Source organism: Stappia albiluteola (genome assembly GCF_014050225.1).
Classification (GTDB): domain Bacteria; phylum Pseudomonadota; class Alphaproteobacteria; order Rhizobiales; family Stappiaceae; genus Hongsoonwoonella; species Hongsoonwoonella albiluteola.
The window spans coordinates 167,888-281,225 of record NZ_JACFXV010000053.1 but is presented as its reverse complement, the minus strand read 5'-3'; the positions used below and the strand labels follow the sequence as shown (position 1 = coordinate 281,225).

Genomic DNA, 113,338 nt, shown 5'->3' with positions numbered 1-113,338 from the left:
TCAAAATATATGTGAATTTCTGGTACGTAAAATTACATCGGCTTTGTGGATAGCTGCGTATCGCATCCGCGCGAACTGGATCTTCCCGGGATCAGCGCGTGTCGGATCAAGCGCTTTGCGTATTTTATCTTCTATACCGAACGGACTGACCATTTCGACATCCTGCGCGTCTTGCATGGCGAGCGGGATATACCGGCATGGATGCAGCGCGCGGACAATCAAGTCTATTTATGCTCTTCCTTCTCCGCCGCAATCAGGGCGGAATTGAAGTACCTGAGCGCCCGGACATGGCTCGCATAGCCGACAATGCGCATGGGGTCGGCGCTGTCGATGACGGGGAGACGGCTTGCTCCTGATTTGTCGAACAGCTTGAGCGCGGCCTCCAGCGTGTCGGTTGGCCGAAGCGATGGTCCGCCAGATTCAGGATCGAATGTCTCGCTTCCCGCGTCTTCCGGCACCGGCTCCAGAAAGTCGGCCACGCGCACGATCCTGACCAGCCAGCGATGGGCGCCCTCCTGCAGCATCACGCCGCGCATTTCGAGCTGCCAGTGGAAATATGACCGGCCATGGACCGCCTGGTTGATGCCGGTCGAGATCGACACCGCGATCAGCAGTGCGATGGATAGCGCGTAGCCGCCCGTCAGTTCGAAAACGATCATCGTGGTGGAAAACGGGGCGCCCAGAACGGCGGCGGCGACCGCACCCATGCCAAGGATTGCGTAGAGTCCGTGCGACGAAGCCAGTTCCGGGAAGGCGGCCGCGGCGATCAGGCCGAACGCGCCGCCGGTCATTGCGCCGAGATACAGGGAGGGAGAAAAGATCCCGCCGCCGAAACGCGAGGCGAGCGTGATCGCCGTTGCGGCCGTCTTGGCGAAAAGCAGGGCCAACATGACGGCAAGCGGCAACTGATGCTTGAGCGCGGCGTCTGTGGCCTCGTAACCGACACCAAGGACCTCCGGGAAGAAGACACCGATCCCTCCGACCGCCAGACCTCCGACGACAGGCCTTAGCCAAAGAGGCATGGTGATGTTGCGCGCCACCCAGTCGGTTCCGATCAGGGCAAACTGGAAGATCACCGCGACAGCGGCGCAAGTGAGGCCGAGCAGGGCGAAGGCCGGAAGCTCCAGATAGGAGGTGATCTGATATTGCGGAATGACGAAGGCTGCGATGTCGCCGAACCAAAGGCGTGAAAGCAGCGTTCCAAGCGCCGAAGAAATCACGATCGGCACGAACGCGCTCATTGCGTAGTGGCCGAGCACGACTTCATGGGCAAAGAGAACGCCGGCGATCGGGGCGTTGAAGGACGCGGAAACCGCTCCGGCGACGCCGCAGGCCAGCAGGATGCGGCGGGCGGAATCGGGCAGCCGCAGCGCCTGGCACAGCGCCATTGCCAGCGTCGCGCCAAGATGCACCACGGGGCCCTCGCGTCCGGCACTCGCCCCGCTGCCGAGCGAAACGACCGTCAGGCCAGCAGAGGAAAGTCCGCCCCAGAACGATAGCCCCTTGCCGCCATGCGCCCGGGCTTCGATCACGTCGGCGACGCCGAAGGCGCGCTGCTTCGGCTGGAATTTCTCGAGCCAGATACCGACGATGAGACCGCCGACGGCGGGCGCTAGCAGGATGATCCACCAGGGCTGGCTTGAGGCCGCGCTGACGATCTGCTCGCTCATCGTGCCGAGCCAGGGCAATTGAACCAGGCCTATTCCGATCCGGAAAAGGATTGCGGCGAGAGCCACAAGCACGCCGATCAGAACCGCGAGGCCCCAGAGAAGCGGTTGCCTGGTGGACAGAAAATGCTTGAAATTCGGCTCCACCCAGCGCCGGGCAACGCGGATGAGGTGTCGGGCCGAGCGGCGCAGTGGGGGCATAGGGCGAATTCTTGTTGGCGCGGAGGCATTTCAGCGTTCTTTGCAACAGCTTATAGCGAGCCTGCGTCAATGGGGAAGGGGCGATGCCGGGTTCGTGCCGGCGTCACTTCTTTTTTAGGCCGATGCTGCGGCCAAGCCGCTCGGGGCGGCCAAGCCCGTCATGTGCCTGCTTCATGCGGGCAAGTCGCTCCATGACATCAGCCGGCCATGGCGCAACCCTGCGTGCCGCCATGTCGACATGAAGGGTGACCTGCTCGGACGTCGCAGAAAGGAAACCGTCGGCTGCGTGGTGTAGTTCCTGATAGAAATGCGCCCGCTTCTCGTCGAAATCGATCATCTGCACGCTTGCACGCACAGGGTCGCCGAGCTTGAGCTCACGGACATAGCAAAGATGCACCTCGGCGGTGAAGAAAGAGGCGTTTCGCCGCCGGACATAGTCCGGGCCAAGGCCAAGCGCGAGGAATGCTTCGTCGATGCATGTGTCGAAAAGCACGTTGTAGTAAGCCATGTTCAGATGACCGTTATAGTCGATCCACTCAGGCTTCACTTCCTGCCTCGAGCCGATGAAGGGGGCATGGAAAAATGCATCGTCGGTCATCTCGGTGATCCATCGGCGGCAACATGGCGCGCTTGAAGTCTTTTGCCTTCAATACGCGTTTTGCTAGTCTGTTTCGAACGATGCAAGAAGCGTAAAACGCCCTTGCGGCGGCAGGCAACAAGCAGCCGCTGCACTGTGTGGTCCCATGTGGCGTATACCGGCCGGAGGGCTGATCGAAGGGCATGGCCGCACACGGTTTTTCGCACCGGACTTCGGGAGAAACGGAATGTCCCTAGCCTCGCTGCAGGCGGTCGTCGAGCGCGATCAGACGGCAATCGACCTGGTGGTGAAGATCCTGGCGCAGCGATTCGGCGAGCGCTTCAGTCAGGCGAAGGCCTTGCGCGAACAGCATGGCCACACCACGACCTGGCTGCCGAACCAGGCGCCCGACGGCGTCGTCTTCGCCCATTCGACCGAAGAGGTCGCCGAAATCGTTCGCATCTGTGCCGAGCATGGCGTGGCGATCGTGCCTTTCGGCACCGGCTCGTCGCTGGAAGGCCACGTGAATGCGCCGGCCGGCGGCATCTCGGTCGACCTGTCCCAGATGAACGCGGTGCTGGAGGTTCACGCCGAGGATCTGGACTGCCGCGTTCAGGCGGGGGTCACGCGCAAGCAGCTCAACGAATATCTTCGCGATACCGGCCTGTTCTTCCCGATCGATCCGGGCGCGGATGCAAGCCTTGGCGGCATGGCGGCGACGCGCGCGTCCGGCACCAATGCGGTGCGCTACGGTACGATGAAGGACGCGGTGCTGGGGCTCACCGCCGTGATGGCGGATGGCCGGATCATCCATACCGGCGGACGGGCGAAGAAATCTTCGGCCGGATACGACCTCACACGGCTTCTCGTCGGATCGGAAGGCACTCTCGGCATCATAACCGAGCTGACGATCCGCCTGCATGGCATCCCCGAAGCGATTGCCGGCGGCGTATGCTCTTTTGCCGACGTCGAATCGGCCTGCAACGCGGTGATCACCACGATTCAGTGCGGCCTGCCGGTCGCTCGCATCGAATTGCTGGATGCGCTGCAGGTCAGGGCCTGCAACGCCTATTCCAGGCTTGACCTGCCGGAAAGCCCCACCCTTTTCCTGGAATTCCACGGCACGGAGGCGGGCGTGCGCGAGCAGTCGGAGCTGTTCGGCGAGATTGCCGCCGATCACGGCGGCGGCGCTTTCACATGGGCCACCAAGGCGGAGGATCGCAACAAGCTCTGGCAGGCGCGCCATGACGCCTATTGGGCCTCGCTTGGCCTGAGGCCCGGAGCAAAGGGCGTTTCGACCGATGTCTGCGTGCCGATTTCCCGCCTCGCAGAATGCATTCGCGAAACGCGCCGGGATATCGAGGAGATGGGGCTGATTGCGCCCATCGTCGGCCATGTCGGCGACGGCAATTTCCACGTTCTCGTGCTGGTCGATGTCGATGACGCCGACGAAGTCGAGCGCGCCGAGCAATTTGTGGAGAGGCTGAACTGGCGCGCCATAGACATGGAAGGTACATGTACCGGCGAGCATGGTGTCGGTCAGGGCAAGATGAAATATCTGGAGCGCGAGCATGGCGCCGGCCTCGATGTGATGCGTACGATCAAGAAGGCGCTCGATCCCAGGGGTATCCTGAACCCGGGCAAGGTTGTCCTGGTCGACTGAGGACAAATGGTGATTTGATCCCGGCCGAATGGAGCGGGATGCTGCCGCCAGGAAGCATGACGGGAGGTTCGACCTGAATTCGGTCTACATAACAGTCGGCGTCACCCTGATCCTCGCCTTGGTCGCGGCGCTGGTAGGTCCTTTCTTCATCGATTGGACCGCCTATCGTTCGTCATTCGAGGCCTATGGCGAACGGGTGCTTGGCCATCGCGTGGCGGTGAGAGGGGATGCGGATATGCGGCTTCTGCCGATTCCGACCCTGACCTTCACCGACGTGCGCGTGGGCGAGGTCGAGGATCCGCTGCTGGCTGTCTCCCGTTTCGTGGTGCGTGTCGAACTGCCGCCCCTCCTGAAAGGCGAGGTGAAGGTGCTGGACATGAAGCTCGAGCGCCCCGAGCTTCGTTTGTCGCTGGACGAAGGCGGCCGCCTGGACTGGTTCACCGCCGCTCCGCAAGCGAGTGTCCTGTCGGAAATCGATCCGGACAAGGTGACGCTTGATCAGGTTGAGATCGTCGACGGTTCGGCGACCGTCATCGATGCGCGCACCGGTAAGACGCACAAGGCCTCCGATATCGATCTGCTTGTCACGGCCCGCTCGTTGCTCGGACCCTACAAGGTCGACGGCACGGCAATCGCCAATGGCGAGCGCGCGACGGTGCGACTTGCCACGGGCAAGCAGGACGAAACGGGCAATATTCGCCTGAAAACCCAGATTACTCCCGTTTCCATTCCCGCCGATTTCCTCTTCGACGGCAATCTTTCGCACGCCGACGGCTTGCCGGCCTATGAAGGCACGTTTTCCGTCAAGTCGATCACGCCGGAGGAAGAGGCCGCGGGAGCCTGGCAGGCGGAAGGCGCGTTCAAGCTCGATGTCAACGCGCTGGCGGCCACCGGCGCAACGCTCCGCTACGGCCCGGAGGAGCGGCCGGTCTCGGTCGAAGGGGACGGCGAGATCAGGATCTCCGGCACGCCGCGCTTCGATATCCGGGCCAGGAGCAAGCAGCTCGATATCGACCGCCTGGCAGGGGCCGGTCCGCAGGAGCCGCTTGAGATATCTCACGCGCTCGATCTCGTGGCCGCAAGACTTCTGGACCTGCCGCCGTTGCCGCTGCCGGGCCGCGTACGCCTGGACATTCCCGCTACCGTCATCGGCGGCGGTATCCTTCAGGATCTGAGCCTCGATGCGGAAACCAGCGGTACCGGCTGGAAGGTGTCCGAATTCAGCGCGAGCCTACCCGGGCGATCGGAGATGCTGGTGCGCGGTGAGCTGCAACTGCAGCCGGCGCCTAGTTTTCGCGGCAGTTTTGCAGCTTCGCTGGAGCAGCCGAACGGCTTTGCCGACTGGTGGCGCAAGGGCGTGGCGCTTGCCGATACCGTGGCCCCGCTGGCTATCCAGGCACGCGTGGACGCAAGCAGGAGCGGCGTAGCGCTGAGCGATGTGGAATTCCACATCGCCGAGCATGTCGGGCGCGGCATTTTCAACTATCGCAATCCCGAAGGCGCCAGGCCAAGCCTCAATGCGGATCTCGATGCGGAGCGGCTGGACCTCGACCAGGTCGGCCTTCTGGCGCGGTTGTTCCTCGCCGGTCAGGACGGCAACTGGCAGGGCTTGGCGGAAGCCGGCACCGATGTCTCGCTGAAGCTTTTCGCAGACGAAGTGACCTCAGGCGATGTGACGGCGAAGTCGCTCGCGGTAAACGCGCTTTATTCCGGCGACCGCCTCAGCATCGAGGAATTCATCGCCCGCGACATTGCCGGCGCACAGGTATCCGCCAAGGGCGCGATCACGGATCTGGCCACGAAGCCGCAGGGCAATCTGGAGGGCAGCGTCGAGGCTGAAGATCTGACCGGAGTAATCCGCTTGCTGAGGTCTCTCGTTCCCGGCAACGCGGTCGTGGCGCAGCTTTCCCGCAGTGCGAAGCTCCTGTCGCCTGCAAGGCTGACGCTACGCTTTAGTGGTGAAGGCGAGAACGATGCGACGAAGGCAGGGCTCTATCTTTCGGGCATGCTCGGCGGCAGCGCAGTCGACAGCCGTTTCGTCCTTGAGGGCCGTCTCGACGAGTGGCGGCAGGCCGATATCGATATCAGCGCCAATGTTACCGCGCCCGACGGCGCGAAGCTGTTGCAGCAGATGGGGGCGGATCTGCTCCCGGTGGCCAGCCTCGGCGAGGCGACCGTCAACTTGAGCGTGGCCGGGATCGCCGATGACGTATTGCAGGCGCGGTTGCGGGCCGACGCGGACGGCGCTTCCCTGCTGAGTGTCGGCCAGGTCACCTTTCCCGATGCCAAGCCGCCGCGCTATGCCGGGGATCTGGTGCTGAAGGCGCGGGATCTCATGCCCTTTGCCCTGCTCACCGGACGCCTACCGCCGCTTCTGGCGGGTGACGCGTCGGTCGACCTCGCCATGGCGCTGAGCGGCGAGGGTGAAACGTTTACGCTGCGGGCGATCGAAGGCTCGGTGGCGGGGACGCAGCTTCGCGGCGACCTGTCCGGCGACCTGCGCTCCGGTTTCCAGGACCTGCTGCCGAAGATCAATGGCAGCATCTCCTTGTCCTCGCTTGATCTTGCTGTTTTGACGGAAGCGATTCTCGGGCCCGATCAGTGGTCTTCCGCTTCCGAAGGCGCGTGGCCGAAGGCCTCTTTCGGCCAGCCGCTTGTCGACGGCGTCGACCTGACGATCGATCTTGCCACCGATCATCTGGAACTCGGCGGAGGGTTATCCGCCGACGCGGCGAAGGGCCGCCTTCGCCTGAAGCCGAACGAGCTGACGCTCGATGGAGGCGAGGCGGGTTTTGCAGGCGGCAAGCTTACCGGGGCCTTTGTCATCAAGCGTTCGGACGGCCAGGCCGGCGTCACCGGCTCGGTGAAAGTTGCCGATGCCGACCTTTCTTCCTTCATCTGGAGGCGGGAGGGGAGGCCGGTCGCCACCGGCAGGGCGGATATCAATGCGGAGTTCGAGGCGGCCGGCCGTTCGATCAACGGGCTTGTCGCCAATCTCGCCGGCGGCGGCACGATCGCGGTGAGGGACGGCGAGATCCGCAGCCTCAATCCGCAGGCCTTCGGCCTTGTCATCCGGGCGGCCGATGCGGGACTGGAATTGCAGGACGAGAGGATAACCACCGCCTTCGAAAGCCACCTCGATCTCGGATCGCTTCCGTTCCGGCGCATCGATGCCAGCTTCGTCCTCGCCGGCGGTGTCGCCCGCATGCGCAATGTCACGGTCGACAACGAGCGGGCAACCCTGTTCGGCAATGCGCAGATCGACCTGGAGAAAATGCGGCTGCAGAGCGACTTCTCGTTGAAGGTCGATCCCGGCGACAATGCGGTAACCGGCGCCGAGCCCCAGGTCGGCATTGTCTTCGAGGGCAGGCTGGACCAACCGCGGCGTCGGATCGACATCGCCCCCTTTACCGCGTTCCTGACCCTTCGCGCCTTTGAGCAGGAGGTGCGCCGGGTGGAGGAACTGCAGGCCGACATCCTGGAGCGCGACCGGTTGACCCGTGACCTCCGCCGCCAGAAACAGCAGCGCCAGCGGGAAGCGGAGGAAGAAGCGAAGCGGATAGCCGAGGAAGAGGTGCGGCTTGAAAATGGGCAAGAAGAGCCTGCGGCGAAGGTGCAGGAGGACGGCCTTCCGTCCGAGCCGCAGCGACAGGGCTCGGGCCCGGCTGAGCCCGAACCCGGCGGGCAGGCGACCGAGGCGCCTGTTGCCGGGCCGGCCGCCACTCCGAAGGCCGACGACGCACTGTCGCCAGGCTTCAGGGATCGCATTCGCGCCGTGATCGAGGCGGCCGACCGCCGCGCGCGTGAAGCGTTGCCTGATCCGGCTCCCGGGGAGGAAGAAAGTCTGCCTGCGCTCGACGCGCCTGTTGTCGCGCCGCCGGCCATCGACACCCCCCTTCGCGGCGGGCAGGGAGCGCGCGAGCCGACCGGCTCGATCTCGCAGTCTCCGCGGCGCACGTCGACGCGGTCGGGCCGCGATGAGGCGAAACCGGATGCAGGACGCTACATCACACTGCCGAACGGCCGCGTGGTGCCTCTGCCGAACAGATATTAGCCTGCCCGTGCCTGACGTGCCTGGCCTTCGCTTCCCGCTTTCACGAAATGACGCAGAACGGCAACGCGAACTGCGGAGGAAAGCGGCGCGTCCGCTTCCCGCTTGTCGTCGATGCGGGCGATGACCGAGGCGAGGCTTGCTCCTTCGCGGGCAGCCATGTCTTCAAGCGCGGCCCAGAAGTCAGGCTCCAGCGCCAGGCTGGTGCGGTGGCCGTGCAGCGTCAGCGATCGCTTTTTCAGGCTCATGTCTCGTCTTCGGAAGGCGCGGAGCGCCTGTGGCCGTCAAGAAGGCGTTCCTTGATCGACTCTTCAGCGGCTTCGCGCTGCTTTTCCGCCTTGGTGCGTCCGAAGCGCACGCGGTTTTCGGCGGCCCGCCCGTCGGAGTCCTTGCGCGCCTTCGCCTTGCGGGCCTGCCTCAGGTTGATGATATCAGCCGCCATCGGCTGTCCTCCTGCACGCGTGGGCCCATGCCCCGCGTCAAGATGCGAAGCGCCTACGTCTTTTTGCGGAAGGCGTCGAGCGAAACCACATCGGCGCCGCTGGGTGCCGTCTTTTCTTCAGCGGCCTCTTCCTTGGCAACCGGGGCCGGCGCCTTGGACTTCTCGGTCTTGGCGATGGCCGGGACGGGCCGCGCGGCATCGCCGTCCTTGGCCGTATCCTGGGGGCGCGCAACGGATTTGATCGTTTCCACGGCAGTCTCTGCGGCGGCGTTCTCGGCAATCGCCTCGCGAAGCTCGGCCGGCAGTTCTTCGGCCGTCTTGCCGGGCTCGAACTCCAGCGCGAACTGGACGGACGGATCGAAGAAGCCCTTGATCGCGGAGAAAGGGATCGACAACTTCTCCGGAATGCCGCCGAAGGACAGGCCGACCTCGAACAGGTGTTCGGTGACCGTGAGGTCCCAGAACTGGTGTTGCAGGACGATCGTCATCTCCTTCGGATAGCGCTCGCGCAGGCGCGGCGAGATCCGCACGCCCGGCGCCGTCGTGTCGAAGGCGATGTAGAAATGGTGCTCGCCGGGAAGTCCCGCCCGCACGGCCTCGGCCAGGATCTTGCGTACGGCACCCCGCAGTGCATCCTGGATGACGATATCGTAGCGGATCAGGTCTTCGGCCATTTAAAGCAACCGTTTGGAATCAAGTCTGTAACGACACCATGGCGTGCCCTTGCCCAAAAGGGAAGGCTCGGCAGCCATGCTTTTGCGCGCTATTGCCGTTTCGACCCCGTGCCTTTGCGCAAAAAGAAGTGGAGGCTTCTGTTGCCAGGTGCCTCCGAACCCCGCCTGCCGGTGCTACCCGACAGGACTTAAAGGACTACCGGCACCGCATTACGCGGCGACAGCGTTGTCCATAGCATAGTTGTCGTTGGCAACTATAAAGATGGCCCGATATCGGCGGAACCATGCCGAGCGAAAGCACAGTCTTTACACCCTCGTCGATCCTATTTCGCCCCCGCCGAAATCCGCGACTTCCCGAATGCGTTCGGTTCGCCACGGATTTGGGTGGAGGCGCCGGGTACCGCCCCCGGGTCCGATAGGCTTATTGCACTGACCGTTTATCGCCATAGTCGGCTTGCGCCGACACACCGAATATAGTTGCCGGCCGGGCTCAAGAAAAGGGGGCGGGGGCCGGCCTTGCACAAGTGAGGTGGTCGCACCTATTTGAACGGCCGTGAGCGGGGAAGGGGCTAGAATTGATTCAGCCTTGCCCTGTGGCCTGCCATTGTGCCCGACAAAGCATGCCGGTCGATCGGTGCCGGGCAAGGCTCTCGGCGAAGAAGGAGCGATGATGAAGCTTTCACGACGCCGACTGATATTCTCGGCCCTCGGCGTGGCTGTTGCCGTTGCCGGGGGAGCGGGCGGCTACTGGTATTGGCTCACGCATGCGGCCAATACCGGTCGCGTCTTTACCGGTCTCGTTCAGGGCGTGGCGGTCGGCGGCTTCGATCCGGTGGCCTATTTCCGGGAAGGCAAGGCGGTCGAGGGCTCTCCCGCCATCACGCTTGACTATGAAGGCGCGACCTGGCGCTTTACCAGCGAGGACAATCGCGACGCATTCAAGGCGGACCCGGAACGCTATGCGCCGGCCTATGGCGGCTATTGTTCGTGGGCCACCTCGCAGGGCTACCTCGCCAAGGGCGATCCCCATAACTGGGATATCGTCGACGGCCGCCTTTATCTCAACTACGACGACCGCATCCAGGAGCGCTGGCGCAAGGACATTCCCGGCTTCATCGCCAAGGCCGACAGCGAATGGCCCCGGATCGTGAAGTAAGGCTCCCGCTGGCGAATGCCGCTTGCCTTGCCGCGTCCATGGTCAGACCCTATAGGAGGTGAGCGAATCGTGGGAGCGGATCTTGCGCCAATATCTTGATCTTCTGCAGCGGATCCTCGACGAGGGAACGGACAAGACCGACCGCACGGGCACGGGAACGCGCTCCGTTTTCGGCCATCAGATGCGCTTCGACCTTCGCGACGGCTTCCCGATGGTCACGACCAAGAAGCTGCATCTCAAGTCGATCATCCACGAATTGCTGTGGTTTCTGGCCGGCGACACCAACATCGCCTACCTGCAGCAGAATGGCGTGCGCATCTGGGACGAGTGGGCCGACGAGAACGGCGATCTCGGTCCGGTCTATGGCTACCAGTGGCGGTCCTGGCCGGCACCCGACGGGCGGCATATCGACCAGATCGCCAATCTGCTCGCCATGATCCGCAAGTCGCCGGATTCGCGCAGGCTGATCGTTTCCGCCTGGAACCCTGCGCTGGTCGACGAGATGGCCCTGCCGCCATGCCATGCGCTTTTCCAGTTCTACATCGCCGACGGGCGGCTTTCCTGCCAGCTCTACCAGCGCTCGGCCGACGTGTTCCTCGGCGTGCCCTTCAACATCGCTTCCTACGCGCTGCTGACGATGATGATGGCGCAGGTGACCGGCTATGAACCGGGCGAGTTCATCCATACCTTCGGCGACGCGCACCTCTACAACAATCATCTTGAGCAGGCGCGCGAGCAGCTCAGGCGCGATCCGAAACCGCTGCCGGTGATGAAGCTCAACCCTGCGGTAACCGATCTCTTCGCCTTCCGCTATGAAGACTTCACGCTCGAAGGTTATGAGGCCCATCCTCATATCAAGGCTCTCGTCTCCGTCTGAGCGAGGCTCCCTCTCCGATTATCAGGAAATTCAGCGATGTCCCGTTTCTTGCCTTCGCGTTTCTCCGCCGCTCTCGGGCTGGCGCTTGCCTCGAGCCTGTACGCCGGCGGTGCCTCATGGGCGGAAGGGGAAAAGGCACCGGTCGTCATCGCCCATCGCGGGGCGCCCGCCTATCTGCCGGAGCATACGATCGCCGGCAAGGCGATGGCCTATGCGCAGGGCGCGGACTATCTGGAGCAGGATATCGTGCTGACGAGGGACGGTGTGCCGATCGTCCTGCATGATATCACCCTGGATGCGGTCACGGACGTCGCGCAGGTCTTTCCGGACAGGGCGCGCGAGGACGGGCGTTTCTACGCCATCGATTTCGATCTGGCGGAAATCAAGCTTCTTCGCGTGCAGGAGCGGGAAAAGAACGGCAAGCCGGCTTTCGGCGGGCGCTTCCCGAGGGGCGGTGCAACGGTCTTCCGCATCCCGACGCTGCAGGAGGAACTCGACCTCGTTGCGGGGCTTAACGTGGCGACCGGCCGCGTCGTCGGCATCTATCCGGAGATCAAGGATCCGGCGTTTCACCGGGCCGAGGGCCAGGACATTTCCCGGATCGTGCTCAAGGCGCTCGCCGATAACGGCTACGAAGACAAGGACGATCCCTTCTATCTCCAGTCCTTCGACTGGAACGAGATCAAGCGTATCCGCGAGGAACTGGGCTTCAGGGGCAAGCTCGTCCAGTTGATGGGCGAAAACCGCTGGAACATCGCTCCGGATGTCGATTTCGACGCACTGAAGACGCCGGAGGGACTCGCTGAGATCGCCCGCGTCGCCGACGGGATCGGCCCCTGGGTCGGGCAGCTTGTCGACGACAAGGACGGCAACGGCACGCCGGAGCCGTCCGCGCTTGCGGAAGCCGCGAAGCTCAAGGGCCTGCTCGTCCACGCCTATACGTTCCGAGCCGATCAGCTGCCCGAATGGGCGGGCGATTTCGACAGTCTCATGGAGCTTGGCACGGTGGAACTGAAGCTGGATGGCGTCTTCACCGACCAGCCGGACCTGGCCGTTCGCTTCTTCCTCGGGGAGCGACGGTGAGCGCTCCACGAATCGTGCTGGTCGCCGCGGTCGCGGAAAACGGCATCATCGGCTCCGGAAACGAGATGCCCTGGCGTCTGCCGACGGACCTGAAACATTTCAAGCGGCTCACCATCGGCCGGCCGGTCGTCATGGGCCGTAAGACCTATGAGTCTCTTGGGCGGCCGCTGCCCGGGCGACCGAATATCGTCATTACCCGCAACCCTGACTTTACAGCCGCAGGTGTCAGCCGTGTCGCTTCGCTCGACGAAGCCCTGGCGCTTGCTGCAGGGCTTGCCGAAGAAATCTCCGCCGACAGCGTCATCGTCATGGGCGGCGGCGAGATCTACCGCCAGGCACTTTCCCGAGCGGACAGGCTGGAGATCACCCGCGTCCACGCGGAGCCCGAAGGCGATACGCATTTCCCAGAGATCGATCCGTCGGTCTGGCGCGAGACCGCCCGCGTGACGCCGGAGCGCGGGGAGAAGGACAGCGCGGACATGACCTTCCTGACGTTTGAGCGCAAGTCTCCGGCCTAGCTTCTGCTCCTGGAGCGACTTCCTGTCACGAAAGCAGGTTCGCTTTCGTGGAAAACGCACTGGAGGTTTTCATCGGCCGCCAAACCGCTTTAGGATCGGGCCGGGCAAGGACGCCGGTTGAGCGGCGCAAGGAACACACGGGGACGGACTAATGGATGTAAGGGCAGCGGTGGCACACAAGGCGGGCGCGCCTCTCACCATCGAAACGGTGCAGCTTGAAGGCCCCAAGGCCTTCGAAGTGCTGGTGGAGATCAAGGCGACCGGCATCTGCCATACCGACGCCTTTACCTTGTCGGGCGATGATCCGGAGGGCCTGTTCCCCGCGATCCTCGGTCACGAAGGCGCGGGTATCGTGCGCGAGGTGGGCCCCGGTGTGACGTCGGTGAAGCCTGGCGATCACGTGATCCCGCTCTACACGCCCGAATGCCGGCAGTGCGAATACTGCCTCAATCCGAAGACCAATCTGTGCCAGTCGATCCGCGTCACCCAGGGCAAGGGTCTGATGCCGGACGGCAGCAGCCGTTTCTCGCTGAACGGCAAGCCGGTGCTCCACTACATGGGCACGTCGACCTTCGCCAATTTCACCGTGCTGCCGGAGATTGCGGTTGCCAAAGTGCGCGAGGACGCACCCTTCGACAAGATCTGCTACATCGGCTGCGGCGTGACGACCGGCATCGGCGCGGTAGTCAACACGGCCAAGGTCGAACCTGGATCGAATGTCGTCGTCTTCGGCCTCGGCGGCATCGGCCTGAATGTCATTCAGGGCGCCCGGCTTGTCGGCGCCGACAAGATCATCGGCGTCGACCTCAATCCGTCCAAACGGGAACTGGCTGAAAGCTTCGGCATGACCCATTTCGTCAATCCGGCCGAGGTAGAGGGCGATCTCGTGCCCTATCTGGTCGATCTGACCGGGGGCGGCGCCGACTATTCCTTCGAGTGCATCGGCAACACGACCACCATGCGCCAGGCGCTGGAATGCTGCCACAAGGGCTGGGGCGAGAGCATCATCATCGGCGTGGCGGGAGCCGGGCAGGAAATCTCCACGCGCCCCTTCCAGCTGGTGACGGGTCGTGTGTGGCGCGGTAGCGCCTTCGGCGGGGCGCGCGGGCGCACCGACGTGCCGAAGATCGTCGACTGGTACATGGACGGCAAGATTTCCATCGATCCGATGATCACCCACACCATGCCGCTCGAAGAGATCAACACCGCCTTCGACCTGATGCACGAGGGCAAGTCGATCCGTTCCGTGGTGACCTTCTGACGATGCAGGAAGGCTTCACTGGCGAGTGGAAGGCCTTCGACGAACTGACGGTTCGCGAGCTCTATGACGCCTGCGTTCTAAGAGTGGCCGTCTTCATCGTCGAGCAGGCCTGTGCCTATGCTGAGATCGACGGCAGGGATCCGGATGCCCTGCATTTCCTGCTGCGCGACGAGGCAGGGCGGCTCGCCGCCTACCAGCGTCTGTTCGCGCCGCAGGGCGATGGACCGGCAAGACTCGGCCGGATCGTGGTCTCGCCCGACTTTCGGGGAAAGCGTCTTGGCGACTTTCTCATCAGGGAGGGGATTGCGAAGGCGGCAGCGCTTTCTCCTGATGCCCCGCTGTGCCTGTCCGCCCAGGCGCATCTGGAACGCTTCTATTCGGCGCACGGATTCACGCCCGTTTCGGATATCTACGACGAAGACGGCATTCCCCATGTCGACATGCGCCGCCAGCCGCATTCTGAGCCGGGCGCTGCGGCTTGATGTACAGTTTGTGGATAAGCAGGGGATTATCGAGGTATTCGAATCGCTTGGCCGTTGAAATGCAAGCTCATGCTCACCACGTGCCGCCAATGGCGGTGCGTGGGGAATTGCCCTTTTGCTGCGACGGCTGGCGCGTTGAAAGGGCTCTGCAACTTTCCTATAACTCCGGCCAAGCCAAAGATTGGCGCGGCTTCGAACCACACAGCAATCCGGCAGCTGCGATGGCCTGCCGGTGCGGCGAACGAAATCAGGCCTTTGATGGCGGGCCTATGAAAAGGATGTCTTGATGCCTTGGAGCAACCAGAACGGCGGAGGCTGGAAGGGCGGCGGCAGCGGCGGCCCGTGGGGTAATCCCGGCGGTGGTGGCGGCGGCGGCCCCTGGGGAGGCGGTCCGCAGCGCGGCGGCGGAAATCCGCCCGATCTGGAAGAGCTCCTGCGGCGCAGCCAGGATAAGCTGAAGAACGTCCTGCCGGGTGGCGGCGGCAATCTCGGCGGCAAGGGTATCGCACTTGCCCTCGGCGTGGCGGCCCTTATCTGGCTCGGCACCGGCTTCTACCGGGTGGAGCCCGACGAGGTGGGCGTGGAGCTGCTTTTCGGCAAGGTGACCGACCAGACGCCTCCAGGCCTCAACTATAACTGGCCTTATCCGGTCGGCGCCGTCTACACGCCGGAAGTTCTGCGCATTCGCGAACTTACGGTCGGCATGGAGGAATTCGTCACCGGCGGCTCCGTGCGTGCGCGCGACGTGTCGGAGGAAAGCCTGATGCTGACGGGCGATGAAAATATCGTCGACGTCGACTTCAAGGTGCAGTGGCGTATCCGCAATACGCCGGAAGGGGTGTCCAACTACCTCTTCAACATCCAGAATCCGGAAGGCACGGTGAAGGCGGTGGCTGAAAGCGCCATGCGCGAGGTGGTGGGCCAGTCGCGCATCGATCTCATCCTCACCGAGAACCGCGCGCCCATCCAGGATTCCGTGCAGCAGCTCATGCAATCCGCGCTCGATGGCTACGGTGCGGGCATCGAGATCACCCAGGTGCAGATGCAGAAGGTCGATCCGCCGCAGCAGGTCATCGACGCCTTCCGCGACGTGCAGGCTGCGCGTGCCGACCAGGAGCGTATCCAGAACGAGGCGCAGGCCTACGCCAACCGCGTCGTTCCGGAAGCCCGCGGTGAGGCTGCGCGTGTCCTGGAAGCCGCCAATGCCTATCGCGACCAGACGGTTGCGGAGGCCACCGGTGAGGCGCAGCGCTTCCTGAAGATCTTCGAGGAATACAAGAAGGCGCCGGACGTCACCCGCGAGCGTCTCTATCTGGAGACGCTGGAAAAGGTGCTCGGCTCTAATTCCAAGATCATCATCGATGAAAGCGCCGGTTCGTCCGGCGTGGTGCCCTATCTGCCGCTTGACCAGCTGAACAGAACGCCAAATACCCAGGGCTCCGCCCGCAGCGGAGGCAATCAGTGATGAAGTCCGGTTTTCTTGGCCTTTTCGGCATCCTTGCAGCCGCCCTCGCCATCGTCGTGTATCTGTCGATCTATATCGTCGATCCGACCCGCCAGGCCCTGGTTCTGCAGTTCGGCGAGGTGCGCGAAAGCGTCCGCGAGCCGGGGCTGAACTTCAAGCTGCCGCTCGTGCAGAACGTCATCTTCCTGGACAAGCGTATTCTCGACCTCAACGTTCCGCCGCTGGAGGCGATCGCTTCCGACAAGAAGCGGCTGGTGGTCGACGCGTTCGCCCGTTACCGGATTTCCAATCCGGTGTTGTTCTACCAGACGGTGAACAACGTGCTGGAGGCGAATCAGCGGCTTTCCACCTTCCTGCAATCCTCGGTGCGCCAGGAGCTTGCCCGCGCCACTTTCGAACAACTCGTTCGGGACGAGCGGGCGGACCTGATGGGGAAGATCCGGCGCGACGTTGGCAGTCGCGCCGTCGCGATCGGTATCGACGTGGTGGATGTGAGGATCCGTCGCGCCGACTTGCCGCAGGCCAACTCGGAGGCGATCTTCCGCCGCATGCAGACGGAGCGTCAGCGCGAGGCGACTGAAATCCGCGCCCAGGGTGAGGAGCAGGCCCGCCGTACGCGAGCCCGCGCCGACAGGACGGCGACCGTCATCGTCGCCGAGGCACGGCGCGACTCGGAGATCGTACGCGGTGACGGCGACGCGGAGCGCAATGGCATCTTTGCCGACGCTTTCGGTCGGGATCCGGAGTTTTTCTCCTTCTATCGCTCCATGCAGGCTTACGAGTCTGGCCTACAGACGGGCGATACCTCGCTGGTTCTGTCACCGCAGTCGGATTTCTTTCGCTTCTTCAACGATCCGTCAGGCCGCGCCCGAAACAGGGTAGAGCCGCCGGCACAATGAGTGATTTTGCCGTCGCCGTCGGTCTGGTTCTGGTGATCGAAGGTCTGTTCTACGCATTGGTCCCTGGCGCGGTGAAGAATTTCATGCGCCAGGCCGTGCTGCTTCCTGATCAAATCATGCGGATGGGCGGCCTTGCCGCCCTGTTCGTCGGCGTTTTTGTCGTATGGTTGATCCGGGGGTGACAGGGTAGAAATGAGGACGCAATCTGCCTGTCAGGGTGGGCGTCGGCGGGCCGCGTGTGGCCCGGTTGCCGGATAATTTCGCTGCGCGTTTCGCTTTGCCGCGCGGCAACTTTGGAGGAGATCGGCCTATGGTCAGCCTGTTTTCCGCTAAGTTCCTGGGCCGCGGGCTCGGCGCTGTCGCGTTGGCGGTCGCGGTGGGAGCGAGCCTTGTCGGTGCGCCGGCGCCGGTGGCGGCGCACGGGCCGGACAGCATTCCCGATCTTGCCGAGGGGCTGCTCGATGCGGTGGTGAACATTTCCACGGCCCAGACAGTGAAGGCGCAGCGCTCTGTCCCGCTGCCCCAGGTGCCGGAAGGGTCGCCCTTCCAGGAGTTTTTCGACGAATTCTTCAACCGCCAGAACAAGGATGGCGACCAGCCGCGCCGCGTTCAGTCGCTCGGCTCCGGCTTCGTCATCGACGGCAACGAAGGCATCGTCGTCACCAACAATCACGTCATCGAGGATGCGGACGAAATCACCGTCAATTTCAATGACGGTACGAAGCTCGAAGCCGAAGTGCTCGGTACCGATACCAAGACCGATATCGCGGTGCTCAAGGTGAAGCCGCAAACGCCGCTGAAGGACGTTCATTTCGGCGATTCGGAGACCATGCGCGTCGGCGACTGGGTGATGGCGATCGGCAATCCCTTCGGTCTCGGCGGTACGGTGACGACGGGCATCGTCTCTGCGCGCAACCGCGATATCAATTCCGGTCCCTACGACAACTACCTGCAGACCGACGCTTCCATCAATCGCGGCAATTCCGGCGGCCCGCTCTTCAACCAGGAGGGGGAGGTGATCGGCATCAACACCGCGATCATTTCGCCCTCGGGCGGCTCCATCGGCATCGGCTTCGCCATTCCCTCGCATACCGCGATGCGGGTCATCGACCAGCTTCGCCAGTTCGGCGAGACCCGCCGAGGCTGGCTTGGCGTTCGCATTCAGGAAGTGACGGACGAGATCGCCGAAAGCCTCGGCATGGCGAAGAGCGAAGGTGCGCTGGTCGCCGGCGTGACGGAGGACGGCCCGGCCGAGGCGGCGGGCCTGCAGCCGGGAGATGTCGTGCTGCGCTTCGACGGGCAGGTCGTGCCCACGATGCGCGACCTGCCGCGCATGGTTGCCGATACCACGATCGGCAAGGAGGTCGAGGTCGTGGTCCTGCGCAAGGGCGAGGAGGTTATCCTCAAGGTGACGCTCGGCAGGCTTGAGGAGGCGGAAGTCGCCGAGAGCGCCGAAAGCAGCACGAACGAACAGGCGGCACCGGTCAGGAAGGAAACCTTGCTTGGCATGGAGCTTTCCGATCTTACCGACGAGGCCCGTGCCAAGTTCAGCATCGAGGCCGATGTGAAGGGCGTTCTTGTCGCCAATGTCGAGGACGGCTCCGTCGCTCAGGAAAAGCGCGTGCAGGCCGGCGATGTGATTGTCGAGGTCGCTCAGGAACCGGTCGCCAGCCCTGCTGACGTGGTCGACCAGGTCGAGAAGCTGAAGAAGGAAGATCGCAAGTCGGCCCTGCTTTTGCTCTCCAACGGCCGCGGTGAGCTGCGTTTCGTCCCGCTCCGCATCGAGGAATAAGGCAAGTCCGATTGCCTGAATTCAGGCCGTCGCGGTCATCCGCGGCGGCTTTTTTTGTCCGCGCGTTCAAGTTCTGTCATGCCCGGCTCGATCGGGCATCCAGTAATCGCCGATGCTTGAGATTTAGCTACTGAGGTATGTGTCTACAGGATCCCCGTCTGCGCGGGGATGACGTTGGAGGGTGGGGCAGGCCCGTGCCCCACACTCCAACGTCATCCCGGCCCACGTGCGCGGCAGCGCATCGCGAGAGCCGAGATCCAGAAATCAGCGCGGGCGAAAGCCCGCCCGAAAGACAGGGCAACGGCGCTTCGTCTTTCCGGTCCTATTTGGCGGGCCATCCTGATTTCCAATCTATCAGCTTGATTAATGACCATATATGAGAAATATTCTCGTATATGGAAACTGCGATAGCCCATGAACCCGATATGGACCGCCGCATTGCGGAGCGGTTGAAAAGCTTGCGCGCCGAACGCGGTTGGTCTCTGGACGAGCTGGCGCGGCGCAGCACCGTCAGCCGGGCCACGCTCTCCCGGCTGGAAAACGCCGAGGTCAGCCCGACGGCACAAGTGCTGGGCAGGCTTTGCGCAGCGTTCGGGCTGCCCTTGTCTCGCCTCATGCTGATGGTCGAGCAGGACTTTGACGCAGTGGTCAGACGCGACGCCCAACCGATCTGGCGAGACCCGGAAAACGGTTTCGTTCGCCGGTCGGTTTCCCCGCCGTCGCGCGAACTCACGGGTGAGGTGATCGAATGCCAGCTCGCGGCCGGCGTACGAATTCACTATCCGGTGCCGCCAAGACACGGCCTGGAGCATCATCTCTGCCTGCTGGAGGGAGAGCTCAGGGTCAGCGTTTCCGGCCACCCGCACGACCTTCGCCCGGGCGATTGCCTGCGCTATCGCCTTTCCGGCGAGAGCCTGTTCGAGACGCCGTCCGAGACCGGCGCCAGGTATCTTCTTTTCATCCTGTGAGGGCCTTCATGACGGCTTGCCTTGATCCCGCCGTTTCGCTTTTCTCCGCCGACGACCTGTCGCGGCATCTCGCGGAATTCGGCGAGCTGCTTCATGCCTGCGTCCTTGCCGGGGCCAGCGTGAATTTTGTGCTGCCATTTTCGCGGCAGGACGCGGAAGCCTTCTGGGTCGGGAAGGTGCTGCCGGGCGTCACCGCAGGCACCCGTCACCTCTTCGTCATCCGTCAGGGGGAGAGAATAGCCGGCACTGTCCAGCTCGACTGCGATACGCCGCCCAACCAGCCGCACCGGGCCGATGTCTCGAAGCTGCTGGTCCATCCGGACTTCCGACGCCAGGGGCTGGCGCGGGACCTGATGACGGCTCTGGAGCGCCACGCCTTGGCCTTGGGCCGCAGCCTGCTGACGCTCGATACGCGAACCGGCGACAGTGCCGAGCCGCTCTATGCCTCGCTTGGCTATGTCACCGTCGGAACGATTCCCGGCTATTGCCGGGATCCCTTCGAGGGGCGGCTGGAAGCGACGACGATCATGTATCGGCAGCTCTGAAGGAGAGAAGGGGGCGCAGGCTCAGCCGGCGAAATCCGCCTGCCGGTAGCCCTGCATGTAGAGAAGGGCGGTCAAATCGCCATGGTCTATCTGCGCATCGGCCAGTTCCGCCACTTTCGGCTTGGCGTGATAGGCAACGCCCGTTCCGGCCAGCTCGATCATCGCCAGATCGTTGGCCCCGTCGCCCACCGCCAACGTCTGGCTGAGGGCGAGCCCCCTCTTGGCAACCAGCGTTGCCAGTCTCTCCCGCTTGGCCTCCCGGCCAAGGATCGGCTCGGCGACCTTGCCCGTCAGTTTGCCTTCGGAAACCAGCAGCTCGTTGGCGCGGTTTTCGTCGAAGCCGATTGCCGCTGCTATTTTCGCGGTGAAGGCGGTGAAGCCGCCTGAGACCAGGGCGCAATAGGCGCCGTTGGCCTTCATCGTTGCGACAAGCGCCCTGGCGCCCGGCGTCAGCGTGATGCGCGAGGCGATGACGCTATCGATCACGGAAGCGCTGAGTCCGGCAAGCAGCGCGACCCGTTCGCGCAGCGCCGGTTCGAACTCGATTTCCCCGCGCATGGCCCGCTCGGTGATCGCCGCGATGCGGTCCTTCAATCCCAGTTCCGCCGCCAGTTCGTCGATACATTCCTGGCCGATCATAGTGGAATCCATATCGGCGATCAGCAGCTGCTTGCGCCGCTGTGCCATGTCCTGCAAAACCACGTCGACAGGCTTTGCGGCGAGGGCCTCGCGCAGCACCCCTTCCGCCTGCCCGGCGTCGGCCGACGCAAGCGGCAGGTCGGCGGCAATGCCGGGCGCGAGGACCGTCGCCGAACCGGCAAGCGCGACGGCGGCGGAGGCTTTCGCGAGGAGAGCGTCATCGAGGGCCGGATCGGCCGGGTTGGCAATGAGGGTGGCGATCAGCGGCATGACGGCGAAAAGTCCCGGAACAGAGGAAAAGGCGCGCGCGGTGACGGCGATCCTGATAGCCGGGCCGACCGCCAGCGGCAAGTCGGCTTTGGCACTGGCCCTTGCCGAGCGTCTTTCGGGCACGGTCGTCAACGCCGATTCCATGCAGATCTATCGCGACCTGCGCGTGCTTACGGCCCGGCCGTCCGCCGAGGAGGAGGCGAGAGCGCCGCATCGTCTCTACGGCCATGTCGATGCCGCGGAGCCCTATTCGGTGGCGCGCTGGCTCGACGAGGTTAGGCCGGTTCTGTCCGGTCTTGGCGAGGCAGGGCGCGTCGCCATTGTGGCCGGCGGCACGGGGCTCTATTTCAAGGCACTGACGGAGGGGCTGTCGCAGGTGCCGGAGATCGATCCCCAGGTCCGGGCCCATTGGCGACAGAAGGGGGCCGAACTCACCGCCGAGATGTTGCATCGGGAACTCGCCGCTCGGGATCCTGTGATGGCCGGGCGTCTGCGGCCCAGCGACACGCAGCGCCTCGTGAGGGCCCTGGAGGTCATCGAGGCGACCGGGCGTTCGCTTGCCGAGTGGCAGGGTGACAGGACGCCGCCGCTGGTCGAGCCCTCGAATGCCTTGAAGCTGGTGCTCTCTCCTCAGCGGGATTGGCTGCATGAGCGGATCGTTCGCCGGTTTCGCCAGATGGCGGAAAAGGGAGGCATGGAGGAAGCGGCCCGACTCGTCGCGCGGGACCTGGATCCGTCGCTCCCCGCCATGAAGGCGATCGGCTTGCGCGAACTGGCGGCCGCAAGCGCTGGCGATCTCGATCTCGAGGAAGCAGTCGAGCGAGCATCAATTGAGACGAGAAGATACGCGAAAAGACAGCAAACATTCTACCGTGGCCAATTCCCCGACTGGCCGCGCGCGGATCCGTCGCAAGGAATGGATGATATGCTTACCAGTTCGTTAGTCAAATTGACGCACTAGGGGAGCGGCGCAGCAAACGGGTTAAGGGTTTCTGTTGGCTGTTATAAGTAGAATTCGTATTATTAAATTGATTGCGCCGCAATATTATCGGAATACAGGTTTTGTACTGCATCGCAGTATATTCTCTCGTTGCGTCATACGACTGTCGTCATTATTCTTTAGTTGAATATCGGGCTGGCCACGGCAACAAGGGGTCGCTTGCCGTGCGCCGGAATTCCAGACGAACAAAAGATGCCTGAATGCCGGTTTCCGGCTGTTGGCGCGTGGGGATTTCAGGGTTTTTGTACTTTGGGGCTTGGGCTTGGAGGAATGATGGTACCGCAGATCATCATCGAGACGGATCGCTTGCGTCTTTTGCCATTCGTGGCCGCCGATCTCTCTCTTCTTGAAGATCTTCACGCCGATCCGGAAGTAAATCGCCATCTGGTCCCTTGCGATGCCATATATTCGCACGGGGAGGCGGTGCGCCGGCTCGACGCGTTTCTCACCAACCAGGATCGCTACGGCTTCAGCCAGTGGAAGGTGGTCAATCGCGACGGCGAATTCGTGGGCCGCGCCGGCTTCATCGTGTTCGAGGAAACCTCCGAGATCGCCATGAGCCTGTGCTTTGCAACGAAGCATTGGGGCCTCGGCTATGCCAGCGAGCTGGTGCCGGCGCTCGTCGACTGGTTCTTTGAGAACACCTATTATTCGCACCTCATCGCGTTTGTGGTGGCTGGCAACGAGCCGTCGCGCCGCGTGATGGAGAAAGCCGGCTTCCTCGGCCGGCAGCGCGTGCTTGTCCACGGCCGGCCCTTCGATTGCCTGCAGGTTCTGGCGCCGGCGATTGCGCGCCGCTATCCGATGTCCGCCTGAAGTCTTGATCGCGCCGTGAACCCTGCCGATGGTAGAGCGGTGCGTTCTACGGCAATCGGTGTTGTTTCATGACTTTGAGATTGATTGGTATTCAGCCGGACCAGGCGGCCCGGCTGTCCGTCCGTTTCGGCGAGCCCGCTCCTGAAAATGTCGAGATTGCCTGCCTGGCGGAGGACGAAGGTCACCCTCTCGGATTGGCGGCGATTTCGGCTGTCGGCACTGATCGCGGCGCCGGTCGGCTCTCGCAGATCTTCGTGGAGTCGCAGGCGCGAAATCGTGGCATCGGCGGCCTGTTGCACGACCGGCTGATCGATGCCGCCCGCAGCAAGGGGCTCAGGCGGTTCACTGTCGACGGCGATTGTGGTGCCGCTTCATTGCTCGCAAAGCTCGGTTACAAGCGGGTCTCGACGGCGGATGGCGCCTCCGAAGACCTTGAACTCGACATCGTCGGCAGGCCCCAGCCGATCGACGGCTTGGATGTCCGGTTGATCCCTTCGCGCTGGGCGTTCGAGGAGCGCCATGGCGAGGCGATCGAAGCGAACTGGCGCGATGTCACCGCCGCAAATCCGAGTTTATGGAACGGCAGGGTCCTGAAACTGGCGCAATGGCGGCTTGAGAATGGCGTCTTTCAGGGCGAGATGGTCGATGCCTCCTTCGCCGCTTTCCTCGCCTGGCGGGATTGGGGTTACCCCGATCCGACGATCCGCAATCTCTTCGGTTCGGCGGTGATCAAGAGCGCGGACGGTGCTTTTGTCTTCGGCCGGATGGCGCAGCACACCGCCTCGGCCGGCCTCGTCTATCCGCCGGGCGGCAATCTCGATCACGCCGATATTACCGACGACGGCCGCGTCGATGTCGAAGCTTCGATCTTCCGCGAGCTTGCGGAAGAGACGGGCCTCGATGGCGGCCGGGCTGAGCGTCAGGGGTTGTTTTCGGTCTTTGACGGCCCCCGCATTTCCATTTCCGCGATCCTCGCCTTTCCCTTCGACGCCGCGGAAATCGTCGAGAAAATAGAAGCGCATAACCGGCGTGAGGAGCAGCCGGAACTCGCCGGCGCGGTGCCGGTCTTCGCGCCGGACCAGATCGCCGGCCTGCCGACGCCACCTTATGTGCGAATGCTGGTGGAAAGCCTTCTGCGGTGATCGGCAGGGCGCCTGCAAGAACGATATTCGCGGAGCCGATGCGACAACCGATTGGCGCTGGCATCTGCATGCGCCCCGTGCAAGAGTTCGCCCGGTTGCGAATTGAATATTGCTGATGATCAGGAGAGGGACCCGCCGATGGCCCGACGCTACGCCATTCTCGACGTCTTCACTAACCGGTTGCTGGCGGGAAATCCGCTGGCCGTCGTTCTGGATGGCGAGGGACTGTCAGACGAGCGTATGCAGGCTATAGCGAAAGAGTTCAACCTCTCCGAAACGGTGTTCGTGCTGCCGCCGGAAAACCCGGCCCACTCCGCGAAAGTCCGGATTTTCACGCCGGCCTATGAGTTGCCCTTTGCCGGACATCCCACGGTCGGTACCGCGATCCTGCTGGCGCATGAGCGCTTTGGGGCAGTCAGAGACGAACAGGATGCCGTCGTGGTGCTGGAGGAAAAGATCGGCAGCGTCCGTTGCGGCGTGGTGCTGAAGGATGGCGCCGCCGGCTTTGCCGAATTCGACGTGCCGAGGCTTTCCCGGCCGGCAACTCCGATCGGCGATGTCGAGGCAATCGCAGCTGCCCTCGGCCTGTCGCCGTCCGAAATCGGCTTTGAAAATCACCGTCCGTCCAGTTTCGAGGCCGGCGTGCCGTTCGGCTTCGTGCCGGTTGCCAATCTGGATGCCCTTTCGCGCGTCCAGCTGGATATGAGCGTATGGAAGGAAGCCTTCGGCGACCACAATCACAACGACGCCTATGTTTATTGCCGCCAGACCACGGCACATGACTCCGCTTTTTCCGCGCGCATGTTCGCGCCCTCGATGGGTATTGCCGAAGACCCCGCCACCGGCGCGGCGGCTGCCGCATTCGCCGGTGTCGTGGAGCATTTCGACGGCCTGACGGACGGAACCCATTTCGTGCGCATCGAGCAGGGCTTCGACATGGGGCGGCCGTCGCTGATCGACCTTGAGATCGACATGGACAACGGCAAGCTTCATGCGGTGAGGATCGGCGGCCAGGCAGTGATCCTCGCGCGTGGCGAGCTTTATATCTAGGCTGCGATTCCCTTTCGGAAGAACTGGCGGCTCGCCGGATGGGCTTTCAGGCCGATCTGTTCCGGATCGAAATAGCTGTCGGCGGGCTCCGCGCCGTATCGGTGCTTGATATAGCTGCGGAAGAAGGTCATCGACGCGCGGATCATCTTGGTAACCTCCTTCGCGTCGGCATCGGCTGGAGCATAGAGCGCCAGCGGCGTTTCGATGATGGAGACGTTCTCGCAGCCGAACAGCGTGCCGCGCCGAACCCTGAGGCCCGGATGGGTGGCCGATAGCGACTTGATCGTCTCGTCGGAAATCGTGCCTTCCAGCGGCCGCACGATCCCGCGCGCCAGTGAAGACAGTTTCAACCCTTCGATCGGATAGAGCGTTGCAACCACATCGCGGTTGCGCAGCTTGTCCATCGCTTCGGCGATGTTTCGGCAGGGGACTTCGGCGACGAATTGCCGGCCGCCGACGCCGTCCTTCAGGAAGGCGTCGAGATAACCGTCGACGAGCGAATTCAGTCCGTATCCCGTTGCCACCCTCTGGCCGAGCAGATCTGCCAGCGAGACGATACCCGTGTTTCTGAACGTGATAAGGGCGAAGCGCATCGAATAGACGCAGGCCACGGCCCGCTCGGGGCTGAAGGGCTCTGCGCCGATTGCCGGACGGTCGGAATGGTCCGCCCTCGGCGGCAGCATGACGCCATAGTGCGCGGTCCCCTTGCGCAAGTCGCGAATGATATCGGCCTGCGACGCAACGCCCTCGACGCGAAAGGAGAAGGGCAGGGCGCGAGACAGGTGTTCCGCGAATTCCGGCAGCACGGCCCGGGTGAAGGGGTTGGCGCCATGTCCGCAGATGATGCGCTGCGGCCGCAGGGGCGTAGGCGAGGCATTGCCCGCCGTTTCGGCTATTGTCCTTTCGACGTCGTCTATCGCCTTGTGAAGATATCGGTGCACCGCGTCGCCGGCGGCTGTCGGCTTCACGTCGTCGCTATTCACGGAGGCGAGGGTCGTCTTGAAATGAGCTTCCAGGAATCTCAGCGACGTCAGCAATTCATCGGGGCTGACGCCGAACAACCGTGCGGAGACGGATACTTTTCCGGTCTCGAAGAGCGCGAGCAACTGCCGCAAATGCTTCAGGAATTCCAGTCTGTCGATTGCCATGCCAATCGCTTGCCCTGCTCCAACTGCACCTTTCCTCAAGAGTTGCAGGTTAAATCATAACAACCGCCTAAAATTCGGCCTTGGGTGTGATTTGCCGGGCTGAAAACAAGACGGCCCGCCAGTGGCGGGCCGTCGGAGAATCCGGATCGGGTCAGTTGGCCCTTGTCTCAGTTCCGGGCCTTGTCGACTAGGGCACCCTTCTTGATCCTCCCCCGCGTCTTGCCGAAGGCAAGCGCAATCGGGAGTGCCGTCTTGCCGAAGGCAAGCGCAATCGGGAATGCCGTCTTGCCGAAGGCAAGGGCAGGAAAAGCCCGGATCGGGAAGGGCGCATCCGTGGCTCAGTTCCGGGCCTTGTCGACCAGGGCGCCCTTCTTGATCCAGGGCATCATGCCGCGCAGCTTGTTGCCGACTTCCTCGATCTGGTGAGCGTCGTTGAGACGGCGGGTCGCCTTGAAGCGGGCCTGGCCGCCACGACATTCCTGCATCCATTCGGAGGTGAACTTGCCGGTCTGGATGTCGGTGAGGATGCGCTTCATCTCGGCCTTGGTTTCGGCGGTGACGACGCGCGGGCCGCTCATGTACTCGCCCCACTCGGCAGTGTTGGAGATGGAGTAGTTCATGTTGGCGATGCCGCCCTCATAGATGAGGTCGACGATCAGCTTCACTTCGTGCAGGCACTCGAAATAGGCCATTTCCGGCGCGTAGCCGGCTTCCACCAGCGTTTCGAAACCGGCGCGGATGAGCTCGACCAGGCCACCGCAGAGAACGGCCTGCTCGCCGAACAGATCGGTCTCGCACTCTTCCTTGAAGGTGGTTTCGATGATGCCCGAGCGGCCGCCGCCGACGCCGGAAGCATAGGCGAGCGCGATGTCGAGGGCGTTGCCCGAAGCGTCCTGATGGACGGCCACGAGGCAGGGAACGCCGCCGCCCTTCTCGTATTCGCCCCGCACCGTGTGGCCCGGGCCCTTCGGCGCGATCATGATCACGTCGACGGTGGCCTTCGGCTCGATCAGCGAGAAATGGACATTGAGGCCGTGGGCGAACGCGATCGCCGCGCCGTCGCGGATGTTGGGAGCGATATGCTCCTTGTAGATGTCGGCCTGCAGTTCGTCCGGAGTTGCCATCATCATGACATCGGCCCAGGCGGCGGCTTCGGCGACGGTCTTGACGGCGAAGCCGTCGGCTTCCGCCTTCAGTGCGGTGGTCGAGCCGGGACGCAGCGCAATGACAACGTCCTTGACTCCGGAATCCTTGAGGTTCAGCGCATGGGCGCGGCCCTGCGAGCCGTAGCCGATGACGGCGACCTTCTTGGCCTTGATGAGATTGAGATCGGCGTCGCGATCGTAATAAACACGCATCGTTGGTCCCTTCCTTGGTGGTTTCTGCGCGCTCCCGGCTCAATTGATGCGGGCTGCGGCGAGGTCAGCGGGCGCTTGGCGGCTCCTTCGAGCCCGACGGCACCCCTGATTGGATGACGGCTTCGTGCAGCCGGTAGAATCTGTCGATCGCTGCGACCGAGCGCATGTGGAAATCGGCCTCATCTTCGCGGGGCCTGTCGCCCAGCAGCAGGCGGCCATGCAGGTCGCCGACGATCAGTCCATACAGCGTCTGCCAGGCTTCTTCCGTATCGTCGAAGGCAAGATAGCGCTGCCGGCGGCCAGCCTCCAGCAAGGCCTTGGCGCGGGCGCTGATGCGCTTGCGGCCGCGCTCCAGCAGCAGGCGGCCGAGGGGCGCGCCTTCGCGGCTTGCATGCGAAATCGCGAGCCGGTTCAGCGCAAGCGATGTATCGCCGGCGAGAACCGTCAGCAGGTCCTCGGCGAATGTGACGAGGCGGGCGCGGAACTCGTCCCGGCTGCCGGCCGGCGCGGCATCCTCGATGCGGACCTTGCTGGCCTGATAGGCGACAACTGCGGCAAGCAGGCTGTCGCGATCGCCGAACCACTTGTAGAGGCTCTCCTTGGAGCAATTGGCCGCACGTGCGAGACCGGCGGTCGTCAACGCCCGTTCCCCTCCCTGTACGAGAAGGTGCAGTGCCTCGGCCAGAACCTCGCCCTGCCGCGCGGTGAAGCGATCGGCATCGCCCGCCGCGAAGGGGTCCTGTTCCAGCGTTTCGTGCTTGCGCTCCAGCAATGCGGAAGCCCTCTGACTGCAGTGGTTCAGGTTCGGCCCTTTGCCGAACTGTACCGTACGGTACGGATTATCCCGGGATTGATAGCCGCACCCGGCTCGATAATCAAGGCAATCCTTATGCCCGACCGTCGATTTGAAAACCCGCGTCGCCGGGCCGGCTGGAAATCAACTTACCCCCGCTAACTTGCCGGGCTTTAGGATCCACCCGTCACCTTGTTTTACCGGCACAGCAGATACATCGGCGCGAGAAAGGATTTCGCCTTTGGCTCGGGAGGTTGAATGAAATTCGACAGATCCAGGTTCTACGACGGCGTCAGACAGTCGATCTTTGGCGGCAGGGTCAGGCAGCTCACCGTCGATAATATTGAAGACATTTTCGACTACTGGTTCGCGAGACATCCCGAAAACCCGCCAGCGCAACTTGCCTATATCCTGGCAACCGTGCGGGCCGAAGTTGGCTTGAACATGGTCCCGGTCCGCGAAAGCTTCGCCGCTTCCGACCAGGAAGCGAGAAAGAGGCTTGCTGGAAGAGACTATGCGCGAACGGCGGGCGACTATGGGCACGCTTATTACGGTCGTGGCTATGTTCAACTGACGTGGCTGGAAAACTACCGGAAGCAGTCCAGAAAACTTGGAATTGACCTCGTGCAATTTCCCGACAGGGCACTTGAGACCGCGGTTGCTATCCGGATCCTGGTGGAGGGGATGCTCGACGGAGATTTCAACGGCAAGGGCTTCGGGCTCGCTCACTATGTCGACGCCAAGAAGCAGGATTTCGTCGAAGCGCGCCGCACTGTCAATGGCAGGGACCGGGCCGTTGAGATCGCCGGTTACGCGGAGCGTTTTCTGACGGCGATCCGGGCCGGCCTTGCTGCGGATGCCGGCGTGTTTCAGATCTCCCCCAGCGCCACCCGGTAGAGGCGTACCGTCTCGGCAAAGCCGTAGATCAGCGCGTCGGCGGTGAAGCCGTGGCCGATCGAAACCTCGCGCAGGAACGGCATTTCCGCGACCAGCGGCGGCAGGTTTTCAAGCGTCAGGTCATGGCCGGCATTGACGCCGAGGCCGGCTGCCTTTGCCGCCTTGCCCGTGGCGACGACCCTGGCGCGTTCGGCCGCCGCCCGTTCGGCATCGTCGTAGCAGCCGCCGTAAGGGCCGGTATAGATTTCGATGCGTTCGGCACCGAGCCTTGCTGCAAGTTCCGGCGCTTCCGGATCGGCATTGACGAAAAGCGACACTCTGACATCCCATTGCTTGGTCTGCCTGGTAACGGCGGAAACCAGCGCGCCGTGCCGCTCCAGGTCCCAGCCGTGATCGGACGTGAGCTGCTGCGGGTCGTCCGGCACATAGAGCACCTGATGCGGCCGGTGGCGCTCCACCAGCTCCATGAAATCGGGGCTTGGAAAGCCTTCCAGGCAAAGTTCCTTGTCGGGAAACTCGTCCCGGATCAGCGCGCGCAGGTCGGCGACATCGGCTTTGCGGATGTGCCGCTCGTCGGGCCTTGGATGAACGGTGATGCCCTTGGCGCCGGCCTGCAAGGCGATGCGCGACAGGTTGACGACGCTCGGCCAGGGCAGGTCGCGACGGTTGCGCAACATGGCGACGGCATTGACGTTGACGGAAAGGCGGCTTGGCTCGCTCATCTTCAAGCTTGGCTCCCGATACCCGAAAAGACGAGAAGGGGGCAGCGGTTAGCTGCCCCCGGTCGCTTTCCAGAGTTGCCCATGCCGGCGTGCCTGTCCACCCGCATTGCTGCATGGCGGATCGGCGATGCGCGCGTTTCTCAGAGCGCCTTGCCGCCTCGCTGCAGGGCGGCGACACCCGTGCGCGAGACTTCGATGAGACCGAGCGGACCCATGATGGATATGAATTGCTCCACCTTGTTGGTGCGGCCGGTGATCTCGAAGACGAAATGCTCCGTCGTCGCGTCGATGACGGTGGCGCGGAAGGCGTCGGCAAGCCGCAGCGCTTCCAGCCGCTTCTCGCCGGTGCCGGCGACCTTGACCAGCGCCAGCTCCCGCTCCAGCGGCTTGTCCTGGTTGTTGCGGTGAGCCTCCACCGTCAGGTCGATCACCCGGTGCACGGGCACCAGCCGCTCCAGCTGATGGCGGATCTGCTCGATCACCTGCGGCGTGCCGGTGGTGACGATGGTGATGCGCGACAGGTGCTTCTCGTGCTCGGTCTCCGACACGGTCAGGCTGTCGATATTGTAGCCGCGGCCCGAAAACAGGCCGATGACGCGCGCGAGCACGCCGGGCTCGTTGTCGACGAGCACCGAAAGCGTATGGGTTTCGAGCTTCTCGCTGACCTCGGCCATGAAATAGGCGGAGGGCGCGTTGATGTTCTGTGCGTTCATTGCCTGTCCTCCGCGCCTCAGACCAGCGCCTTGCCTTCCTTGCTGATGGCCTTGGCCACCGCCTCGTCATTCGCCTCGTCCGGCAGCAGCATCTCGTTATGCGCCTTGCCCGAGGGGATCATCGGGAAGCAGTTGGCGAGATTGGCGACCCGGCAGTCGAAGATCACGGCTTTCGGGCTCGCCAGCATCTCCTCGATCGCATCGTCGAGGTCGGCCGGTTTGTCGACCGCGATGCCGTGCCAGCCATAGGCCTCGGCGAGCTTGACGAAATCCGGCAGGCTTTCGGTATAGGAATGCGACAGCCGGTTGCCGTGCAGCAGTTGCTGCCACTGGCGCACCATGCCCATGTACTGGTTGTTCAGGATGAACACCTTCACGGGCAGGCCGTACTGGGTGGCGGTCGACATTTCCTGGATGTTCATCAGGATCGAGGCGTCGCCCGCGATATCGATGACCAGCGCGTCCGGATTGGCGACCTGCGCGCCGATCGCCGCCGGCATGCCGTAGCCCATGGTGCCGAGACCGCCCGAAGTGAGCCAGCGGTTCGGGGCCTCGAAGCCGTAGAATTGCGCCGCCCACATCTGGTGCTGGCCGACTTCCGTCGTGATGATCGTGTTGCGGCTCTTGGTGTGCTCGTAAAGCCGTTGGATCGCGTATTGCGGCATGATGAAGTCTTCGGACGGCCGATAGGCGAGCGAATTGCGTGCCCGCCAGGTGTCGATCTGGCCGGTCCAGGCCTTCATGGCGGACTGGTCGATCTTCAAGGAGGAAGAACGCCAGATGCGGACCATGTCTTCAAGCACATGCGCGACGTCGCCGATGATCGGCAGGTCGACCGGCACGGTCTTGTTGATCGAGGAGGGGTCGATATCGATGTGGATGCGTCGCGAGCCGGGCGAGAATGCGTCCAGACGTCCGGTGATGCGGTCGTCGAAACGCGCGCCGATGGCGATCATGACGTCGCAATCGTGCATCGCCATGTTGGCTTCGTAGGTGCCGTGCATGCCGAGCATGCCGAGCCAGCTCTTGCCCGATGCCGGATAGGCGCCCAGGCCCATGAGGGTCGACGTGATCGGAATGCCCGTCAGTTCGACGAATTCGCGCAGCAGTTGGCTCGCCGCGGGGCCGGAGTTGATGACGCCGCCGCCCGTATAGAGCACCGGGCGCCTGGCGCTGGCGATCAGCTCCACCGCCTGGCGGATGGCGCTCATGTCGCCTTTCAGGCGCGGGCGATAGGTTTTGTGGGCAATGTTGTTCGGACCCTCGTATTCCCCGGTCGCGAACTGGATATCCTTCGGGATGTCGACGACGACCGGGCCCGGACGGCCGCTGGTCGCGACATAGAAGGCCTCGTGCAGGACGCGCGGCAGGTCCTCGATCCGCCTCACCAGCCAGTTGTGCTTGGTGCAGGGGCGGGTGATGCCGACAGTGTCGCATTCCTGGAAGGCGTCGTTGCCGATGAGATGGGTGGGAACCTGGCCGGTGATGCAGACGAGCGGGATGGAATCCAGCATGGCATCCGTCAGCGCGGTGACCATGTTGGTCGCGCCCGGACCGGAGGTGACCAGGACGACGCCCGGCTTGCCGGTGGAGCGTGCATAGCCTTCGGCGGCATGGCCCGCGCCCTGTTCGTGGCGTACGAGAATATGGGTGATGTCGTCCTGCTGGATGATCTCGTCATAGATCGGTAGCACCGCGCCCCCGGGATAGCCGAAAACATGCTGAACCCCGTGATCCTTCAAGGCCTGGAGCACCATTTCGGCGCCCGTCATCTCCCGTTTCATCTCGTCTTTCCTCGGCTTGTTCGGCCTTCATGTCCGAATGGGGCCGTGCTTGGCAACATCGGCTCCGGTGTCTGGTGTCGGAAGGGTCCGGGTAATAAAAAAGGCCCCCGAGGAGGCCCATTCGCGCGCTAACCCTTCCGGACGGATATCACCCCGTCCAGGCAGCGCGCCTTCCTACTACGAGAATAACCTTGGCTGAAATTTGCGCCACGGCTCTTTCGCTCCAGTTTCCCGCTTGAAACCAATTCCAACTGGCCGAAAAGAACAGCGAAATGCTCTTCAATTCAGGTGCGCTGCAAACTAGACGCGGCCTGCGGGGCGGTCAAGCGCAAATGTCATGAAATTTCGCCTTGCGGCCCTTGTGCTTGCCGAAAGTTGCGGAAGGTCGAAATTGTGCCGGAAGCGTCCGGCGACTTTATCCCCAGCCTGCAAAAAGCGCCTCACGCCTCTTGCATGCCGGAAAAAGGGTCGATATATACCCCCTCCACAAGGTGGCGTTGCGGCGCTGACGCGATTGACCGCCTGTGGCCGGTATCGGCATCGTGGGTGTATAGCTCAGTTGGTAGAGCAGCTGACTCTTAATCAGCGGGTCCAAGGTTCGAATCCTTGTACACCCACCACTTCTTTCTCCTGAAAAATGCGATGAGATGAGCGCTCGCCCGAGAGCGCCCGGTCCTGTATCCGCACAGCCGGCATTTGTCGGCTCGGTGCCGAAATTTCGTGACGCGACTGTTTCGTTCCGGCGTCTTCCCGATCAGGCGACTTCGGCTTTCCGGGTGCCCGGCGATTGGCGCAGCAGCGCGGCGATGTCGCCATTTGCCGGTCGCGACAGAATCCTCTCCGGAGTATCGACCTGGATGACTGCCCCGTCCTTCATGATGGCAAGCTGATCGGCGAGGCGTATCGCTTCCTCGATATCATCCGTGGCGAGGATGATCGTGGTATCGACGGCGTCCTTCAGCCGCAGGAATTCCTCCTGCATCTGGAGGCGCGTCGACCGGTCGAGGCGCGAGAAGGGCTGGTCGAGGAACCAGAGTTCCGGCTCCACCGCGAGCGAGCGGGCAATTCCCACACGTTGCCGCTCGGCGTCGGCAAGTTGCCCGGGCAGGAAATCTTCCTTGCCCGACAGGCCGACCAGTTCGATCAGCGCTTTCGCGCGTGCCAGGCGCTGGCCACCTTCGACGCCGAGGATTTCAAGAGGAAAGGAGACGTTGCGCAGGACGCTGAGATGACGCGGCAGCGTAAATCCCTGCGACAACATGCCCATTCGCCGGCGCCGGAACTCGTTCATTTGCAGTTCGTCCGCCGAAGCCAGATCTTCCCCGTCAAGCAGGATCTGGCCGGCCGATATCTCCACCAGGCGGGAGAGGCAGCGTATCAGGGTCGATTTGCCGGAGCCCGGCATGCCCATGATGGCGAGGGTTTGGCCTGCGCGTACCTCCAGATCGACACCTTTGACCGCCGCAAGAAGGCCCGCCTGCCTGAGAGATTCGTCGGATGGCTTGCCAGCCCGATCCGCCATGAATTGTCTCACGCCGATGCCGAAGACCTTCCACAGGTTCCGGCAGACGATCTTGTATTCCGAAGCGGACATTCACGGGCTCATCGAGGCGGCAGGCACGCGTCAGGGGGGCGCGCGTGCACTCCGGGCAGGCCTTTATACCTACTTTACCGCCTCGATTGTCAATTTTACCGATGCATACCAGTCGGCGAAATTGCGGATTTCTTCGTCGGTCAGGTCGGCGGCGATTGCCGACATGACCTCGTCCGTCCGCTTTCCGAGCCGGAAGGCCTTGAGTTGGGTGTCGATATAGAGCGGACTTTCACCGGCAAGATTCGGCACGTTCTCGATCAGGCCGATACCGTCCGCGCCATGGCAGGCGGAGCAGACCTCCGGCGCGCTCTCTGCTGTCTTGCCTGCGGGGAGGGCCGCCGTTGCGCCATGCGAGGAATACCAGGCGGCGAGATCGGCGATCGACTGGTCGTCGAGGTTCTTCGCCACGACGGTCATCATCTCGTGCGTGCGCGTGCCCTGCCGGAAGGCCTTGAGCTGCTTGGCGATATAGGAGGCCGGTTCGCCGCCGATATGCGGCGCGATCGGGATTTTCGCGAAACCCTCGATGCCGTGGCAGGTGCGGCACATTCCGGCCTTCTTGCGTCCCGCATCCGGGTCGCCGGCCGGATCGTCGGCAAGTGCGGCCTGAACGAGGACAGCCTGGGCGAGGAAAACCCCGCCCAGACCGAGAATGACGGCACGAAGCATCAGTTGCCCTCGTACCAGATGCGATAGATCGCACCGGCCAGATCGTCGGAGACGAGGATCGAGCCGTCGCGAAGCTGGGCGACATCGACCGGGCGGCCGAGATATTCGCCGTTCTCGTCGATCCAGCCCTCCGCGAAGGGTTCGGCCGTCGCCTTGCCCTCGTCATCGACGAAGGTGACCATTACGCGGGCGCCGACCGGCGTCGTGCGGTTCCACGAGCCGTGCTGGGCCGAGAAGATGGCGTTCTTGTACTTCGCCGGGAACTGGTTGCCGGTGTAGAACGTCATGCCCAGGTCGGCCGCGTGGGCGATGGTCTCGACCGCCGGCATGACGACGTCGACCGGCACTTCCTGTTCGGCATATTCGTTGGTGCGGATGCTGCCGCCCCCGTACCACGGATGGCCGAAATGCTGACCCGGCGCCGTCTGGCGGTTGATCTCGCCGGGGGGAATGTCGTCGCCCATCCCGTCGACCTGGTTGTCGGTGAACCACAATTCGCCGGTAACGGGATGGAAGTCGTGCCCGACCGAATTGCGAATGCCGTAGGTATAGACCTCGCGGCCCGTGCCGTCGGTATTCAGGCGGATCATGCCGCCGATGCCGACCTTCCTGTAGAGGTCGAGCTTTTCGGGCGGTGCCACGTTGAAGGGCTGGCCGAGCGAGATATAGAGCTTGCCGTCCGGTCCGACGCGGCAGACGCGCGCCGTATGGTTGTAGCTTTCTTCCGACGCCGGGATCAGGTCACCCTGTTTCACCACGTTGAAGGCCGCGACATCGGGGCTCTCGTAGAAATATTCCGCCGCCGGATAGACGAGCACGCGGTTCTGCTCGGCGATGTAGAGGAAGCCGTCCCTGGAGAAGCAGACGCCGTTCGGGATGGCGAACTTGAGCGAAGGGGCAAAATCCTTCACCTCGTCGGCCACCCGGTCCTTGTTGCGGTCGGTCACCGACCAGACCTTGTCCTTTCGGGTTCCGACGAAAGTGACAACTCCTTGCGGGCCGACTGCGATATGGCGGGCATCGGGCACGACGGCGTACAGGCCGATCTTGAAGCCTTCCGGCAGCTTGATGCGCTCCAGGTTCTTCTTGATGCCGTCGGCATAGTCGCCGGACTGCGCGACATAGGTGAATTCGGATGTGCCCGTGGTCTGGAAATTCGACAGTTTTTCGAGATTGTCAGGAGCTGGTGCCTGGGCTTGCGCCGTCCCAAGGGCGAGGAGCAGCGAGGCCGTCGCCAACAAAGCTTTTCTCATTTCTCTTTTCCTCCCAATGATTTATGCCGCATTTTCCCGTAATTTCGGGCGTGCGTTTTGTATTATATATTGCAAATGCGGACTTTCCAGACGAGCCGGGCCGATATAGTGAATTGAACGCGCGGCAAGCCGCATGGAATGGTGAATGCTAATGTCGTCGGATGGGAGAGAAAACATGAGCCAGCTATCACTTTTGCCGGAGGAGGGCCGTTTCGTCGGGCGCGTCTGGCGGACGGATAGCGATGGGCCGGCTCTGGTCGCGGTGCGCGCGGGCCGTGTTTTCGACATCACGTCCCGCGAAGCGCCGACCATGCGCGACCTGCTCGAGCGCGAGGATGTTGTGTCCGTTGTCGATGCCGCGGCCGGCGAGGATCTCGGGTCGTTGTCGGATGTCGTCGGGTCCGGCAAGTACCGTCTTCTCGCGCCTTGCGACCTGCAGGCGGTCAAGGCCTGCGGCGTCACCTTCGCCCGTTCGATGATCGAACGCGTGATCGAGGAGCGGGCGGCCGGCGATCCGTCCAAGGCCGACGCGATCCGCGCCCGTGTCGGCGCGATCATCGGCGACAGCCTGCGCAATCTCGTGCCGGGGTCCGCGGAAGCCGCCAAAGTCAAGACAGCCCTCGTCGAGGAAGGCATCTGGTCGCAGTATCTGGAAGTCGGTATCGGTCCGGACGCCGAAGTCTTCACCAAGGGGCAGCCCATGTCGCCGGTTGGCCACGGCGCCGAGGTTGGCCTGCATCCGGTATCGAAGTGGAACAATCCCGAGCCCGAGATCGTTCTTGCCGTCAACTCGAAAGGGGAGGTGAAGGGCGCCGCTCTCGGCAACGACGTGAACCTGCGGGATGTCGAGGGCCGCTCGGCGCTGCTGCTGGGCAAGGCGAAGGACAATAACGCCTCCTGCGCCATCGGCCCCTTCATCCGCCTTTTCGACGAGAGTTACACGATCGACGACGTTCGCTCCGCCGAACTTGTTTTGAGGGTCGAGGGCGAGGACGGTTTCGTCCTCGACGGTCACAGCTCGATGAAGGAGATCAGCCGCGATCCCCTCGATCTCGTCGACCAGACCATCGGCCGGCATCATCAGTATCCCGACGGCTTCATGCTGTTCCTGGGCACGCTGTTTGCGCCGGTCGAGGATCGCGATGCGCCGGGTCAGGGCTTCACGCACAAGATCGGCGACCGGGTCGCGATCTCCAATCCGTCGCTGGGCACGCTCGCCAATACGGTGCGGCTTTCGACGGAATGCCCGCCCTGGACCTTCGGTCCGGCGGCCTTGATGCGCAATCTCGCCGCGCGCGGACTGATCTGAAATTTCCGACAGGGCCGCAATCACGCATTTCTCATTCGTCTGTCATCGGTCAAACGAAGGATCATGCGCGCCAGCGGGTGATCCTTCCTTGCCGGCCGCATGCCGTCTGGCATGACCGGCGTTCGATCTTCAACCGACACTCCGCCTTGATGCCGGCCTGTCCGATCCGGGCCGCGCGACCGAAAGAAAAGTCCGCATGCCGCAGGCGCGGACGGGAGACATTGAAGTGATGAAGCACGTTTTTCTGGCACTGTTCCTGATGCTCGGCGTCACTGCCGCTCATGCCGAGGGGCCGACGCAGATCCCGCTGCTCGACCAGCCGCGCGACGTGGATGCCTTCGTATTCGCCGATGCGGAAGGCAATGCCCGCTCGCTGCAGGACTTCAAGGGCAAGGTCGTCCTGGTCAATCTCTGGGCGACCTGGTGCGTTCCCTGCCGGACCGAGATGCCGCAGCTCGACCGCCTGCAGGCGGAACTGGGCGGCGACAAGTTCACCGTCCTGCCGCTGTCGCTCGATCGCGGCGGCGCCGATACGGTGAATTCCTTCTACAAGGAGATCGACGTCAAGTCGCTGCCGGTCATGGTCGACCAGGCCAATTTCTCGGCCCGCGCCTTCAAGATCTTCGGCCTGCCTTCGACCTTCCTCGTCAATGCGGACGGTCAGGAGATCGGCCGTCTCATCGGCCCGGCCGAGTGGGACGACCCCAAGATGATTTCCTTCCTGCAGGGCGTGATCGACGAGGGCCAGAAGGGCCTTTGAACCGCCGGTTCGCCGATTTCAGCCGGGGCCCCCGCGCGGAGCCCCGGCTTTTTATGGCCCGCCGCCTCTTCTCAAGGCCATTTGCGATCGGCTATAGCTGCCGGCGAATGACGCCGGGAGATGCCGGCAGCAGACTGGATCCGCTCTTGATGTCCGATTTTCTTGTCGCAGCGCTCTACAGGTTTGCCGAACTGGCGGATTACCGCGAGCTTCGCGAGCCGCTGCTGGCGGTTTGCCGCGACAACGGCGTGAAGGGCAGCGTGCTGCTGGCCGGGGAAGGCATCAACGGCACCATCGCCGGACGGGATGCCGGCATCGAGGCGGTGCTGGCGCATCTTCGCGCCGATCCCCGGATCAATGGGTTCGACGTCAAGTTCTCGCGGGCCGAACGCCTGCCCTTCGGCCGGATGAAGGTGCGGCTGAAGCGGGAAATCGTCAGCCTCGGCGTTGCGGAGGCCGATCCCCTCAAGGCGGTCGGTGCCTATGTCGAGCCGGAGGACTGGAACGCGCTGATCAGCGACCCGGATGTGGTTCTCGTTGATACGCGCAACGCCTATGAGGTCGCCTTCGGCACGTTCCGGGGCGCGGTCGATCCGAAGACCCGGTCCTTCCGTGCCTTCGCCGACTGGGCGAGGGAGGCGGTTACCCTTGCCGAAAAGCCGAAGGTCGCGATGTTCTGCACCGGCGGCATCCGCTGCGAAAAGGCGACATCGCTGCTTCTCGAACTCGGCTTGCCCGAGGTCTATCACCTCAAGGGCGGCATCCTGAACTACCTGGAAAAGGTGCCGCAGGAGCAAAGCCTCTGGCAGGGCACCTGCTTCGTCTTCGACGACCGCATTGCCGTCGATCACGACCTGCGACCGACCTGGGGCAAGGGCGCGCCGGAAGAGGCAATGGCCATCCTGCCGCGCGATCTCTGAAGTCTGGATCGAATAGTCAGTCTTCGACATCCAGCACGAACGCCGTCTTGCGCGTGACCGTCCTGATCGCGAAGGACGAGCGCATCCGCGTCACGCCGGGCAGGCGGGACAGGTGGTCGCGGTGGATACGCTCGAAATCGCCCGGATCGGCGGCAGCGATCCGCAGGATATAGTCCGCGTCGCCGGCCATCAGATAGCATTCCATGATCTCCGAGGACCTTGCGACCGCACGTTCGAACGCCTCCAGTACCTCGCTTGCCTGCGACGTCAGCGAGATTTCCACGAAGATGTCCATCCGCCGCTGGATCTTGTGCTGGTCGAGCAGCGCCACATAGCGGTCGATGACGCCGGCCTCCTCCAGCATGCGTACCCGGCGCAGGCAGGCGGAGGGGGAAAGGCCCACCTTGTCGGCCAGGTCCGCATTGGCGATCCGGCCGTCCTCCTGCAGCACCGCGAGGATCCGGCGGTCGAGCCGATCGAGCTTCATTCGCGTCAACTCCGCAGATAATTCGAAATAGATACCAATTTATCGAAGGATATTGCGCATATGGCATTTTGAAGTGCAAGTTCGCAAGAAACTGCGAGGCGCTCCGCTATATACTTTTCCGATATCGCTCGAGGCTCCGGTCAAGGGGCGGCGACAACGAATTCGGGAGGATGTCATGCGCATTGGTGTGCCGAAGGAAATCAAGAACCACGAATACCGGGTTGGCCTCACCCCCGGCAGCGTGCGCGAGGTCGTGGCCAACGGTCATGAGGTGGTGGTCGAGACCGGAGCCGGTGTCGGCATCGGCGCGGATGACGCTGCCTATGAAGCCGCCGGCGCCGAGGTGCTGAAGAGCGCGGCAGACGTCTTCGCCGCGGCCAACATGATCGTCAAGGTGAAGGAGCCGCAGGCCGTCGAGCGCGCCATGCTGCGCCCGGACCACATCCTCTTCACCTATCTGCATCTGGCCCCCGATGCGCCGCAGACCGCCGACCTGGTCAAGTCCGGCGCCACCTGCATCGCCTATGAGACCGTGACCGACGGCCGCGGCGGGCTGCCGCTGCTTGCGCCGATGTCGCAGGTTGCCGGCCGTCTCGCCGTTCAGGCCGGTGCCTCGGCGCTGGAAAAGGCCCATGGCGGCGCCGGCGTCCTGCTCGGCGGCGTTCCGGGCGTGGCGCCCGCCAAGGTCGTCGTGATCGGCGGCGGCGTGGTCGGCGCGCATTCGATCACCATGGCGCTCGGCCTCGGCGCGGATGTCACCGTGTTCGACCGCAATGTCGATGTGCTGGCGAACCTCTCGCACCGTTTCGGCGCTGCGCTGCGCACGGTCTATTCCACGGCGGCCGCACTTGAGGAATATGTGCTGGACGCCGACCTCGTGATCGGCGCCGTTCTGGTTGCCGGTGCGGCTGCGCCGAAGCTGGTCTCGGCGGATATGGTGCGGCGCATGAAGGCGGGCTCCGTGCTTGTCGACGTCGCCATCGATCAGGGCGGCTGCTTCGAGACCTCGCGTCCCACCACCCATGCCGAGCCGACCTATGTGGTCGACGACGTCGTTCACTACTGCGTCGCCAACATGCCGGGCGGCGTGCCGCGTACCTCGACCCATGCGCTGAACAATGTGACGCTGCCCTTCGTGCTGGCGCTCGCCAACCAGGGCTACCGGAAGGCGCTGCTTGCTAACCCGAATTTCCTGCCGGGCCTCAATGTCTACAAGGGCCAGGTGACCTGCGAGGCGGTTGCCAATGCGCTCGGCTACGACTTCGTCGCACCGCAGGTCGCGCTAGCCGGCATGGCCGCGGCGGCCTGACCGGGACTGCATTCGAAACGAAAAAGCCGGCAGCGGATGCTGCCGGCTTTTTCGTTGATGGAAGTCGTTTCCCGTTTATGGGCAGGCCACGTAATAGCGGCGCCCGTAGCGATCCCGCGCCACGCAGTTCTTGGGAGTCGTTGCCGCGCCGACGACACCGCCGGCGACCGCGCCGATGGCGGCTCCCGCCACGGCTGCGCCGGCGCCGTGGCCCGTTGCGGCGCCGATGACGGCACCTGTGGCCGCGCCCAGACCGCCGCCGACCAGCGCGCGATCACGCTGGCTGTCGGACTGGCAGCCGGCCAGGAGAAGCGCAAACGCGCTGAGTGCAAAGACGGCTTTCATCCCCATTCCATCCATTTCGTTTCAGCCGCAATCACCTGAGATGTTACGGGCAGGCCACGTAGTAACGACGACCGTAGCGATCCGTCGCGATGCAGTTTTTCGGCGTCGTCGCAGAGCCGATGATGGCGCCGCTCGCGCCGCCGATCACACCGCCCACCAATGCGCCGCCGACATCGCCCGTCGCGGCCGCGCCGATCGCCGCGCCCGTGGCGGCACCCAGGCCGCCGCCGACCAGCGCGCGATCGCGCTGGCTGTCGGACTGGCAGCCGGCCAGGACCAATGCCGACGCCGCCGCTGTGAGTGCGATCGCCTTACCCTTTACTGACTTGATGTGCATCGCTTTTCCTCCGCGCTGCTAGCTCGGTGCCGGGAAAGTGAGTCCAACCGAGCGATTGGAACTTTAAGACCTGCCCTAACGACAATGAACCGATGGACCCGATATGTCACCAGACAAAACGAATTGATGATAGCCTATCATTTATCGACGCTTTTGACGGAAATTGTGACCCGCATCACACGAAAAAGGCAATGATGGCGTCATGCACAGCTTTTTGTGGTCGAGGGGCCGCGGCTGACGGCGCCGAAGCGGCCAGGAGACCTCAATTGACCGGTGACGGAGACCAATGAAGGAATTTCTCGAACGGGCGATAGCCGCCGGAGCCGGCGAGACGCCGGCCGACCTCGTCATTCGCAACGCCAGGCTTTTCAGCGTCATCGACGGTTCGGTAACGGAAACCGATATCGCCATCGTTGGCGACCGTATCGTCGGCACGCATGGCCGTTACGAGGGGGCGGAAACCCTCGATGCCGGCGGCCGGATCGTCGCGCCGGGCTTCATCGATACCCATCTTCATATCGAATCCTCGCTCGTCACGCCCTTCGAGTTCGACCGGCTGGTGCTGCCGCATGGCGTGACGACGGCGATCTGCGATCCGCACGAGATCGCCAATGTCTGCGGTGCGGAGGGTATCCGGTATTTTCTGGAAGCCTCGACCCGCACGCTGATGGACATTCGCGTGAACCTCTCCTCCTGCGTGCCGGCGACGGATTTCGAGACGGCGGGCGCGCGGCTGGAGGTCGGCGATCTTCTGGCCCTGCGCGATCATCCGAAGGTCATCGGCCTTGCCGAATTCATGAATTTCCCCGGCGTGCTTGCCCGCGATCCCGGCGTCATCGCCAAACTGGCGGCTTTTCAGGACGGTCACATCGATGGTCACGCGCCGCTCCTCGGGGGCATGGCGCTGAACGGCTATCTCGCGGCGCGCATCCGCACCGACCACGAGGCGACCACGGCGGCCGAAGCCCGCGAAAAGCTTGCCAAGGGCATGACGATCCTCATCCGCGAAGGCTCGGTCTCCAAGGATCTCGACGCGCTGATGGAGATCCTTACCCCCGACACTGCGTCCTTCTGTTGCCTGTGTACCGACGACCGCAATCCGCTCGACATTGCCGAGGAAGGGCATCTCGACTGCATGATCCGTCGCCTGATCGCCGGCGGCGCGCGCCCGCAGGATGCCTACCGGGCGGCGAGCTGGTCGGCGGCCAACGCGTTCGGCCTGCGCGACCGCGGGCTGGTCGCGCCAGGCTGGCGCGCCGACATCGTCCTGCTGGACGATCTTGAGGATTGCCGCGTTCATCAGGTAATCGCCGGCGGACGCGTCGTCAGCGACGAGGCTTTCGCGGCACGCGAGGAAATCCCGGCGGTGGCGCTCGACAGCGTCCATGTCCGAAAGATCACGGCGCAGGATTTCCGCATCGAGGCTTCCGGTCGGAACGAGACGTCCGTCATCGGCGTCGATGCGGGCAAGATCATCACGCAGCATCTGAGGCGGACCCTGCCGGTTGCCGACGGCGCGCTTGCCGCTGATATCGAGCAGGATGCGGTCAAGGTCGCCGTCGTAGAACGGCATGGCAGGACGGGCAATATCGGACGGGGATTCGTCTCCGGATTCGGCCTGAAACGGGGTGCCATTGCCTCTTCCGTCGGCCATGACAGCCACAATATCTGTGTCATCGGTGCCGACGATCGCTCTATGGCGACCGCCGTCAATCACCTGGCGCGCATCAAGGGCGGCTTTGTCGTCACCGAGGGAGACCGCGTGCTGGCGGAACTTGCCTTGCCCGTCGGCGGCCTGATGAGCCTGGAACCGTTCGAGGTGGTTCGCGAAGCCCTGGAAAGGCTGCGCGATGCGGCTCGGGAGCTGGGGTGCACCCTGCCGGAGCCCTTCCTCCAGGTCGCCTTCCTGCCTTTGCCCGTCATTCCGCATCTGAAGATTACGGATCGCGGGCTTTTCGACGTCGACCGTTTCGCGCTTCTGGATTGAACGAGCCGCATCGCAGGGATGGGCCCCTGGCCCTGACCCTCGAAACGTGATCGGAAAATGATCGGTTTTTGCAACGTTCGCAGTTGACGTAAACGGAAGGTATCTGCATGGTCTGCGCCGGAGCGGGGCCGGGAGAGGGGCCTCGTTTCTCCGCGATCCGGATGGACGCATGTCCGCTGGTCGTGGGATAAGAATTGTGAGGCGGCGAAGACCGGGCTGTACGGGAGGACAGGCAATATGGATGACGTTCAGGCGTGGCTCGACACTTTCAAACCACGGCCCATCCACAAATATCTTGATGAAGCGGTAACCCGCCACGGCGATCGGCCGGCGATCGATTTCCTGGGCAAGGGGTGGAGCTACGGCGAACTCGGCGAGATGGTGGAGCGCACCGCCGCCGGCCTTCAGGCGATGGGGGTGACCAAGGGCACCAAGGTCGGCATCTGCCTGCCCAACACGCCATATTACACGGCCTTCTATTTCGCGATCCTGAAGATCGGCGGCATCATCGTCAACTTCAACCCGCTCTACGTGGCGCGGGAAATCGCCTTCCAGGCGCGGGATGCGGATGTCCGCATCATGGTGACGCTCGATCTCAAGGTCATCTACGACAAGGTCGAGGAAGTGCGGCGCGAAGGCGCCTTCGACACGATCATCGTTTGCAGGATGGCCGATATCCTGCCGCAGCCGAAGAAGCTTCTCTTCACGCTGTTCAAGGGCAAGGACCGGGCGGCGATCACCTATGACCGCAGCCATGTCGCCTATGACGACCTTGTCGCCAGGGGCGGCAAGCCGACGCCGGTCGCGATAGATCCGAGGGAAGACGTCGCCGTGCTGCAATATACCGGTGGCACGACCGGCGTTCCCAAGGGGGCGATGCTGACGCACGAGAACCTGTCGGCCAACATCGAACAGATGCGCACGGTTTTCGCCGCCGCCGAGCCTGGACGCGAGCGCATGCTTTGCGTGCTGCCTTTCTTCCACGTTTTCGCGATGACGGTCGCCCAGAACAAGTCGGTGGCGCTGGGCGCGGAAATGGTGCTGATGCCGCGCTTCGAGCTGAAGATGCTGCTGGACTCCATCAAGCGCAAGAAGGTGACCCTCTTCCCCGGCGTACCGACGATCTACACGGCGATCAACAACGCCAAGGAGACGGCCAGTTACGACCTGACCTCGATCAAGTTCTGCATGTCGGGCGGCGCGCCGCTTCCCGTCGAGGTCAAGACCAGGTTCGAGGAGCTGACCGGCTGCATCCTCGTCGAAGGCTACGGGCTTTCGGAGGCCTCGCCCGTGGTGGCCGCCAATCCGCTGGACGACCGTCGCCGTGCCGGGTCGATCGGCCTGCCGATGCCGGGGACCCGGGTCGATTTCCGCGATCTTGCCGATCTGTCGAAATCCGTGCCGATGGGCGAGAAGGGCGAACTGGTCGTCATCGGCCCGCAGGTCATGAAGGGCTACTGGAACCGTCCGGACGAAACGGCAAAGACGGTGGAAAACGGCGCTCTCCATACCGGCGATGTCGGCTACATGGACGAGGACGGCTTCATCCACCTGGTGGACCGGATCAAGGACCTCATCATCTGCTCCGGCTACAACGTCTATCCGCGCGTGATCGAGGAAGCCCTTTACCAGCATGAGGCGGTGGAGGAGGCGATCGTGATCGCCGTTTCCGACACTTATCGCGGACAGGCGCCGAAGGCGTTCGTCAAGCTGAAGGCGGGAGCGGAAGTCTCTCAGGACGAGCTCAAGGCCTTCCTCAAGTCTCATCTGTCGAGCATCGAGATGCCGCGCGAGATCGAGTTCCGCGATACGCTGCCGAAGACGATGGTCGGCAAGCTCTCCAAGAAGGAACTGGTGGAGGAAGAAAACGCCAAACAGGCAGCCTCGACCGCCGCCTGACGCTTGGAAATGTGCATTCGTATGAAAATATCGGGGCGGACAGGGCTATCTGTCCGCCCAGCTTCTTTTTTTGCTCCATCGCATATGTCAGTCTGATCCTTCCTGCGGCGAGGGCATGCCCGGGCATGGATGTTGGCAGTTACCGTCGGATGCGGAAGGCGCATGGAGAACCAGCTACCTCTTTATCTCACTACCCATGAGATGGCGGATCTGCTCAGGGTCAAGGAGCGCAAGATCTACGACCTGGCCGCTGCCGGCGAAATTCCGCACAGCCGCGCGACCGGCAAGCTTCTTTTTCCCCGCGATCTGATTCTCGCCTGGATCGACCAGGCAAGCGACAGCCCCGGCATGGAGCCGGCGCGGCCCCTCGTCATTCTCGGCAGCCATGATCCGCTGCTTGAATGGGCGGTGCGCGAGTCGGGTTCCGGCCTTGCCGTCTTCTTCGACGGCAGTCTCGACGGGCTCGACCGGTTCGATGCGAATGAAGGGATTGCGGCCGGCCTGCATGTCCCCGAAGACCGGCAAGACGGAGACGGCCTTGGCTGGAACGCGGTGACGATCGCGAACCGCTATCGCTATCGCCCGGTGGTGCTTGTGGAATGGGCCTGGCGCCAGCGCGGCTTCATCGTCCAGCCCGGACAGGCGGGCAGGATCGGCATGCTGCGCGATCTTGCGGGCCTGCGACTGGTGCGCCGGCAGCCGAAGGCCGGCAGCCAGTTGCTGCTTGAGCGGTTGCTCGGCGCGGAGCCCGACCTTGCCTGCGCCGTCGGCCATGGCGGGCTCGCCCGCGACGAGCGCGAGGCGGCCCTGGCGGTGCTGGGTGGCGAAGCCGACGTTGCCTTCGGACTTGCCGCCTCCGCCCGCCAGTTCAAGCTTGATTTCATTCCCTGGTGCGAGGAGCGCTTCGATCTTCTCGTTTCCCGCCGCGACTGGTTCGAGCCGCCGTTCCAAAAACTGCTGGCCTTCTGCCGCAGGGAAGAGTTCGCCGAAATGGCGCGCCGCTTCGGCGGTTACCGGATCGAGGCGCTGGGCGAGCCGCGCTTCAACGGCGGATAACGCCCTGTCGCGCCTGGACGCCGGACGCGGATCGCCTATCTACGCGACGGCCATCGGCATCTGAACAGTTCACATCGTGCCCGTTCTTGGTCTAAGTTCATCGCAACCACGCAAGCCGTTTGCATTGTGGATTTTTCCGATCCTTTGATCGGGCATCCATCGGTCCGACAGGCGCGAAGACAAATGCCGGGACATCCTCCTTCCCGGATCGAACAGGACATTCCTGACTAGAGGCAGTCGTTCATGAACGAGATCGTGCAGAAGAAATTCGGCATTGGCGCCCCCGTGCGGCGCAAGGAAGACGCAGCCCTCATCACCGGGCACGGCCACTATGTGGACGATTATCGACCGGAAGGGATACTTCATGCGTACGTTTTGCGCTCACCGATGGCGCACGCGACGTTCACTCTCGGCGATCTTTCGCCCGCCCGCGAGGCCGAGGGCGTGCACATGGTTCTCACTGCCGCCGACATAACCGACCTGAAGCCGATGCCGACCAAGGCGGTCATGGCGCAGGTCGACGGTACCAAGCATGCGGTGCCCAACCGTCCGGTTCTTTGCACGGATACTGTCCGTCATGTCGGCGACGCGATCGCCTTCATTGTCGCGGACACGGTCGACGCGGCGAAATCGGCGGCGGAACTGATTGAGATCGATTTCGAGCCGCTTCCCGTCATCGTGGAGACGGCAAGCGCGATGTCCGATGACGCGCCGCTCGTCTGGCCGGAAACGGGCACCAACCGCGCCTTCACGCTCGGTCACGGCGACAAGGCCAAGTGCGATGCGGCCTTCGCCCGCGCCGCGAAGGTCAGCCGCATCGAGATCGTCAACAACCGCCTCGTCGCCAATTACATGGAGACGCGCGGCTGCGTCGCCGAATTCGACAAGGCGAGCGGCGATTACACCCTGACCGTCGGCACACAGGGCGGCCACGCCGTGCGCGACGTGATCGCCGAGGATATCCTTGCCATCGATCCGGCTTGCCTGCGGGTGGTGACGCCGGATGTCGGCGGCGGCTTCGGCACCAAGATCTTCGTCTACCGCGAATATCCGCTCTGCCTTGTGGCGTCGGAGCGCCTCGGGCGTCCGGTCAAGTGGATATGCGAGCGCGGCGAGCATTTCGTCACCGACGCCCATGGCCGCGACAACGTCACCGTCGCCGAGATGGCCATGGACGAGAACGGCCGTTTCCTTGGCCTGCGCGTCGATCTCACGGCCAATATGGGCGCCTACCTGCACCAGTACGGGCCGTTCATTCCCTGGGTCGGCACCTCCATGTCGACCGGCGTCTACGATATCGAGGCGCTGCATGTGACCGTCACCGGCGTCTTCACCAATACGGTGCCGACGGACGCCTATCGCGGCGCGGGCCGTCCGGAAGCCGCCTACCTGATCGAGCGGCTGGTCGAGGTCGCCGCGCGTGACATGGGCCTCAGTTCGGACGAAATTCGCCGTCGCAATTTCATTCCGCCGGCGAAGATGCCCTATACGACCCAGACCGGCCGTTTCTACGATACCGGCGAGTTCGCGGGCCACATGGAGAAGGCGATGGATGTCGCCGGCTGGGCCGGTTTTGCCGTGCGCGATGCGGAGGCCGCGGCCCGAGGCCGCTATCGCGGCATCGGCATGTGCACTTATGTCGAGGCCTGCGCCTTCCCCGGTTCCGAGGAAGCGACGGTCGAGCTCGGACTCGATGGCACGGTGACGCTCCTGATCGGTACCCAGACCAACGGTCAGGGCCATGCGACCGCCTACGGCCAGGTGATCGCCGAGCAGTTCGGCATCGATCTCGATCGCATCAATGTCATCCAGGGCGATACGGCAAGGGTGCGCAAGGGCGGCGGCACGGGCGGTTCCCGCTCGATCCCGATCGGCCTGCCTTCGGTGCTCAACGCGTCGAAAAGCCTCGTCGCGAAGATCAAGGAACTGGCGGCCGACAAGCTGGAGGCCGGCGCCGAGGATCTCGAGCTTGCCGGCGGCGAGGTCCGCGTGGTCGGCACCGACCGCGCCGTGACACTCGCCGAAATCGCCGCGCAGGCGCCTGAACCACTCTCCGCGCGCGACGCGGTAAAGCAGGCCGAGGCAACCTATCCGAACGGCACGCATATTTGCGAGGTGGAGATCGATCCGGAGACGGGCGACACCGACATCGTCAACTATGTAATCGTCGACGATTTCGGCGTCACGGTGAACCCGTTGCTTCTGGCAGGCCAGGTTCATGGCGGCGCGGCCCAGGCCATCGGCCAGGCGCTGATGGAGCGCACGGTTTTCGACGAGGACGGCCAACTGCTGACGGCGACCTTCCTCGACTATCAGATGCCGCGTGCCGAGGACCTGCCTGATTTCCATTTCGAAACGCGCAACGTGCCGTCCACCACCAACGCGCTCGGCATCAAAGGCGCGGGCGAGGCCGGCACCATCGGCGGGGCTGCGGCTGTCATGAATGCGGTCGGCGATGCTTTGCGCCGTCATGCGGGCGTCGCCCATATAGACATGCCGGCGACGCCGCATCGGGTCTGGCAGGCGATTCAGTCCTAGATCATGGTGAGATTGGACCGAGTCGGCCTCACCTCATAAAACGTGATCGGTTCCATATATACAGAGCGGGATGGCGAAAACCGCTCACATTTTTCGCCATCCCGCTCTAAGTCCTGATCCCAGGCCTGACGCCCGCCATGATCTCTCCGCAGGCGAGACGTGCGCTCATCGCGCTTCTCGCCTGCAGCCATTTGTCCTATGAATGACCGATGATCAGGCGGAGCTGGATGCTGGCTTTCTGCCCTTTGTCGCGTGCTCGCGCGCGGCCTCCAACCTGTGAAGTGCTCTGTCCATGCCGCCTGCCAGCCTGGCTCGAACCAAAAATGCTCCCGTCACCTCGGCGAGCGACCTCAACCGGACGAGCCCGCTCGTCGGCATCCTGCTCAAGGTCACCTCGGCGCTGATCTTCACCGGTATGATCGCGTTGGTCAAAATTGCTTCCGAGCGGATCCCGATCGGCGAAATCCTGTTCGCCCGCAATTTCTTCGGCATGATCCCGGTGCTGGTGATGATCGCCTTTCGCGGCGAGTTGGGCGCGGCATTCGCCACCCGCCGGCCGCTCGGGCATGTCGGACGCGCCATCGTCGGCGCTTCGGCAATGGCCCTGTGGTTCTCCGCCCTTGCCCGCATTCCCCTGCCGGATGCCACCGCGATCAGCTTTTCCGCGCCTCTGATGACGGTCTTCCTTGCCTGGCTGCTTCTCGGCGAGGCGGTCCGCATCTATCGCTGGTCGGCGGTCTTCATCGGCTTTTGCGGGATCATGGTGATTCTTTCGCCCCATCTCTCCGGCAGCGATTTCGGCGACCAGGCGGCGAGCGGGGCGATCTTCGCCTTTGCGGCCGCCTGTTTCATGTCACTCGCATCGGTCTTCGTCCGCAACCTGACATCGACGGAACGCACGGCGACCATCGTTCTGTGGTTCTCGGCGCTGACGTCGCTGTTCTCGCTGCTGACCTTGCCCTTCGGCTGGGTCGTGCCGGATGCAGGCGATGCGCTGGTTCTGGTGATGATCGGTCTTCTCGGCGGCATCGGCCAGATCCTGCTGACGCAGAGCTACCGCTATGCGGAGGCCTCCACCATCGCTCCCTTCGAATACACGACCATGCTCTGGGCGCTTCTGGTCGGCTGGCTGCTTTTCGAGGAAGTGCCGACGGTCGAGGTGCTGCTGGGCGCGGCGATCGTGATATCCGCTGGGATCTTCGTCATTTTCCGCGAGCGCCGGCTCGGCCTTGACCGCTCGAAGGCGCAAAAAGCCTCCTCGCCGTCGCGCGCGTGATCGGAACGCCTTGCCCGATCGGAGCATATTGCTCCGATCAGAACGCCTTGCCTGATCGGAGCGTATTGCTCCGATCAAAACGCCTTGCCCGATCGGAGCGTATCGCTCCGATCAAAACGCCTTGAATGTAATGATCGTCTTGGTGTCGAGAATACCCTCGAAAGGGTGCACCTTTTCGTTCACGAAGTGACCGATATCCGTTTCGTCCTCGACATAGAACTTCACCAGCAGGTCGTAGTCGCCGGCCGTCGAATAGATCTCCGAGGCGATCTCCGCGTCGGCGATGGCGTTGGCGACCTGATAGGCCTTGCCGAGGTGGCATTTGATCATCATGAAGAACGGTATCATCGCGCGCTCCGACCCTAGGTATTCAACTCGGCCGCAGTGAACAGGAAGCCATGCGCGCGGGCAAGCCTTTCCCTTAAATTGTGCCTGCTGCTTGAATTTCAGCGCCGTCATTGCTAGCTCTTCGCTGTCTCAAGGGGGTGCCCGAGTGTTTGCACGCCGGGCTGAGAGGCATTCGCCAACTCCTGGAACCTGATCCGGATCGTGCCGGCGGAGGGAATTGGGATGGAATCGATTGTCGGAAGGACTGCGGCTGCGCTCGAAGGCCTGCGTGCCCGCGCGCCGCGTATCCACTGCATCACCAATACCGTTGCCCAGAATTTCACGGCGAACGTGCTGTTGGCGCTGGGTGCTGTGCCATCGATGACCGTTGCGCCGCAGGAGGTGCCGGGCTTCGTCAAAAGCGCACAAGGTCTCCTCGTCAACCTGGGGACCGTGGACGACGAACGGCGCGCTTCCATTCCGCTCGCCTTCCAGGCGGCAGGCGATGCCGGATTAGGCGTGGTTCTCGATCCCGTTCTTGCCAACCGCTCCAGGGCCAGGCTCGATCTCGCACTGGAGTGCCTGGCAATGGGCCCCGCGATTGTGCGCGCCAATGCGGAGGAAGCCGCGGCTCTCTCCGGGGGGCTCGGTCCGCGCGAATTCGCGGTAGCTGCCAATACCACGCTGGCGCTGACCGGTCCGGTCGATCTCGTCGTCAACGGAACGTCGGCCTATGAGGTGCGGCATGGCCATTCGCTGATGGCGCGGATCACGGCGATGGGCTGCGCCGCCTCGGCCGTCGCGGCGGCATTCCTTGCGGTGGAGAAAGATCCGGCTATTGCCGGGGCAGCAGCGCTTACTGTCATGGGTGTCGCGGGCGAGGAAGCAGCCCAGGCGTCACGTGGCCCGGGCAGCTTTGTGCCCGCTTTTCTCGATACGCTTTATTCTCTGGACGCCGGCCGGCTTTGGGCGGCGGAGGAAACGGCATGACAGCTATCGCGGTCACCATAGCGGGCTCGGATTCGGGCGGAGGCGCCGGTATCCAGGCGGACCTGAAGACCTTCTCCGCTCTTGGCGTCTATGGCGCGAGCGTGATTACCGCACTGACGGCGCAAAATACGCTCGGCGTTTCGGCGATCCACGATGTACCGGCGGATTTCGTCGCTGCGCAGATTGATGCTGTCTTTTCCGACTTGAAGGTCGATGCGGTGAAGATCGGTATGCTGTCGCAGCCGGCCGTGATCGAGGCCGTCGGCGACGGCCTTGTCCGACACGAGATTTCGAGGATCGTGCTCGATCCGGTCATGGTGGCTGCGTCCGGAGACCCGCTGGTCGCGCCCGAGGCGGTCAGCGTCCTGATCGAAAGGCTCTTGCCCGTGGCGAGCCTCGTCACGCCGAACCTGCCGGAGGCGGCAAGGCTGCTTGGCGCCACGCCTGCGCGAAACGCTGCGGAAATGGTCGGGCAGGCCCGTGGATTGCTTGCGCTCGGGGCCAGAGCCGTGCTCTTGAAAGGGGGGCATGGCGAGGGGCGGGAAAGTGCCGATGTCCTTGCCGTACCCGATGGCGAAACCTGGTTCCGGGCTGCCCGCCATGAAACCCGCAACACGCATGGCACGGGCTGCACGTTGTCCTCGGCGATTGCCGCCGGACTTGCCAAGGGCCGAAGCTTGACCGAGGCTGTGGCCGACGCGAAAACCTATATCACCGCTGCGATCAAGGCGGCGGACGAGCTTGAGATCGGTGCCGGCCACGGCCCGGTGCATCATTTCCACCGGCTATGGCCCACGCGACAGTGAACGGAAAAAGCGCAATGACCAACAAGAAGACTTCGGGGCAGGGTGCCGTGACGAGGCGCCGCATGCTTGCGCTTTCGGCCGCCGGCGCGGGTGCCGGCCTTGCCGCGCCGGCCGTCGCCCAATCGACGCAGCCGACCATCGAATGGAAGATGGTGACTTCCTGGCCGAAGGATCTGCCGGGGCCGGGTATTACCGCGCAGCGTATTGCTGACCAGATCGCGCTGATGAGCAGCGGCCGCCTTCGCATCCGCCTTTTCGCGGCCGGAGAGCTGGTGCCGCCGCTCGAAGTCTTCGACGCGGTGTCGTCCGGCACCGCGCAGATGGGCCACTCGGCGTCCTTCTTCTGGCAGGGCAAGATACCGGCCTCGGTGTTCTTCACCGCGGTTCCCTTCGGCCTCCTCCCGTTGGAGCACATCACCTGGGTGGAGCAGGGGGGCGGCCAGGCGCTATGGGACGAGCTTTACGCGCCCTTTGGCGTCCGTCCGCTGATGGCCGGCAATACCGGCGTGCAGATGGGCGGCTGGTTCAAGAAGGAACTGACCGGCCTCGACGACCTTAAGGGGCTGAAGATCCGCATGCCGGGCCTCGGCGGCGAGGTGATGCGCCGGCTCGGCGCCACGCCCGTTTCCCTGCCGCCGGGCGAACTTTTCGGCGCGCTGCAATCCGGTCTCATCGACGCGACCGAGTTTCTCGGCCCCTGGAGCGACACCGCCATGGGGTTCCATAAGGTCGCGAAGTTTTACTATGCGCCGGGTTTCCACGAACCGAACGGGACGGGTGAGGCGCTCTTCAACACCGTTGCCTTCGAAGGTCTGCCCGACGATCTCAAGGCCATCGTGCGCGATGTGTGCCGGGCGGAGAACGCCCGCTCGCTGGCCGAAAGCGAATGGATGAACGCAGGCCAACTCGCCGCGCTCCAGCAGGATCACGGCGTCCAGATCCGCATCTTCCCGAAGGATGTGCTGGATGCGCTGCGCTCCACTTCGGAGGACGTGGTTGCCTCCGTCGCGCAGCTGGATCCCCTGAGCGCCAGGGTGGTCGAAAGCTTCCAGCAGGCCCGCGCGCGGCTCGCACCCTGGAGCAGGCTTTCCACGCGTCTCTATCTTGACGCCCGCGATCAGTGAGTCCTGACCCTAAGCGTCGGTTCTGGAACGATTTCTCGTCCTTGGGGTAGTTTCACCCGAAACCCGGGCGTCGATTGGTCCTCGGCCTCTCGGTTCGTCATACGCGGGCTTGACCCGCGTATCCACGCGGCGCTTCCACTTGCCGCAGCTTCCATGGATCGCCGGGTCAAGCCCGGCGAAGACGAGCGGAAAGGCGGCCCACCGCGCTGATGGCCGAAAGTGTCGCTCGGGGCAGCCCAGCACTCCATCGTCAGCCGCTTCCCGCCGCTCACGCCTCCGGCATGCTGCGATAGCTGCCGTTCCTCAGTGCGGCGAGGGCGAAGTCGACCATCGGATCGAACATCGCTTCCTGTTGCTCGTCGGTCATGCAGCGCTGGGCCTGTGAGACGAGCACCGGGTGGAAGAACACGATCAGGCTGTATTGCATCAGCATGGCGGCGGTCGCGACATCCTGCTCGGGAAAATCGCCATTGCTGATGCCTTCCTCGATCACCTGCGCCATTACCCGGCGCATATCCGCCTTGTGCATCTCGATTTCGTCCCACGCCTCGTCCATGGCCGCTTCGATCAGGTCGTGGATCTTGCGGTTGACGGCGTAGCGCTCGCGCATCAGTTCGAAATGGGAGCGGGCGATCAGGCGCAGTCGTTCGGGAGGAGCGATATCGCGCCGCGCAGCGACGTCCTCTATATTGCGCTGGAATTCGTCCGTGACGAGTTTTGTCACCGCCTTGGTCAGCGCAGTCTTGGAAGCGAAGAAGCGGTAGACATTTGCCGGCGACATGCCAAGTTCGCGCGCAATATCGGCTACGGTCGTCTTCTGGTAGCCGTAGACGTGAAACAACCGGTTCGCCGTGTCCACGATCTTCTGCCGCATTTCCAGCGCCGCCGGCGACCATGTGCCGTCGCGCAGGAAGGCGTCGTCAGCCATCTGCTTTTCCAGTTCCTTAACCATCGTGCGTGTCGCGCGTTGCCTTTCTGCGTTTTTTGAATCGATCTGCACGCCGATTGTGCAGCCTTGCCGGCGTTTTTGCCAGCCTGAGCCGCAGCAGGGTCTGAATCCGTCTGCGGTGCTGATGATTAATATATATTGACTGATGATTATTGACAATCGTCAGTTCTCAGACAATATGATGCAAACGTTAATGGGACTGAACCGGGGTCGGGTGCGGCCATTCGCCCGCTATCCATCTCCCGGGCCGGTCCTCACAACATTCCGACAGGCGCCAACGCACCTTTTCAGGACGGTATCATGCCCCGTTTGCCCTCATTCGCTTCGCTGGCGGCAGCTCTCCTCCTCGCGGCCTGCCAGCCCAATGCCGCCGAAAACGCGGAGGAGGGCGCGCAAGGTTCCCTTCCAGCGCCGCGTATCGTCTGGGCGGAGCAGGTGAAATCCTCGCAAGGCCTCGACCTGTCGAGCTTCACCGGCACCATCGAAGCGCGCATCGACCAGCCGCTCGCCTTTCGCGTAGGCGGCAAGCTGGCGGAACGCCTGGTGGATGTTGGCGACAGGGTGTCGCGCGGCGACGTTGTCGCCCGCCTCGATGCGAACGATTACAGCCACGCCCTCCGCGCCGCCGCTGCTGAGATGCGCGCGGCCGAGGCTGAGGCCGAACGCACTGCGGCCGATCTTGAACGCGCCTCGGAGCTTCGGGAAAAAGGGCATGCCAGCCAGGCCGGTTTCGAGGCCGCCAAGGCGGCGGCGTCCGCCGCGAGCGAAGCGCTCGAGGCAGCGCGCGAACGGCGGGCGCTTGCCGAAAACGAGCTTGCCTATGCCGAACTCAAGGCTGATGCCGACGGAGTGGTGACTGCGGTTTCCGCCGAACCTGGCCAGGTGGTCGCCGCCGGCCAATCGATTGTCGCCCTTGCGCGTGACGGCGACCGCGAGGCGGAGATCGCCATCCCCGAAAGCAGGCTTGCGGGGCTGAAGGGCGCGAAGGCCCATGTCACTCTCTGGGCGCTTCCGGGTGAGGAATTCGACGCGAGCCTGCGCGAGCTCGCGCCAGGAGCCGATCCCGCCGCGCGTACCTTCCGCGCCCGTTTCCGCATCGACGACCCGAAGAAGCTCGCAAAGCTCGGCATGACCGCGACCGTGCACCTGTCCCGCGAGGCCGTGAATTCCGCCGTCGTGGTGCCGCTGTCTGCTGTCTGGTACCGGGGCGAGGCCGCCAATGTCTGGCGCGCCAATGCGTCTCGCGACGGCGTGGAGGCGGTACCCGTGACCTTGCAGCGCATGGAAGAGACCTATGCGCTGGTCGAGGGCGCTCTTCGGCCCGGTGACCTTGTCGTCAGCATGGGGGCCCACAGACTGGACGAGAAGCTCGCCGTCCAGATCGAGGAGAGGGCGGCGGAGACCACCGGCCTGCGCGTGGGAGTGGTCAGATGAAATCCTTCAATCTCTCCGCCTGGGCGCTGCGGCATCAGTCGCTGGTGCTGTTCTTCATCCTCGTGCTGGCCGCGGCCGGCACCTGGTCCTATCTGAAGCTCGGCCGCAACGAGGATCCCGCCTTCACCGTCAAGGTGATGGTGGTGACGGCAGCCTGGCCGGGCGCGACGGCCGAGGAAATGCAGACCCAGGTCGCCGAACGCATCGAGACCCGGCTGCAGACGTTGCCCTATCTCTACCGGGTCGAGACCTATACGCGACCCGGCTTCGCCGCTACGCAGGTTTTCTTGCGCGACGACACACCGCCTGCCGAGGTGCCGGAACTCTGGTACCAGGTCCGCAAGAAGGTGGGCGATATTCGCGCCGAACTGCCGCAAGGCGTCGTCGGTCCCTTCTTCAACGACGAATATTCCGACGTCTATGTCGAGATCTTCGCCCTGACCGCGCCGGAGGCAAGCTGGACGGAGCTGTCCGATCTGGCCGAAACCGTGCGGCAAGGCTTCCTTTCGGTTCCCGATGTGGTGAAGGTCCAGCTTTTCGGCGAGCAGGACCAGAAGATCTTCGTCGATATCTCCTATGCCAAGCTCGCCACGCTCGGCATTCCGGCGAGCGCCATCTTCGATGCGCTGAACCGCCAGAACGCCGTCGTGCCGTCCGGTGCCGTCGAAACGCCGACGGAGCGGGTGCAGGTGCGCGTTTCCGGCCAACTGTCTGGCGTTGAGGAGGTCGCGTCCGTGCCGGTGGAGGTCAATGGCCGCACCTTCCGTCTCGGCGATATCGCAAAGGTCTCGCGTGGGGTGGAGGATCCACAGACCTTTTCCGCCCGCTATGACGGCGAGAGGGCGATCATGATCGGCATTGCCATGGCCGATGGCGGCAACGTTCTGGATCTCGGCGAGGCACTGAAGGCGAAGTCCGTCGAGATTAAGCGGCTGCTGCCACTCGGTACGGAGCTGCATCAGGTCTCCGACCAGCCGGAAGTGGTGGACGAGGCGATCGGCGAGTTCGTCTTCAAGTTCCTCGTTGCCATTTCCATCGTGCTGCTTGTCTCCTTCGTCTCGCTCGGCTTCCGGACTGGCATCATCGTGGCGCTGTCCGTGCCACTCACCCTTGCCGGCACATTCCTGGTGATGCTGATGATCGGCATTGACCTGGAGCGCATCTCGCTCGGCGCGTTGATCCTGTCGCTCGGCTTGCTGGTGGATGATGCGATCATCGCTATCGAGATGATGGTGGTGAAGATCGAGCAGGGCTGGGACCGTTTCCGCGCGGCCACTCATGCCTGGCAGTCCACCGCCTTCCCGATGCTTACGGGCACGCTGGTGACGGCGGCGGGCTTTCTTCCAGTCGGTTTCGCGCAGTCGTCGGCGGGCGAATATGCCGGCGGCATTTTCTGGGTGGTGACGATCGCGCTGCTGATCTCCTGGGTCGTTGCGGTGGTATTCACGCCCTATCTTGGGCTGAAGCTGCTGCCGAAGTCGCTGGAGCGTCGCGCGGCGGCCCATACGGGCGAAGACGAGAACGCCATCTACCAGACGCGCTCCTATCGCGGGCTCAGGGCGTTCATCGCCTTCTGCGTGCGCTTCCGCCTTGCGGTCGTGCTGCTGACAGTCGGCCTGCTGGTCACCGCCGGCTACGGCATGGGCTTCGTGCAGAAGCAGTTCTTCCCCAATTCCTCGCGGCCCGAGATCATCGTCGAGCTGCGCGGTCCCGAGGGGTCGTCCTTCGAGGCGACCAATGCCGAGGCGCAGAAGCTGGAGGCCTGGTTGAAGGACAGCGGGGACCTCGACTATTTCACGACATATGTCGGCGCCGGTGCGCCGCGTTTCTTCCTTGCCTACAATCCGGCCCTGCCCAATCCGAACTACGCGATGATCCTCATCCAGTCCAAGGGCGGGGAACATACCGAGCGGCTGCTCGGCGAACTTCGCGCGCGTTTTGCCGCTGAGGAAGGGCCTGTGCGTGGCCGGGCCCGGCGGCTGGAACTCGGTCCGCCCGTCGGTCATCCGGTCCAGTTTCGGGTCGTCGGCGCGGATCGCGAGGAAGTTCGACGTATCGCTGGCGAGGTGCGGGACATCATGCGCGCCGAACCGCGCACCCGGGACGTCGAACTGCAATGGGGCGAGAAGGTCAAGTCCGTGCGTCTCGAGGTCGATCAGGAGCGGGCAAGGGCGCTTGGCCTGTCCACGTCCGATATCGGCCTGACCCTGCAGAGCCTGCTCACGGGCCGGGAAGTGACCGCGCTGCGCGAAGGCCGCCACCAGATCGGCGTCGTTGTCAGGGCGGCTGAAGGAGAAAGGGCGGATCTCGGCGACCTCGGCGACATGGTCGTCGCCGTGAAGGATGGGGTGCCGATCCCCGTCTCGCAGGTGGCACGCGTCGCCTATTCTGCGGAAGAGCCGATCCTGTGGCGGCGCAACCGGGAGACCGTGCTGACGGTCCGCTCCGACGTGGTGGATGGCGTCCAGGCGCCGGACGTCACCGGGGCCCTGCTGCCGAAGATGGAGGAATTGCAGGCGACGCTTGCCCCCGGCTACCGCATCGACGCCGGCGGCGCGGCGGAGGAATCTGGCAAGGCCAATGCGGCGCTCGCAAAGGTCTTTCCGGTGATGTTCGTGGTGATGATGATCCTCATCATGCTGCAGATGCAGTCGATCTCGAAGATGGTGCTGGTGTTCCTCACCTTCCCGCTCGGGCTTGTGGGAGCGGTGGCGGCCCTGCTGCTCTTCGACGCGCCGTTCGGCTTCGTCGCGATCCTTGGCGTCATCGCGCTGGGCGGCATGGTGATGCGCAATACGCTGATCCTGGCAGACCAGATCGAGCATGACCTAAACGCCGGGGCCACCATGCGCGAGGCGATCGTGGAATCGACCGTCCGCCGTGCCCGGCCGGTGATTTTGACCGCTCTGGCGGCGGTGCTTGCCTTCATTCCGCTGACGACCAACGTTTTCTGGGGGCCGATGGCGATCTCGATGATCGGCGGCCTGAGTGTTGCCACCGTGCTCACGCTCTGCTTCATGCCGGCGCTCTACGCACTGTGGTTCCGCAAACGGCTGGACAAGCGACAGGTTGAGACGTCGGCCGAAGTCATCGGTCTGCCCGAGCGCAAGGCGCAACCCGTCACGCTCGCGCAGGCTGCGGAGTGATTTCCGCCTCTTCCGGTAGAAAAGACGATTCGAAGCATCGGATATCACCGTCTCCGGCATTCCGCCGGGGGCGGTTTTTGTTGCATTTCTGTGACACCATCGCGCGAATATTCGGATCGCTATCCTGAAGTCCAAGTTGCCTAAAAAATGGGCAATTAGCGTTTTTCCCGACCATACGCCGCTGCTTTTGAAGGATTCCGTGGGTGAAAATGACGGCGCGATGAATTAGCGTCGAGGATATGACGTAACGTCAATATAATCATTGCGATTCGCCGCCTGCCTCTCGGCGAATGACGCTCGCGGAAAGGTAAATTGCCTTCGGGAAGCGCTTTCTGCATGTTCCGGCTGAGAAGAGAGGTCCTGTGCGTTACGGGTTCCGCGGGAGGAAAAAGGGCAAATGAAAGAGACGATGAAGTGGGCGAAGCTGTCGGTTGCGGCTTTGGCCCTTGTTGCGACGAGCAGTGAGGCATTCGCTGGCGCTTTCGCGATCCGCGAGCAGAGCGCCTACTATCAGGGATTGTCCTTCGCGGGCTACGGCACCACCGGCCCGTCCATCTCCTCGGTCTTCTGGAACCCCGCGACGATCACCGGCGCGGGCGACGGTTTGACCTTCGAGAGCCATAACACGGTTATCATCCCGGACTCGGAGATCAAGCAGAGCGACTACACTGCCAATCCGGCACTTGCCGGCCTCGGAGTGTTTGATAGCAACGTCAATTCTGGCGATATCGGCAATGATGCTTTTGTTCCGTCAACTTACGCAGCCTACAAAGTAAATGAAGATATCTTCGTTGGCCTAGCGATAAATGCTCCCTTCGGGCTCGGAACCAAGCCGGAGAACAATTGGGCAGGTCAGTTTTATTCCCGCTCCTCCAGCGCTTTTTCGATCAACGTCAATCCGATTGCAGGCTATCGGATCAACGATCAGGTATCCATCGCAGCTGGTCTGCAAGTGCAATATCTTGATGTCTCGCTAAAGCGTGGAGTGCCGACGTCTCTGACTTTGGGAACGGGAATCCTGGACGGCGACGATGTTGGGTTCGGCGCTACGGCAGGCATTACATACAAGCCATTCGAAGGAACCGAGTTCGGGCTAGGTTATCGTTCTGCTGTCTCACATAAGCTTGAGGGCGATCTGACTGTTCCGGCAGTTGTCTTTCCGGCGCCCACGCCAGGGTCAGTAACGCCGATCTCTGCAAAGCTGATCACCCCCGATCAAGTGAATTTCTCGTTCAAGCAGCGCGTAAATGAGAGCTTCCGCGTTCTTGGTACGGTGGAGTGGACGAATTGGAGTCGCCTTACGGAGCCAAAGGTGGTGGCGGATGCGAATGGTGCGACTATTCAGACGTTGCCGTTCAACTACGATGACGGTTGGTTCTTCGCCCTCGGCGGCGAGTATGATTACAACGAGCAACTGACCCTCCGTGCGGGTCTCGCTTACGAGATTTCGCCGATCGACGACGATATCCGCTCTACTCGGCTGCCGGACAGCGATCGCATCTGGGTGTCTGGTGGCCTGACTTACAACTTCAACCATGATCTCTCCTTCGATCTTGGTTACACGCATATCTTCGCCGAGGACGGCGATATCGCTATTGTCCAGGGTCATCAGGACTACAACTCGGGTATTGGTTCTTTCACGGGGCAGGCCGAATCCAGCGTCGACATCATCTCGGCGTCGGTGCGCTATCGTTGGGGTGGCCCGACGCACGCGGACGAGCCGATCACGACCAAGTACTGATTTTTCGCCGACAGGTGGAAATGAGAAAGGCCGGGAAATCCCCGGCCTTTTTTGTTTGGCTAAAATCGTTGAGCTCTGAGTGCCGCATGGATACGCCGGTCGAGCCCGCGTATGACGAAGCGAGGGGTTACGGCAGAAAGGCAGCCGCACGCTCTGTCATGCTCGAGAACGCGGGCATCAAGCGACCTACGGCCCGAGGAAAATGGCACAGCCTCTCCACTCGTCTTCGCCGGGCCCAGTACCGCGAAATGCCCCGGCGATCCATCAGGCGGTGGAAAAGGCGAAGGCTACGCGTGCATACGCGGATCATGCCCGCATAAGACGAGCCGGATACCGGGGTAGCCACAAACTCTGTCATGCCCACGCAGGTGGGCATCCAGTATTCGCCGGCGCCAGAGGTTTAGCGGCTGAAACAGATGGTTCCCCGTTTTCACGGGAAGACGCCTGTGTGTCCGGCCAGCGTTTGCCCCGGGCTCAGCCGCCTCATACCTCCCTCAGAACGCCGCCGGATAGAGCCCGCCATCCACGAGGATATTCTGGCCCGTGACATAACCTGCATGGGCCGAACAGAAGAAGGCGCAGATCTGCCCGAATTCCTCCGCGCTGCCGAAACGTGCCGCCGGGATCTCGGCCGCCTGCGCCGCTCGGATTTCGGCGATAGCCGCGCCCGTCTGGCTGGCGGCCCGTTCGAAGCCGCCGCGCAGCCGGTCGGTGTCCATCTTGCCCGGCAGCACGTTGTTGATCGTCACGTTTTTCGCGGCGAATTGCCGGCAGACGCCGGCCAGAAAGGCCGTCAGGCCGGCCCGCGCGCCGCTGGAAAGGTCGAGGCCGGCAATCGGCATGCGTACCGACAGCGAAGTGATGTTGACGATGCGGCCGAAGCCGCGTTCGGCCATGCCGTCCGCCACCTGCTGGATCAGTTCGATCGGGGTCACCATGTTCTGGATGACGCCCTGAAGCATCGCCTCGCGGTCGAGCTCGCGGAAATCCTTGCGCGGCGGCCCGCCATTGTTGTTGATCAGGATATCCGGCTCCGGACAGGCCGCCAGGATCGCGGCCTGTCCTTCCGGCGTCGACACGTCGGCAGCCACCGCGGTCACGGTCACGCCGTAGCGGCTGTGGATCTCTGCCGCCGTCTTGTCGAGCCTTGCCGCATCCAGTCCGTTGATGACGACCTCGCAGCCGGCCCCTGCCAGCGCCTCGGCGGTGCCGCGCCCCAGCCCCCGGCTCGAGGCGCAGACGATGGCCTTGCGGCCCGCAATTCCCAGATCCATTGATCCTCCGTCCATTCTCGGAACTCCGTGCTTGGAAACTAGTGCCTCGATCCCTCCCTGTCACGGCGTCGGTGCACGCCGGAAAGGGAGCGGTCGTCCGCATCACCGCTCATGACTTGAGAAAAAGCGAACGGATGCGAGGGACTTGGACTGTCATAATCCTGAGATCGGAATCGCGTTTAAGGGCGGAAACCGTCAATGCGGAGACCGTTCATGTCTGCGACGCCGGAACCCAAACATTACCGGGCGTTGTTTCTGTCGGACATCCACCTTGGAACGAGGGGATGCCAGGCGGATCTGCTTCTCGATTTCCTGAAATACAATGACGCCGAGACGATCTACCTTGTCGGCGATATCGTTGACGGCTGGCGCATGCGCCGGTCCTGGTACTGGCCGCAGGCGCATAACGACGTGGTGCAGAAGCTCCTGCGCAAGGCACGCAAGGGCGCCCGCATCGTCTATACGCCCGGCAACCACGACGAATTCCTGCGCGACTTCCTCGGCACCCATTTCGGTGGCGTCGAGGTGCAGGCTGACGCCGTCCACACCACCGCCGACGGCCGCGAATTCCTGATCATCCACGGCGACCAGTTCGACGTCGTGGTGCGTCATGCCAGATGGCTGGCCTATTTCGGCGACTGGGCCTATGTGAGCGCGCTCAATCTCAACACGCTCGTCAACATCGTGCGCCGCAGGCTGGGTCTGACCTACTGGTCGCTTTCGTCCTGGGCGAAGCTGAAGGTCAAGAACGCCGTCAACTTCATCGGCAGGTTCGAGGAAACGCTGTCGGCGGAAGCGCGCCGGCGCAAGGTCGACGGTGTCATCTGCGGCCATATCCATCACGCCGCGGACCACAGCGACTGGGGCATTCACTACATCAATACCGGCGACTGGGTGGAAAGCTGCACGGCCGTCGTCGAGCATCATGACGGAACCTTCGAGGTCATAAGATGGATCGACGACAGGAGCGCGGCGGAGGCGCCGGCGAGGATCGGCCGGGCGCGGGCCGCCGCATGACATCGGTGCTGATCGTCACCGACGCCTGGCACCCGCAGATTAACGGCGTCGTCCGCTCCATCGAGCGTACGGCGGAGGAATTGCGCAAGATGGGCGTGCGTGTCGAGATCCTCTCGCCGCAGCCTTTCGCGACGCTTCCCTGTCCAACCTACCCGGAGATCCGCCTGTCGCTGGTCGGCAGCCGCCGCGTCCGCCGGGAAATCGAGGCGCGGGCCTGCGATCATCTGCACATTGCCACGGAGGGGCCACTGGGCCTCAGGGCGGCCCGCATTGCGCGCCGGGCGGGTCGCGTCTTCACCACCAGCTACCATACCCGGTTCCCGGAATATCTCTCCGCGCGCCTGCCGGTGCCCCTGTCCTGGTCCTATGCGTGGCTGCGCCGCTTCCACAATTCCGGCCAGGGCTGCATGGTCGCGACATCCTCGCTTGAGCAGGACCTGCGCGAGCGCGGCTTCAGCAACCTGATGCGCTGGTCGCGCGGCGTCGACCACGAACTCTTCCGCCCATACGAAGGCTCGGTGCTGCCGGCGGATATCGCCCGACCGGTCTTCATGAATGTCGGCCGCGTCGCGGTCGAAAAGAACATCGAGGCCTTCCTGAAGCTCGACCTGCCGGGCACGAAAGTCGTCGTCGGCGGCGGCCCGCAGCTGGAAAGGCTGACGGCCGACTATCCGGAAGTGCTTTTCACAGGCGCGAAGGTCGGTGAGGATCTCGCCCGCCACTATGCCTCGGCGGATGTCTTCGTCTTTCCCAGCCTGACCGACACGTTCGGCAACGTGCTGCTGGAGGCGCTGGCTTGCGGCCTGCCCGTCGCCGCGTTCCCGGTCATGGGCCCGCTCGATATAGTCGGCGGCACGGGTGCCGGCGCGCTCGACGAGGACTTGCGCGCCGCCTGCCTTCAGGCGCTTTCCCTGCCGCGCGAAAAGGCGCGCGAACTGGCGATGAACTATACCTGGGCGGAAAGTGCCCGCCAGTTTCTCGACAACTGCGTGGCGGCGTATGAAAATTCGGCGGCGCGAGAGGCGGCCTGAGGCACTCCGGGATCCGGAACCAAAACTTGTCACCGGTGCAATATTCCGGTCCCGGCAGGGGCGAACTCCTGATATTTGAACAGTCAGGAGATTTCGCATGACAAAGCCAACCGATATTCCGGTCTTCGACGATATCCTCGCTGCGCGCGAGCGCATTTCGGGCGAGGCCGCAAGGACGCCGTTGCTGCGTTCGGCATTTCTCGACGAGGTGACAGCTGGCACCATCCTGATCAAGCCGGAGGTGTTGCAGCGCACCGGTTCCTTCAAGTTTCGCGGCGCCTTCAACCGTCTGTCGATGATCCCTGTGCAGGACCGGGCGAAGGGTGTCGTCGCCTGCTCTTCCGGCAATCACGCACAAGGCGTGGCGGAGGCCGCGCGGCTGCTTGGCATACCGGCGACGATCGTCATGCCGTTCGACGCACCGGCCCTGAAGAAGGCGCGCACCGAGCGTTCGGGCGCGATGGTCGTGAACTACACGCGCGGCGTTGAAAACCGAGACGAGGTCGCCGCGAAGATCGTCGCCGAGACGGGAGCGACCTTTATCCATCCTTACAACGATCCGGGCGTGATCGCGGGGCAGGGCACCGCGGGGCTGGAAATCGCGGAACAGGCAAAGGAGCTTGGCCTTGCGCCGGAAGCGATGCTCACCTGCACCGGTGGCGGCGGCTTGACCGCCGGCATAGCCCTCGCGCTCGAGCAAGCCATGCCAGCCTGCGCAATCTATCCGGTCGAGCCGGAAGGGTTCGATGACTACGCCCGTTCGCTCGACGCCGGCAGCCGTGTCGCGAACCCGTCGGCAGTCGGCTCGATATGCGATGCGATTCTGACGGAGACGCCAGGCGATGTCGGCTTTGCCATAACGTCGCGTCGTGCAGAACGCGGTCTTGTCGTCAGCGACGCGGAAGCACTTGCTGCTGTTGCTTTCGCTTACAACGAGCTGAAGCTGGTGGTGGAGCCGGGCGGCGCGGTGGCACTGGCCGCGCTGTTGTCGGGCAAGCTCGACGCAAGAGGGAAATGCGTCGCGATCATCCTGTCCGGCGGCAACATAGAGCCAGAGATGATGATGCAGGCTCTCGCCGGTCGCGGCGTTCCGTGATAGCCAAGTGCTCTAGCTGAACAGGGATTGCCGCTCGCCGGCGGTGAGGCGCTTGAGTTCGTCCTCGCCGTCTTCCTCGGCCTCGATCACGGCAAGCTCGGCTTCCCAGTCGATATCGGCTTCCGTTTCATTTTCCTGCGCCGTGCGGCGCTCCTCGAAGCTCAGATCGATATCGAAATCGCCATCGGCTTCGTCGTCGTCCCGGTTTGCCCCGGCCGTCGGCCGCTGCGGCTCGGGCCTGGGCGCCGCAGGCTTCTCAAAGACGTCGGCAATGCCGTCATCCTCGTCGTCGAGGTCCACTTCCACTGTCGGTGTCGCCGCCGTTACCTCGGCCTTCACCGGCGCGAAGACATCGGCAGTTTCTCCTTCCGCCTCGTCCACGGCAATCGCGTCGAAGGAAATATCCTCCGCGTCGGCTTCAATTTTATCATCGTGGCTGTTTCCAAACAGCGCATCCACCGCGTCCTGGCTGGTACCGCGGCCTTCGAGTTGCGGGCCGTTCAGCAGGTGGGCGTCGGGGCGCGTGTCCATCCGGATCTCCGGTTCCTCGGCCGTGGCGTCCTCCATGCCCCAGATGTTGATCATCAGGTTGATGCGCGATTCCAGATACTGCAGCACCTGTACGATCTTCTGCGTGCGCTGGCCGGTCAGGTCCTGGAACGAGCAGGCCATGAAGATTTCGGTCGCCCGCGCATCGATCTCGTCGCAGGCGGTCTGGTTCGCGCCTTCCTCGCGCAGTTGCCAGGCGATCTCCTGGATGGCTTCTGATGCCGCCAGGATCTCCTGCGTCGCGCCTTCGGTCTGGGAGACGATGGCGTCGAGCTCGTCGGAGGCTTCCTGGAACCGGTTGCCGTATTCCGACTCATGCTTGATGTTGCCGATCTCGCGCTTGGTGCGATCGATCGCTTCCTGCATGTCGGCGATGTTCAGGCGGATGCGGTTGATGTCCGGCACCGTGCGGTCGCGGATCATCGCCTTTTCCAGCCGCTCGATCGCCGCAAGCACGACCTGTGTGTCCGGCTTCTGGTTGCGGCGCAGATATTCGTCCAGGAACCAGCGGCCCTGCGCGGAGCCTGCCAGCGTGTCGAGGATCGCTTCGAAATCCGCATCCCGAAGGGGGCTCGGCGGGCCTTTTGCTGCCATGACGGTCTCCCTTCATTCCTTCATGCGGCCGGGCCTTCGCGGACCTGGAAATACCCGAATCGGTTTCGCGCCGGCATGCGTTGCGTTAAATCTCATCCCCGGCCAGCACTCCTGCCTGTCTGGTTGCGGCGAAGCGCGTCGGGCTGATTCATCTTCGATGGTTAAGTCGCAAATCCTTAGAATCGGTTTAGATGGCTCGCCCGGAACCTCAAATCCGGGCATTTTCGCGAGTGCGGTCAACGCGCTCTCTCCGGAGCTTCGATATGGGCCTGAACTTTCGGATCGCGGCGATTTTCGCCGCCTTTTTCTTTGGAACGGGCCTGTTTCTGCCCTTCTTTCCGCTGGTTCTGGCGCAAAACGGCTTCACCTCGGCTGAGATCGGCACTCTGCTCGCCGTGCCGATCCTGGTTCGCCTCGTCGCCAATCCGGTCATGTCCGGCATTTCCGACCGGCGCAACGCGGCCCGCCAGTCGCTCGTGCTCTTTTCCGCCGCCGCCTTCGTTTTCTTTGCGTTGCTCATCCGTCCGGCCGGCTTCTGGCCGACATTCGCGCTGTTGGCGCTGGTTGCCGTCTTCTGGTCGCCCATCGTACCGCTGAGCGATGCGCTGGCCCTGAACGAGGTGCGCAAGGGCAAAGCGGATTACGGCAGGCTGCGGCTGTGGGGCTCCATCGGCTTCGTCGTCGCCAATCTTATCGGTGGCGTGCTGCTCCAATACTTCCATGCCTCCTATCTGATCGGCGGCATCCTCGTCGGCCTTGCCGCGATCTTCGCCCTCGCGCTCACCATGCCAAAGCCGGAGGTTGAGGAAGACGGTGCGGCTGATGGCAATGGCCGGGGTGGGAAAATCCTGAAGGCTCCCGTCTTCCTCGCCTTCCTGCTCGCCTTCGGCCTGATCCAGGCAAGCCATGCCGGCTATTATGCCTTCGGCTCGCTCTACTGGAAAACGGAAGGCATACCGGAATCGGCCGTCGGCGTGCTGTGGACGCTCGGCGTCGTAACGGAAGTCGCGCTCTTCTATCAGGCGGGCAAGCTGCGCGGCCGCATCGGCCCCTTCGGCTTCCTGGTTGCCGGTGCGGTGGCCGCCATCCTGCGCTGGATGCTGTTTCCGGAAGTCACCGCCCTTTGGGCCATCGTCGTCCTGCAGGGACTGCACGGGCTTACTTTCGGCGCCACCCATCTGGGCGCGGTGGCGCTGATTGCAGCCGTGGTGCCGCGGCGCTGGGCCGGCACTGGCCAGGCGATGGCCTCCACCGCCGTCGGCGCGTTGACCGCCGTATCGACGGCCATCGGCGGGCGGCTCTATGAGGCCGATCCCGCCTTCGTCTTCTTCCTGATGGCGGGCCTGTCGGCGCTGGGCCTGCTGGTGCTCCTCGTCCTTCGCCGCCGCCTGAGCGCGTTGATGGCCTGAGAGACCTGGGTCCGGACCTAACCCCAGAGCGCAGGGGAGGGAGGCAGCAACGTGCTGCCGTCGAATTCCAGGCCCGGGTTGCGGTCGCGGGACAGCAGCAGCGGCGCGTCGAGATCGACATAGTCGGCCCCTTGCGCAACGATCACCGCCGGCGCCATGGCGAGCGAGGTACCCAGCATGCAGCCGACCATGATCTTGTAGCCCTCCGCCCGCGCGGCATCGGCCAGCAGCAAGGCGCCGGTCAGCCCACCCGTCTTGTCAAGCTTGATGTTGACCGCGTCGTAGAGCCCCTTCAACTCGTGCAGATGATCGGCGGTATGCGCGCTTTCGTCGGCGCAGACGGGCACCGGATGCTCGAATTTCGAAAGCATCTCGTCCTTGCCCTGTGGCAGGGGCTGCTCGATCAGTTCCACGCCGGCGGCAAGGCAGGCCGCCATATTCGCTTCGAAGATCTCCGCCGTCCACGCCTCGTTCGCATCGACAATCAGCCGGGCCAGCGGAGCCGCGCGGCGGACGGCGGCGATCCGCTCCACATCGCCTTCGCCCGCAAGCTTCACCTTCAGCAACGGCCGTTCGCTCGCCTTCGCCGTATCCTCCGCCATCTTCTGCGGGCTGCCGACACTGATCGTGAATGCCGTCACCTGCGGCTGCGGCTCCGCGCGGCCGAGCAGGGCCGAAACGCTTTTGCCCGCCTTCTTGGCGGCGAGATCCCACAAGGCGCAGTCGACTGCGTTGCGCGCCGCGCCCGGCGGCATGGCCTGCTGCAGCGCCTTGATGTCGAAGCCGTGGGGAAGGTTGGCGGCGAGCCGCTCGATATCGGCGATCACGCCGTCCACCGTCTCGTTGTACCGCGCATAGGGCACGCATTCGCCGCGGCCGGAAAACCCGTCTTCGGTCGCGGTGGCCACCACCACATTGGCGTGGGTGCGGCTGCCGCGGGAAATGGTGAAGCCGCCCTCGATGGGCCAGCTCTCGGTGATCGCCGCCAGCTTGATGGTCATGCGAGGCCGTAGTCCGCGATTAGCCGGTCGACGATGGCGGCGACGCCGAAACGCACCGGATCCGAGGCGGGAAGCCCGTATTGCCGGGAAAGGTCGGCCAGCAGCTTCATTGCCGCGTCCTCGTCGAGCGCCGCCGTGTTCACGGCGATGCCGACGCAGCGGATATCCGGATTGGTCAGCCGCCCGCAGCGGATCGTCATGTCGATCACGTCGTCGATCGACGGCAGCGGCGTTTTCACGCCGCGCATGTTGGTGCGGGTCGGTTCATGACAGACGACGAAGGCGTCGGGCTGCGAGCCGTGCAGCAGGCCCAGCGTCACGCCGGCGAAGGAGGGGTGAAACAGCGAGCCCTGGCCCTCCACGACGTCCCAGTGGCCGTCGGCCGCTTCCGGCGAGATCCATTCGGCCGCACCGGAGATGAAGTCGGCAATCACCGCGTCGATTGCGGCACCCCGGCCGGAAATGAAGACGCCGGTCTGCCCCGTCGCCCGGAAATCCGCGTCGAGCCCGCGCTCGCGCATTTCCTTTTCCAGTGCAAGGGCGGTGTATTTCTTGCCGACCGAACAGTCGGTGCCGACGGTCAGCAGCCGCTTGCCGCGCCGCTTCGTTCCCTTGCCGGTGGCAAAGCGCTCGCTCGAATGGCGCACATCGAAGAGCTTGCCGCCGCTGCGCTGCGCTGCCTCCCGGATTTCGGGTACGTCGGCAAGGCGCATGTGCAGCCCGCTTGCCACGTCCATGCCGGCATCGAGTGCGGCCACGATCGAGGCCACCCAATGGTCGGGCAGCACGCCGCCGGCATTGACGGCGCCCACGATCATCGTCCGCGCGCCGGCATCGGCTGCTTCCGCAGGAGTCATATCGGCCAGTCCCGCATCCGCCTTGCAGCCGTCGAGGCGATACTGGCCGATGCACCATTCGGGGCGCCAGTCCACGATGCCGAGCGCTGTCTTGGCGGCCAGCGCGTCGGGCACATCCCCAAGAAACAGAAGGTACGGATGGGCGATCTGCATGATGGAATTCTCCTGCAACAGGCAGCCGAAATGCTTGAAGCCGCGAGGTGGCGCTCTGGACGCTGGCGGCGCCACTCAGGTATACGGGGCGACAGGGAAGTCCGGCAAGAGGCGGCAATGACCATCCACGTCCCGAACAGCAGTCCTTCGCCGAGGGGCGCTCTGGCGGTGAACGATGCCGGCTGACCTTGGCGTGGCGGCCCGGATCGCACCGACGCTCGATGCCCATGGCGAAGGCAACATCCTTCGGCTTTGCCCGGGCGGCTGCTGGACGATCCATGATGCCGAGCAGTTGGAGAGCCTGATTGCCGGGCTTCGCTGCGGCGAGCCCGTCTATGCGGTTGTCGACCTTTCGCGGATCGATTCTCTCGATACCGCTGGCGCGTGGCTGCTCCACCGCCTGCAGGGCGACCTGGAATATCGTGGGGCGCGGGTCGATCGGGTCGGCGTCAGCGACACCTATGCCGCGCTTTTTTCCGAGATCGAAGCCCATCACCCCACGCCCTGGAAGCCCTATCGCTCGCGCTTTTCGGTCGTGAGCCTGCTGGAAAAGACCGGCCGCCAGATGACCGAGGTCGCCAACGACGCGGTCGCGGTCTGTCACATCGTCGGCTCGCTGGCGGCAGTCCTGTCCGGCATCCTCTTCAATCCGCGCCGGCTGCGTGCCGTCTCTGTCGCGGTACAGTTCGACCGTTCCTGTATCGGGGCGGTGCCGATCGTTCTTCTGATGAGTTTCCTCATCGGCGGCATCATCGCCCAGCAGGGCGGCTTCTATCTGCGCCAGTTCGGCGCCGATCTCTTCGCCGTCGATCTGGCCGGCGTGCTGGTGCTGCGCGAAATCGGCGTGCTGCTGACGGCGATCATGGTCGCAGGCCGTTCCGGCTCCGCCTTCACCGCCGAACTCGGCTCCATGAAGATGCGCGAGGAAATCGACGCCCTGCATGTGATCGGGCTGAAGGTGACGGAAGTGCTTATCCTGCCGCGCATTCTCGCCTTGATGCTCGCCCTTCCTGTCCTGGCCTTTCTCGCCGACCTTGCCGCGCTTTTCGGCGCCGGCCTCGTCACCTGGCTCTATCTCGACATCGTACCGCAGACCTTCCTGCAGCGCCTGCAGGAGGCCGTGACGATGGAGACCGTCAATGTCGGGTTGATCAAGGCGCCGTTCATGGCGCTCATCATCGGCCTCGTCGCCTGCGTGGAGGGACTGAAGGTGGGCGGTTCGTCGGAATCGCTCGGCCGCCACACCACGCTATCCGTCGTGAAGGCAATCTTCATGGTCATCGTCGTCGATGGCCTGTTTGCCATCTTCTTTGCCTCGGTGGGGATCTGAGCCATGGCAGAAACGGCGGCGTGGGAGCACGAACCGGGCGGGCATCCGGAGTTCGGTGATGTCATACTCGGCGTCAAGGGCGTCACCGTCGGCTTCGGCGACAAGCTGGTGCTGGAAAACCTCGACCTTGAGGTCTATCGCCGCGAGATCCTGGGCTTCGTCGGCGGATCGGGCACCGGCAAGTCGGTTCTCATGCGCGCCATCCTCGGTCTGACGCCGCGCCGCGCCGGCACGGTGGAGGTTTTCGGTTGCAATCTCGATACGGCAAGCGGCGAGGAACGGCTGGAGGTCGAGCGTCGATGGGGCGTGTTGTTCCAGCAGGGCGCGCTGTTTTCCTCGTTGAACGTGAAGCAGAACATCAAGATGCCCATGCGCGAGCATATGCGTATGTCTGAGCAACTGATGGATGAACTGGCCCTCTTGAAACTGGAAATGGTCGGCTTGCCGCGGGACGCGGCGGACAAGATGCCGTCAGAACTGTCTGGCGGTATGATCAAGCGGGCGAGCCTGGCGCGCGCGCTGGCACTCGACCCCGATCTCGTCTTCCTCGACGAACCGACTTCCGGCCTCGATCCGATCGGTGCAGCCGCCTTCGACCGCCTGATCGAAAGCCTGCGCGATACGCTCGGCCTTACCGTCTACATGGTTACCCACGACCTCGACAGCCTGCATTCCATTTGCGACCGCATCGCGGTATTAGGGGAAAGGCGCGTACTGATTAACGGGTCCCTGGATGAGATAATGCAGTTCGATCATCCTTGGGTTCAGTCCTATTTCAAGGGCGAGCGGGCCTTGCGCCGCGTCGATTAAAGACGAGCAGGGCCATTTGGGAGCGAGGCTGGAATGGAGACCCGTGCCAATTACGTAGCGATCGGCGCCTTCGTCTTCGTGGTGATCTTTGCTGCCTTTACGTTCATTTTCTGGCTCGGCAGCACGGCCGACCGCACCAAGAATGTCAATGTGAAGATCATTTTCCCCGGTGCCGTCACCGGCCTGTCGCAGGGAAGCCAGGTGGTCTTCAACGGCATCAAGATCGGCGATGTCGGCGCGCTGAATTTCGATCCGGAGGATCCGAAGGTCGTTGTCGCGACGGTACGCATCGATCCTACCGCCCCTTTGCGCAAGGACGTCAAGGCGACGCTCGGCTATCAGGGACTTACCGGCGTCGCATATGTGGAACTTTTTGGCGGCACTAACCAGGCCGCTTCCCTGTTTGAGGGGTTGAACGGCGCCGAGCCGGTGATCTACGCCGACCGTTCCGCCTTCGAGGATATCGTTCAGGGCGCACGAAATATTTTGGGCGAGGCCGATCAGACGCTGAAGACCATCGAGGAGGTAATTGCCGGCAATCGCGACGAGATCGACCAGACCATCAAGAATATCAAGGTGTTCTCCGATGCACTGGCCGCCAATTCCGACGGCGTCCAGACCTTCATGTCGAGCATGTCGACGACCGGCGAGGCGCTGACCAAACTGTCGGGCCGGCTCGAAAGTCTTGTCGTCAAGGCGGAGAGAATCGTCGATGCGGTGCCGCCGGAGAAAGTCACCGAGACAATCAATAGCGCCGCTGCCATCGGCAAGAGCCTCGAGGGGGCTGCCGGTCAGGTCGCGGGCCTGATCGACGAGGCGAAAGCGGCGACCGACGATCTGAAGACCTTCACCGAGGGCCTGAACAAGAACCTCAACGACATCGACCAGGTCATCGCTGCCGTCGAGCCGGAGAAGGTGAAACAGGTGGTCGACGGTGCGGCAAGCTTCGCCAAGCTGCTTCAGGATCGCAGCGGCGACCTCAACGAGATCGTCACCAAGTCGACCGACGTGATCAACAACATCCAGACGATCACACAGACGATCGAGAGCCGCGAAGAGGAGATTTCCACCTTCCTGACCGAGGCGGTCGACGCCAGCAAGAAGGTCAACACGTTCCTCGACGGTGCCAACAAGGTCGTGGCGGCGCTTGAGCCCGACCGGATCGGTAACATCATGGCGAATGTCGAGGGCTTCACCTCCACCGTCCTTGGAAAATCCGACACCGTCGGCAAGGCGATCGACGATGTCTCCGCCGGAGCGGCAAGTTTCCGTGCCCTGACGGACGACCTGGACAGAAAGCGGCCGGAACTGGACACGATTATCAAGAATGCGACGGAGATTTCGCAGAACCTGAATGCCGCAAGCGTGCGCGTGACGTCCGTCATCGACAAGGTGGACGGCATGGTGGAAGGCGATGGCGGGGGGCTGGTGGCGCAATTGACCGCTACGGCCGAATCGATTCGCAAGGTCGCCGACAGCCTGGACAAGAATATCGGGCCGATTGCCGATGGTCTGAACCGCTTCACCAGCCGGGGTTCTGCTGATTTTTCAGCGGCAATGGCTCAGTTAAACCGTACGCTGGTGGAAATTCAGCGCGCTGTCGCTAATATCGACCGAAATCCGAGTCGGGTGATCTTCGGCGGATCGGATTTGCCGACCTATGACGGGGCGAAGCGACGGTGATTTCGGGGGCAATGAGGGGCAAGAGCCGAACAGCGGGGAAACGTCTCGCGGTTCGGAGCGCGGGAATTGCGCGTCTTGCCGCATTCGGCCTGCTGTTGTCGCTCGGCGCCTGCGCCAGTTCCGGCCCGGATGCGCTTTACGGTCTCAATGCTCCGCGCGGGTTTGAGACCTCCGGCCGCGCCGGTGGCCGGCAGATCCTCGTGCCCGAGCCGAGCGCGTTGCAGGCCCTTGGCACCAATTCCATCGCCGTCGTCGACGCCGGCCCGGTCTATACCTATTTCCCAAAAGCCGCATGGTCGGACACGCTGCCCAAGGTGGTGCAGGCCAAGCTGATCGAGACACTGGAGAATACCGGCAGGCTGCGCGGTGTCGGCCGGCCGGGCGAGAGCCTGCTGATTGACTATCAGCTGCAGACGGAGCTGCGTGCTTTCGAGCTTCGCATCGACGGACAGGACAGGGCGGTGGTCGAGATCATGGCCCGTCTGGTCAACGACCGGAACGGCCAGACCCGAGCCAGCCGCGTGTTCAGGGCGGAGGTTCCAGCCTCAGGCACCGGCGTCGCCCAGGCGGTGCAGGCGATGGGCGCGGCCTCGGACCGCGTGCTTGCCGAACTGGCTGCCTGGGTTGTCGGCAGCGTTTGATCTACCTGAAAGACGCCAGCATCATCAGCCAGCCATAGGTCACTGCTACCGAAAAGATTGCGACCGGCAACACGGCGGCGGTGAATTGCCAGAAGGTGAAAGGGCGGAAGCCCAGTCGCTCCGACTGCTGGACGACGATGACATTGCTCGCCGCGCTGATGATGAAGAGGTTGCCGGCAAGCGTCGATATTCCGGCAAGCGTCATCAGCCCGAGCGTGTTTTTTTCCGGTAGGAGCTGCAGATAGAGGTCCACCACCGGGACGTTGGAGAAGAGCTGGCTTGCCAGGTAGCTGACAAGCGCGGTGACCTCCGGCTCGGCGAGCCGCTGCTGCATCGATCCAAGCAGCGCCTGCAGGGCACCTGAGCGCAACAATGCACCCGTGACGACGAACATCGCCACGAAGAAGGCAAGCGTCGGCCAGTCCGCGCCCTTGAAGACGGCGAGGCGGCGCTTGCCGAACAGGTAGACCGGCATGCAGGCGACAAGGCTCGCAAAGCCGAAGGGCAGACCATACTCCGCGCCTGCGATACGCGAAGCCGCATCCAACATGATCATCGAGACAAGCAGAAGGACGGCCAGAAGCGCCGGCCAGCGGCGGTCCGACAGGGAGGGTGGCAGGTTGCCGTCGAACCGTTGTCCGCCGTGGAACTCGGGGGCGGCGAGGTGGCGCGCGAACCGGATATGGACGAAGGCGAGCGACAGCAGTGCCGGCGGGCCGAGCCAGAGCGCGAAGGTCGGCACAGGGCTCTCCACACCGCCTCGGACGGCGATCAGGATGTTTTGCGGGTTTCCAACGGGGCTCGCCATGCTGCCCGCCGTGACGGCTGCGCAAAGACCAAGGACTAGCGATGCGGGCGCCATACCCTTTTCCCGGGCCAGCATAAGGGCGATAGGCGTGAAGATCACGGCGGCTGCATCGTTGGTCAGCACCGCCGAACACAGGGCGGCGCTCGCCAGGAAGGCCGCGAATGCCAGGCGCGGCGCGCCGCTTGCCGCGATTCGCCTCCCCAGAAGATGGGAGAGACCGGTATCGTAGAGCGAGGCGGCAATAGAGAAGACGCCGAAAAGATATGCGATGACGTTCCAGTCGATTGCGGTAATGGCATCGCCGGGGGATATCCCGCCGAAGAGGAGCAGGATCGCCGCCCCTGCCACCATTATGTGCCAGATGCGCAGCGAAGGCGGCAGCCATTGCCGGATCGCGATCGCGGTGAAGATCAGCAGGGAAACGGAAAGGCTCAGGTTGGGAAAGGACGTCGGCTCGGGGAGGGCGAGGCGCGAAATGCTGCCTGCGGTCAGGCTCCCATTAATAGGAAAAGGGCGCGTCGGGTGACGCGCCCTTTCTCATCGGTTCTGCCTTCGGCTGCTCAGTCGAGACGGCCGCTTGCATGGGCAAGCATCGTATAGACCTTGCCGGTATCGGAGGTCAGATACGTCTGGCCCAGCATATTGTCGCGGTCGTTGCGCGACACCTGGCTCAGCAGTTGCTCGAAATCGCGGATATAGCGGTCCACGGCGTCGCGGAATTCGGCGTCGCGGCTGTATTTCTGGCGGATTTCGTCGAAGGTCTGCTGACCCTGCAGTGTATAGAGACGGCGGGTGAAGACGTGCCGCTCGCCCCGCTTGTAGCGCTCCCACAGGTCGAGGAAGGTCTCGTGGTCGATCGCCCGGGCGATGTCCATGGACAGGCTGTTGAGCGATTCGACCATATGCAGTGGCGTGCGGCTGGCCGTTTCGGACCGCGGCCGCTCCTCGCCGCCGTCGGCGCGCGAAGCTCGGCGCAGCAGGTCGCTGACCCAGCCCTTGCCCTGCGGTGCCTGAGCGGCTTCCGCCTTCGGCTGCTCGAAGTCGGAGAGCGTCGTGCGACGCAACTCGCCCCGGATCGGCTGATGGGCAGGCTGCGGTGCCGCCGCCGGTGTCGGCGACTGCCGCGTCAGCTGCGGCGTGGCAGGCTGATCCTTCAGCGGGGCAGGCTGCGGCGGCGGTGCGACACGCGCTGCCCCCAGGGAGTTTGCCTGCACCCGGTCGGAACCGCGCGACACGTCGAGCGAGTTCGATTGCTTGGCGACGATCTCGGAAAGCTCGCCAAGGGCCCGGACCTGCTCGCTGATGACCTTGCGGAGCGCGGCGGTTGAAGCCTCCGCTTCTTCGGGCAGGTCGAGCACACCGCGCTTCAGTTCGGCACGGGTCGCCTCCAGTTCGCGGTGCACCTCGCGGGCGACGTCGCGCATGCGGGTCGTCGCTTCGGTGAACTTGTCGGACGCCTCGCCGAGCATGCGGGACATTTCGCTGACGATCTCGTCCTCGGCGGCGCGAACCGCCTCGCGGGCCTTCTGGCCTTCCAGGCCGGCAGACATGCGCATGGACTCGAACTGCTCGGTAACGGCCCTGGTAGCGGCTTCCGCGGCTGCGGCCAGCATGCCGGTCACTTCGCGGCTCTTCACGTCAGCGGATTCCAGCGTCTCGCCAAGCTGCTCGGTGAAGCTGCGCATCAGCGTGTCGACCGCTTCCGTTTTCGCCAGCAGTGTGTCGGCGACGTCCTCGATTGCCGTGCGGCGTTCGGAGATGCGTGAGGAAACGGATGTGTTGGTCTCTTCCAGATGCTTGGCCGCGTCGTTGAGCTGGCGGCTCTGGTCCTCGAAGCGCCGGGCCAGCGACGTGATGTCGGCCAGCACGGTGTTGGAGACCTCGCGCAGTACCTCGACCTGGCTGCCGATTGTATCCGTCGAACGGCCGGTCTCCTGCACCGCGCGGTCCACGGCGGTGCGGAACTCGCCGGCGCTGCGCGACAGGCTCGTCTCGACATTGCCCAGATTCTCGCCGGCCTTCTCAAGCACGTCGCTGAGCATGCCGTTGGCCTGGTTCAGGCGGTCGAGGATCGACGCGATGTCTTCCTCAAGCTGCGTCTTGGTGACGGTGAGGATGTCGGCGGCCGAGCGGCTGCGGTCCTCGAGCGCGGAAATGATGCCGTCGCCGGCTTCGACGATGGCCCGCGTCGTCTCCAGCCCCTTGCGGGCGAAGCTGTCGGCGGTCTCGCGGCCCTTGACGGTGATCGCCTCCAGGATCGCGTTGTGGACTTCCGAAACGCGCGAGGTGAGTTCGCGGGCGCGGTCCTCGATCGCCTGGACCAGCGTGTTGCCGTCCGTGCCGATGAGGGTGCCGAGTTCCGCCGAGCGCTCTCCCAGTGTCCGGTTGAGCTCGTCCGCCTGGGCAAGCAGGTTGTTCGCCACTGCATTGCCGCGCTCCGAAAGGGCGTCGGCGGCTTCGCGGACGGCATCGGCCACCCGCGCCTTCACGCTGTCCGCCTGGCCGGAGATCAGGTTGCGGATCTCCTCGCTCGTCTGCGACAGGACGTGGCGGGCCTGCTCGCTTTCGGCGGCAAGCGTACCGGAGATTTCCGCTACCGTGCGCGACAGGTCGGTACGGGTGCGGTCGGTCTCGTTCGTCAGCGTGCTCGCCATCTCGGCGAGAGTGCCGACATAAAGCGCGCGCGCCTTCTCGCTCTCGGCAGCCAGCGAACGGGCCGCCTCGTTGACGGCGGTCAGCACCAGGTCGCGCACCTGCAGGCTCTCGCCGGAGAGCGTGCTGGTTGCCTGGGTGATCGCCTGCGTGATGCTTTCGGCGGCCTTCGCGCTTTCGCCCTGCAGGACGCCGCGCGCTTCGCCGACCGAGCCGAGCACGATGTGGCGCAGGCGCCCGCCTTCGCTGCCGAGCTTTTCGACCGCCTCGGCAAGCGTCGTTTCGATCGTTGTGCGCAGCTTTTCACCCTCGCCGGACAGCGACCCGGTGATCTTCTCCAGCGTTTCGCCGGCCTGGCCGATCACGTCGCCGACGGTCATGCGGGCCTTTTCGCTTTCGGCAGCAAGCGTGCCGGAAATCGCCGCGAGACGCTCGGAAAGCATGCGCTCCAGATCGCCGGCGCGGCTGTCGAGGGTTTCTGCGACCTCGAACACCTTGGAGCCGAGCGAAACGTTGATTTCGGCCACCCGGTCGGCCAGCGTGTCAGTCAGTTCCTGGCTCTGTCGGGCGAGTACTGAACCGGCGTCCTCAAGCCGCTTGTCGAGGGCTGCGGCCATCTCGTTCTGGCCCTCGACGAAAGCAGACGCGATTTCGCGGGTCCGCGTGATCAGCGTCTCGCTGATCTGGCGGCCGCGTGCATCGAGCGCCTTGTCGATCTTCTCCGCGCCGGTCGACATGGTTTCGGCCAGGTGCGTGGTCTTTTCCGTCAGTGCGATGGCGGCGTTCTCCACCTTGTCGCCGACGGATTTCTCGAATTCCACCAGATGCGCCTGGATCGACGCGCCGATCTCGCCCGAACGCTCCGTCAGGCTGCGGCCGATCTCCTCGGCGCGGTTGCCGAGCGACACGCCAACTTCGTCCACCTTGGCGGAGAGATGCGCGGTGATCGCGTTGGTGCGGTTTTCCAGGATGTCGGTGAGGGTGAGCGTCTTGCTTTCCAGTGCGTCGGAAAGGGCGCTTGCCCTGGTTTCGATCGTCTCCGAAAGGGTGTTGGTGCGCGTCTCCAGCGCCTGCGACAGCGCGCCGGTGCGGCTTTCGATTGCGTCGGACAGGGCGCCGGCGCGGGTCTCGATCGCCTCGGTAAGCGCGTTGGTGCGCGTCTCGATCGTCTCCGAAAGGAAGGACGTGCGCGACTGCAAGGCCGCCTCGAATGTGGCCGTGCGCTGCGACAGCGTCAGGTCCAGCGTCTCGATGCGGTTGTCGAGCGTTTCGCCAAGCGAGCCCGCCCGTTCGGCGAGTGTGGCGTCCAGCGCCTCCAGCCGGCCGAACAGCGTGTCGTTGAGCGAGAACGTGCGCTTCTCCAGCGTTTCGTCGAGCCCGGAGATACGGCTTTCGAAAGTCGTATCCAGCGTGCTGATCCGGCTGTCGAGCGTGTTGTCGAGGCTGGAAATGCGGCTGTCGAGCGAGGCGTCGAGATGGCCGATGCGCTGGTCAAGCGTCGAGCCGAGCGCTTCCAGATGGCCCGAAAGGGCGCCGTCGAGGTTGGCCGCGCGGGTCTCAAGCGCCGCTTCGAGCGCCGCCGTGCGGTTGGAAATCGCTCCGTCGATCGCCTCGGCGCGCGAACCAAGCTGCGTATCGAGCATGGTGATCCGCCGGTCGAGCGTCTCGCCCAGACGGGCGGTGCGGTCGTCGAAGGAGACGATCAACTGGTCGCCGCGTTCGCCGACGATCGCTTCAAGCTGCTCGATGCGGACGCTGAGGCCCGCCTGCAGGGTATCGCCGCGCGACTCCAGCGTTTCCACGAACTTGTTGCCGGCATTGACGATTTCCTGGGAGACCTTCGCCCCGCGCGAGCCGATGAGCTCGGCAAGGTCGGTGCCGGTCTGCGCCAGCTTGTGGCCGAGCGAGGCCGACTGCTGGGCAAGCGTTCCGGTGATCTCGCCGGATGCCGCTTCCATGGTCTGGCGGAAGGTCGAGGTCTGGTCCTCGATGAGGGCCGCGATCTCCTTGCCGCGGGCGTTGAGCCGCTCGTCGAGCGCCTCGCCGTTGACGGCGATCGCCTCGTGGATCTTGTTGCCGACATGGTCCAGACGGTCGGCCAGTTCGCCGCCGCGCACCGAAATCGTCTCGGTGAGGCTTGCCGCGGTCTCGTCCAGCTTCGAGGCGATCTCGCCGCCGCGCAGCGACAGGTCGACCACGATGGATTCGCCGGTGCCGCGCAGGATTTCCGCCACCTCGTTGGTCCGGCTCGACAGGGTGTCGATGATTTCCGTGCCCTTGATGGAGATGGTGTCGGTGACTTCCTGGCCGCGACGGGAAATGCTTTCCACCACCTGCTCCCCGGTGGAGGAGAGCGAGCGGTCGAGCGTCGTCACCCGGTCGTCGACCGTGGCGATCAGTTCGTCGGTGCGCGTGGAAATCGTATCGATCAGGCGGCCGCTGGTCAGAGACAGGTTCGCCGTGATCTCTTCGCTGCGCTGGGTAATGGCGCTCTCGACCGAATTCCCCGTTTCGGCGAGCGAGGAGGTGATCTCGCGGCCGCGCGCCGTCAGTGTCTCGATGACGAGATTGCTGGTGGAGGCGAGCGTGGAGGTGATGTCGTCGCCGCGTTCCGACAGGGCGTCGATGAAGGTCGTCGCCGTCGAGCTGAAGCGCTCGTTGATGTCGTTGCCACGGGTGGCAAGGGTTTCGGTCAGGGCCGAACCCGTGCGGTTCATGGTCTCCACCAGCTCGCTGCCGGTCGAGGTCAGCCGTTCCACGTAGTCGGCGCTGCGGTCGGTCAGGCTGTCGATCAGCTCGACACCGGCAGAGTTGAAGGTCGAGGCGATATGCTCCACACGGTCGTCGACGCTGGAGGTCAGTTCGCTGACGCGCTCGGAGATCGCGTCAGTCAGTCGCTCGGTCGCGCTGTCGACGGAATTGGAGAACTTGTCGGTGGAGGCCGTAAGCTGGGACACCAGCGCCTCATGCGCGCCGGCAAGGGCATCGCGCACGCGGTCGGCATTGGTGATCACGGCTTCGCGCTGGGAAACGAGTTCCTCGATCAGCGAACGGATCTTCAGCTCGTTGTCGTTGTAGGATCGCTCAAGCGACGAGACTTCATTGTGCACCAGCACTTCGAGTTCGCTCGCACGCGCGATCGCACGCTCGATACCGTCGCCCATGGCGGCGACTTCGCGGCGGATCGCCTGGCCGACGGAGAGGATCGACTCCTTCGCGACGTCTTCCGGCTCGGCAAGCCGCAGCGCCACCTCGGTCATGCCGCGCGCGACGATGCGCATTTCCTGGGCGCGCCAGATCATCATGGCCATTACCCAGAAGAAGATGACCGGAACGACGACGGCGATGAGTGCCAGGACCAGGCCCGGCGAATTGGTCAGGTCGGCGAGGCTGCCGATGCCCTCGGCCTCGGCGCCGAAAGCGGAGAAAGCGAGCATCGAGCCGATGCCGCCCCAGGCGACCGAAAGGACGAGAGCACCCCAGAAGGGAGCCGAGGATGGCTTGCGCTGCAGGGCGTAGATGAGATTGCCGATCGAGCGTCGGTCGTCATTGGCCGCCGAGGTCGGGCGTCCGCCGCCACGGCCCCGCCGCTTGCGGCCGCTCTGTCCGGTTTCTCCCTCGTCGCCGGTTGCCTCCGGCGGCGGTGCGGCCTCGCGCTGCGCGCCGGCGGCATCGCCTGGAGCGCGCGCTTGCGGAGCCGATTGATCCGCGGATTTCTGCGCTTCGCCCGCCGTCTCCTCGGGACCGCCGAAATCGATTTTCAGCGCTTCCTCGACAGCAGACAGAGCCGCTTCCGCCGGATCTTTCACCTTCGGGGGATTTGCCATAGTGACCTTGCCTCGCGTCCGTACTCTCAACTCACCGGTCGCGCAGCCTAGACCGAGTCGTGCTGCGTGCCACGGTGCGCCAAGGATTAAACTCCCACCGACTGGGGCCATCGCGCATTTACTATACGCATTTGGCCACAGTCCGGGGCTGGGAGGAAGTGCCGCACTCGCTCGATCCTTGGAACATGGATCGGGAAAGTCTTCGCCCCACCTTGCCGCATCCCTTTAGCTAATGACACAATCAATTCCGGCGAACAAGGATTTGCGGCTTTAAGCGGGAGCCACAAATGGTCGGAAAAAAGGCGAAAATCGGGTTGGCTGAACCGATTCCGCAAGGCAAAAAAGTGTCGGGCCGACGCGCTCCCTCGCGTCGAAAGCCGACCCGGGCGCAGATCGAATGGCTAAGGCGTGGCCTCGGCCAGGCGGGCGGCAAGCTGCCTTTGTTCGATGCCGCAGGGCGGGAGATTTCCGCGCAGACCATCCGCGCCTGCATCGCCGCAGGCTGGGCAGAACCTTGGTTTTCCAACCCCATTAAGCCGGACTGGCTCGTTTGTCGGTTAACGGAAGCGGGCCTGAAAGTTCTCGGCCAGACCTCGCCCCGCGATGGGTGAAACGGTTGGTTATCTCGAAATTCAAAGAAAATCCTGCCCCTTTCGCAGATGCGAGCGGATGAGATGGGGAAGGTTCGTTGTCGCAATTTGAATCATTCTGTTAACCAAAAAATCACTTTGTTGGATCGGACGTAACGTTATCCAACTTAATCCACTGCCGCCTTAACCGCGTCTTTCGCACTTTCCGTCGATCCTTTCTTCAGCTGCGCAGACAGGCCTGTGGCCTCGAAGGCGCGTCAGTTGCGAACGAAAGGGCAAAGCGATGGTTCAGGCTGTACTGCAGAACCACGATGGCGGGGAAAAGGACAGCGGCCGGGCGCCTGTCGATCTGGTGCATCTTGCGCGCCATACACTCGGCAACCGGGCGCTCGAGCAGGAGGTGCTGCGGCTCTTCCTGCGCCAGAGCGAACTGGTGCTGAAGCGCATGGAAGCGGCCGAGCAGACGAAAGTGCTCGGCGAGCAGGCGCATACGATCAAGGGCTCCGCCCGCGGTATCGGCGCCTGGAAGGTCGCCATGGCGGCCGAAAGCCTCGAGATGGAGGCGGCCGCGGGCCGCCGGGGCTCCCTGATGGCGCTGAAGGCGGCGGTCGGCGAGGCCAACGGCTTTATCTCGGGTCTGCTTGAAAACTGATTGGCGCGTAAACGCAGCGTTACTTTCTGTCCGGTAAGCGGAAGGCCGGCGTTCCGCGCTTGACCTTTGATCGCGATTGGCTATGTCGGGGGGCAGATTTCTCCACTGCCAATTCGCGAGACTGCGTGTAAATGCCGAAAATCACCTATGTCGCGCCCGACGGGACGCGGAACGAAGTCGAAGCGCCGATCGGTTCCACCGTGATGGAAAACGCGGTCAAGAACATGGTGCAGGGTATCGAGGCCGAATGCGGCGGCGCCTGCGCCTGCGCCACCTGCCATGTCTATGTCGACGATGAATGGGCTGCGAAGACCGGTTCGCCCCAGCCTATGGAAGAAGACATGCTGGATTTCGCCTATGACGTCCGCCCGACGTCGCGGCTCTCCTGCCAGATCAAGGTGACGGAAGAGCTCGACGGCCTCGTCGTCATGATCCCCGAGCGTCAGGCCTGATCCCGGCCGTTTCCGATTGTGGGTTCGAAGAAGCCGGTGCACCAGCGCCGGCTTTTTTGTCGGGCAGCGGCATTCTCGATATTCGACGGTCGTTTCCGCGCCGTCGGTTTGGCGACCTCGAGGCGGTAGCTCGGGCCGCCGCTTGAAATATGATAAAGCGCCTTCGAGGCGCTAAAACGTCCGGCCGGTCTTGAAACCGCCGCCGCCCATGCGGCTGCCGGTCTTGAAGCCCCCGCGTGACGAGCCTCCACCCCAGCCGCCCGGAAAGCCGCCCGACCGTCCGCGCGAACCGCCCATGGAGCCGGGCAGGCCGAAGCCGTCGGGAAAGCCGATGCCGCGTCCGCGCGGGCTACGGGAGCGATGCGAGCGTTCGGCCCGGGCCCAGTAGTCGGCGGCTGTGATGACGCCTTTCACCAGCTCGCCGAGAAGGACCGTCGTGAGGCTGTCGTCTGTGAAGGTCGAATTCCAGTCGTCATAGCCGGAGCGCCGAAATTCGCGCGCCACCTCCGCCAGTTCGTCGCGGCGGCGGGCAATGTCGCGCAACAGGCTGCGGTCGTGCTCGATATCGCCCCTCGCTTGCTCCAGCTCCTGCTCGATCTCCCGGATACGATCGACGATCTTCTCGTCTTCGCGCGAGGGCGTTGCCAGCGCATCGCTCCAAAGGCTTTGCAGGTCCTCGGCACTGAGCGTACGGGCAAGCGAGGCCTGGGCTTCCCGGAAATCCTCGTCCTCGCCCTGGAGAAGCGTTTGCTCATCCGCCGAAAGCCCTGACAGCGCCCTTTCCGTCGCCTCCAGTTTCGCCGTGATCTCCATAATGGCGGCGTCGAGGTTGGCTATCCGGCCCGCCAGGTCCTCGCCGGCGATTTCACTGGCGGCCTTGCGCGACAGTTCGGCAAGGGCCTGCATTTCGGCTTCCGCCTGCCTTTCCAGATCGGTTGCATGGGCATCGAGGCGGACCGGGATCTCCGTCAGCATGGCGTAGTTGGGCCGCGCGTCGTGAAAGCGGATCAGGCCGGCCACCCAGCGGTCGAGCATGCGGATGAGGCCACCGGAGCGATAGGCTGGCGTGCCGAAGCCGCGGTTCCAGAGATAGAGGAAGAGGGGATCGGACTCGTAGGCCATGCCCTTCTGGTCGCGATCTTCCTCCGACTGGTTGGCCTTGGCACGCGCCGCCTCGGCACGCGAACGGACAATATCGGCCGCCTTCTTCCGGGCGATGTAATCGGAATCGGCGGCAAGCCGGTCGTCGACGCGCTCCATTACGTCGTCCAGCCTGTCGGCGGCGGTTTCACGCTCGGCCACCATGCGGGTGCGTTCGGACATAAGCTGCTGGGCTGCAGCCTCATGTTCGGCGCGGTCCTGCGCCAGCCCGTCGAGCCGGGCGGCGCGCGCATCGAGGTAGCGCTTGGCCTCGCGGTCCGCTTCGTCGAGCCGGCCGGCAAGGGCAGCCCCCTGTTCCTCCGTCAGCCGGAAACGGGCGAGCTCGCGATAAGCCTCGAGCGATGCCTCGCCGAGTTCGGCGAGGCGAGCGGTGGAGCGCTCCAGCCGGGCGTTGATGGCGGCTTCCTCGCGCTTCAGCTCGCCAAGCGCCTTTTCGATCGATCCGAGTGTCTCGCGCCCGCTCAGCATGCCGGCCCCTCAGTCCGTTCGAGATCGGCTACCATTTGGTGATCGCTCCGTCCTGGACCGGCATGGCCCAGTCGGGCGTCAGCCTGCCGCGCTCCTTGCGGCCGAGCACCTTGTCCTGCACGATGCCGTCGTCCTGCTTGTCCTGGCGCACCCGCTCGAAGGTCTGCGGCGCGACGCGTTGTCCCCAGATCGAAACCATGCTCGCCCTGCCATCCTCCTCCGAGGTGATCTGGCGCGGCAGAACGCTGCCGTCCGGAGCAACTGCCTCGACGACGAGGTAGAAATTTTCCGTGTCGGGATTGGCATCGGGAATGCGGGTAAGGCCCGTCGGCGTGTCGGGCCGCGATACGATGCGGACCTCGAAGACCGCGGCAAGCTCGGCTTCCAGCGCCTTCAGGTCGGCCAGCGCCTTGCGGGCTGTTGCGGCATCGCCTGCTGCCGCCGCGCGCGCACCGTCCTCGGCGATGATCAGGGCGTCGAGCCTCACCTTTTCGTCAACCGCGAGCGCATCGATGCGTTCGCGCGCCGCCTGAAGGTCGGCGGGCAGGGTCTCGCTCAACTCGATGCGAAGCTCCTCGGCCCGCCGTTCGGCCGGCGCGACGACGAGGACCTGCCAGGCGATAAACGCGGCAACCAGTCCGGCAAAGGTGACCGCGGCCCACTTGCCCCAGACGTGCCGACGCACATAGACGAGGGCGAGGCTGCGGGAAAAGCCCGCCGCCGGCGGCGTGTAGAGGAAGCGGTTTTCCTTCAGTCCCTCCACGCCCTCGCGCAGGATGCGGTCGGGCACCTCGATGCCCTGGCTGACGTAGATCTCGCGCAGCCGTTCGATCAGCGCCTTGTCCCGTTCCTCGCCGGCCAGTTCCTTGATGGCGATGGCCTCGTCGTGGCGCAGCGTGTCCACCACGTCCATGGCCATCATCAGGTCGTCCAGTGGCGGGCGGGGCGGTTCGGCACTCATGATCGGGCGTTACGACCTCCTCTGGCTTCGTGCAATTCCGCCCTACGACGCTCCAAGTGCATTGCCTTCGGCCGCGAGCTTGGCCAGCCTGCGCTTGCCGTCTTCCACCGCGTGGCGGATCTCGTCGGAATTGCGGGTCGCCTGCTCGCGCATCTCCGCGATGATCTCACGTGAGTGGACCTGAAAATTGATAACCGAATCGACAAGCTTCTTGACCGCCGCTGCCTGGACCGTCGGCCCGTATCCGGCCCGAAGCGCGGCCTCCTGAACCTTGTCGCCGATCTCCGACAGGGTCTCCAGGCTCTTCGACACGCCTTCCTTCATGGCGTTCAGCGTCTCGGTGGATTCGTGCAGGCCCTGCAGCCCCGTAAAGGAGGCGTTAAGCGCCGTCAGCACGGATTCGTTGGTGGAGAAGAAGCTGACCGCCTGCGCATAGACCCGCTCCTTGGCATTGGTCGACTGCATCAGCCGCGCCATGATCACTTCGGACGTGTTGTAGCCGATGGTCAGGTTGTCGGCGAGGTCCTTGGCAATCTGATAGCGTTTCTCCTCGTCCTGCATCTGGCGCATGCGCTCGTCGCGGGCAAGCTCCAGCCGTGCCTTTTCCGCCGCATCGCCGCCGGACGCGGCCGCGACAGCCTTGCTGGCCGCTTCAAGCTTCATCTTGGAGGTATCGAGGCGCCCGGTCGCCGTATTCAGCACTTCCAGCGCCAGCACCTCCGCCTGCTTCAGCGCGCCGCGGAAATCGCGATAGGCCTCGAGGATGCGCTGCTCGCGCTCGATCTGGTCCCTGGTGTCGTGCGCCACGCCCGTATAGGTGTCGCGGATCTTGTCGAACCGGTCGGAGATCGTGCCGCGTGTCATGTCGCGCCACGTGTTGGAGAGGTTTTCCAGGAAGGAGAGCTTGCCGTCGGCCAGTTGGTCGACCAGCGACTTGGCGTCGTCGCGAATGGAATTGAAGGCCTCGGTGATCGCCTCGTAGCGCTCGCCGATCTGCATCGCCTGGATCTCGTTGCGCACCACCTCGTTGAAGGTGGACGCCTGACCAAGAGTGCGGGTGATCACGGCGATCTTGTCGGGAGATAGTTCGGAGATCTGCTGCAGCAGTGCGGTGATCGGCGCCTCCGCCGTTCCCTTCTCGGGCAAGAGCCCCATTTCCCGCAGCCGGCCCATGGCCTTGTCGAGATACTGCATGGGCGAAAGGTTCGTCTCATCCATCACCGGTCTCCCCTTTGCGCGGTGCCGCCGATACCGATCTAACCACAAACAACCGCTAGGTTACATGGGTGATCGGCGTTTCGGTACAAGAGTTTGCAGGGGAAGTGCGACGTAATCCTGACGAAGGGAAAGGAAGATCAGTCGTTTTCCGCAAGGGCGACCGCGATCTGCGCGGCAAGGCGTGCGTTGTTGCGCACAAGGGCGATGTTGGTGGCGAGGCTTGCGCCTCTTGTGAGGTCATGGATCAGCGACAATACGAAGGGCGTGACATCCTTGGCGCGGATGCCGCGGCGGTCTGCTTCCTTCAGCGCGGCGGCGATGTAGCCTTCCATTTCCGCGGCCGGAATCTCCGCCTCCGCCGGAACCGGATTGGCGACAAGCACGCCGCCATGGCCGGCCATCAGCCGTCGGGTGGCGAGAAGCCGGGCAATCGCCTGTGGATCGTCGAGCCGGTAGGGCGCCGGCAGGCCGCTCTCGCGCGACCAGAAGGCGGGGAAGACGTCGGTGCCATAGCCGACGACGGGAACGCCGCGCGTCTCCAGCACTTCCAGCGTTTTCGGCAGGTCGAGCAGCGCCTTGGCGCCGGCTGAAACCACGCAGACCGGCGTGCGCGCCAGTTCGTCGAGATCGGCGGAGATGTCGAAGCTCTGCTCGGCGCCGCGATGCACACCGCCGATGCCGCCGGTTGCAAAAACCGCGATGCCCGCCGCTTCGGCTGCCATCATGGTGGCGGCGACCGTGGTGGAGCCGGCCTGACCGGTAGCGACCGCGAATGCGAGATCTGCGCGCGAGCATTTCATGACGTGGTCGGTGCGCGCCAGCCGCTCCAGTTCCTGGCCGGAAAGACCGATGCGGATCGCGCCGTCCAGCACGGCGATCGTTGCCGGGACTGCGCCGGCGGCGCGGACATCCGCCTCCACCTCGCGTGCCGTCTCCACGTTGCGCGGCCAGGGCATGCCATGGGTGACGATGGTGGATTCCAGCGCGACCACCGGCCCGCCAGCGGCCAGAACGTCCCGGACTTCCGGTGCTATCGTAAGGAGGTCGCTCATCGTCTTCATGCACTCACAGAGGGTTCTTCGCTTCGTGCCAGCCGCGCCGTGATGGCGGCGGCGGACAGGCTGTCCGGCACGCTGCCGGGCGATTCCAGCGTGATGGCGGCCGCGGCCAAACCGGATCGCAGGCAGGCGTCCGCCGATTTCCCCTGCAGCGAGGCGGCGATGAAGGCGGCGATCAGCGCATCGCCGGCGCCCGTCACGTCGACAAGATTGGCGGCAAGCGGCCTGTAGAGCCGAATGCCGGAGCGGTCGCCATAGGCGATCGGCTCGGCCCCGTCCATCACGCAGCAGGCGCCGACTCCAAGACCGAGGAGGCCCTCGCCGAGCTCCGCGACGGGTGAAGCTTCGTTCAGCCCGGTCAGCACGGATGCCTCTGCCCGGTTGCAGAAGAGGAGGCCAATTCTTCGCAGAAACGGCTTCAGCCGTTCCGCCTTGGCGCGTGACACGGCATCGGCGATGACGCGCCGGCTGCCGGCGGTGTCCAGAAGGCTCTCCAGAAGGGGAGGCGGCAGGTTCGCCTCGATGAACCAGCAGGAGGCATTGCGGGTGGCGGGGTGAAGCGGCAGGAAGGCATCCGCCTCCAGCCGGTCGGTGATCGCCGCATCGACGGCGGCGGCGGCCAGGCCGCCATCCGGATCGTGCAGGGCGATGTAGCGGCCTGTCGGAAGGGGAGAGCGGATGACGGCGGCGATGCTCACGCCTTCCGCGGCAAGGCGCATCAGCAGGGCCTCGCCATTGCTGTCGCGGCCGACGGCGCCGACCAGTGCCGGGGTCGAGCCCAGGCGCGCGAGGGCCCGCGCCACATTTGCCGCCACGCCGCCCGGCCGCGTTTCGAAACGGGCGGGTGTCGACGTCTCGCGCAGGATCGTGACGTTGGCATGGGCGATCGTATCCATATGGATCGCGCCGAAAAGAGCGACCGGGTAGTCGCCGGGGCGGGGTGCAACTGTCGTCATGGCCATTCGGTAGCAGGGGCTCGCGCGGGCGTAAAGCGCCTTGCGCGAATCTGCCGCGTCGAAGGCATGCCAAGCCGCCACTGCAGCAAATTACCGCAGCGTAACTTGATCGCTGCGCGCAGGTGAACATACATCGAACGCATTGAAATAATTCCTTAACTTCTCAAGCACATATTCGCGCTTGGCCAGCAGGAACAAATAGAGTACAAAACCTTGAATTGAAACGTCCGGTGCAAACGTGGAATAAGGAGCAGGTCAGCATATGTCGCAAAGCACACTCCGCCTTGTCGAGGGCAATCAGATGGACAAGACCAAAGCACTGGACGCCGCGCTTTCGCAGATCGAGCGCGCCTTCGGCAAGGGCTCGATCATGCGGCTCGGGCAGGGCCAGGCCGTGGAGGTGCAGACGGTTTCAACCGGGTCTCTCGGCCTCGACATCGCGCTGGGCATCGGCGGCCTGCCGAGAGGCCGCATCGTCGAAATCTACGGACCGGAGTCCTCGGGCAAGACGACGCTGGCGCTCCACACTGTCGCCGAAGCCCAGAAGAAGGGCGGCATCTGCGCCTTCGTCGATGCCGAGCATGCGCTCGACCCGATCTATGCCCGCAAGCTCGGCGTCAGTATCGACGACCTGCTGATCTCCCAGCCGGACGCCGGCGAGCAGGCGCTGGAAATCGCCGACACGCTGGTGCGCTCCGGCGCCATCGATGTGCTGGTGATCGATTCGGTGGCCGCGCTCACGCCGAAGGCGGAACTGGAGGGCGAGATGGGCGACAGCCTGCCCGGCCTGCAGGCGAGACTGATGAGCCAGGCGCTGCGCAAGCTCACGGCCTCGATCTCGCGCTCCAACTGCATGGTCATCTTCATCAACCAGATCCGCATGAAGATCGGCGTGATGTTCGGTTCGCCCGAGACGACGACCGGCGGCAACGCGCTGAAATTCTACGCCTCTGTCCGCCTCGACATCCGCCGCATCGGGTCCATCAAGGACCGCGACGAGGTGGTGGGCAACCAGACCCGCGTGAAGGTGGTGAAGAACAAGCTTGCTCCCCCCTTCAAGCAGGTCGAATTCGATATCGTCTATGGCGAAGGCGTGTCGAAGATGGGCGAGTTGATCGACCTTGGCGTCAAGGGGGGCATCGTCGAGAAGTCGGGCGCCTGGTTCTCCTATAACAGCCAGCGCCTCGGCCAGGGCCGCGAGAATGCCAAGCAGTTCCTGCGCGAGAACCCGGAAGTCGCGAACGAGATCGAATTGGCGATCCGCCAGAACGCCGGTCTCATCGCCGATCGCATCACCGATCCGGCGGCCGGCGAGGACGACTATTCCGGCGGCGACGAATAAGCCCTCTCCCGTGAAGGCGAGCGCGGTGCTGGACAGTGTTCCGGCCTGCGGATAATAAGGCGTCGAGCGTGAAAACAGGCGCGCCGGGCGAGCCCCATGAGGTGGCTTGACGCCGGCGCCGCCGCGCGGGCGCACTTCGGCTTTCAGGGCATGTTCGGGCATCGTCCGGGACGTGGCGGCTTCGGGACGACACCCGGCCCTTTCGTGAAAGGTATCGAGGCCTGGCACCCGCGCCCGAGGCGAAGGTGAAAGAAGACCCATGAGCGGTGTGAACGAAATCCGGTCGGCGTTTCTCGACTATTTTGCCGGCAACGGCCACGAGGTCGTCAGTTCGAGCCCGCTGGTGCCGCGCAACGATCCGACGCTGATGTTCACCAATGCCGGCATGGTGCAGTTCAAGAACGTCTTCACCGGCCTGGAGAAGCGGGATTACCAGCGCGCCGCTACCGCCCAGAAATGCGTGCGTGCCGGCGGCAAGCACAACGATCTCGACAATGTCGGCTACACCGCCCGCCATCACACCTTCTTCGAGATGCTGGGCAATTTCTCTTTCGGCGACTATTTCAAGGATCGCGCGATCGAGCTGGCCTGGAACCTGATCACCAGGGAATTCGGCCTGCCGAAGGACCGCCTGCTTGTCACAGTCTTCGCCGAGGACGACGAGGCCTTCGACCTGTGGAAGAAGATCGCCGGCCTTTCAGACAGCCGCATCATCCGCATCGCCACGTCCGACAATTTCTGGGCGATGGGCGACACGGGCCCCTGCGGCCCCTGCTCGGAAATCTTCTACGACCACGGCGACCATATCTGGGGCGGCCCTCCGGGCTCGGCCGAAGAGGACGGCGACCGGTTCATCGAGATCTGGAACCTCGTGTTCATGCAATACGAGCAGTTGCCGGGCGAACGCGTGTCACTGCCGCGCCCCTCGATCGACACCGGCATGGGGCTGGAACGCATCGCGGCCGTGATGCAGGGCGTGCATGACAACTACGATATCGACCTGTTCCGCGCGCTGATCTCGGCTTCCGTGAATGCGACCGGCGTCGACGCGGAAGGCAAGGCGCGGGCAAGCCACAGGGTGATCGCCGATCACCTGCGCTCCACGAGCTTCCTGATCGCCGACGGCGTGCTTCCCTCCAACGAGGGCCGTGGCTATGTGCTTCGCCGCATCATGCGTCGCGCCATGCGCCATGCGCATCTGCTGGGCGCCGCCGAGCCCCTGATGTGGAAGCTGGTGCCGGCCCTGATGCGGGAGATGGGCCGCGCCTATCCGGAACTGCAGCGCGCCGAGGCGCTGATCACCGAGACGCTGCGGCTGGAGGAGACGCGCTTCCGCAAGACGCTGGAGCGCGGCCTGACGCTGCTGGACGACGCCACGGCCGATATGGCCGAGGGCCAGGAACTCGACGGCGAGACGGCGTTCCGCCTCTACGACACATATGGCTTCCCGCTCGACCTGACGCAGGATGCGCTGCGCGCCCGCGGCATTTCCGTTGACACGGACGCTTTCGGCCGCGCCATGGAGCGCCAGAAGGCGGAGGCGCGCGCCGCCTGGGCGGGCTCCGGCGAAGCGGCGACCGACACGATCTGGTTCGGGCTGAAGGAACGGCTCGGCGCGACCGAGTTCCTGGGCTACGAGACGGAATCGGCCGAGGGCGTCGTGACAGCGATGGTGCGCGACAACGGCGAGGTGATGGAACTGAAGGCGGGCCAGAGTGGCTTCGTCGTGGTCAACCAGACGCCGTTCTACGGTGAGTCCGGCGGTCAGGTGGGCGACACCGGCGTGATGACTGCGCCGGGCATGCGGGCGGTCGTCACCGATACGCAGAAGAAGGCCGACGGTCTCTTCGTCCATTCGGTAACCGTGGAACTGGGCAACCTGACAAACGGCCTTGCGGTCGAGATGGACGTCGATCATGGCCGGCGTGGCGCCATCCGCGCCAACCACTCGGCAACCCACCTGCTGCACGAGGCGCTGCGCGAAGTGCTCGGCACTCATGTGGCGCAGAAGGGTTCGCTGGTGAACGCCGAGCGGTTGCGCTTCGACTTCTCCCATCCCAAGCCGATCGAGGCGGAAGAGCTTCGCGAGGTCGAGGCGATCGCCAATTCGGTCGTGCTGCAGAACGCGCCGGTCGAGACGCGGCTGATGGGCGTCGACGAGGCGATCGAGCAGGGCGCGATGGCGCTTTTCGGCGAAAAATACGGCGATGAGGTTCGCGTCGTTTCGATGGGAACGGCGACCCAGGGCGAAAAGGCAGGCAAGACCTATTCGCTGGAACTGTGCGGCGGCACCCATGTGCGGCGCACGGGCGACATCGGCCTGGTAACGCTGGTCTCCGAAGGTGCGGTTGCGGCCGGCGTCCGGCGCCTGGAGGCGCTGACGGGCGCTGCGGCGCGCGAATATCTGGAAGGCCAGGACGCGCGGCTGCGTGAAATCGCCGGCATCCTCAAGGTCGCGCCGGCCGATGCGGCGTCCCGCGTTGCGGTGCTGGTCGAGGAACGCCGCAAGCTCGAGCGCGAGCTGGCCGAGGCGAAGAAGAAGCTCGCCATGGGCGGCGGCGCTGCCGCAGGCGGCGAGGCCGTGCGCGAGGTCGGCGGCGTGAAGCTGATGGCGCGCGTCGTCGACGGCATCAACCCGAAGGACCTCAAGGGGATTGCCGATGATGGCAAGAAGGCCCTGGGCTCCGGCGTTGTGGTGCTCGTGAGCCGTGCGGAAGACAACAAGGCGGCGATCGTGGTCGGCGTCACCGAAGACCTGACGGCTCGATTCAACGCGGTTGACCTGGTGAAAGCCGGCTCCGAGGTGCTTGGCGGCCGGGGCGGTGGTGGACGGCCCGACATGGCGCAGGCCGGCGGTACGGATGCCGGGCAAGCGGAAGCGGCGATCGAGGCGATTGCTGCGGCGATTGCCGCCGGCTGACCTGCCTGAGGCGCGTTGGCGTCAGCTGACGGCCAGGACGACGAACAGGGCGACCGCTGCGAGCGCGGTGGAGATGGCGAGCATCTTCGTCACCACGTGCCGGGGCGTTGTGGTGCCTCCCCGGGCTTTGTCGGTGTCGATTTCGGCCATGGCTGTTTCCTTTCGTTGGAGACGGGCCTGCAGGGCTGGCCGCTTCACGGGACTGCCTCTGCGGCCGAACTCATCGTGTCTGTTAGATTAGCTAAGGCAGTCGCGGCTGATTGCCAGTGCAGGGCGTGCGCCGGCGGTGTCACGATATGATGACCGACCGCGGCCGAACCCGGCGCCTTCGTGTCAGACCCCACTTGCTTTATCCGCAGCGCCGCCCGACCATGAGCCGTTCGAACCCCGGGCAGGCCATGGGCGTGTCGAACGCGAAAGGGCAGTCGAGCACGTTGAAAGAGGACAGCGCCAAGGCATTCGCTTACCGGCTTCTGGAGAAGGGGGTAACGGGAGATCCGCTCGGCCGGCGGGTCAATCTCGTCCTTGTCGTCTTCATTCTGCTGACGGTCGTCGTTGCGCTGCTCGACACGGTGCCGGAGCTGGCGCAGGCCCATGACCGCCTGTTCGGAATGGCCGAGGCGATCGCGGGCATCGTGTTCCTGGCGGAATATGCGGCCCGCCTCTGGGTTGCCGACCTGCATCCGCCGCTACGCCGTTTCGGGCCCTTCGGCGCGAGGCTGCACTATGCGCTGCAACCCGCCGCGCTGATTGATCTGTTGGCCGTATTGCCGTTCATCGCCGCCGTTTTCCTGCCGGATGCGGCGCTGAAGACGATCGTCATCATCCGTCTGGTGCGTTTCCTGAAGCTCGCCCGTTATTCGCCGGCGCTGCGCTCGCTCATCAATGCGATCGTGCAGGAACGCCACGCGCTGATGGCGAGCTTCGTCATCATCTTCGGTGTGGTGCTGGTGGCGGCGACCGGCATGTATCTGGTGGAGCGCCATGCCCAGCCGGAGAAATTCGGCTCCATTCCCGAGGCGATGTGGTGGGCGCTGGCGACGCTGACGACGGTCGGCTACGGCGACGTCGTGCCGATCACGCCGGCCGGCAAGGTATTGGGCGGTGTGGTCATGCTGACCGGCTATGGCCTGTTCGCGCTTCCCATCGGCATCATCGCGACCGCTTTCGCCCGCGAGATCCATTCGCGCGAATTCGTCGTCACCTGGTCGATGGTTGCCCGCGTGCCGCTGTTTGAGGACCTGAAGGCGACGGAAGTCGCCGAGATTGCCAAGCTGCTGCGGGCGATATCCGTGCCGGCGGGCGAGGTGATCACGCGCCAGGGCGAACAGGCCGAAAGCATGTATTTCATCGCCGATGGTCTGGTGGAAGTCGATCTCGGCCATTCGAAGCTGGAACTGGGCGAGGGCGCCTTCTTCGGTGAGATGGCGATATTGGGCCGGCGCAAGCGGGCGGCGACCACTACCGCGCAGCAGCGCACGAGCCTGATGGTGCTGGAAGCCTCCGATCTGCACAATCTGATGATGCGCAAGCCCCAGCTTGCCGACCGCATCCTGAAAGAAGCCGAGGAACGCGCCCGGCTGACCCCTTATGACGATGTCGATATCGCCGAGGAGGAACTGGAGCAGGAAGAGGTTCAGACTGCCGAAGAGGTGGAGGACGCCGGACAGGCGGCGGATGTGGCGGAAACGGAGGAGCCCGGGCTGTTCGTCGAGGACGAGCGGAAGGACGGGTCTTCCTGAAAGGAAAAAAGGCGCCGAAACCGGCGCCTTTCTCCAGAACGGTTCCGGAAAACCCGGGTCAGGCCATGGCCTTCTGCAGGTTCGCGTCGATCTTGTCGAGGAAGCCGCTGGTGGTGAGCCACTTCTGGTCCGGGCCGACGAGGAGGGCAAGGTCCTTGGTCATGAAGCCGGCTTCCACCGTCTCGATGCACACCCGCTCCAGCGTGTTGGCGAAGGCAGCCAGTTCCGCATTGTCGTCCAGCTTGGCGCGATGGGCGAGGCCGCGCGTCCAGGCGAAGATCGAGGCGATCGGGTTGGTCGAGGTTTCCTCGCCCTTCTGGTGCATGCGGTAGTGGCGCGTGACGGTGCCGTGCGCGGCTTCCGCCTCGACGGTCTTGCCGTCCGGCGTCATCAGCACGGAGGTCATCAGGCCGAGCGAGCCGAAGCCCTGGGCGACCGTGTCGGACTGGACGTCGCCGTCGTAGTTCTTGCAGGCCCAGACATAACCGCCCGACCACTTCAGCGCGGACGCGACCATGTCGTCGATCAGGCGGTGCTCGTACCAGATCTTCTCGGCTTCGAACTTCGCCTTGAACTCGGCCTCGTAGACTTCCTGGAAGAGGTCCTTGAAGCGGCCGTCATAGGCCTTGAGGATCGTGTTCTTGGTGGAAAGGTAGCAGGGGACCTTGCGATTCAGCGCGTAGTTCATCGAGGCGCGGGCGAAGTCGCGGATCGAATCGTCGAGGTTGTACATCGCCATGGCGACGCCCGAGCCCGGAGCCTGGAACACCTCGTGCTCGATCACCTCGCCGTCGGCGCCGGTGAACTTGATGGTCAGCGTGCCGGCGCCGGGGAAACGGAAGTCGGTGGCGCGGTACTGGTCGCCGAAGGCGTGACGGCCGACGATGATCGGCTGCGTCCAGCCCGGAACCAGGCGCGGAACGTTCTTGATGATGATCGGTTCGCGGAAGATCACGCCGCCCAGGATGTTGCGGATCGTGCCGTTCGGCGACTTCCACATCTTCTTGAGGCCGAATTCCTCGACGCGGGCCTCGTCCGGGGTGATCGTGGCGCATTTCACGCCCACGCCGTACTGCTTGATGGCATTGGCGGCGTCGATGGTGATCTGGTCGTTCGTCTCGTCGCGCTTTTCGATGCCGAGGTCGTAATATTTCAGGTCGATATCGAGATACGGGTGGATCAGCTTGTCCTTGATGAACTGCCAGATGATCCGGGTCATCTCGTCGCCGTCGAGCTCGACGACCGGATTGGCGACCTTGATCTTTGCCATGATGCTCTTGACCTCATGCTTGAAGTGGACCGGCGCGGAGCGCGCGGCGAAACCGGTTTGCCGCCGCGTTCGGACGCCCGAAGGAGCCGGCCGCGCGGCAGTCGCGCGGCCCCTATAGCAAAGGCCGGGGGAAACGGGAAGCTAGGCCTTAGTCAACAAAGCTCGGAAGACGCCCTCGAAAGGATTGGTCCGGCTCAAGCCAGCTTTCTGGCTGCCAACGCGATAGCGATATAGCTCCAGCCGTTGAAAAGGATCGAAATTCCCGCAAGCAGGCCGAGCGCCCAGGTGCCGGAGACGGGAAACTCGAACCAGATCATCAGGCCGGCAAGGATGGAGATGACGCCGCCCGTCACGATCCAACCCCAGCCGTCATGCGGCCGGATGCGGAAGCCCAGCACCAGTTGCGAGGCGCCTTGCGCGATGAAGATCGCCGCGACCACGATGGTGAGCGCCAGGGCGCCGAAGACCGGGTTGGCGTAGATCAGCACGCCGCCGACCAGGGCAACGATGCCGGTAATCAGTTGCCACAGGAAGCCTCCCCAGCCCTTTACCGAGAAGGACTGCCAGATCTGCACTACACCGCCGATGACGAGCACCGCGGCTATGACGATGGCGACGGCTATGGAAGAAGCGAGCGGCACGGTGATCGCCAGCAGTCCGCCGATGACCAGCACGATGCCGAGGATCAGGAACAGCACCCACTTGTCTCGCACGACACTTGTGTAGGACGGCAGGCCACCGGCCGCCGGCATGGTGGAACGATCCGTCATGACTAATACCCCCAATTGCATGTCGCCGCCTGCCATTTGACGGCGAACTGATTGTAATCGCAACGTAAAGTACGTCAAATTGCCGCAGATTGCCATGGTGGTAATATTGCCCGGCCCTCCTGTCATCCCGGGTCATCGCTCGGCATGACGTCGGAGGGCGTGGCAGGTCGCTTGTCACATACTCAGGTGTCATCCCCGTGAAAACGGGGATCCAGTAAACGCCTGCGACAGTGGCTTAATCTCCAGCCTTTGTGGTTACTGGATGCCCGGTCGGGCCGGGCATGACAGGGTATGTGGCTGCCTCTCCGCCACGACCCTCTCGGTTCGTCATACGCGGGCTCGACCCGCTTATCCACGCGGCATCACCCTTTGCCGCAACCGTCCATGGATCGCCGGGTCTGGGCCCGGCGAAGACGAGGGGAGAGGCTGTGCGTCCTCCGACGGTCGAGGGTGTGGCAGGTCGCTTGTCGCATACTCCGGTGTCATCCCCGTGAAAACGGGGATCCAGTAAACGCATGCGTTGGTGGCTGAATCTCCGGCCACCGTGGTTACTGGATGCCCACCTACGTGGGCATGACAGAGCTTGTGGGCCGGTTGGTCCGCAACAGGACGTGTGGGTGCGCAAGCATGACAGGGCATGTGGCCGCCTCTCTGCCGTAACCCCTCGGCTCGTCATACGCGGGCTTGACCCGCGTATCCATGCGGCATGTCTCCTCGCCGCAACCGTTCATGGATCGCCGGGTGGTTTCCCTGTACTGGGCCCGGCGAAGACGAGGGGAGAGGCGGCCCGTCCTCCGACGGTTGAGTGTGAGGCAGGTGCTTGCCCCACACTCCGTCGTCATCCCGGCCCGTGTGCGCGCAAGTCGCATCGCGAGAGCCGGGATCCAGATATCTTCCGCGCGTGAGCCGCGTCATTTCTGATGCTGGAATTCGCCGCCGAGTTCCGCTAAATCCGCGCCATGACCCGAAACGCGAAAATCGATGAAGCGGCGCTGAAGATCGACGTCCGCCCTCCCGCCGTGATCCTGTGCGAGCCGCAGCTTGGCGAGAATATCGGCACTGCTGCGCGCGCCATGGCCAATTTCGGCCTGACGGATCTCAGGATCGTCAACCCCCGCGACGGCTGGCCGAGCGAGAAGGCGCGCGCGGCGGCAAGCCGCGCCGACCACGTGATCGACAACGTCAAGGTGTTCGACAGCGTGGAGGCGGCGATCGCCGACCTGCATTTCGTCTTTGCCACTACGGCGCGTTCGCGCGAGGTCTCGAAGCCCGTGCGTGGCCCGGACGAGGCCGCGGTGACGGTCACCGGCTATGGCCGGCAGGGGCTAGGCACTGGATATCTCTTCGGCCGCGAGCGCTGGGGGCTCAACAACGAGGAGGTGGCGCTGGCCGACGAGATCGTCACGCTGCCCGTCGACCCGCAATTCGCCTCGCTCAACATCGCCCAGGCGGTGCTGGTCTGCGCCTACGAATGGCGCGTGAAGGCCAGCGGCGGCGCGCTGCCCTTCCGGCTCGACGAGGAAACGAACCCGCCGGCGCCGAAGGAGGACGTCTTCCGCTTCTTCGAACACCTGGAAAGCGCGCTCGACGAGATCAATTTCTTCCGTCCGCCCGAAAAACGCCCATCCATGGTGCTCAACCTGCGCAATATCTTCCAGAAGGCGAACCTCACCGAACAGGAGGTGAGGTCGCTGCGCGGCGTGATCGCCGCCTTCGAGCGCCGGCCGACCCGGCCGCACAAAAGTGCGGGCGAAGCGGTAGACGAATGCGAGCCGAACGAGCAGGAAACGGGCGAAGAATGAGCGACAGCCGGCCGGTTCTGGTTGCTGATTCCGGGATCGGCGGGCTTTCGGTCGCTCGTGAAATCCGCAAGGCGAGGCCAGACCTCGCCATGGTCTATGTGGCCGACGACGCCGCCTTTCCCTATGGCAACTGGCGGGAAGGCGAACTGACCGACCACGTGGTGGATCTGGTCGCCGGTCTTGCGCGGGAGCATGACCCGCAGGCGGTGGTGATTGCCTGCAATACCGCGTCGACGCTGGTGCTGCCGGGGTTGCGTGCGAGGTTGCAGGTTCCGGTGGTCGGCACCGTGCCGGCGGTGAAGCCGGCGGCGGAACGCACCGCAAGCGGGCTGATCTCGATCCTCGCCACGCCCGGCACGGTGAAGCGGGACTATACGTTCGAGTTGATCCATCAGTTCGCGCCGGAAGTGGCGGTAACGCTGGTCGGGGCGACACGCCTTGCCGCGCTGGCCGAAGACAAGCTCGGCCAGCGGCCAGTCGATCCTGATCTGCTCGCCGCCGAAATCGCCCCCTGCTTCAAGGAAAAGAACGGTCGGCGGACGGACAAGATCGTGCTGGGCTGCACTCATTATCCCTTCCTGATCGAGGAAATGCGCCAGGCAGCGCCCTGGGAGGTGGAATGGATCGATCCGGCGCCGGCCATTGCGCGGCGGCTCGCGGCGGTGATCGCGCCGGCGGGCGAGGGCGCGGCGCGCGGGCGCGGCGATCTTTACCTGCGTACCTCGGGATCCGTTGCCGAAGGCCTTCCCTTCATCTTCGATGCTCCCGCTCCGGACGGCGGAAGCGTTTGACAGAAGGGCGCCTATCGACTACACGCGTGCGAGCTTGGCGGGCTTGACGGTCCGCCGTGCTTTTTTACGCACCCGCGGATCCTTGGGCGGCGCTGTTCGGTCCAAGGTCCTGTCGTCTCGAGAAGGCTCGTTCCTTCAAGGGGAAAGGAGGGCGCGTTTCCTTTAAATCGAAGAACAAACGCGAAGGAAACCGCGAATGTCGAAGCGCCATAGCGTCAAGTACAAGCTCGATCGCCGCATGGGCGAGAATATCTGGGGCCGCCCAAAGTCCCCGGCCAACCGCCGCGACTACGGCCCGGGCCAGCACGGCCAGCGCCGCAAGGGCAAGCTCTCCGACTTCGGCGTGCAGCTGCGCGCCAAGCAGAAGCTCAAGGGCTACTACGGCGATATCTCCGAGAAGCAGTTCCACAAGGTCTACGTGGAAGCCTCCCGCATGAAGGGCGACACCTCGGAGAACCTGATCGGCCTGCTCGAGCGCCGTCTCGACGCCATCGTCTACCGTGCGAAGTTCGTTCCGACGGTCTTCGCCGCGCGCCAGTTCGTCAACCACGGCCACGTCAAGGTCAACGGCCGCCGGGTCAACATCCCGAGCTACCGCTGCAAGCCGGGCGACGTGATCGAGGTCAAGGAAAAGTCCAGGCAGATGGCTCTGGTGCTGGAAGCCGTCCAGCTCGCCGAGCGCGATGTGCCGGAATACATCAACGCCGACCACAACAAGATGGTCGCGACCTTCTCCCGCGTACCGCAGTTCTCGGACGTGCCGTACCCGGTGCAGATGGAACCGAACCTCGTGGTCGAGTTCTATTCGCGCTGATAAGGCCGCGATAGCGACTGTCCAAAGGCCGCTCGAAAGAGCGGCCTTTTTCTTTTGAGGGGAGGAATGGCCGGCTTGCCTCCGGCGCCCCGCTCGGGCATGGTGCCGCCCCATTCGCCCCTTTCCGATCCGTTCGAGGACGACGACAAGGCCATGACCGACGCGATTGCCGCCCTTGGCACCGACGATGCAGTGGACGATGGTTGCCCGCCGCTGCTCAGGCAGGCACCGTCCTCCGTCGAGTTCAAGAAGCTCCGCAAGCGGCTCCTGCGCGAAACGCGGCAGGCGATCGACGATTACGGCATGCTGCCCGCCGACGGCCGCAAGCCGAAATGGCTGGTCTGCCTGTCGGGTGGCAAGGACAGCTATACCCTGCTCGCCGTGCTCATCGACCTGAAGTGGCGCGGCCTGCTGCCCGTCGATATCGTCGCCTGCAATCTCGACCAGGCGCAGCCGGGCTTCCCGAGCCATATCCTGCCGGAATTCCTCGATCGCCACGGCATCGAAAAACGCATCGTGCGCGAGGACACCTATTCCATCGTCACGGCGAAGATCCCGTCGGGCAAGACCTATTGCTCGCTCTGCTCAAGGCTCCGGCGCGGCATTCTCTATCGCATCGCCCGCGAGGAGGGCTGCGAGGCCGTGGTGCTGGGGCACCACCGCGAGGATGCGCTGGAAACCTTCTTCATGAACCTCTTCCACGGCGGGCGTCTGGCGGCGATGCCGCCGAAGCTCGTCAATGACGAGGGCGACCTGATGGTGCTGCGCCCGCTCGCCTATTGCGCCGAAACCGACATCGCCAGATACGCCCGTGCGATGGAATTTCCGATCATCCCCTGCGATCTCTGCGGCAGCCAGGACGGCCTGCAGCGGGCGGAGATCAAGAAGATGCTGGAAGGCTGGGAAAAACTGTCTCCGGGCCGCCTCGGCATCATGGCGCGCGCGCTTGCCCATGCGCGGCCCTCGCATCTCCTGGACCGTGCGCTTTATGATTTCGCCAACCTCAGGCCGGGTGAAGCCCGCGCGGAAGGCGGCGAGGGCGAGGAAGCCTGCGGGGCCGGGCTTGCCATGATGGGCAGGCTGTTCGCCGCCGAATAACAAACGAACGCAATCAGGACCTTCCAGCCGGATGGCGACTGTCGTCCGGAGAAAGGTTCTTTCGTCTCATGATGCAAATGACTCGACCGGGACCCTCAGCCATGTCCGCCAGCCCGCCTTGTGGCATCGATTTCGGTACGTCCAATTCCACGGTGGCCCTTGCCGAGGGAACGTCCTCGCGCCTGCTGGCGCTCGAGGGCGACAGCGTGGTACTGCCGAGTGCGATCTTCTTCTCCTTTGAGGAAAACGACATCCGCTTCGGCCGCGAGGCGGTGCGCCATTATGTGGAAGGCGTGGAGGGCCGGCTGATGCGCTCGCTGAAGAGCGTGCTCGGCACCCAGGCGATGGGGGAAAAGACGGCGATCAAGGCGCAGCGCTGGAGCTTTGCCGAAATCATCGGCCTGTATCTCAAGGAATTGCGCCGCCGCGGCGAAGAAGCCTGCGGCGTGCCGCTGGAACAGGTGGTTCTCGGCCGTCCGGTCTTCTTCATCGATCGCGACGAGGTCGCCGACCGCCGCGCGCAGGACGAGCTTGAGGCGATCGCCCGCGATGCCGGCTTCAGGGAGATCGAGTTCCAGTTCGAGCCGATCGCCGCCGCGCTCGACTACGAGCGGCAGGTGACGGGCGAGGAACTGGCCGTCATCATCGACCTTGGCGGTGGCACATCGGATTTCTCCATCGTGCGCGTGAGCCCGGAACGGCGCAGGCGGGCCGACCGGCGCGAGGATATTCTCGCAAGTTCCGGCGTGCATGTCGGCGGTACGGATTTCGACCAGCTGCTCAGCATGCGCAAGGTGATGCCGGAACTTGGCCACGGGACACCCGCGCGCGACGGCAAGCGCGACCTGCCGAGCTGGGCCTATTTCGAGCTCGCCACCTGGCACCGCATCAATTTCCTCTACACGCCGCAGGCGGCGCAGATGCTGAAGGAACTCAGATACGACGCCAGCGAACCGGAGCGCGTGCAACGGCTGATCGACCTGGTGGAGGAACGGCTCGGCCATGCGCTGGCGGGCGCGGTGGAAGGGGCGAAGGTCGGCCTGTCGGCAAACGACGACTACCGCATGCACTTCGGCCTGATGAACGGCAGTCTCGACATCGCGTTCAGCCGCGGTGAACTGGAGGGAGCGATCGACGGCGCCGTCACGCGCGTCGGCGCGGCGCTGGACGAATGCCTGAAGCTTGCCGGGGTGGGCGAGGCGGAAATCTCCACAGTCTTCCTGACGGGCGGTTCGGCGTCGATCCCCTTTGTCCGTCAGTCGCTGACGGGGAAGTTCCGCGAGGCACATGTGGTGCAGGGCGACGTCTTCGGCAGCGTCGGCTCGGGCCTCGCCCTCGACGCCAGACGGAAATTCGGCCGGGCTCTGGCGGCGGCGGAATAGGGTGCTGCTATCGGCGTAGTGGTCAGTGCGCCGGGATCAGTCCCTCGGACCCGCCCATCGGCTGGTTGCGCACCAGGATGACGAGGCCTTGCGTCGGGGCGGGTTTCCTGTTCGCCGCCAGGCCGCCATGGGCGCGGCAAAGCTCCTTGGCGCTCAGTCCGTTCGAGGGGGCGAAGACCGTCAAGGCCGTGCACTGGATCTTGCGCAGCTTGGGGTCGCGTTCATCGGCGAGGCCGACATAGGCGAAGCTTGCGATAGCGACGGCGGCGAGGGTGCCCAGGCGCCCCATCCGTCTGCTTTGCCTGCCTGTGCCCATCATGCCACCCTCCCGGTCTCGCCCCGCAGGCCAATCGCGCGGGGGATGTGGGAATGGAGAATGGCGGCCGACTGATGACGGGACGCTGAAACCGGCATTCATCCCGGATTCAGGTTAAGTGATTCGCGACGTAATGCCGAGTTTTCATGCAGTAGCCGAAATAAAAACGGGCGCACCGGAGGCCGGTGCGCCCGTCCAATACTGTATCTTTTGTCAGGCTCAGGCAGTCTGCGAGGTCTCGATGCCTTTCTCGGCGAGCATCGACTGCAGTTCCTGGTTCTGGAACATTTCGCGGATGATGTCGCAGCCGCCGACGAACTCGCCCTTCACGTAGAGCTGCGGGATGGTCGGCCAGTTGCTGAATTCCTTGATGCCCTGACGGACTTCGTCGTCGGCGAGCACGTTGACGCCCTTGTAGGGAACGCCGACGTAATCGAGGATCTGCACGACCTGGCCGGAAAATCCGCATTGCGGGAAGGTCGGCGTGCCCTTCATGAAGAGGACCACGTCGTTGGTGTCCACCTCATTCCTGATCCAGTCCTGAACGCTCATTTCATCCTGTCCTTTCGTTGCGCCGGCTCAAGTTCCGGCGAGCGAGGTATCTTGCGTCTATTTTTATTCCGGCGCGGAAGTTTGCAAGGCCAGAGCGTGCAATTCGCCGCCCATCTTGCCCTTCAGGGCCTGAAAAACCATCTGGTGCTGCTGCACGCGGCTCTTGCCGACAAAGGCCTGCGACACGACGACGGCCGCATAATGGTCGCCATCGCCGGCGAGGTCGCGTATCTCGATCTTGGCGTCGGGCAGCGCCTCCCGGATCATCGCCTCGATCTCCCGTGCATCCATCGCCATGTGGTTCTCACCTTTCCTGCAAATCCTGCAATGTCGGGAAACCTCGCGCAATTGCGCGGAATCCCGGCGAATCCCGTCAGTGACCCGCCATGTAAGCCGGGAACCAATTGTCGTGGGCTTCGCTCAAGTTTGCAATGGATATGGAGAGAATACCCTCTACAGTCAAATCGCTACCGCCGACCGAGCCGATCTCCTCGGCCGCAATGCCGGCGTCAATCGCGTCCTCCAGCAGGGCGGACGCAGCGTCCGCCGAACAGGTAACCACGTAGCGGGCCTGATCCTCGCCAAAGAGCCATGCATGAGCGGGACCATACGCCTTGAGGGTGGCGCCGATGCCGCCGGCCATTGCCATTTCCGCGACGGCGACGCCGAGCCCGCCTGAGGAAATGTCGTGCACGGCCGTCACGCGGCCGGAACGGATGAGGCTGCGAATGAAGGCGCCGTTGCGCTTCTCCGCCTCCAGGTCGACGGGCGGCGGCGCGCCTTCCTCACGGCCGAGAATGTCGCGCAGATAGGCGGTCGCGCCGAGATGCGTGCCCCCGCCGCCAACGAGGATGACGACGTCCCCCTCATTGGCGAAGGCGAGGCTTGCCCGGGCGGTCACGTCATCCAGCAGGCCGACGCCGCCGATCGCCGGCGTCGGCAGGATCGCTTCGCCCTGCGTCTCGTTGTAGAGCGAGACGTTGCCGGAAACGATCGGCATGTCGAGCGCGGTGCAGGCAGCGCCAATGCCTTTGATCGCGCCGACGAACTGGCCCATGATCGCGGGCCGCTCCGGGTTGCCGAAATTGAGGTTGTCGGTGGCGGCCAGCGGCTCCGCGCCGACGGCGGTCAGGTTGCGCCAGCATTCGGCGACCGCCTGCTTGCCGCCCTCGAACGGGTCGGCTTCCACGTAGCGGGGCGTCACGTCGACGGAAAAGGCAAGGCCCTTGCGGCCGGTTCCCGCATCGCCTGCAACGCGGATGACACCTGCGTCACCGCCCGGCGTCGCGATGGAATTGCCCTGGACTAGCGTGTCGTATTGCTCGTAGACCCAGCGGCGCGAGGAGCCGTTGGCATTGCCGACCAGCGTGCGCAGCGCCGCCGCGTAGTCCGAGGGCTCGGCAATGTCTTCGGCGTCAAGCAGCGGACGCTTCGCGCTTTCCGCCCAAGGGCGATCGTATTCGGGCGCCTCGTCGCCAAGTTCCTTGATCGGCAGGTTGGCGACTTCCTCGCCCTGATGCAGGATGCGGAAGCGCAGGTCGTCCGTGGTATGGCCGACGATGGCGAAGTCCAGGCCCCACTTGCGGAAGATGGCTTCCGCTTCTTCTTCCTTTTCCGGCTTCAGGACCATGAGCATGCGCTCCTGGCTCTCGGAGAGCATCATTTCATAGGCGCTCATGTTCTCTTCGCGCACCGGCACCTTGTCGAGATCGAGCTCGATACCGAGGTCGCCCTTGGCACCCATTTCGACGGCCGAACAGGTGAGGCCGGCTGCGCCCATGTCCTGGATGGCGATGACCGCGCCGGTCGCCATAAGCTCCAGGCAGGCCTCCAGCAGGCATTTCTCGGTAAAGGGATCGCCGACCTGAACGGTCGGGCGCTTCTCCTCGATCGTCTCGTCGAATTCCGCGCTCGCCATGGTGGCGCCGCCCACGCCGTCACGGCCGGTCTTGGCGCCGAGATAGACGACCGGAAGGCCGACGCCCTCGGCCTTGGAATAGAAGATCGCGTCCGTCTTCGCGATGCCGGCGGCAAAGGCGTTGACGAGGCAGTTGCCGTTGTAGCGGGCATGGAACTCTACTTCGCCGCCGACGGTCGGCACGCCGAAGGAATTGCCGTAGCCGCCCACACCCGCAACGACGCCGGCCACCAGATGGCGCGTGCGCGCGTGATCCGGGGAGCCGAAGCGCAGCGCGTTCATCGCCGCGACGGGGCGTGCGCCCATGGTGAAGACGTCGCGCAGAATGCCGCCCACGCCCGTCGCCGCGCCCTGGTAGGGCTCGATATAGGAGGGGTGGTTGTGGCTCTCCATCTTGAAGACCACGGCCTCGCCGTCGCCGATATCGACGACGCCGGCATTCTCGCCCGGGCCCTGGATGACGCGCGGCCCCTTGGTCGGCAGCGTCCGCAGCCACTTCTTCGACGACTTGTAGGAACAATGCTCGTTCCACATGGCCGAGAAGATGCCAAGCTCCGTGAAGGTCGGCTCGCGGCCGATCAGGTCGAGAATGCGGTCGTATTCGTCCGGCTTCAGGCCATGGGCGGCGATGAGTTCGGGCGTGATCTTGATGTCGTTGGGGATCATTGGGCGTGCGGACCCTCGGGCTGAGGCGGAAAGCGATGGACGTTTCCGCGCCCGTTTAGCAGATGGTTTGACGGAAGGGAATTCCCGCGCCGACTGCCAGGGTCAAAGATCACGCATAGCTGTCGTAGCCGGCGGCGGGTTCCGCCAGCAGCCGCCGGATCGTCTCGAAGCCGTGCCGGATTTCTTCCGCGGAGCCGGGCGCGGAAAAGCCGATACGGAAGCGGTGATAGGCCCGGTCGCTGCGCAGCGGCTTGAACTCGTCCTCGTCATCGACCAGCACGCCCTCGCGCCGGGCGGCCGCCTTGAAGGTGCCCGACAGCCAGGGATCCGGCAGCTTCATCCAGAGGAAGGGGACTTCCGGATTGGAGCGGAAGTCGAACCCGGCAAAGACCTTGCGTGCCAGAGCTTCCCGCTCCGCCAGCGTCTGCTTGGCGCGGTCGCGGATATCGTCGGCAGCACCCGAAAGGACAAGGCGGGCGGCAAGTTCGGCAAGCAGGTAGACGATGCCGCCGCCGGTAAGCTTGTGCGCCGTCAGGACGCGGTGGACATAAGGTTCGGGACAGGACACCCAGCCGCCGCGCACGCCGGCGGATACCGCCTTCGACAGGCTGCCGACATGAAAGGTGCGCTCCGGCGCCAGGGCTGCGAGCGGCGTGGTCTGCCCGGATATCAGCGCGCCATAGACGCCGTCCTCGATCAGCCAGACATTGTAGCGGCGCGCGATCTCGACGATGGCGCGGCGGCGTTCGCCGGAAAGCACGGCGAGCGTCGGATTGTGCAGCGCCGGCATCAGGAACAGCATCTTGGGATGCTGCTGGGCGCACAGCCGCTCGAACTCCTCCGGGATCATGCCGTTTTCGTCGCAATCCACCGCCACGCTGCGGCGGCCGAGCAAGCCTGCCGCCCTGGAAAAGGAACAATAGGTAAGGCTCTCGAAGGCGATCCGGTCGCCCGGCGCGGACATGGCCGACAAAACGGCGACGATGCCGGCATGGGCGCCGATCGTCGGGACGATCGATTCGGGCGCCGGTTGCCAGCCGCCGCAGGCAAGCCAGCGGGCACCCGCCTCCAGCCAGCCGGGGGGATGGGTGCGCGAATAGCTGGCGATTTCCTGCGGGTGCTCGGTGGAGATCTCGTGCATCAGTCGGTCGAGGATGGCCGACTGGCCGACATCGGGCGCAGCCGAACTGTCCATGCGGATCTCGTCCGGCTGCGGCAGGTAGATGCGGGTGCCGGCAAACTCCACCGGCGCCTGTCCCGAAACCGCATAGTCCGACCGCGCCGGGATCGCCGCCGCCTCGCGGGGAACTGACTGCGGGTTGCGATCCAGCACGTAGGTGCCGCGCCCGACCTCGCCGCTGACGAGGCCGCGCTCGCGCGCCAGCGCGTAGGCGCGCCCGACCGTGCCGATGGTCACGCCGATGTCGTAGGCAAGGTCGCGCTGGGGCGGCAGCTTCGCGCCTGCTCCAAGAATGCCGGTAGCGATGTCCTGCTCGATGCGATCCGCGAGGCGGACATAGAGGGGAGCCGTGCCCTCGTCGAGACTGGGTAGCCAATTTGTCATGGTGACAATTTTCTATATTGCGACAATTCGGGAGTCAATGCATCTATTCACGAGGGAGGCAATTGGGGCAATTCGTGGAGTGTCTGCCATGGGTATGGGTACAATTGATACAATCAAGGCGCATGACCGCGAGTTCTGCACGGGTACGATCGCAGCGGCGGATGAAACGGCAAGGACAGGCGGTTCGTTTGTTGCAGCGGTCCTCGCGCGCCTTTTGAAAGGCTTTCGAGCGCGGCGCAACAGCGCGCTCCTCAACGAACTCACGGCGGCGCAGCTTGCGGATGTCGGTCTGAGGCGCAATCCGCTGACCGGTCGTTACGAACGCAATCCCGAGGTTTGAGCCTCCCCGGCCTTTGGCAGGCGGCCTGCAGCCTGCTCGACTGGCCCGCTCGCAGCTGACCCCGGCGGCGAGCGGGTCCCTTGTATAGCCCGGCTCGCGTGCCATGTTCTTACCGTCGGCTTTTCAATCGGGACGGTCTGGTGTCGCAACGGCGCAATCTCTTCCTCATCCTTCATGGCAAGGCAGCGCAGCGTGACGATCTGCGCGATGCTGTCGCACGGCTGCGCGCCAAGGGGGTCGGCATCGAGGTGCGCGTCACTTTCGAGGAAGGCGATAGCCGCCGCCTGACCGGGGAAGGGATACGGCTTGCCGAAGAGGGCAGGATCGATACCATCGTTGCAGGCGGCGGCGACGGCACGCTGAACGAGGTGATCGGCGCGGCCCTGGCGAAATCCGCCGCGCCGCCCTGCAGCTTCGGTCTGGTGCCGCTCGGCACGGCCAACGACTTCGCACACGGCACCGGCATCCCGCTTGCCAGCCCCTATGCCGCCCTTCGTCTGTGCGTCGAGAGCGAGCCCGTGCCGCTCGATGTCGGGGAAGCCGACCGCCGGCTCTTCGTCAACCTGATGACGGGAGGGGCGGGCACAAGGGTAACCGTCGAGACCGACCCCGTGATGAAGAAGCTGATGGGCGGGGCGGCCTATATTTTTACCGGCGTGAGCAGGATCGGCGAATTGCGCCCCTCGGCGGGCTCCTTCAAGGCTGACGATTTCAGCTGGGAAGGGGAATTTCTCGCCATGGCGATCGGCAATGGCCGGATGGCGGGCGGCGGCATCGAGCTCTGCCCGCAAGCGCGCCCGGATGACGGCCTGCTCGACCTGATGATCCTGCCGGCGCTGACGGGCGCCGATATCCTCGAAACCCTCTCCGCCATTACCCGCAACGGCCTGGGCGAGTTGCAAAACCGCATCGTGCGGGCACAGGCGCCGGAATTCCGTGTGGAAAGCGAGGAACCGCTCGACGTCAATTTCGATGGCGAACCGGCCGCCGAACGGGTTTTCGACGTGAAGGTCCGCCCGGGCGCGGTCCGGTTCCACCTGCCGCGCGCCAAGTCCTGATGCCCGACAGACCCTAGATCAGGTTGCGGGCAACCGCCTTTTCGTCCCAGGCGATGCCGATGCCGGGCCCGCGCGGGACGACGCAGCCGTCGGTCACCGGCAGCGGTTCGGTCAGGATCGAGCCGGCGAAGTCGAGATACTCCAGGTAGTGCGGATTGGGGGTGACGATCTGCACATGGGCGGATGTCTCGATGAAGAGGTGTGTCGAGACCGGCAGCGAGGCGACCTGGGCGATACCCATCGCCTTCAGCCAGCCCGTAACGCCGCCCATCTTCATCAGGTCCGGCATCACGAGATCGCTGGCGCCCGCGTTGACGGAATTCGCCATGCCTTCGGCGAACCACCAGTTCTCGCCGGTCTGGATCGGCACGGGCGAGCGCTCGCGCACGGCGGCGTGGCCAGCCAGGTCTTCCGCGGGAACCGGCTCCTCGATCCACGCGATGTCGTAGCCGGCTATGGCGTTGATGCGCTCCAGCGCGTCCGTCACGTTCAGCGACTGGTTGTAGTCGACCATCAGCCTGACGTCCGGCCCGATCATCTCGCGCACGGCCCGGACGGTCTCCACATCCAGCGCGACCGAACCGATGCCGAGCTTGATCTTGATCGCCTTGAAACCCTGTTCCAGCGAACGCTCGATGGACGGCGCATCGCGCCGGGGATCAACCACGCCGTAGCTGTCATAGGCCGGCACCGATCGGGGAATTCCGCCGAGCAGGGTGACGAGGAGCGAATTCTTCGATTTCGCCAGAGCGTCCCAGAGCGCCATGTCGACGCCCGACATCGCCATGCCGACCAAGCCCTGCTTGCCGAGCAGGCGGAACAGCCGCTCCATTTTCTCCATCACCGCGACGGGCGCGACGGGCTCGCCGACGAGGTGCGGCGCAAGGTCGTCGAGGAAGGCGACAAGCGCCTTCAGGGTCAGCGGCGTGTAGGCAAAGAGATAGCTCGACCCGGTGACGCCGCCGCTGGTCTCGATGTCGATCAGGACCAGCGGTGCCTGCGGTATCTCCCCGGACGCAGTCTTGATCGGGCGGGCAAGGGGCGCCTTCACCGCACGGGCCCTGAGGCCGGTGATGGTGAGGGCCGGTTCGGCGAATGCGCTCATTGGGACGGTGCCTCCGGCAAGAACAAAAAAGGCCGCCGGACAAGGTATCCGGCGGCCGGCAATCAGCAAAGGCTTCCGGCCTGCTCAGACGGCGCCGGTATATTCGCCACGGGCCGGGTAATCGACCTTCTTCACGAAGTCGAGCGACGGCAGCATGTCCTTGAACACAGGGCGCGAGAACGGCATCGTCTGCACCGATCCGAAGTAGAGCGTGTGGTCCGGCTTGACGAAGAACAGGCCCGGCTCGGAGAACAGCGCCGGCTCGTCGATACCGATCGAGGTCGGGCCGCGGCTGGTGGAGATGTAGAGACCCCACTTGCGAGCTTCGGCGAGCGGCAGGCCATAGCCGACCGGCAGGGCGTTGAGGTCGGCGCGCTTGACGAATTCCTCGGCCCGCTCCTTGGTGTCGGAGGAAATGGCGATCGGGTGAATGCCGCGCTCCGCGAAATCCGGCATCAGCCGCTGCAGTTCCTTCAGATAGGTGGCGCAGATCGGGCAGTGCAGGCCGCGATAAAAGACGACAAGCGTGGCGAATTCCGGCGTCTGCGCCTGCAGGTCGAAGGTGCCGTGGGCGAGCGTTTCAATCTTCAGAGCCGGAACGGCCTGACGGGGGATCAGCATGGAACTCTCCTGCACAAATGACATTCGTTAAGCCGACGAGCGCAGGGCTGACACGCGCTCCGCCAGCAATTGCCGGATCATCGCAATCAGTGACGATCGACCATCCGGAAAAACGCCCGGACGGCTGGCTTCCGGCGAAGAGTTATCGTACATTGCGCAAAATACCATTCTTGTTTCTTGCTTCTGCGTTCCGATGCCGCGAGTGTGAATGATGAGCCCCAAACGAGGAATCGACCGGCTGTCCGCGCTGATCGACCGCTTCCGCATCCGCGCTTTCGTGGCGCAGGGGCCGGAAGATCCGATCAGACCCAATCTCTTCCTCGTCTCCAATGCCTATTGCAGCAAGGGCACCGGCATGGATGAACTGGTGTTTCGTCCCCGAGGCGAGGCGGAGGGTATCGACATCGACGCCGTCGTGGTGGCCGCCCGGGTGGAACTGGGCGGCGAGGGAGCGCCGTTGGCCCTTGCCCTGCCAAGGGAAGTGCGGGTCGATCTCTGCCAGGCGCCGGCGCTGGCGGCTGTCGCGACCGTTTTGCGCGACGAGGTGGAAAGCCCGCGCTGCGGCCATCAGGCGGCGGTGGACAGGCTCTGCGAAGTGGTGGTGATCCGCCTGCTGCGCCATGCGATTGCTTCGGGCAATGCGGGCGGCGGACTGATCGCAGGCCTTGCGCATCCGCAACTTGCGCTGGCTCTGGTCGCCATGCACGAGGCGCCTGAACGCGCCTGGCGGCTTGAGGACCTGGCCGAGGTTGCCGGCATGTCGCGCACGGTGTTCGCCACCAACTTCCGCGAGATCGTCGGACAGACGCCGGGCGCCTATCTCGCCAACTGGCGGCTTATCGTGGCAAGGCAGGAGATTGCGGGCGGGTTGCCGCTGAAGACGGTGGCCGGCCGGGTCGGCTTTTCAAGCGCGGCGGCTTTTACCCGGGCCTATCAGCGTGCCTACGGTCATCCGCCGCGCGAGGATCGCAAGGCGATGCTTCAAGCCGCCGAATAAGGGCGTCAGGCTGCTTCGGTCAGGCCGGCGACGCCTTCGAACAGCGTGCGGCCGTCAATGCCGCCCTGCAGCGGTTCGACCAGGTTTTCCGGGTGCGGCATCATGCCGAGCACATTGCCGCGCGCGTTCAGCACGCCGGCGATATGGTTGACCGAACCGTTGGGGTTGGTGCCGTCCGCATAGCGGAACGCCACCTGGCCTTCGCCTTCGATGCGGGCGAGCGTCTCGGCATCGGCGAAATAGTTGCCGTCGTGATGGGCGACGGGGCAGCGCCAGACCTGGCCCTGCGTGAAAGCGCGGGTGAAGGCGGAGGTCCTGTTGACCGTCTGCAGCTTCACTTCCCGGCAGACGAAGGTGAGGCCGGCATTGCGCATCAGGGCGCCGGGCAGGAGACCGGCTTCCGTCAGCATCTGGAAACCGTTGCACACGCCAAGCACCAGCACGCCGCGCGAAGCCGCGTCGCGTACCGCGTCCATGACCGGGGAGCGGGCGGCAATGGCGCCGGCCCGCAGATAGTCGCCATAGGAAAAGCCGCCCGGCAACACCACGAGATCCACATCCGGCAGGCTCGTTTCCGTATGCCAGACGGAGAGCGGCGCCTTGCCCGTCACAAGCTCCAGCGCCTTCATCATGTCGCGCTCGCGGTTGGAACCGGGGAAGGTGATGACGGCTGATTTCATTTTGGCTGGTCCCGTGGGTCGTCAAACCAGAAAGAGGGCGGCAAGAGCGGCAAGAACGGCCGGAAGGAGGATGAAGACGGCGGCCTTGGCAAGCAGGAAGCGGATTGCCCGGGCGCTGTCCTCGTCCATCTCGAAGCCTCAGACGATCTCGATCGCGTAATTCTCGATTACCGTGTTGGCGAGAAGCTTCTCGCACATCTCGGCGAGGTCGGCTCTGGCCTGTTCGGCCGAGCGGCCCGAAAGTTCGATGTCGAAGACCTTGCCCTGGCGGACATGGCCGACGCCGGCAAATCCGAGCGCGGCGAGGCCGCCCTCGATCGCCTTGCCCTGCGGATCCAGAACGCCGTTCTTCAGGGTGACGGTCACGCGTGCTTTCATGGAGATCACTCGGCTTTCGGTAAGACGTAGCGGCAGTTCGATGTGCGCTGCTCAA

General features: G+C 64.1%; 100 protein-coding genes, 1 tRNA gene, 1 other RNA gene and 1 riboswitch. Of the genes, 57 read left to right on the top strand and 45 right to left on the bottom strand.

The window, feature by feature from the left end:
- Positions 1-224 precede the first annotated feature (224 nt).
- Both H2509_RS11700 and H2509_RS11695 read right to left on the bottom strand, forming a co-directional pair.
- On the bottom strand, positions 225-1,868 hold the full coding sequence (locus tag H2509_RS11700) for a chloride channel protein (protein WP_182165461.1): 1,644 nt from the start codon (positions 1,866-1,868) through the stop codon (positions 225-227).
- A gap of 103 nt (positions 1,869-1,971) precedes the next feature.
- Positions 1,972-2,466, bottom strand: a complete 495-nt coding sequence (locus H2509_RS11695) for a thioesterase family protein (RefSeq protein WP_182165459.1) — start codon at positions 2,464-2,466, stop codon at positions 1,972-1,974.
- Positions 2,467-2,692: 226 nt separating this feature from the next.
- Here H2509_RS11695 and H2509_RS11690 point away from each other — a divergent pair, with 226 nt between their 5' ends.
- Together H2509_RS11690 and H2509_RS11685 are read left to right on the top strand one after the other, a co-directional pair.
- Positions 2,693-4,108 (top strand): FAD-binding oxidoreductase, encoded by a 1,416-nt coding sequence (locus H2509_RS11690; RefSeq protein ID WP_182165457.1) that lies wholly within the window; start codon positions 2,693-2,695, stop codon positions 4,106-4,108.
- A 28-nt stretch (positions 4,109-4,136) separates the two neighbouring features.
- The gene (locus tag H2509_RS11685) at positions 4,137-8,162 is read left to right on the top strand and encodes an AsmA family protein (protein WP_182165455.1); all 4,026 of its coding nucleotides are present in this window, start codon (positions 4,137-4,139) and stop codon (positions 8,160-8,162) included.
- Here H2509_RS11685 and H2509_RS11680 read toward each other — a convergent pair.
- The 4 genes from H2509_RS11680 to ssrA all read right to left on the bottom strand — a co-directional run bounded on the left by H2509_RS11680 (position 8,159) and on the right by ssrA (position 9,778).
- Entirely contained in the window at positions 8,159-8,407 is a 249-nt protein-coding gene (locus H2509_RS11680) for a ribbon-helix-helix domain-containing protein (RefSeq protein WP_182165453.1), read from the bottom strand. The genes H2509_RS11685 and H2509_RS11680 overlap by 4 nt on opposite strands.
- The gene (locus H2509_RS11675; protein WP_182165452.1) at positions 8,404-8,601 is read right to left on the bottom strand and encodes a DUF4169 family protein; all 198 of its coding nucleotides are present in this window, start codon (positions 8,599-8,601) and stop codon (positions 8,404-8,406) included. Before H2509_RS11675 ends, H2509_RS11680 begins: the two co-directional genes overlap by 4 nt.
- A 53-nt stretch (positions 8,602-8,654) precedes the next feature.
- Positions 8,655-9,275, bottom strand: coding sequence for an SspB family protein (locus H2509_RS11670; RefSeq protein ID WP_182165450.1), 621 nt, complete (start codon positions 9,273-9,275; stop codon positions 8,655-8,657).
- Between the two features lie 127 nt (positions 9,276-9,402).
- Positions 9,403-9,778: a transfer-messenger RNA gene (ssrA, locus tag H2509_RS11665) on the bottom strand.
- Between the two features lie 167 nt (positions 9,779-9,945).
- Here ssrA and H2509_RS11660 point away from each other — a divergent pair.
- The 12 genes from H2509_RS11660 (at position 9,946) to H2509_RS11605 (ending at position 20,321) form a co-directional block, all read left to right on the top strand.
- Positions 9,946-10,431, top strand: a complete 486-nt coding sequence (locus H2509_RS11660; RefSeq protein WP_209001919.1) for a YHS domain-containing (seleno)protein — start codon at positions 9,946-9,948, stop codon at positions 10,429-10,431.
- An 82-nt stretch (positions 10,432-10,513) separates the two neighbouring features.
- A complete protein-coding gene (locus H2509_RS11655) occupies positions 10,514-11,308 on the top strand; it encodes a thymidylate synthase (protein ID WP_182165445.1) in 795 nt (264 codons plus the stop codon).
- Positions 11,309-11,344: 36 nt separating this feature from the next.
- The gene (gene glpQ, locus H2509_RS11650; RefSeq protein WP_182165443.1) at positions 11,345-12,391 is read left to right on the top strand and encodes a glycerophosphodiester phosphodiesterase; all 1,047 of its coding nucleotides are present in this window, start codon (positions 11,345-11,347) and stop codon (positions 12,389-12,391) included.
- Positions 12,388-12,909: a dihydrofolate reductase gene (locus H2509_RS11645; protein ID WP_328805065.1), complete on the top strand. Its 522-nt coding sequence runs from the start codon at positions 12,388-12,390 to the stop codon at positions 12,907-12,909. The genes glpQ and H2509_RS11645 overlap by 4 nt, the downstream gene beginning before the upstream one ends.
- Before the next feature lie 151 nt (positions 12,910-13,060).
- Positions 13,061-14,170, top strand: coding sequence for an S-(hydroxymethyl)glutathione dehydrogenase/class III alcohol dehydrogenase (locus H2509_RS11640; RefSeq protein WP_182165439.1), 1,110 nt, complete (start codon positions 13,061-13,063; stop codon positions 14,168-14,170).
- A 2-nt stretch (positions 14,171-14,172) separates the two neighbouring features.
- Positions 14,173-14,652 (top strand): GNAT family N-acetyltransferase, encoded by a 480-nt coding sequence (locus H2509_RS11635; protein WP_182165437.1) that lies wholly within the window; start codon positions 14,173-14,175, stop codon positions 14,650-14,652.
- Positions 14,653-14,938: 286 nt separating this feature from the next.
- Complete coding sequence (gene hflK / locus H2509_RS11630; protein WP_182165435.1) at positions 14,939-16,117, top strand: FtsH protease activity modulator HflK; 1,179 nt, start codon at positions 14,939-14,941, stop codon at positions 16,115-16,117.
- Positions 16,117-17,016: a protease modulator HflC gene (gene hflC, locus H2509_RS11625; protein WP_182165433.1), complete on the top strand. Its 900-nt coding sequence runs from the start codon at positions 16,117-16,119 to the stop codon at positions 17,014-17,016. The genes hflK and hflC overlap by 1 nt, the downstream gene beginning before the upstream one ends.
- Positions 17,013-17,198, top strand: coding sequence for a DUF2065 domain-containing protein (locus H2509_RS11620; RefSeq protein WP_182165431.1), 186 nt, complete (start codon positions 17,013-17,015; stop codon positions 17,196-17,198). The genes hflC and H2509_RS11620 overlap by 4 nt, the downstream gene beginning before the upstream one ends.
- A gap of 128 nt (positions 17,199-17,326) precedes the next feature.
- Positions 17,327-18,808 carry a DegQ family serine endoprotease gene (locus H2509_RS11615; protein ID WP_182165429.1) on the top strand — a complete coding sequence of 494 codons (1,482 nt, stop codon included), beginning with the start codon at positions 17,327-17,329 and terminating at the stop codon, positions 18,806-18,808.
- Positions 18,809-19,203: 395 nt separating this feature from the next.
- Complete coding sequence (locus tag H2509_RS11610) at positions 19,204-19,776, top strand: helix-turn-helix domain-containing protein (RefSeq protein ID WP_182165427.1); 573 nt, start codon at positions 19,204-19,206, stop codon at positions 19,774-19,776.
- An 8-nt stretch (positions 19,777-19,784) separates the two neighbouring features.
- Positions 19,785-20,321, top strand: coding sequence for a GNAT family N-acetyltransferase (locus H2509_RS11605; RefSeq protein WP_182165425.1), 537 nt, complete (start codon positions 19,785-19,787; stop codon positions 20,319-20,321).
- Between the two features lie 21 nt (positions 20,322-20,342).
- On the opposite strand, the gene serB is transcribed toward H2509_RS11605, so the two are convergent.
- Positions 20,343-21,230, bottom strand: coding sequence for a phosphoserine phosphatase SerB (gene serB / locus H2509_RS11600; protein ID WP_182165423.1), 888 nt, complete (start codon positions 21,228-21,230; stop codon positions 20,343-20,345).
- Here serB and miaA point away from each other — a divergent pair.
- The 4 genes from miaA (at position 21,220) to H2509_RS11580 (ending at position 25,238) form a co-directional block, all read left to right on the top strand.
- Positions 21,220-22,191, top strand: a complete 972-nt coding sequence (gene miaA, locus H2509_RS11595) for a tRNA (adenosine(37)-N6)-dimethylallyltransferase MiaA (protein ID WP_408022676.1) — start codon at positions 21,220-21,222, stop codon at positions 22,189-22,191. The two genes, serB and miaA, sit on opposite strands and share 11 nt — an antisense overlap.
- A gap of 312 nt (positions 22,192-22,503) precedes the next feature.
- Positions 22,504-23,046 (top strand): GNAT family N-acetyltransferase, encoded by a 543-nt coding sequence (locus H2509_RS11590; RefSeq protein ID WP_182165419.1) that lies wholly within the window; start codon positions 22,504-22,506, stop codon positions 23,044-23,046.
- Positions 23,047-23,114: 68 nt separating this feature from the next.
- A complete protein-coding gene (locus H2509_RS11585) occupies positions 23,115-24,188 on the top strand; it encodes a GNAT family N-acetyltransferase (RefSeq protein WP_182165417.1) in 1,074 nt (357 codons plus the stop codon).
- Positions 24,189-24,326: 138 nt separating this feature from the next.
- Positions 24,327-25,238 carry a PhzF family phenazine biosynthesis protein gene (locus H2509_RS11580; protein ID WP_182165414.1) on the top strand — a complete coding sequence of 304 codons (912 nt, stop codon included), beginning with the start codon at positions 24,327-24,329 and terminating at the stop codon, positions 25,236-25,238.
- Here the strand turns inward: H2509_RS11580 and H2509_RS11575 are convergent.
- The 3 genes from H2509_RS11575 to H2509_RS11565 all read right to left on the bottom strand — a co-directional run bounded on the left by H2509_RS11575 (position 25,235) and on the right by H2509_RS11565 (position 28,516).
- The gene (locus H2509_RS11575; RefSeq protein WP_182165412.1) at positions 25,235-26,386 is read right to left on the bottom strand and encodes a LysR family transcriptional regulator; all 1,152 of its coding nucleotides are present in this window, start codon (positions 26,384-26,386) and stop codon (positions 25,235-25,237) included. The two genes, H2509_RS11580 and H2509_RS11575, sit on opposite strands and share 4 nt — an antisense overlap.
- A gap of 338 nt (positions 26,387-26,724) precedes the next feature.
- Entirely contained in the window at positions 26,725-27,744 is a 1,020-nt protein-coding gene (gene ilvC / locus H2509_RS11570; protein WP_182165410.1) for a ketol-acid reductoisomerase, read from the bottom strand.
- Between the two features lie 64 nt (positions 27,745-27,808).
- The gene (locus tag H2509_RS11565) at positions 27,809-28,516 is read right to left on the bottom strand and encodes a TetR/AcrR family transcriptional regulator (RefSeq protein ID WP_408022673.1); all 708 of its coding nucleotides are present in this window, start codon (positions 28,514-28,516) and stop codon (positions 27,809-27,811) included.
- 279 nt (positions 28,517-28,795) lie between these two features.
- Between H2509_RS11565 and H2509_RS11560 the strand changes: the two genes are divergently transcribed.
- Positions 28,796-29,434: a hypothetical protein gene (locus H2509_RS11560; protein ID WP_182165408.1), complete on the top strand. Its 639-nt coding sequence runs from the start codon at positions 28,796-28,798 to the stop codon at positions 29,432-29,434.
- Here the strand turns inward: H2509_RS11560 and H2509_RS11555 are convergent.
- The 3 genes from H2509_RS11555 to H2509_RS11545 form a co-directional block, all read right to left on the bottom strand.
- Positions 29,407-30,156: a pyridoxine 5'-phosphate synthase gene (locus tag H2509_RS11555; protein WP_182165406.1), complete on the bottom strand. Its 750-nt coding sequence runs from the start codon at positions 30,154-30,156 to the stop codon at positions 29,407-29,409. The two genes, H2509_RS11560 and H2509_RS11555, sit on opposite strands and share 28 nt — an antisense overlap.
- Positions 30,157-30,296: 140 nt before the next feature.
- Positions 30,297-30,869 carry an acetolactate synthase small subunit gene (gene ilvN, locus H2509_RS11550; protein ID WP_182165404.1) on the bottom strand — a complete coding sequence of 191 codons (573 nt, stop codon included), beginning with the start codon at positions 30,867-30,869 and terminating at the stop codon, positions 30,297-30,299.
- A gap of 17 nt (positions 30,870-30,886) precedes the next feature.
- A complete protein-coding gene (locus H2509_RS11545; protein WP_182165402.1) occupies positions 30,887-32,653 on the bottom strand; it encodes an acetolactate synthase 3 large subunit in 1,767 nt (588 codons plus the stop codon).
- A gap of 544 nt (positions 32,654-33,197) precedes the next feature.
- Between H2509_RS11545 and H2509_RS11540 the strand changes: the two genes are divergently transcribed.
- Positions 33,198-33,273: transfer RNA gene (locus tag H2509_RS11540), tRNA-Lys, on the top strand.
- A 134-nt stretch (positions 33,274-33,407) separates the two neighbouring features.
- On the opposite strand, the gene H2509_RS11535 is transcribed toward H2509_RS11540, so the two are convergent.
- The 3 genes from H2509_RS11535 to H2509_RS11525 all read right to left on the bottom strand — a co-directional run bounded on the left by H2509_RS11535 (position 33,408) and on the right by H2509_RS11525 (position 36,169).
- Positions 33,408-34,247, bottom strand: coding sequence for an ATP-binding cassette domain-containing protein (locus H2509_RS11535; protein WP_182165400.1), 840 nt, complete (start codon positions 34,245-34,247; stop codon positions 33,408-33,410).
- Positions 34,248-34,316: 69 nt separating this feature from the next.
- Positions 34,317-34,916, bottom strand: coding sequence for a c-type cytochrome (locus H2509_RS11530; protein WP_182165398.1), 600 nt, complete (start codon positions 34,914-34,916; stop codon positions 34,317-34,319).
- A complete protein-coding gene (locus H2509_RS11525; protein ID WP_182165396.1) occupies positions 34,916-36,169 on the bottom strand; it encodes a PQQ-dependent sugar dehydrogenase in 1,254 nt (417 codons plus the stop codon). The genes H2509_RS11530 and H2509_RS11525 overlap by 1 nt, the downstream gene beginning before the upstream one ends.
- 175 nt (positions 36,170-36,344) lie before the next feature.
- Between H2509_RS11525 and H2509_RS11520 the strand changes: the two genes are divergently transcribed.
- From H2509_RS11520 to trhO, 3 genes are all read left to right on the top strand, one after another.
- Positions 36,345-37,478: a fumarylacetoacetate hydrolase family protein gene (locus H2509_RS11520; RefSeq protein WP_182165394.1), complete on the top strand. Its 1,134-nt coding sequence runs from the start codon at positions 36,345-36,347 to the stop codon at positions 37,476-37,478.
- A gap of 229 nt (positions 37,479-37,707) precedes the next feature.
- Positions 37,708-38,238, top strand: a complete 531-nt coding sequence (locus tag H2509_RS11515) for a TlpA family protein disulfide reductase (RefSeq protein WP_209001918.1) — start codon at positions 37,708-37,710, stop codon at positions 38,236-38,238.
- Between the two features lie 149 nt (positions 38,239-38,387).
- Positions 38,388-39,158 (top strand): oxygen-dependent tRNA uridine(34) hydroxylase TrhO, encoded by a 771-nt coding sequence (gene trhO / locus H2509_RS11510; protein WP_182165392.1) that lies wholly within the window; start codon positions 38,388-38,390, stop codon positions 39,156-39,158.
- Positions 39,159-39,174: 16 nt separating this feature from the next.
- Here trhO and H2509_RS11505 read toward each other — a convergent pair whose 3' ends face one another.
- Positions 39,175-39,645, bottom strand: a complete 471-nt coding sequence (locus H2509_RS11505; protein WP_182165390.1) for an Lrp/AsnC family transcriptional regulator — start codon at positions 39,643-39,645, stop codon at positions 39,175-39,177.
- 175 nt (positions 39,646-39,820) lie between these two features.
- Here H2509_RS11505 and ald point away from each other — a divergent pair, with 175 nt between their 5' ends.
- Positions 39,821-40,954, top strand: coding sequence for an alanine dehydrogenase (gene ald, locus H2509_RS11500; RefSeq protein WP_182165388.1), 1,134 nt, complete (start codon positions 39,821-39,823; stop codon positions 40,952-40,954).
- 75 nt (positions 40,955-41,029) lie between these two features.
- Here the strand turns inward: ald and H2509_RS11495 are convergent, their stop codons facing one another.
- Together H2509_RS11495 and H2509_RS11490 are read right to left on the bottom strand one after the other, a co-directional pair.
- Complete coding sequence (locus tag H2509_RS11495; RefSeq protein WP_182165386.1) at positions 41,030-41,299, bottom strand: glycine zipper domain-containing protein; 270 nt, start codon at positions 41,297-41,299, stop codon at positions 41,030-41,032.
- Between the two features lie 43 nt (positions 41,300-41,342).
- On the bottom strand, positions 41,343-41,636 hold the full coding sequence (locus tag H2509_RS11490) for a glycine zipper domain-containing protein (protein WP_182165384.1): 294 nt from the start codon (positions 41,634-41,636) through the stop codon (positions 41,343-41,345).
- A gap of 286 nt (positions 41,637-41,922) precedes the next feature.
- Here H2509_RS11490 and ade point away from each other — a divergent pair, with 286 nt between their 5' ends.
- The 5 genes from ade to H2509_RS11465 all read left to right on the top strand — a co-directional run bounded on the left by ade (position 41,923) and on the right by H2509_RS11465 (position 50,392).
- On the top strand, positions 41,923-43,623 hold the full coding sequence (gene ade, locus H2509_RS11485) for an adenine deaminase (protein ID WP_182165382.1): 1,701 nt from the start codon (positions 41,923-41,925) through the stop codon (positions 43,621-43,623).
- 237 nt (positions 43,624-43,860) lie between these two features.
- A complete protein-coding gene (locus H2509_RS11480; protein WP_182165380.1) occupies positions 43,861-45,522 on the top strand; it encodes a long-chain-fatty-acid--CoA ligase in 1,662 nt (553 codons plus the stop codon).
- Positions 45,523-45,684: 162 nt separating this feature from the next.
- Positions 45,685-46,578 (top strand): helix-turn-helix transcriptional regulator, encoded by an 894-nt coding sequence (locus H2509_RS11475; protein WP_182165378.1) that lies wholly within the window; start codon positions 45,685-45,687, stop codon positions 46,576-46,578.
- 243 nt (positions 46,579-46,821) lie between these two features.
- Positions 46,822-49,116, top strand: coding sequence for a xanthine dehydrogenase family protein molybdopterin-binding subunit (locus tag H2509_RS11470; RefSeq protein ID WP_182165376.1), 2,295 nt, complete (start codon positions 46,822-46,824; stop codon positions 49,114-49,116).
- A 292-nt stretch (positions 49,117-49,408) separates the two neighbouring features.
- The gene (locus H2509_RS11465; protein WP_182165374.1) at positions 49,409-50,392 is read left to right on the top strand and encodes a DMT family transporter; all 984 of its coding nucleotides are present in this window, start codon (positions 49,409-49,411) and stop codon (positions 50,390-50,392) included.
- A 111-nt stretch (positions 50,393-50,503) separates the two neighbouring features.
- Here the strand turns inward: H2509_RS11465 and H2509_RS11460 are convergent, their stop codons facing one another.
- The gene (locus H2509_RS11460) at positions 50,504-50,740 is read right to left on the bottom strand and encodes an Lrp/AsnC ligand binding domain-containing protein (RefSeq protein ID WP_182165372.1); all 237 of its coding nucleotides are present in this window, start codon (positions 50,738-50,740) and stop codon (positions 50,504-50,506) included.
- A gap of 123 nt (positions 50,741-50,863) precedes the next feature.
- Positions 50,864-50,974, top strand: a riboswitch (TPP riboswitch).
- On the opposite strand from H2509_RS11460, the gene H2509_RS11455 reads away from it, so the two are divergent.
- The 3 genes from H2509_RS11455 (at position 50,963) to H2509_RS11445 (ending at position 53,639) form a co-directional block, all read left to right on the top strand.
- Complete coding sequence (locus tag H2509_RS11455) at positions 50,963-51,709, top strand: hydroxyethylthiazole kinase (protein WP_182165369.1); 747 nt, start codon at positions 50,963-50,965, stop codon at positions 51,707-51,709. It overlaps the preceding riboswitch by 12 nt.
- On the top strand, positions 51,706-52,515 hold the full coding sequence (thiD, locus tag H2509_RS11450; RefSeq protein WP_182165366.1) for a bifunctional hydroxymethylpyrimidine kinase/phosphomethylpyrimidine kinase: 810 nt from the start codon (positions 51,706-51,708) through the stop codon (positions 52,513-52,515). Before H2509_RS11455 ends, thiD begins: the two co-directional genes overlap by 4 nt.
- Before the next feature lie 14 nt (positions 52,516-52,529).
- Positions 52,530-53,639, top strand: a complete 1,110-nt coding sequence (locus H2509_RS11445; RefSeq protein ID WP_182165363.1) for a TRAP transporter substrate-binding protein — start codon at positions 52,530-52,532, stop codon at positions 53,637-53,639.
- Positions 53,640-53,907: 268 nt separating this feature from the next.
- On the opposite strand, the gene H2509_RS11440 is transcribed toward H2509_RS11445, so the two are convergent.
- The gene (locus H2509_RS11440) at positions 53,908-54,567 is read right to left on the bottom strand and encodes a TetR/AcrR family transcriptional regulator (RefSeq protein WP_182165361.1); all 660 of its coding nucleotides are present in this window, start codon (positions 54,565-54,567) and stop codon (positions 53,908-53,910) included.
- Between the two features lie 321 nt (positions 54,568-54,888).
- On the opposite strand from H2509_RS11440, the gene H2509_RS11435 reads away from it, so the two are divergent.
- The 3 genes from H2509_RS11435 (at position 54,889) to H2509_RS11425 (ending at position 60,909) form a co-directional block, all read left to right on the top strand.
- Positions 54,889-56,022 (top strand): efflux RND transporter periplasmic adaptor subunit, encoded by a 1,134-nt coding sequence (locus tag H2509_RS11435; protein WP_182165358.1) that lies wholly within the window; start codon positions 54,889-54,891, stop codon positions 56,020-56,022.
- Positions 56,019-59,168 (top strand): efflux RND transporter permease subunit, encoded by a 3,150-nt coding sequence (locus H2509_RS11430; protein WP_182165356.1) that lies wholly within the window; start codon positions 56,019-56,021, stop codon positions 59,166-59,168. The genes H2509_RS11435 and H2509_RS11430 overlap by 4 nt, the downstream gene beginning before the upstream one ends.
- 397 nt (positions 59,169-59,565) lie before the next feature.
- Positions 59,566-60,909, top strand: coding sequence for an OmpP1/FadL family transporter (locus H2509_RS11425; protein WP_182165353.1), 1,344 nt, complete (start codon positions 59,566-59,568; stop codon positions 60,907-60,909).
- A gap of 494 nt (positions 60,910-61,403) precedes the next feature.
- Here H2509_RS11425 and H2509_RS11420 read toward each other — a convergent pair whose 3' ends face one another.
- Positions 61,404-62,183 carry an SDR family oxidoreductase gene (locus H2509_RS11420; protein ID WP_182165350.1) on the bottom strand — a complete coding sequence of 260 codons (780 nt, stop codon included), beginning with the start codon at positions 62,181-62,183 and terminating at the stop codon, positions 61,404-61,406.
- Between the two features lie 213 nt (positions 62,184-62,396).
- Here H2509_RS11420 and H2509_RS11415 point away from each other — a divergent pair, with 213 nt between their 5' ends.
- From H2509_RS11415 to H2509_RS11405, 3 genes are all read left to right on the top strand, one after another.
- Positions 62,397-63,200, top strand: coding sequence for a UDP-2,3-diacylglucosamine diphosphatase (locus H2509_RS11415; protein ID WP_182165347.1), 804 nt, complete (start codon positions 62,397-62,399; stop codon positions 63,198-63,200).
- Entirely contained in the window at positions 63,197-64,231 is a 1,035-nt protein-coding gene (locus tag H2509_RS11410) for a glycosyltransferase family 4 protein (RefSeq protein WP_182165752.1), read from the top strand. The genes H2509_RS11415 and H2509_RS11410 overlap by 4 nt, the downstream gene beginning before the upstream one ends.
- A 97-nt stretch (positions 64,232-64,328) precedes the next feature.
- Positions 64,329-65,327, top strand: a complete 999-nt coding sequence (locus H2509_RS11405) for a threonine ammonia-lyase (RefSeq protein ID WP_182165344.1) — start codon at positions 64,329-64,331, stop codon at positions 65,325-65,327.
- A 12-nt stretch (positions 65,328-65,339) separates the two neighbouring features.
- On the opposite strand, the gene H2509_RS11400 is transcribed toward H2509_RS11405, so the two are convergent.
- Positions 65,340-66,470 (bottom strand): protein phosphatase CheZ, encoded by a 1,131-nt coding sequence (locus H2509_RS11400; RefSeq protein ID WP_182165341.1) that lies wholly within the window; start codon positions 66,468-66,470, stop codon positions 65,340-65,342.
- A 263-nt stretch (positions 66,471-66,733) separates the two neighbouring features.
- Here H2509_RS11400 and H2509_RS11395 point away from each other — a divergent pair, with 263 nt between their 5' ends.
- Positions 66,734-67,879 (top strand): MFS transporter, encoded by a 1,146-nt coding sequence (locus H2509_RS11395; RefSeq protein ID WP_182165339.1) that lies wholly within the window; start codon positions 66,734-66,736, stop codon positions 67,877-67,879.
- A gap of 17 nt (positions 67,880-67,896) precedes the next feature.
- Here the strand turns inward: H2509_RS11395 and dgcA are convergent, their stop codons facing one another.
- Both dgcA and dgcN read right to left on the bottom strand, forming a co-directional pair.
- Entirely contained in the window at positions 67,897-68,880 is a 984-nt protein-coding gene (dgcA, locus tag H2509_RS11390) for an N-acetyl-D-Glu racemase DgcA (RefSeq protein ID WP_182165336.1), read from the bottom strand.
- Positions 68,877-69,890, bottom strand: coding sequence for an N-acetyltransferase DgcN (dgcN, locus tag H2509_RS11385; protein WP_182165334.1), 1,014 nt, complete (start codon positions 69,888-69,890; stop codon positions 68,877-68,879). Before dgcN ends, dgcA begins: the two co-directional genes overlap by 4 nt.
- 175 nt (positions 69,891-70,065) lie before the next feature.
- On the opposite strand from dgcN, the gene H2509_RS11380 reads away from it, so the two are divergent.
- From H2509_RS11380 to H2509_RS11365, 4 genes are read left to right on the top strand one after another with little or no spacing between them, the layout of a single operon-like run.
- The gene (locus H2509_RS11380) at positions 70,066-71,220 is read left to right on the top strand and encodes an ABC transporter permease (protein WP_182165331.1); all 1,155 of its coding nucleotides are present in this window, start codon (positions 70,066-70,068) and stop codon (positions 71,218-71,220) included.
- A gap of 3 nt (positions 71,221-71,223) precedes the next feature.
- Positions 71,224-72,030, top strand: a complete 807-nt coding sequence (locus H2509_RS11375; RefSeq protein ID WP_182165329.1) for an ABC transporter ATP-binding protein — start codon at positions 71,224-71,226, stop codon at positions 72,028-72,030.
- 33 nt (positions 72,031-72,063) lie between these two features.
- Complete coding sequence (locus tag H2509_RS11370) at positions 72,064-73,713, top strand: MlaD family protein (protein WP_182165326.1); 1,650 nt, start codon at positions 72,064-72,066, stop codon at positions 73,711-73,713.
- Positions 73,714-73,724: 11 nt separating this feature from the next.
- A complete protein-coding gene (locus H2509_RS11365) occupies positions 73,725-74,354 on the top strand; it encodes an ABC-type transport auxiliary lipoprotein family protein (RefSeq protein WP_182165324.1) in 630 nt (209 codons plus the stop codon).
- Between the two features lies 1 nt (position 74,355).
- On the opposite strand, the gene H2509_RS11360 is transcribed toward H2509_RS11365, so the two are convergent.
- Both H2509_RS11360 and H2509_RS11355 read right to left on the bottom strand, forming a co-directional pair.
- Positions 74,356-75,543, bottom strand: coding sequence for an ArsB/NhaD family transporter (locus H2509_RS11360; RefSeq protein WP_328805073.1), 1,188 nt, complete (start codon positions 75,541-75,543; stop codon positions 74,356-74,358).
- A 179-nt stretch (positions 75,544-75,722) separates the two neighbouring features.
- Positions 75,723-81,641 (bottom strand): apolipoprotein A-IV repeat region-like domain-containing protein, encoded by a 5,919-nt coding sequence (locus H2509_RS11355; RefSeq protein ID WP_182165319.1) that lies wholly within the window; start codon positions 81,639-81,641, stop codon positions 75,723-75,725.
- A 287-nt stretch (positions 81,642-81,928) separates the two neighbouring features.
- On the opposite strand from H2509_RS11355, the gene H2509_RS11350 reads away from it, so the two are divergent.
- From H2509_RS11350 to H2509_RS11340, 3 genes are all read left to right on the top strand, one after another.
- Entirely contained in the window at positions 81,929-82,252 is a 324-nt protein-coding gene (locus tag H2509_RS11350; protein ID WP_209001917.1) for a hypothetical protein, read from the top strand.
- A 262-nt stretch (positions 82,253-82,514) separates the two neighbouring features.
- Entirely contained in the window at positions 82,515-82,883 is a 369-nt protein-coding gene (locus H2509_RS11345; protein WP_182165316.1) for an Hpt domain-containing protein, read from the top strand.
- Positions 82,884-83,014: 131 nt separating this feature from the next.
- Positions 83,015-83,335 (top strand): 2Fe-2S iron-sulfur cluster-binding protein, encoded by a 321-nt coding sequence (locus tag H2509_RS11340; protein WP_182165313.1) that lies wholly within the window; start codon positions 83,015-83,017, stop codon positions 83,333-83,335.
- A 171-nt stretch (positions 83,336-83,506) separates the two neighbouring features.
- Here H2509_RS11340 and H2509_RS11335 read toward each other — a convergent pair whose 3' ends face one another.
- From H2509_RS11335 to H2509_RS11315, 5 genes are all read right to left on the bottom strand, one after another.
- On the bottom strand, positions 83,507-84,964 hold the full coding sequence (locus H2509_RS11335) for a coiled-coil domain-containing protein (protein WP_182165311.1): 1,458 nt from the start codon (positions 84,962-84,964) through the stop codon (positions 83,507-83,509).
- Between the two features lie 28 nt (positions 84,965-84,992).
- A complete protein-coding gene (locus tag H2509_RS11330) occupies positions 84,993-85,925 on the bottom strand; it encodes a DUF6384 family protein (protein ID WP_182165308.1) in 933 nt (310 codons plus the stop codon).
- A gap of 42 nt (positions 85,926-85,967) precedes the next feature.
- Positions 85,968-87,143 carry a cell surface protein gene (locus H2509_RS11325; RefSeq protein ID WP_182165306.1) on the bottom strand — a complete coding sequence of 392 codons (1,176 nt, stop codon included), beginning with the start codon at positions 87,141-87,143 and terminating at the stop codon, positions 85,968-85,970.
- 137 nt (positions 87,144-87,280) lie between these two features.
- A complete protein-coding gene (locus H2509_RS11320) occupies positions 87,281-88,195 on the bottom strand; it encodes a pseudouridine-5'-phosphate glycosidase (RefSeq protein WP_209001916.1) in 915 nt (304 codons plus the stop codon).
- A 5-nt stretch (positions 88,196-88,200) separates the two neighbouring features.
- Entirely contained in the window at positions 88,201-89,157 is a 957-nt protein-coding gene (locus H2509_RS11315) for a PfkB family carbohydrate kinase (protein WP_182165299.1), read from the bottom strand.
- Positions 89,158-89,419: 262 nt separating this feature from the next.
- On the opposite strand from H2509_RS11315, the gene recA reads away from it, so the two are divergent.
- On the top strand, positions 89,420-90,499 hold the full coding sequence (gene recA / locus H2509_RS11310) for a recombinase RecA (RefSeq protein WP_182165296.1): 1,080 nt from the start codon (positions 89,420-89,422) through the stop codon (positions 90,497-90,499).
- 259 nt (positions 90,500-90,758) lie between these two features.
- Complete coding sequence (alaS, locus tag H2509_RS11305; protein ID WP_182165294.1) at positions 90,759-93,419, top strand: alanine--tRNA ligase; 2,661 nt, start codon at positions 90,759-90,761, stop codon at positions 93,417-93,419.
- A 21-nt stretch (positions 93,420-93,440) separates the two neighbouring features.
- Here alaS and H2509_RS21075 read toward each other — a convergent pair whose 3' ends face one another.
- Positions 93,441-93,569 carry a hypothetical protein gene (locus tag H2509_RS21075; RefSeq protein WP_268925932.1) on the bottom strand — a complete coding sequence of 43 codons (129 nt, stop codon included), beginning with the start codon at positions 93,567-93,569 and terminating at the stop codon, positions 93,441-93,443.
- 221 nt (positions 93,570-93,790) lie between these two features.
- Between H2509_RS21075 and H2509_RS11300 the strand changes: the two genes are divergently transcribed.
- Positions 93,791-95,161, top strand: coding sequence for a cyclic nucleotide-gated ion channel (locus tag H2509_RS11300; protein ID WP_209001915.1), 1,371 nt, complete (start codon positions 93,791-93,793; stop codon positions 95,159-95,161).
- A gap of 58 nt (positions 95,162-95,219) precedes the next feature.
- On the opposite strand, the gene H2509_RS11295 is transcribed toward H2509_RS11300, so the two are convergent.
- Together H2509_RS11295 and H2509_RS11290 are read right to left on the bottom strand one after the other, a co-directional pair.
- Entirely contained in the window at positions 95,220-96,431 is a 1,212-nt protein-coding gene (locus H2509_RS11295) for an NADP-dependent isocitrate dehydrogenase (protein ID WP_182165291.1), read from the bottom strand.
- A gap of 194 nt (positions 96,432-96,625) precedes the next feature.
- On the bottom strand, positions 96,626-97,201 hold the full coding sequence (locus H2509_RS11290; protein WP_235974866.1) for an HdeD family acid-resistance protein: 576 nt from the start codon (positions 97,199-97,201) through the stop codon (positions 96,626-96,628).
- A 959-nt stretch (positions 97,202-98,160) separates the two neighbouring features.
- On the opposite strand from H2509_RS11290, the gene H2509_RS11285 reads away from it, so the two are divergent.
- From H2509_RS11285 to H2509_RS11265, 5 genes are all read left to right on the top strand, one after another.
- On the top strand, positions 98,161-99,003 hold the full coding sequence (locus H2509_RS11285; protein WP_182165286.1) for an RNA methyltransferase: 843 nt from the start codon (positions 98,161-98,163) through the stop codon (positions 99,001-99,003).
- A complete protein-coding gene (murI, locus tag H2509_RS11280) occupies positions 99,000-99,794 on the top strand; it encodes a glutamate racemase (protein ID WP_182165283.1) in 795 nt (264 codons plus the stop codon). Before H2509_RS11285 ends, murI begins: the two co-directional genes overlap by 4 nt.
- A gap of 196 nt (positions 99,795-99,990) precedes the next feature.
- Entirely contained in the window at positions 99,991-100,608 is a 618-nt protein-coding gene (rpsD, locus tag H2509_RS11275) for a 30S ribosomal protein S4 (protein ID WP_182165280.1), read from the top strand.
- A 153-nt stretch (positions 100,609-100,761) separates the two neighbouring features.
- Positions 100,762-101,706, top strand: coding sequence for a tRNA 2-thiocytidine(32) synthetase TtcA (ttcA, locus tag H2509_RS11270; protein ID WP_182165746.1), 945 nt, complete (start codon positions 100,762-100,764; stop codon positions 101,704-101,706).
- 101 nt (positions 101,707-101,807) lie between these two features.
- Positions 101,808-103,088 carry an Hsp70 family protein gene (locus tag H2509_RS11265; protein ID WP_182165277.1) on the top strand — a complete coding sequence of 427 codons (1,281 nt, stop codon included), beginning with the start codon at positions 101,808-101,810 and terminating at the stop codon, positions 103,086-103,088.
- 22 nt (positions 103,089-103,110) lie between these two features.
- On the opposite strand, the gene H2509_RS11260 is transcribed toward H2509_RS11265, so the two are convergent.
- From H2509_RS11260 to H2509_RS11240, 5 genes are all read right to left on the bottom strand, one after another.
- Positions 103,111-103,407 (bottom strand): antitermination protein, encoded by a 297-nt coding sequence (locus H2509_RS11260; RefSeq protein WP_182165275.1) that lies wholly within the window; start codon positions 103,405-103,407, stop codon positions 103,111-103,113.
- 216 nt (positions 103,408-103,623) lie between these two features.
- Positions 103,624-103,956, bottom strand: coding sequence for a Grx4 family monothiol glutaredoxin (gene grxD / locus H2509_RS11255; protein ID WP_182165273.1), 333 nt, complete (start codon positions 103,954-103,956; stop codon positions 103,624-103,626).
- A gap of 63 nt (positions 103,957-104,019) precedes the next feature.
- Positions 104,020-104,253: a BolA family protein gene (locus H2509_RS11250; protein WP_182165270.1), complete on the bottom strand. Its 234-nt coding sequence runs from the start codon at positions 104,251-104,253 to the stop codon at positions 104,020-104,022.
- Positions 104,254-104,329: 76 nt separating this feature from the next.
- Positions 104,330-106,540: a phosphoribosylformylglycinamidine synthase subunit PurL gene (purL, locus tag H2509_RS11245; RefSeq protein ID WP_182165268.1), complete on the bottom strand. Its 2,211-nt coding sequence runs from the start codon at positions 106,538-106,540 to the stop codon at positions 104,330-104,332.
- 109 nt (positions 106,541-106,649) lie between these two features.
- A complete protein-coding gene (locus H2509_RS11240) occupies positions 106,650-108,104 on the bottom strand; it encodes an aminotransferase-like domain-containing protein (RefSeq protein ID WP_182165266.1) in 1,455 nt (484 codons plus the stop codon).
- 88 nt (positions 108,105-108,192) lie between these two features.
- Here H2509_RS11240 and H2509_RS11235 point away from each other — a divergent pair, with 88 nt between their 5' ends.
- Complete coding sequence (locus H2509_RS11235) at positions 108,193-108,444, top strand: hypothetical protein (RefSeq protein WP_182165264.1); 252 nt, start codon at positions 108,193-108,195, stop codon at positions 108,442-108,444.
- Positions 108,445-108,584: 140 nt separating this feature from the next.
- On the top strand, positions 108,585-109,502 hold the full coding sequence (gene yegS / locus H2509_RS11230; protein ID WP_182165261.1) for a lipid kinase YegS: 918 nt from the start codon (positions 108,585-108,587) through the stop codon (positions 109,500-109,502).
- Between the two features lie 13 nt (positions 109,503-109,515).
- Here the strand turns inward: yegS and H2509_RS11225 are convergent, their stop codons facing one another.
- Entirely contained in the window at positions 109,516-110,607 is a 1,092-nt protein-coding gene (locus H2509_RS11225; RefSeq protein WP_182165258.1) for an enolase C-terminal domain-like protein, read from the bottom strand.
- An 84-nt stretch (positions 110,608-110,691) separates the two neighbouring features.
- A complete protein-coding gene (locus tag H2509_RS11220) occupies positions 110,692-111,228 on the bottom strand; it encodes a peroxiredoxin-like family protein (protein WP_182165255.1) in 537 nt (178 codons plus the stop codon).
- Between the two features lie 211 nt (positions 111,229-111,439).
- On the opposite strand from H2509_RS11220, the gene H2509_RS11215 reads away from it, so the two are divergent.
- Positions 111,440-112,225: a helix-turn-helix transcriptional regulator gene (locus H2509_RS11215; protein WP_209001914.1), complete on the top strand. Its 786-nt coding sequence runs from the start codon at positions 111,440-111,442 to the stop codon at positions 112,223-112,225.
- Positions 112,226-112,230: 5 nt separating this feature from the next.
- Here H2509_RS11215 and purQ read toward each other — a convergent pair whose 3' ends face one another.
- Genes purQ through purS form a run of 3 tightly spaced genes read right to left on the bottom strand, consistent with a single transcriptional unit; the run spans position 112,231 to position 113,283 of the window.
- The gene (gene purQ / locus H2509_RS11210; RefSeq protein ID WP_182165250.1) at positions 112,231-112,905 is read right to left on the bottom strand and encodes a phosphoribosylformylglycinamidine synthase subunit PurQ; all 675 of its coding nucleotides are present in this window, start codon (positions 112,903-112,905) and stop codon (positions 112,231-112,233) included.
- Between the two features lie 21 nt (positions 112,906-112,926).
- Positions 112,927-113,034, bottom strand: a complete 108-nt coding sequence (locus tag H2509_RS20800; RefSeq protein WP_213085655.1) for a phosphoribosylformylglycinamidine synthase-associated small membrane protein — start codon at positions 113,032-113,034, stop codon at positions 112,927-112,929.
- A gap of 9 nt (positions 113,035-113,043) precedes the next feature.
- On the bottom strand, positions 113,044-113,283 hold the full coding sequence (gene purS, locus H2509_RS11205) for a phosphoribosylformylglycinamidine synthase subunit PurS (protein WP_182165248.1): 240 nt from the start codon (positions 113,281-113,283) through the stop codon (positions 113,044-113,046).
- Positions 113,284-113,338 lie beyond the last annotated feature (55 nt).

Coding starts and splice junctions, on each gene's coding strand:
- H2509_RS11370 (WP_182165326.1), top strand. CDS start 72,064: ATGGAGACCCGTGCCAATTACGTAGCGATCGGCGCCTTCGTCTTCGTG.
- H2509_RS11285 (WP_182165286.1), top strand. CDS start 98,161: ATGACCCGAAACGCGAAAATCGATGAAGCGGCGCTGAAGATCGACGTC.
- hflK (WP_182165435.1), top strand. CDS start 14,939: ATGCCTTGGAGCAACCAGAACGGCGGAGGCTGGAAGGGCGGCGGCAGC.
- H2509_RS11295 (WP_182165291.1), bottom strand. CDS start 96,431: ATGGCAAAGATCAAGGTCGCCAATCCGGTCGTCGAGCTCGACGGCGAC.
- H2509_RS11430 (WP_182165356.1), top strand. CDS start 56,019: ATGAAATCCTTCAATCTCTCCGCCTGGGCGCTGCGGCATCAGTCGCTG.
- H2509_RS11320 (WP_209001916.1), bottom strand. CDS start 88,195: ATGAGCGACCTCCTTACGATAGCACCGGAAGTCCGGGACGTTCTGGCC.
- H2509_RS11300 (WP_209001915.1), top strand. CDS start 93,791: ATGAGCCGTTCGAACCCCGGGCAGGCCATGGGCGTGTCGAACGCGAAA.
- grxD (WP_182165273.1), bottom strand. CDS start 103,956: ATGAGCGTTCAGGACTGGATCAGGAATGAGGTGGACACCAACGACGTG.
- H2509_RS11225 (WP_182165258.1), bottom strand. CDS start 110,607: ATGAGCGCATTCGCCGAACCGGCCCTCACCATCACCGGCCTCAGGGCC.
- glpQ (WP_182165443.1), top strand. CDS start 11,345: ATGTCCCGTTTCTTGCCTTCGCGTTTCTCCGCCGCTCTCGGGCTGGCG.
- ade (WP_182165382.1), top strand. CDS start 41,923: ATGAAGGAATTTCTCGAACGGGCGATAGCCGCCGGAGCCGGCGAGACG.
- H2509_RS11685 (WP_182165455.1), top strand. CDS start 4,137: ATGGAGCGGGATGCTGCCGCCAGGAAGCATGACGGGAGGTTCGACCTG.
- H2509_RS11590 (WP_182165419.1), top strand. CDS start 22,504: ATGGTACCGCAGATCATCATCGAGACGGATCGCTTGCGTCTTTTGCCA.
- ttcA (WP_182165746.1), top strand. CDS start 100,762: ATGACCGACGCGATTGCCGCCCTTGGCACCGACGATGCAGTGGACGAT.
- thiD (WP_182165366.1), top strand. CDS start 51,706: ATGACAGCTATCGCGGTCACCATAGCGGGCTCGGATTCGGGCGGAGGC.
- H2509_RS11380 (WP_182165331.1), top strand. CDS start 70,066: ATGCCGGCTGACCTTGGCGTGGCGGCCCGGATCGCACCGACGCTCGAT.
- H2509_RS11660 (WP_209001919.1), top strand. CDS start 9,946: ATGAAGCTTTCACGACGCCGACTGATATTCTCGGCCCTCGGCGTGGCT.
- serB (WP_182165423.1), bottom strand. CDS start 21,230: ATGCCGCTGATCGCCACCCTCATTGCCAACCCGGCCGATCCGGCCCTC.
- H2509_RS11525 (WP_182165396.1), bottom strand. CDS start 36,169: ATGAGAAAAGCTTTGTTGGCGACGGCCTCGCTGCTCCTCGCCCTTGGG.
- H2509_RS11695 (WP_182165459.1), bottom strand. CDS start 2,466: ATGACCGACGATGCATTTTTCCATGCCCCCTTCATCGGCTCGAGGCAG.
- H2509_RS11460 (WP_182165372.1), bottom strand. CDS start 50,740: ATGATACCGTTCTTCATGATGATCAAATGCCACCTCGGCAAGGCCTAT.
- H2509_RS11535 (WP_182165400.1), bottom strand. CDS start 34,247: ATGTCCGCTTCGGAATACAAGATCGTCTGCCGGAACCTGTGGAAGGTC.
- dgcN (WP_182165334.1), bottom strand. CDS start 69,890: ATGCAGATCGCCCATCCGTACCTTCTGTTTCTTGGGGATGTGCCCGAC.
- purL (WP_182165268.1), bottom strand. CDS start 106,540: ATGATCCCCAACGACATCAAGATCACGCCCGAACTCATCGCCGCCCAT.
- H2509_RS11335 (WP_182165311.1), bottom strand. CDS start 84,964: ATGCTGAGCGGGCGCGAGACACTCGGATCGATCGAAAAGGCGCTTGGC.
- H2509_RS11425 (WP_182165353.1), top strand. CDS start 59,566: ATGAAAGAGACGATGAAGTGGGCGAAGCTGTCGGTTGCGGCTTTGGCC.
- H2509_RS11560 (WP_182165408.1), top strand. CDS start 28,796: ATGAAATTCGACAGATCCAGGTTCTACGACGGCGTCAGACAGTCGATC.
- H2509_RS11475 (WP_182165378.1), top strand. CDS start 45,685: ATGGAGAACCAGCTACCTCTTTATCTCACTACCCATGAGATGGCGGAT.
- ilvN (WP_182165404.1), bottom strand. CDS start 30,869: ATGAACGCACAGAACATCAACGCGCCCTCCGCCTATTTCATGGCCGAG.
- H2509_RS11330 (WP_182165308.1), bottom strand. CDS start 85,925: ATGAGTGCCGAACCGCCCCGCCCGCCACTGGACGACCTGATGATGGCC.
- purQ (WP_182165250.1), bottom strand. CDS start 112,905: ATGAAATCAGCCGTCATCACCTTCCCCGGTTCCAACCGCGAGCGCGAC.
- H2509_RS11505 (WP_182165390.1), bottom strand. CDS start 39,645: ATGAAGCTCGATCGGCTCGACCGCCGGATCCTCGCGGTGCTGCAGGAG.
- H2509_RS11555 (WP_182165406.1), bottom strand. CDS start 30,156: ATGAGCGAGCCAAGCCGCCTTTCCGTCAACGTCAATGCCGTCGCCATG.
- H2509_RS11410 (WP_182165752.1), top strand. CDS start 63,197: ATGACATCGGTGCTGATCGTCACCGACGCCTGGCACCCGCAGATTAAC.
- hflC (WP_182165433.1), top strand. CDS start 16,117: ATGAAGTCCGGTTTTCTTGGCCTTTTCGGCATCCTTGCAGCCGCCCTC.
- H2509_RS11675 (WP_182165452.1), bottom strand. CDS start 8,601: ATGGCGGCTGATATCATCAACCTGAGGCAGGCCCGCAAGGCGAAGGCG.
- H2509_RS11340 (WP_182165313.1), top strand. CDS start 83,015: ATGCCGAAAATCACCTATGTCGCGCCCGACGGGACGCGGAACGAAGTC.
- H2509_RS11605 (WP_182165425.1), top strand. CDS start 19,785: ATGACGGCTTGCCTTGATCCCGCCGTTTCGCTTTTCTCCGCCGACGAC.
- ilvC (WP_182165410.1), bottom strand. CDS start 27,744: ATGCGTGTTTATTACGATCGCGACGCCGATCTCAATCTCATCAAGGCC.
- H2509_RS11640 (WP_182165439.1), top strand. CDS start 13,061: ATGGATGTAAGGGCAGCGGTGGCACACAAGGCGGGCGCGCCTCTCACC.
- H2509_RS11455 (WP_182165369.1), top strand. CDS start 50,963: ATGGAATCGATTGTCGGAAGGACTGCGGCTGCGCTCGAAGGCCTGCGT.
- H2509_RS11260 (WP_182165275.1), bottom strand. CDS start 103,407: ATGATGGGCACAGGCAGGCAAAGCAGACGGATGGGGCGCCTGGGCACC.
- H2509_RS11265 (WP_182165277.1), top strand. CDS start 101,808: ATGTCCGCCAGCCCGCCTTGTGGCATCGATTTCGGTACGTCCAATTCC.
- H2509_RS11355 (WP_182165319.1), bottom strand. CDS start 81,641: ATGGCAAATCCCCCGAAGGTGAAAGATCCGGCGGAAGCGGCTCTGTCT.
- ald (WP_182165388.1), top strand. CDS start 39,821: ATGCGCATTGGTGTGCCGAAGGAAATCAAGAACCACGAATACCGGGTT.
- H2509_RS11690 (WP_182165457.1), top strand. CDS start 2,693: ATGTCCCTAGCCTCGCTGCAGGCGGTCGTCGAGCGCGATCAGACGGCA.
- H2509_RS11250 (WP_182165270.1), bottom strand. CDS start 104,253: ATGGCGATGGATGCACGGGAGATCGAGGCGATGATCCGGGAGGCGCTG.
- H2509_RS11290 (WP_235974866.1), bottom strand. CDS start 97,201: ATGACGGATCGTTCCACCATGCCGGCGGCCGGTGGCCTGCCGTCCTAC.
- recA (WP_182165296.1), top strand. CDS start 89,420: ATGTCGCAAAGCACACTCCGCCTTGTCGAGGGCAATCAGATGGACAAG.
- H2509_RS11580 (WP_182165414.1), top strand. CDS start 24,327: ATGGCCCGACGCTACGCCATTCTCGACGTCTTCACTAACCGGTTGCTG.
- murI (WP_182165283.1), top strand. CDS start 99,000: ATGAGCGACAGCCGGCCGGTTCTGGTTGCTGATTCCGGGATCGGCGGG.
- H2509_RS11700 (WP_182165461.1), bottom strand. CDS start 1,868: ATGCCCCCACTGCGCCGCTCGGCCCGACACCTCATCCGCGTTGCCCGG.
- H2509_RS11235 (WP_182165264.1), top strand. CDS start 108,193: ATGGGTATGGGTACAATTGATACAATCAAGGCGCATGACCGCGAGTTC.
- H2509_RS11350 (WP_209001917.1), top strand. CDS start 81,929: ATGGTCGGAAAAAAGGCGAAAATCGGGTTGGCTGAACCGATTCCGCAA.
- H2509_RS11610 (WP_182165427.1), top strand. CDS start 19,204: ATGGAAACTGCGATAGCCCATGAACCCGATATGGACCGCCGCATTGCG.
- H2509_RS11325 (WP_182165306.1), bottom strand. CDS start 87,143: ATGGATGAGACGAACCTTTCGCCCATGCAGTATCTCGACAAGGCCATG.
- H2509_RS11435 (WP_182165358.1), top strand. CDS start 54,889: ATGCCCCGTTTGCCCTCATTCGCTTCGCTGGCGGCAGCTCTCCTCCTC.
- alaS (WP_182165294.1), top strand. CDS start 90,759: ATGAGCGGTGTGAACGAAATCCGGTCGGCGTTTCTCGACTATTTTGCC.
- H2509_RS11405 (WP_182165344.1), top strand. CDS start 64,329: ATGACAAAGCCAACCGATATTCCGGTCTTCGACGATATCCTCGCTGCG.
- trhO (WP_182165392.1), top strand. CDS start 38,388: ATGTCCGATTTTCTTGTCGCAGCGCTCTACAGGTTTGCCGAACTGGCG.
- H2509_RS11375 (WP_182165329.1), top strand. CDS start 71,224: ATGGCAGAAACGGCGGCGTGGGAGCACGAACCGGGCGGGCATCCGGAG.
- H2509_RS11520 (WP_182165394.1), top strand. CDS start 36,345: ATGAGCCAGCTATCACTTTTGCCGGAGGAGGGCCGTTTCGTCGGGCGC.
- H2509_RS11240 (WP_182165266.1), bottom strand. CDS start 108,104: ATGACAAATTGGCTACCCAGTCTCGACGAGGGCACGGCTCCCCTCTAT.
- H2509_RS11670 (WP_182165450.1), bottom strand. CDS start 9,275: ATGGCCGAAGACCTGATCCGCTACGATATCGTCATCCAGGATGCACTG.
- H2509_RS11615 (WP_182165429.1), top strand. CDS start 17,327: ATGGTCAGCCTGTTTTCCGCTAAGTTCCTGGGCCGCGGGCTCGGCGCT.
- H2509_RS11495 (WP_182165386.1), bottom strand. CDS start 41,299: ATGAAAGCCGTCTTTGCACTCAGCGCGTTTGCGCTTCTCCTGGCCGGC.
- H2509_RS11215 (WP_209001914.1), top strand. CDS start 111,440: ATGAGCCCCAAACGAGGAATCGACCGGCTGTCCGCGCTGATCGACCGC.
- H2509_RS11680 (WP_182165453.1), bottom strand. CDS start 8,407: ATGAGCCTGAAAAAGCGATCGCTGACGCTGCACGGCCACCGCACCAGC.
- H2509_RS20800 (WP_213085655.1), bottom strand. CDS start 113,034: ATGGACGAGGACAGCGCCCGGGCAATCCGCTTCCTGCTTGCCAAGGCC.
- H2509_RS11470 (WP_182165376.1), top strand. CDS start 46,822: ATGAACGAGATCGTGCAGAAGAAATTCGGCATTGGCGCCCCCGTGCGG.
- H2509_RS11530 (WP_182165398.1), bottom strand. CDS start 34,916: ATGCTTCGTGCCGTCATTCTCGGTCTGGGCGGGGTTTTCCTCGCCCAG.
- H2509_RS11635 (WP_182165437.1), top strand. CDS start 14,173: ATGCAGGAAGGCTTCACTGGCGAGTGGAAGGCCTTCGACGAACTGACG.
- H2509_RS11220 (WP_182165255.1), bottom strand. CDS start 111,228: ATGCTGATCCCCCGTCAGGCCGTTCCGGCTCTGAAGATTGAAACGCTC.
- H2509_RS11415 (WP_182165347.1), top strand. CDS start 62,397: ATGTCTGCGACGCCGGAACCCAAACATTACCGGGCGTTGTTTCTGTCG.
- H2509_RS11445 (WP_182165363.1), top strand. CDS start 52,530: ATGACCAACAAGAAGACTTCGGGGCAGGGTGCCGTGACGAGGCGCCGC.
- H2509_RS11315 (WP_182165299.1), bottom strand. CDS start 89,157: ATGACGACAGTTGCACCCCGCCCCGGCGACTACCCGGTCGCTCTTTTC.
- H2509_RS11400 (WP_182165341.1), bottom strand. CDS start 66,470: ATGGCAGCAAAAGGCCCGCCGAGCCCCCTTCGGGATGCGGATTTCGAA.
- H2509_RS11345 (WP_182165316.1), top strand. CDS start 82,515: ATGGTTCAGGCTGTACTGCAGAACCACGATGGCGGGGAAAAGGACAGC.
- H2509_RS11515 (WP_209001918.1), top strand. CDS start 37,708: ATGAAGCACGTTTTTCTGGCACTGTTCCTGATGCTCGGCGTCACTGCC.
- H2509_RS11465 (WP_182165374.1), top strand. CDS start 49,409: ATGCCGCCTGCCAGCCTGGCTCGAACCAAAAATGCTCCCGTCACCTCG.
- H2509_RS11490 (WP_182165384.1), bottom strand. CDS start 41,636: ATGCACATCAAGTCAGTAAAGGGTAAGGCGATCGCACTCACAGCGGCG.
- purS (WP_182165248.1), bottom strand. CDS start 113,283: ATGAAAGCACGCGTGACCGTCACCCTGAAGAACGGCGTTCTGGATCCG.
- H2509_RS11395 (WP_182165339.1), top strand. CDS start 66,734: ATGGGCCTGAACTTTCGGATCGCGGCGATTTTCGCCGCCTTTTTCTTT.
- rpsD (WP_182165280.1), top strand. CDS start 99,991: ATGTCGAAGCGCCATAGCGTCAAGTACAAGCTCGATCGCCGCATGGGC.
- H2509_RS11480 (WP_182165380.1), top strand. CDS start 43,861: ATGGATGACGTTCAGGCGTGGCTCGACACTTTCAAACCACGGCCCATC.
- H2509_RS11620 (WP_182165431.1), top strand. CDS start 17,013: ATGAGTGATTTTGCCGTCGCCGTCGGTCTGGTTCTGGTGATCGAAGGT.
- H2509_RS11420 (WP_182165350.1), bottom strand. CDS start 62,183: ATGGATCTGGGAATTGCGGGCCGCAAGGCCATCGTCTGCGCCTCGAGC.
- H2509_RS21075 (WP_268925932.1), bottom strand. CDS start 93,569: ATGGCCGAAATCGACACCGACAAAGCCCGGGGAGGCACCACAACGCCC.
- H2509_RS11440 (WP_182165361.1), bottom strand. CDS start 54,567: ATGGCTGACGACGCCTTCCTGCGCGACGGCACATGGTCGCCGGCGGCG.
- H2509_RS11545 (WP_182165402.1), bottom strand. CDS start 32,653: ATGAAACGGGAGATGACGGGCGCCGAAATGGTGCTCCAGGCCTTGAAG.
- H2509_RS11365 (WP_182165324.1), top strand. CDS start 73,725: ATGAGGGGCAAGAGCCGAACAGCGGGGAAACGTCTCGCGGTTCGGAGC.
- H2509_RS11575 (WP_182165412.1), bottom strand. CDS start 26,386: ATGGCAATCGACAGACTGGAATTCCTGAAGCATTTGCGGCAGTTGCTC.
- dgcA (WP_182165336.1), bottom strand. CDS start 68,880: ATGACCATCAAGCTGGCGGCGATCACCGAGAGCTGGCCCATCGAGGGC.
- H2509_RS11585 (WP_182165417.1), top strand. CDS start 23,115: ATGACTTTGAGATTGATTGGTATTCAGCCGGACCAGGCGGCCCGGCTG.